This is a genomic window from Klebsiella sp. 54 (assembly GCF_018223875.1).
Taxonomy (GTDB): domain Bacteria; phylum Pseudomonadota; class Gammaproteobacteria; order Enterobacterales; family Enterobacteriaceae; genus Klebsiella; species Klebsiella quasipneumoniae.
The window spans coordinates 282,995-371,376 of the sequence record NZ_JAGRRA010000001.1; the positions used below are offsets into that span (position 1 = coordinate 282,995).

Annotated in this window: 79 protein-coding genes and 2 pseudogenes (1 of these 81 cut by a window edge); 53 read left to right on the forward strand and 28 right to left on the reverse strand. The window is 58.1% G+C overall.

Going from position 1 to position 88,382, the window contains the following annotated elements:
* The 5 genes from KHQ24_RS01265 to gntU all read left to right on the forward strand — a co-directional run.
* A protein-coding gene (locus tag KHQ24_RS01265; protein WP_049004487.1) for an oxidoreductase crosses the window boundary here: on the forward strand, positions 1 to 37 show its 3' end. 1,001 nt of this gene lie to the left of the window's left edge; only the last 37 of its 1,038 coding nucleotides appear in the window; its start codon lies beyond the left edge, outside the window; the stop codon is at positions 35 to 37.
* A gap of 121 nt (positions 38 to 158) precedes the next feature.
* Complete coding sequence (locus KHQ24_RS01270) at positions 159 to 854, forward strand: pirin family protein (RefSeq protein WP_002920779.1); 696 nt, start codon at positions 159 to 161, stop codon at positions 852 to 854.
* 239 nt (positions 855 to 1,093) lie between these two features.
* The gene (gntR, locus tag KHQ24_RS01275) at positions 1,094 to 2,089 is read left to right on the forward strand and encodes a gluconate operon transcriptional repressor GntR (RefSeq protein WP_002920777.1); all 996 of its coding nucleotides are present in this window, start codon (positions 1,094 to 1,096) and stop codon (positions 2,087 to 2,089) included.
* A 180-nt stretch (positions 2,090 to 2,269) separates the two neighbouring features.
* Positions 2,270 to 2,800, forward strand: a complete 531-nt coding sequence (gene gntK / locus KHQ24_RS01280) for a gluconokinase (RefSeq protein ID WP_004202126.1) — start codon at positions 2,270 to 2,272, stop codon at positions 2,798 to 2,800.
* On the forward strand, positions 2,800 to 4,140 hold the full coding sequence (gntU, locus tag KHQ24_RS01285) for a gluconate transporter (RefSeq protein WP_004202127.1): 1,341 nt from the start codon (positions 2,800 to 2,802) through the stop codon (positions 4,138 to 4,140). The genes gntK and gntU overlap by 1 nt, the downstream gene beginning before the upstream one ends.
* Here the strand turns inward: gntU and KHQ24_RS01290 are convergent.
* Positions 4,137 to 4,499, reverse strand: a pseudogene (locus KHQ24_RS01290) (hypothetical protein). The gene gntU and the pseudogene KHQ24_RS01290 sit on opposite strands and share 4 nt — an antisense overlap.
* 103 nt (positions 4,500 to 4,602) lie before the next feature.
* Between KHQ24_RS01290 and asd the strand changes: the two are divergent.
* The 6 genes from asd to glgP all read left to right on the forward strand — a co-directional run bounded on the left by asd (position 4,603) and on the right by glgP (position 15,379).
* Positions 4,603 to 5,709, forward strand: coding sequence for an aspartate-semialdehyde dehydrogenase (gene asd / locus KHQ24_RS01295; RefSeq protein ID WP_049093784.1), 1,107 nt, complete (start codon positions 4,603 to 4,605; stop codon positions 5,707 to 5,709).
* Between the two features lie 237 nt (positions 5,710 to 5,946).
* Positions 5,947 to 8,133, forward strand: coding sequence for a 1,4-alpha-glucan branching enzyme (glgB, locus tag KHQ24_RS01300; RefSeq protein ID WP_017899970.1), 2,187 nt, complete (start codon positions 5,947 to 5,949; stop codon positions 8,131 to 8,133).
* Positions 8,130 to 10,106: a glycogen debranching protein GlgX gene (gene glgX, locus KHQ24_RS01305; protein ID WP_023319259.1), complete on the forward strand. Its 1,977-nt coding sequence runs from the start codon at positions 8,130 to 8,132 to the stop codon at positions 10,104 to 10,106. Before glgB ends, glgX begins: the two co-directional genes overlap by 4 nt.
* 79 nt (positions 10,107 to 10,185) lie before the next feature.
* A complete protein-coding gene (gene glgC, locus KHQ24_RS01310) occupies positions 10,186 to 11,481 on the forward strand; it encodes a glucose-1-phosphate adenylyltransferase (RefSeq protein ID WP_002920566.1) in 1,296 nt (431 codons plus the stop codon).
* Positions 11,481 to 12,914: a glycogen synthase GlgA gene (glgA, locus tag KHQ24_RS01315; protein ID WP_004202133.1), complete on the forward strand. Its 1,434-nt coding sequence runs from the start codon at positions 11,481 to 11,483 to the stop codon at positions 12,912 to 12,914. The genes glgC and glgA overlap by 1 nt, the downstream gene beginning before the upstream one ends.
* Positions 12,915 to 12,931: 17 nt before the next feature.
* On the forward strand, positions 12,932 to 15,379 hold the full coding sequence (gene glgP / locus KHQ24_RS01320) for a glycogen phosphorylase (protein ID WP_004202135.1): 2,448 nt from the start codon (positions 12,932 to 12,934) through the stop codon (positions 15,377 to 15,379).
* 89 nt (positions 15,380 to 15,468) lie between these two features.
* Here the strand turns inward: glgP and glpD are convergent, their stop codons facing one another.
* Positions 15,469 to 16,977, reverse strand: a complete 1,509-nt coding sequence (gene glpD / locus KHQ24_RS01325) for a glycerol-3-phosphate dehydrogenase (protein WP_004202136.1) — start codon at positions 16,975 to 16,977, stop codon at positions 15,469 to 15,471.
* Between the two features lie 204 nt (positions 16,978 to 17,181).
* On the opposite strand from glpD, the gene glpE reads away from it, so the two are divergent.
* From glpE to KHQ24_RS01340, 3 genes are read left to right on the forward strand one after another with little or no spacing between them, the layout of a single operon-like run.
* Positions 17,182 to 17,511, forward strand: coding sequence for a thiosulfate sulfurtransferase GlpE (glpE, locus tag KHQ24_RS01330; RefSeq protein ID WP_004202138.1), 330 nt, complete (start codon positions 17,182 to 17,184; stop codon positions 17,509 to 17,511).
* Between the two features lie 50 nt (positions 17,512 to 17,561).
* Positions 17,562 to 18,392, forward strand: a complete 831-nt coding sequence (glpG, locus tag KHQ24_RS01335) for a rhomboid family intramembrane serine protease GlpG (protein ID WP_017899968.1) — start codon at positions 17,562 to 17,564, stop codon at positions 18,390 to 18,392.
* Between the two features lie 49 nt (positions 18,393 to 18,441).
* Entirely contained in the window at positions 18,442 to 19,200 is a 759-nt protein-coding gene (locus tag KHQ24_RS01340) for a DeoR/GlpR family transcriptional regulator (protein WP_002920548.1), read from the forward strand.
* 15 nt (positions 19,201 to 19,215) lie between these two features.
* On the opposite strand, the gene malT is transcribed toward KHQ24_RS01340, so the two are convergent.
* Complete coding sequence (gene malT / locus KHQ24_RS01345; RefSeq protein WP_004202139.1) at positions 19,216 to 21,921, reverse strand: HTH-type transcriptional regulator MalT; 2,706 nt, start codon at positions 21,919 to 21,921, stop codon at positions 19,216 to 19,218.
* A gap of 624 nt (positions 21,922 to 22,545) precedes the next feature.
* Here malT and malP point away from each other — a divergent pair.
* Both malP and malQ read left to right on the forward strand, forming a co-directional pair.
* Positions 22,546 to 24,936 carry a maltodextrin phosphorylase gene (gene malP, locus KHQ24_RS01350; RefSeq protein WP_211777096.1) on the forward strand — a complete coding sequence of 797 codons (2,391 nt, stop codon included), beginning with the start codon at positions 22,546 to 22,548 and terminating at the stop codon, positions 24,934 to 24,936.
* 10 nt (positions 24,937 to 24,946) lie between these two features.
* A complete protein-coding gene (gene malQ, locus KHQ24_RS01355; protein ID WP_049116360.1) occupies positions 24,947 to 27,040 on the forward strand; it encodes a 4-alpha-glucanotransferase in 2,094 nt (697 codons plus the stop codon).
* A gap of 102 nt (positions 27,041 to 27,142) precedes the next feature.
* Here malQ and gntT read toward each other — a convergent pair whose 3' ends face one another.
* From gntT to gntX, 3 genes are all read right to left on the reverse strand, one after another.
* Positions 27,143 to 28,459, reverse strand: a complete 1,317-nt coding sequence (gntT, locus tag KHQ24_RS01360; RefSeq protein ID WP_004202142.1) for a gluconate transporter — start codon at positions 28,457 to 28,459, stop codon at positions 27,143 to 27,145.
* Positions 28,460 to 28,795: 336 nt separating this feature from the next.
* Complete coding sequence (gene nfuA / locus KHQ24_RS01365) at positions 28,796 to 29,371, reverse strand: Fe-S biogenesis protein NfuA (protein WP_004202143.1); 576 nt, start codon at positions 29,369 to 29,371, stop codon at positions 28,796 to 28,798.
* Positions 29,372 to 29,429: 58 nt separating this feature from the next.
* Positions 29,430 to 30,104, reverse strand: coding sequence for a DNA utilization protein GntX (gene gntX, locus KHQ24_RS01370; RefSeq protein ID WP_108433219.1), 675 nt, complete (start codon positions 30,102 to 30,104; stop codon positions 29,430 to 29,432).
* Between the two features lie 39 nt (positions 30,105 to 30,143).
* On the opposite strand from gntX, the gene bioH reads away from it, so the two are divergent.
* Both bioH and KHQ24_RS01380 read left to right on the forward strand, forming a co-directional pair.
* On the forward strand, positions 30,144 to 30,917 hold the full coding sequence (gene bioH / locus KHQ24_RS01375; RefSeq protein ID WP_108433220.1) for a pimeloyl-ACP methyl ester esterase BioH: 774 nt from the start codon (positions 30,144 to 30,146) through the stop codon (positions 30,915 to 30,917).
* 120 nt (positions 30,918 to 31,037) lie between these two features.
* Positions 31,038 to 31,307, forward strand: coding sequence for a YdgH/BhsA/McbA-like domain containing protein (locus KHQ24_RS01380; RefSeq protein ID WP_004202149.1), 270 nt, complete (start codon positions 31,038 to 31,040; stop codon positions 31,305 to 31,307).
* 87 nt (positions 31,308 to 31,394) lie between these two features.
* Here KHQ24_RS01380 and feoC read toward each other — a convergent pair whose 3' ends face one another.
* From feoC to greB, 5 genes are all read right to left on the reverse strand, one after another.
* Positions 31,395 to 31,634: a [Fe-S]-dependent transcriptional repressor FeoC gene (gene feoC / locus KHQ24_RS01385; protein WP_004202151.1), complete on the reverse strand. Its 240-nt coding sequence runs from the start codon at positions 31,632 to 31,634 to the stop codon at positions 31,395 to 31,397.
* 9 nt (positions 31,635 to 31,643) lie between these two features.
* Complete coding sequence (gene feoB, locus KHQ24_RS01390) at positions 31,644 to 33,962, reverse strand: Fe(2+) transporter permease subunit FeoB (protein WP_064178583.1); 2,319 nt, start codon at positions 33,960 to 33,962, stop codon at positions 31,644 to 31,646.
* 28 nt (positions 33,963 to 33,990) lie between these two features.
* Positions 33,991 to 34,218 (reverse strand): ferrous iron transporter A, encoded by a 228-nt coding sequence (gene feoA / locus KHQ24_RS01395; RefSeq protein WP_004202154.1) that lies wholly within the window; start codon positions 34,216 to 34,218, stop codon positions 33,991 to 33,993.
* Between the two features lie 412 nt (positions 34,219 to 34,630).
* Complete coding sequence (locus KHQ24_RS01400; RefSeq protein WP_043522596.1) at positions 34,631 to 36,961, reverse strand: Tex family protein; 2,331 nt, start codon at positions 36,959 to 36,961, stop codon at positions 34,631 to 34,633.
* Positions 36,962 to 37,061: 100 nt separating this feature from the next.
* Entirely contained in the window at positions 37,062 to 37,535 is a 474-nt protein-coding gene (gene greB / locus KHQ24_RS01405; RefSeq protein ID WP_002920503.1) for a transcription elongation factor GreB, read from the reverse strand.
* A gap of 227 nt (positions 37,536 to 37,762) precedes the next feature.
* Between greB and ompR the strand changes: the two genes are divergently transcribed.
* Entirely contained in the window at positions 37,763 to 38,482 is a 720-nt protein-coding gene (ompR, locus tag KHQ24_RS01410; protein ID WP_001157751.1) for a two-component system response regulator OmpR, read from the forward strand.
* Entirely contained in the window at positions 38,479 to 39,834 is a 1,356-nt protein-coding gene (envZ, locus tag KHQ24_RS01415; RefSeq protein ID WP_004202158.1) for a two-component system sensor histidine kinase EnvZ, read from the forward strand. Before ompR ends, envZ begins: the two co-directional genes overlap by 4 nt.
* 77 nt (positions 39,835 to 39,911) lie before the next feature.
* Here envZ and pckA read toward each other — a convergent pair whose 3' ends face one another.
* From pckA to KHQ24_RS01440, 5 genes are all read right to left on the reverse strand, one after another.
* Complete coding sequence (gene pckA, locus KHQ24_RS01420; RefSeq protein WP_049093777.1) at positions 39,912 to 41,534, reverse strand: phosphoenolpyruvate carboxykinase (ATP); 1,623 nt, start codon at positions 41,532 to 41,534, stop codon at positions 39,912 to 39,914.
* 358 nt (positions 41,535 to 41,892) lie between these two features.
* Complete coding sequence (hslO, locus tag KHQ24_RS01425) at positions 41,893 to 42,777, reverse strand: Hsp33 family molecular chaperone HslO (protein ID WP_017899960.1); 885 nt, start codon at positions 42,775 to 42,777, stop codon at positions 41,893 to 41,895.
* 18 nt (positions 42,778 to 42,795) lie between these two features.
* Positions 42,796 to 43,197 carry a ribosome-associated heat shock protein Hsp15 gene (hslR, locus tag KHQ24_RS01430; RefSeq protein ID WP_017899959.1) on the reverse strand — a complete coding sequence of 134 codons (402 nt, stop codon included), beginning with the start codon at positions 43,195 to 43,197 and terminating at the stop codon, positions 42,796 to 42,798.
* On the reverse strand, positions 43,194 to 43,877 hold the full coding sequence (yrfG, locus tag KHQ24_RS01435; protein WP_048295664.1) for a GMP/IMP nucleotidase: 684 nt from the start codon (positions 43,875 to 43,877) through the stop codon (positions 43,194 to 43,196). Before yrfG ends, hslR begins: the two co-directional genes overlap by 4 nt.
* Before the next feature lie 60 nt (positions 43,878 to 43,937).
* Positions 43,938 to 46,070, reverse strand: a complete 2,133-nt coding sequence (locus tag KHQ24_RS01440) for an intracellular growth attenuator family protein (protein WP_108433221.1) — start codon at positions 46,068 to 46,070, stop codon at positions 43,938 to 43,940.
* A gap of 320 nt (positions 46,071 to 46,390) precedes the next feature.
* Between KHQ24_RS01440 and nudE the strand changes: the two genes are divergently transcribed.
* Positions 46,391 to 46,951 carry an ADP compounds hydrolase NudE gene (gene nudE, locus KHQ24_RS01445; protein WP_004202164.1) on the forward strand — a complete coding sequence of 187 codons (561 nt, stop codon included), beginning with the start codon at positions 46,391 to 46,393 and terminating at the stop codon, positions 46,949 to 46,951.
* 53 nt (positions 46,952 to 47,004) lie between these two features.
* Here nudE and mrcA read toward each other — a convergent pair whose 3' ends face one another.
* On the reverse strand, positions 47,005 to 49,563 hold the full coding sequence (mrcA, locus tag KHQ24_RS01450; RefSeq protein ID WP_023319249.1) for a peptidoglycan glycosyltransferase/peptidoglycan DD-transpeptidase MrcA: 2,559 nt from the start codon (positions 49,561 to 49,563) through the stop codon (positions 47,005 to 47,007).
* 118 nt (positions 49,564 to 49,681) lie between these two features.
* On the opposite strand from mrcA, the pseudogene KHQ24_RS01455 reads away from it, so the two are divergent.
* From KHQ24_RS01455 to trpS, 12 genes and pseudogenes are all read left to right on the forward strand, one after another.
* Positions 49,682 to 50,483, forward strand: a pseudogene (locus KHQ24_RS01455) (pilus assembly protein).
* Positions 50,467 to 51,000 carry a PilN domain-containing protein gene (locus KHQ24_RS01460; RefSeq protein WP_032456683.1) on the forward strand — a complete coding sequence of 178 codons (534 nt, stop codon included), beginning with the start codon at positions 50,467 to 50,469 and terminating at the stop codon, positions 50,998 to 51,000. The pseudogene KHQ24_RS01455 and the gene KHQ24_RS01460 overlap by 17 nt, the downstream one beginning before the upstream one ends.
* Positions 50,990 to 51,418: a pilus assembly protein PilO gene (locus KHQ24_RS01465; RefSeq protein ID WP_205426376.1), complete on the forward strand. Its 429-nt coding sequence runs from the start codon at positions 50,990 to 50,992 to the stop codon at positions 51,416 to 51,418. Before KHQ24_RS01460 ends, KHQ24_RS01465 begins: the two co-directional genes overlap by 11 nt.
* The gene (locus KHQ24_RS01470) at positions 51,408 to 51,785 is read left to right on the forward strand and encodes a HofP DNA utilization family protein (RefSeq protein ID WP_004202171.1); all 378 of its coding nucleotides are present in this window, start codon (positions 51,408 to 51,410) and stop codon (positions 51,783 to 51,785) included. Before KHQ24_RS01465 ends, KHQ24_RS01470 begins: the two co-directional genes overlap by 11 nt.
* Positions 51,724 to 52,962 (forward strand): DNA uptake porin HofQ, encoded by a 1,239-nt coding sequence (gene hofQ, locus KHQ24_RS01475; protein WP_211777097.1) that lies wholly within the window; start codon positions 51,724 to 51,726, stop codon positions 52,960 to 52,962. Before KHQ24_RS01470 ends, hofQ begins: the two co-directional genes overlap by 62 nt.
* Positions 52,963 to 53,232: 270 nt before the next feature.
* Positions 53,233 to 53,754: a shikimate kinase AroK gene (aroK, locus tag KHQ24_RS01480; protein WP_002920267.1), complete on the forward strand. Its 522-nt coding sequence runs from the start codon at positions 53,233 to 53,235 to the stop codon at positions 53,752 to 53,754.
* 55 nt (positions 53,755 to 53,809) lie between these two features.
* Positions 53,810 to 54,904 (forward strand): 3-dehydroquinate synthase, encoded by a 1,095-nt coding sequence (gene aroB / locus KHQ24_RS01485; protein WP_048295659.1) that lies wholly within the window; start codon positions 53,810 to 53,812, stop codon positions 54,902 to 54,904.
* Positions 54,905 to 54,988: 84 nt separating this feature from the next.
* Positions 54,989 to 56,284 carry a cell division protein DamX gene (damX, locus tag KHQ24_RS01490; RefSeq protein WP_060656631.1) on the forward strand — a complete coding sequence of 432 codons (1,296 nt, stop codon included), beginning with the start codon at positions 54,989 to 54,991 and terminating at the stop codon, positions 56,282 to 56,284.
* 78 nt (positions 56,285 to 56,362) lie between these two features.
* The gene (dam, locus tag KHQ24_RS01495) at positions 56,363 to 57,190 is read left to right on the forward strand and encodes an adenine-specific DNA-methyltransferase (RefSeq protein WP_004202178.1); all 828 of its coding nucleotides are present in this window, start codon (positions 56,363 to 56,365) and stop codon (positions 57,188 to 57,190) included.
* Positions 57,191 to 57,207: 17 nt separating this feature from the next.
* On the forward strand, positions 57,208 to 57,885 hold the full coding sequence (gene rpe / locus KHQ24_RS01500) for a ribulose-phosphate 3-epimerase (protein ID WP_004202179.1): 678 nt from the start codon (positions 57,208 to 57,210) through the stop codon (positions 57,883 to 57,885).
* A complete protein-coding gene (gene gph, locus KHQ24_RS01505; protein ID WP_004202180.1) occupies positions 57,878 to 58,639 on the forward strand; it encodes a phosphoglycolate phosphatase in 762 nt (253 codons plus the stop codon). Before rpe ends, gph begins: the two co-directional genes overlap by 8 nt.
* Entirely contained in the window at positions 58,632 to 59,636 is a 1,005-nt protein-coding gene (gene trpS / locus KHQ24_RS01510; RefSeq protein ID WP_211777098.1) for a tryptophan--tRNA ligase, read from the forward strand. Before gph ends, trpS begins: the two co-directional genes overlap by 8 nt.
* 74 nt (positions 59,637 to 59,710) lie before the next feature.
* On the opposite strand, the gene cysG is transcribed toward trpS, so the two are convergent.
* The 3 genes from cysG to nirB form a co-directional block, all read right to left on the reverse strand.
* Entirely contained in the window at positions 59,711 to 61,084 is a 1,374-nt protein-coding gene (cysG, locus tag KHQ24_RS01515) for a siroheme synthase CysG (protein WP_004202185.1), read from the reverse strand.
* 153 nt (positions 61,085 to 61,237) lie between these two features.
* On the reverse strand, positions 61,238 to 61,564 hold the full coding sequence (gene nirD, locus KHQ24_RS01520) for a nitrite reductase small subunit NirD (RefSeq protein WP_004202186.1): 327 nt from the start codon (positions 61,562 to 61,564) through the stop codon (positions 61,238 to 61,240).
* On the reverse strand, positions 61,561 to 64,104 hold the full coding sequence (nirB, locus tag KHQ24_RS01525) for a nitrite reductase large subunit NirB (protein WP_064178585.1): 2,544 nt from the start codon (positions 64,102 to 64,104) through the stop codon (positions 61,561 to 61,563). Before nirB ends, nirD begins: the two co-directional genes overlap by 4 nt.
* Before the next feature lie 238 nt (positions 64,105 to 64,342).
* Between nirB and KHQ24_RS01530 the strand changes: the two genes are divergently transcribed.
* Positions 64,343 to 65,665: a cytosine deaminase gene (locus KHQ24_RS01530; protein ID WP_064178586.1), complete on the forward strand. Its 1,323-nt coding sequence runs from the start codon at positions 64,343 to 64,345 to the stop codon at positions 65,663 to 65,665.
* Here the strand turns inward: KHQ24_RS01530 and tsgA are convergent.
* Positions 65,662 to 66,849, reverse strand: coding sequence for an MFS transporter TsgA (tsgA, locus tag KHQ24_RS01535; protein ID WP_211777099.1), 1,188 nt, complete (start codon positions 66,847 to 66,849; stop codon positions 65,662 to 65,664). The two genes, KHQ24_RS01530 and tsgA, sit on opposite strands and share 4 nt — an antisense overlap.
* Positions 66,850 to 67,125: 276 nt before the next feature.
* Here tsgA and ppiA point away from each other — a divergent pair, with 276 nt between their 5' ends.
* From ppiA to argD, 5 genes are all read left to right on the forward strand, one after another.
* Positions 67,126 to 67,695 (forward strand): peptidylprolyl isomerase A, encoded by a 570-nt coding sequence (ppiA, locus tag KHQ24_RS01540; RefSeq protein WP_002920238.1) that lies wholly within the window; start codon positions 67,126 to 67,128, stop codon positions 67,693 to 67,695.
* A 104-nt stretch (positions 67,696 to 67,799) separates the two neighbouring features.
* Positions 67,800 to 67,967 (forward strand): YhfG family protein, encoded by a 168-nt coding sequence (locus KHQ24_RS01545; RefSeq protein WP_004202194.1) that lies wholly within the window; start codon positions 67,800 to 67,802, stop codon positions 67,965 to 67,967.
* Complete coding sequence (locus tag KHQ24_RS01550) at positions 67,957 to 68,559, forward strand: putative adenosine monophosphate-protein transferase Fic (RefSeq protein ID WP_049116368.1); 603 nt, start codon at positions 67,957 to 67,959, stop codon at positions 68,557 to 68,559. The genes KHQ24_RS01545 and KHQ24_RS01550 overlap by 11 nt, the downstream gene beginning before the upstream one ends.
* A gap of 31 nt (positions 68,560 to 68,590) precedes the next feature.
* Positions 68,591 to 69,154, forward strand: coding sequence for an aminodeoxychorismate synthase component 2 (pabA, locus tag KHQ24_RS01555; protein ID WP_004202196.1), 564 nt, complete (start codon positions 68,591 to 68,593; stop codon positions 69,152 to 69,154).
* A gap of 89 nt (positions 69,155 to 69,243) precedes the next feature.
* Positions 69,244 to 70,464 (forward strand): bifunctional acetylornithine/succinyldiaminopimelate transaminase, encoded by a 1,221-nt coding sequence (argD, locus tag KHQ24_RS01560; RefSeq protein WP_004202198.1) that lies wholly within the window; start codon positions 69,244 to 69,246, stop codon positions 70,462 to 70,464.
* On the opposite strand, the gene KHQ24_RS01565 is transcribed toward argD, so the two are convergent.
* Entirely contained in the window at positions 70,454 to 72,532 is a 2,079-nt protein-coding gene (locus KHQ24_RS01565) for a YccS/YhfK family putative transporter (protein WP_032456678.1), read from the reverse strand. The genes argD and KHQ24_RS01565 overlap by 11 nt on opposite strands.
* A 51-nt stretch (positions 72,533 to 72,583) precedes the next feature.
* Positions 72,584 to 73,216, reverse strand: coding sequence for a cAMP-activated global transcriptional regulator CRP (crp, locus tag KHQ24_RS01570; RefSeq protein WP_000242758.1), 633 nt, complete (start codon positions 73,214 to 73,216; stop codon positions 72,584 to 72,586).
* A 306-nt stretch (positions 73,217 to 73,522) separates the two neighbouring features.
* Between crp and KHQ24_RS01575 the strand changes: the two genes are divergently transcribed.
* Positions 73,523 to 73,927 (forward strand): OsmC family protein, encoded by a 405-nt coding sequence (locus KHQ24_RS01575; protein WP_004202200.1) that lies wholly within the window; start codon positions 73,523 to 73,525, stop codon positions 73,925 to 73,927.
* A gap of 55 nt (positions 73,928 to 73,982) precedes the next feature.
* Here the strand turns inward: KHQ24_RS01575 and KHQ24_RS01580 are convergent, their stop codons facing one another.
* The 4 genes from KHQ24_RS01580 to KHQ24_RS01595 all read right to left on the reverse strand — a co-directional run bounded on the left by KHQ24_RS01580 (position 73,983) and on the right by KHQ24_RS01595 (position 78,233).
* Positions 73,983 to 74,852, reverse strand: a complete 870-nt coding sequence (locus KHQ24_RS01580; protein ID WP_004202201.1) for a phosphoribulokinase — start codon at positions 74,850 to 74,852, stop codon at positions 73,983 to 73,985.
* A gap of 36 nt (positions 74,853 to 74,888) precedes the next feature.
* Entirely contained in the window at positions 74,889 to 75,107 is a 219-nt protein-coding gene (locus KHQ24_RS01585) for a YheU family protein (protein ID WP_002920151.1), read from the reverse strand.
* Positions 75,104 to 76,102 carry a hydrolase gene (locus tag KHQ24_RS01590; RefSeq protein WP_072206932.1) on the reverse strand — a complete coding sequence of 333 codons (999 nt, stop codon included), beginning with the start codon at positions 76,100 to 76,102 and terminating at the stop codon, positions 75,104 to 75,106. Before KHQ24_RS01590 ends, KHQ24_RS01585 begins: the two co-directional genes overlap by 4 nt.
* Before the next feature lie 226 nt (positions 76,103 to 76,328).
* Positions 76,329 to 78,233: an ABC transporter ATP-binding protein gene (locus tag KHQ24_RS01595; protein ID WP_017899944.1), complete on the reverse strand. Its 1,905-nt coding sequence runs from the start codon at positions 78,231 to 78,233 to the stop codon at positions 76,329 to 76,331.
* 173 nt (positions 78,234 to 78,406) lie between these two features.
* Here KHQ24_RS01595 and kefG point away from each other — a divergent pair, with 173 nt between their 5' ends.
* From kefG to slyD, 4 genes are all read left to right on the forward strand, one after another.
* Positions 78,407 to 78,970, forward strand: coding sequence for a glutathione-regulated potassium-efflux system ancillary protein KefG (gene kefG, locus KHQ24_RS01600; RefSeq protein WP_004202208.1), 564 nt, complete (start codon positions 78,407 to 78,409; stop codon positions 78,968 to 78,970).
* Positions 78,957 to 80,762: a glutathione-regulated potassium-efflux system protein KefB gene (kefB, locus tag KHQ24_RS01605; RefSeq protein WP_004202210.1), complete on the forward strand. Its 1,806-nt coding sequence runs from the start codon at positions 78,957 to 78,959 to the stop codon at positions 80,760 to 80,762. The genes kefG and kefB overlap by 14 nt, the downstream gene beginning before the upstream one ends.
* An 11-nt stretch (positions 80,763 to 80,773) precedes the next feature.
* The gene (locus KHQ24_RS01610; protein WP_002920143.1) at positions 80,774 to 80,974 is read left to right on the forward strand and encodes a YheV family putative zinc ribbon protein; all 201 of its coding nucleotides are present in this window, start codon (positions 80,774 to 80,776) and stop codon (positions 80,972 to 80,974) included.
* Positions 80,975 to 81,067: 93 nt separating this feature from the next.
* Positions 81,068 to 81,661: a peptidylprolyl isomerase gene (slyD, locus tag KHQ24_RS01615; RefSeq protein WP_004202213.1), complete on the forward strand. Its 594-nt coding sequence runs from the start codon at positions 81,068 to 81,070 to the stop codon at positions 81,659 to 81,661.
* 57 nt (positions 81,662 to 81,718) lie between these two features.
* Here slyD and KHQ24_RS01620 read toward each other — a convergent pair whose 3' ends face one another.
* Positions 81,719 to 81,937, reverse strand: a complete 219-nt coding sequence (locus KHQ24_RS01620) for a protein SlyX (protein WP_002920136.1) — start codon at positions 81,935 to 81,937, stop codon at positions 81,719 to 81,721.
* Between the two features lie 222 nt (positions 81,938 to 82,159).
* On the opposite strand from KHQ24_RS01620, the gene fkpA reads away from it, so the two are divergent.
* The 9 genes from fkpA to KHQ24_RS01665 all read left to right on the forward strand — a co-directional run.
* Entirely contained in the window at positions 82,160 to 82,990 is an 831-nt protein-coding gene (gene fkpA / locus KHQ24_RS01625; RefSeq protein WP_004202215.1) for an FKBP-type peptidyl-prolyl cis-trans isomerase, read from the forward strand.
* Between the two features lie 168 nt (positions 82,991 to 83,158).
* Positions 83,159 to 83,881 carry a helix-turn-helix transcriptional regulator gene (locus tag KHQ24_RS01630; RefSeq protein WP_211777100.1) on the forward strand — a complete coding sequence of 241 codons (723 nt, stop codon included), beginning with the start codon at positions 83,159 to 83,161 and terminating at the stop codon, positions 83,879 to 83,881.
* Positions 83,881 to 84,267, forward strand: coding sequence for a sulfurtransferase complex subunit TusD (gene tusD, locus KHQ24_RS01635; protein WP_004202218.1), 387 nt, complete (start codon positions 83,881 to 83,883; stop codon positions 84,265 to 84,267). Before KHQ24_RS01630 ends, tusD begins: the two co-directional genes overlap by 1 nt.
* Positions 84,267 to 84,626 carry a sulfurtransferase complex subunit TusC gene (gene tusC, locus KHQ24_RS01640; protein ID WP_004202220.1) on the forward strand — a complete coding sequence of 120 codons (360 nt, stop codon included), beginning with the start codon at positions 84,267 to 84,269 and terminating at the stop codon, positions 84,624 to 84,626. Before tusD ends, tusC begins: the two co-directional genes overlap by 1 nt.
* A 7-nt stretch (positions 84,627 to 84,633) precedes the next feature.
* Positions 84,634 to 84,921, forward strand: coding sequence for a sulfurtransferase complex subunit TusB (gene tusB, locus KHQ24_RS01645; protein WP_004202221.1), 288 nt, complete (start codon positions 84,634 to 84,636; stop codon positions 84,919 to 84,921).
* A 124-nt stretch (positions 84,922 to 85,045) separates the two neighbouring features.
* Positions 85,046 to 85,420 (forward strand): 30S ribosomal protein S12, encoded by a 375-nt coding sequence (gene rpsL, locus KHQ24_RS01650; protein ID WP_002920115.1) that lies wholly within the window; start codon positions 85,046 to 85,048, stop codon positions 85,418 to 85,420.
* A gap of 96 nt (positions 85,421 to 85,516) precedes the next feature.
* On the forward strand, positions 85,517 to 85,987 hold the full coding sequence (gene rpsG / locus KHQ24_RS01655) for a 30S ribosomal protein S7 (RefSeq protein ID WP_002920113.1): 471 nt from the start codon (positions 85,517 to 85,519) through the stop codon (positions 85,985 to 85,987).
* 96 nt (positions 85,988 to 86,083) lie between these two features.
* Positions 86,084 to 88,198 (forward strand): elongation factor G, encoded by a 2,115-nt coding sequence (fusA, locus tag KHQ24_RS01660; protein WP_004202222.1) that lies wholly within the window; start codon positions 86,084 to 86,086, stop codon positions 88,196 to 88,198.
* Between the two features lie 69 nt (positions 88,199 to 88,267).
* The coding region (locus KHQ24_RS01665) for a GTP-binding protein (RefSeq protein WP_021280608.1) at positions 88,268 to 88,382 on the forward strand (115 nt) is incomplete at its 3' end.

Sequence of the window (88,382 nt, forward strand, 5' to 3'; positions counted from 1 at the left end):
GCAGCCATCACCGGCCACTATTACCCTGGTGAAATAAGCCCAATCGGCTCCTCTGCGCTTGTTCATATTTTTTGAACAGAGGAGTCAATTTTCACCCTCTATGATCGTTGGCGAAATGGGTCCACACTGACTCCATCGAAAACATATGGGGGTGCAACATGATCTACTTACGCAAAGCGAACGAACGTGGCCATGCTAACCATGGCTGGCTGGATTCCTGGCATACTTTCTCTTTCGCAAACTATTACGACCCGAACTTTATGGGCTTCTCCGCCCTGCGGGTGATTAACGATGATGTCATCGACGCCGGTCAGGGCTTCGGTACCCACCCGCACAAAGACATGGAGATCCTGACCTATGTGCTGGAAGGGGCGGTGGAGCACCAGGACAGCATGGGCAACAAAGAGCAGGTGCCGGCGGGCGAGTTTCAGATCATGAGCGCGGGTACCGGGGTGCGTCACTCTGAGTACAATCCGAGCAAAACCGATCGTCTGCGTCTGTACCAGATCTGGATTATTCCGGAAGAAACCGGCATTACCCCGCGCTACGAGCAGCGCCGCTTCGACGCCGCCCAGGGCAAACAGCTGGTGCTGTCGCCGGATGCGCGAGATGGCTCGCTGAAGGTGTACCAGGATATGGAACTGTATCGCTGGGCGCTGCTGAAAGATGAGCAGTCGGTTCACCAGATTGCTGCGGAACGCCGCGTCTGGATCCAGGTCGTCAAAGGCGAAGTGACCATCAACGGTACCAAAGCTACCACCAGCGATGGTCTGGCCATCTGGGATGAGCAGGCGATTTCGGTTCATGCCGACAGCGATAGCGAAATCCTGCTGTTCGATCTGCCGCCGGTTTGATAGTTATCTGAGGTAGTCTATACCCAAAATAATGCGAGTTGCAGGAAGGCGGCGACGCAGCGAATCCCCAGGAGCTTACATAAGTAAGTGACTGGGGTGAGCGAGGAAAGCCAACGCGCATGCAACTTGAACTATGATGGGTATAAATAAATTGCGCAACCTTCCCTAACATGAGGGAAGGTTGCGCTTTGTCCGTGATAAACTGAGAAAATGTTTCCCCGTTGATCACAGTCAGGACGATGAAAAAGAAAAGACCCGTACTTCAGGATGTAGCCGATCTTGTCGGCGTGACCAAAATGACGGTCAGTCGCTATTTACGCAACCCGGAGCAGGTCTCCGAAGCGCTGCGTGGCAAGATTGCCGTTGCTCTCGATGAACTGGGTTATATTCCCAATCGCGCCCCTGACATTCTCTCCAACGCCACCAGCCGCGCGATTGGCGTGCTGCTGCCATCGTTAACCAACCAGGTGTTCTCGGAAGTGCTGCGCGGTATTGAAAGCGTCACCGACGCCTTCGGCTATCAAACCATGCTGGCGCACTACGGCTACAAGCCGGAAATGGAAGAGAAACGCCTCGAATCAATGCTCTCCTGGAACATTGACGGCCTGATCCTCACCGAACGCACCCATACGCCCCGCACCCTGAAGATGATTGAAGTCGCCGGCATTCCGGTGGTGGAGCTGATGGACAGCCGGTCGCCATGCCTCGATATTGCGGTCGGGTTTGATAACTTTGAAGCTGCCCGGCAGATGACCGCGGCGATCATCGCCCGCGGCCACCGCCACGTCGCCTATCTGGGGGCGCGTCTTGATGAACGTACTATCATCAAACAGAAGGGGTACGAGCAGGCGATGCTCGACGCCGGCATGACGCCCTACAGCGTGATGGTGGAGCAGTCCTCGTCCTATTCATCCGGGATTGAGCTGATGCGCCAGGCGCGTCGCGAATACCCGCAGCTTGACGGCATCTTTTGCACCAACGATGACCTCGCGGTCGGCGCGGCCTTTGAGTGCCAGCGCCTGGGGCTGAAGATCCCCGATGATATGGCAATTGCCGGTTTCCACGGCCACGATATCGGCCAGGTGATGGAGCCGCGGCTGGCCAGCGTCCTGACTCCGCGTGAGCGGATGGGGCGCATCGGCGCCGAACGTCTGCTGGCGCGCATTCGTGGCGAAGCGATTACCCCTAAGATGTTAGATTTAGGTTTCACATTGTCACCGGGCGGATCAATTTAAACTGACAAGTTTGAAGTAGATCACACATATTCACATCTGGCACGAATGGATATTGCTTCTCCACAGGTCCGGCATGACAATGTTACCGATAACAGTTACCCGTAACAATTAACCGATATGCCGCCTTCGCGCTCAATGAGTCAGCCACGGCGCGGCGTACCTGTCCGGTGGGAGGATGCTTTGAGCACGACTAATCATGATCACCACGTCTACGTTCTGATGGGCGTTTCCGGCAGCGGAAAATCCGCTGTCGCCAGCGAAGTGGCGCATCAGCTGCATGCCGCGTTTCTCGACGGCGACTTTCTGCATCCGCGCAGCAATATCACCAAGATGGCTTCCGGTGAGCCGCTCAACGATGACGACCGTACCCCGTGGCTGCAGGCGTTAAATGACGCCGCGTTTGCCATGCAGCGTACCAATAAGGTGTCGCTGATCGTCTGCTCGGCGCTGAAGAAGAGCTATCGCGACATTCTGCGCAAGGGCAACCCGAACCTCTCCTTCATCTACCTGAAAGGCGACTTCGAGGTGATCGAAAACCGTCTGAAGGCGCGTAAAGGGCACTTCTTCAAAACCCAAATGTTGGTGACGCAGTTTGAAACGCTGCAGGAACCAGGCGCCGACGAGAGCGATGTGCTTATCGTCGATATCGACCAGCCGCTGGAAGGCGTGGTGGCCAGCACCATTGAGGTGATCAACAAAGGCAGTCACTAGTGAGTACTTTAACGCTTGTTTTAACAGCTGTCGGCTCGGTATTGCTGCTGCTGTTTTTAGTCATGAAGGCGCGGATGCACGCCTTCGTGGCTTTGATGGTGGTTTCTATTGGTGCAGGTCTCTTCTCCGGCATGCCGCTGGATAAAATCGCGGCGACGATGGAGAAGGGGATGGGCGGTACGCTGGGCTTCCTGGCGATCGTCGTCGCGCTGGGCGCGATGTTCGGTAAGATCCTGCATGAAACGGGGGCGGTCGATCAGATTGCCGTCAAGATGCTCAAATCCTTCGGCCACAATCGCGCGCACTATGCGATTGGTCTCGCCGGCCTCATCTGCGCGCTGCCGCTGTTTTTCGAAGTGGCGATCGTACTACTGATCAGCGTCGCCTTCTCGATGGCGCGCCATACCGGCACTAACCTCGTGAAGCTGGTGATCCCGCTGTTTGCCGGGGTGGCCGCCGCCGCAGCGTTCCTGCTGCCGGGACCGGCGCCGATGCTGCTGGCGTCGCAAATGCACGCCGACTTTGGCTGGATGATCCTGATTGGCCTGTGCGCGGCAATTCCGGGGATGATTATCGCCGGGCCGCTGTGGGGCAACTTCATCAGCCGCTACGTTGAGCTGCATATTCCTGACGACGTGACCGAGCCGCATCTCGGCGAAGGCAAAATGCCCTCCTTCGGCTTCAGCCTGTCGCTGATCCTGCTACCGCTGGTGCTGGTAGGCCTGAAAACCATCGCCGCGCGCTTTGTGCCGGTGGGGTCTACCGCTTACGAATGGTTCGAATTTATCGGTCACCCGTTCACCGCGATCCTGGTGGCCTGCCTGGTGGCGATCTACGGCCTGGCGGTACGTCAGGGGATGGCGAAAGACCGGGTAATGGAGATCTGCGGCCATGCGCTGCAGCCGGCGGGAATTATCCTGCTGGTGATCGGGGCTGGCGGCGTCTTCAAGCAGGTGCTGGTTGACTCCGGCGTCGGCCCGGCGCTTGGTGAAGCGCTGACCGGCATGGGGCTGCCGATCGCCATTACCTGCTTCGTGCTGGCGGCGGCGGTGCGTATCATCCAGGGATCTGCCACCGTGGCGTGCCTGACGGCTGTCGGCCTGGTGATGCCGGTGATTGAGCAGCTGAACTACAGCGGCGCGCAGATGGCGGCATTATCTATCTGTATCGCCGGAGGCTCGATTGTGGTGAGCCACGTGAACGACGCCGGCTTCTGGTTGTTCGGTAAATTTACCGGCGCCACCGAAGCCCAGACGCTGAAAACCTGGACGATGATGGAAACCATCCTCGGCACCACCGGGGCGATTGTCGGCATGATTGCCTTCCAGCTTCTGAGCTAAGTCTGTTCGTCACCCGCTCGCGGGAGGCCAAAAGCCAGGGTAACGCCGTTTACCCTGGCTTCCCGGCAATAAGCCGCGCTTTTTCCCTCTTTTCTCTTCCGGCTCCTCGCCCTTATTAGCGCTACGACGATACTCGTATCCTTCGGCAAGCCTTGCTGCACCTGGGTTTGTTGCTTCTTTTTGGCAAGGGGAAAATCAGCCGATTTCGTGCTTAATCCATAATCAGGATCAATAAAATCGCAACGGAAAATGTTCCATTCCCTGGGTGATTTCCCCGATAATCATTGCGCTTTTGACGACTACCAGCGACGGTGGACAATGCGCAGGATAAGTTGCTTTTCTGATTGTTCAGCAATCATTGATTAATTTCACTTGCGACTTTAGCTGCATTTTGTAAGGTGAGGGATAATCCAGTTGGAAACTGGTCAGGCACAAACAGCACACACCTCGCAGGAATACGTTATGAAAAATGTTGGTTTTATCGGCTGGCGCGGAATGGTCGGCTCTGTTCTCATGCAACGCATGGTTGAAGAGCGCGATTTCGACGCCATTCGCCCGGTGTTCTTCTCTACCTCCCAGCTGGGACAGCCAGCGCCGTCATTCGGCGGTAGCACCGGTGGCACGCTTCAGGATGCGTTCGATCTGGACGCGCTGAAGGCACTGGACATTATTGTCACGTGCCAGGGCGGCGATTACACCAACGAGATTTACCCGAAGCTGCGCGAAAGCGGCTGGCAGGGTTACTGGATTGACGCGGCCTCTTCGCTGCGCATGAAGGACGATGCGATCATTATCCTCGACCCGGTTAACCAGGACGTGATCACCGCCGGCCTGAACAACGGCGTAAAAACCTTTGTCGGTGGCAACTGTACCGTCAGCCTGATGCTGATGTCCCTCGGCGGCCTGTTTGCCCAGGATCTGGTGGAGTGGGTCAGCGTGGCGACATACCAGGCGGCCTCCGGCGGCGGCGCGCGTCATATGCGCGAACTGCTGAGCCAGATGGGCCAGCTGCACAACCACGTCGCGACAGAGCTGGCGGACCCGGCTTCCGCCATTCTGGATATCGAGCGCAAAGTGACGTCGCTGACCCGCAGCGGCGAGCTGCCGGTGGATAACTTCGGCGTTCCGCTGGCGGGCAGCCTGATCCCGTGGATCGACAAACAACTGGATAACGGCCAGAGCCGCGAAGAGTGGAAAGGCCAGGCGGAGACCAACAAGATCCTCGCCACCTCGTCCGTTATCCCTGTAGACGGCCTGTGCGTCCGCGTTGGCGCGCTGCGCTGCCACAGCCAGGCGTTCACCATCAAGCTGAAAAAAGATGTCTCTATCCCGACCGTTGAGGAGCTACTGGCCGCGCACAACCCGTGGGCCAAAGTGGTACCGAACGATCGCGACATTACCATGCGCGAGCTGACCCCAGCCGCGGTGACTGGCACCCTGACCACCCCTGTCGGACGCCTGCGTAAACTGAATATGGGACCGGAATACCTGTCGGCCTTTACCGTTGGCGACCAGCTGCTGTGGGGCGCCGCCGAGCCGCTGCGCCGGATGCTTCGCCAGCTGGCGTAAGCGCAGGATGAACAGAAAGGGGGTCTTCGAGCCCCCTTTTTTTTTGCGTAATACAAGGAGTAAACGCGGATGTTAGATTTTTCCCCACGGAGGTAACTCAGCCTTGGCTATGCTTTAAGTAAGGAATTCCTTACCTGAAGGTGGGACGGAGCAGAAGGATGCAAAAAGCGCTGCGCCGTTCAGGTCAAAAAAGTCGCCAGTTACAGGAATGAGCGACACTTACAACAGGATGAAAGCATGTCTAATCATATCGATAGAGACGTGATTAATGCGCTAATCGCCGGTCATTTCGCGGACCCTTTTTCCGTGCTCGGCATGCACCGTACCGACGCCGGGCTGGAAGTGCGCGCATTATTACCCGATGCCACCGATGTGTGGGTTATTGAACCAAAAACCGGACGCAAAGTCGGCAAGCTCGAATGCCTCGACTCGCGTGGTTTTTTCAGCGGCGTTCTGCCGCGGCGTAAAAACGCCTTTCGCTATCAGCTGGCCGTCACCTGGCACGGACAGCAGAATCTGATTGATGACCCTTATCGCTTTGGTCCGCTGCTGCAGGATCTTGACGTCTGGCTGCTGTCGGAAGGGACCCACCTGCGCCCTTACGAAACGCTGGGCGCGCATGCCGCCACCATGGATGGCGTTACCGGCACCCGTTTCTCGGTGTGGGCGCCGAACGCCCGCCGCGTCTCGGTGGTGGGGCAGTTTAACTACTGGGACGGCCGACGCCACCCGATGCGATTCCGCAAAGAGTCCGGGATCTGGGAGCTGTTCGTTCCCGGCGCGCACAATGGCCAGCTGTATAAATTCGAACTGATTGACGCCCACGGCCACCTGCGGGTCAAAGCCGATCCTTATGCCTTTGAGTCGCAAATGCGTCCGGAAAGCGCCTCGCTTATCTGCGACTTGCCGCCCAAAGTGGAACAGCCGGCGGACCGCAGAGCGGCGAACCAGTTTGATGCCCCGATCTCTATCTATGAAGTGCATCTCGGCTCCTGGCGCCGCCATACCGACAATAATTTCTGGCTGAGCTACCGCGAGCTGGCCGACCAGCTGGTCCCCTACGCGAAATGGATGGGCTTCACCCATCTCGAGCTGCTGCCGGTTAACGAACACCCGTTCGACGGCAGCTGGGGCTATCAACCTACCGGCCTCTATGCACCGACCCGCCGTTTCGGCACTCGTGACGATTTCCGTTACTTTATCAACGCCGCGCACGCCGCCGGGCTGAACGTCATTCTTGACTGGGTGCCCGGCCACTTTCCGGCGGATGATTTTGCCCTTGCCTCGTTTGACGGCACTTCGCTGTATGAGCACAGCGATCCGCGCGAGGGATATCACCAGGACTGGAATACCCTGATCTACAACTACGGACGTCGGGAAGTCAGCAACTACCTGGTGGGTAACGCGCTGTACTGGATCGAACGCTTCGGCATCGATGCGCTGCGCGTCGACGCGGTGGCCTCGATGATCTATCGCGACTACAGCCGCAAGGCGGGGGAGTGGATCCCTAACGAATACGGCGGCCGGGAAAATCTGGAAGCCATTGAGTTTCTGCGCAACACCAACCGCATCCTTGGCGAACAGACGCCGGGCGCGGTCACCATGGCGGAAGAGTCCACCGATTTCGCCGGGGTAACCCGTCCGCCAGCCGGCGGCGGCCTCGGTTTCTGGTTCAAATGGAACCTCGGCTGGATGCATGACACCCTGGATTACATGAAGCTCGATCCGGTGCATCGCCGCTACCATCACGACAAAATGACCTTCGGCATGCTCTACAACTACACCGAGAACTTTGTGCTGCCGCTCTCCCACGATGAAGTGGTGCACGGCAAAAAATCGATTCTCGACCGCATGCCGGGGGATGCCTGGCAGAAGTTCGCTAACCTGCGCGCCTACTACGGCTGGCTGTTCGCCTTCCCGGGGAAAAAGCTGCTGTTTATGGGCAATGAGTTCGCTCAGGGCCGCGAGTGGAACCACGACGGCAGCCTCGACTGGCATCTGCTGGAGGGCGGCGACAACTGGCACCACGGCGTTCAGCGGCTGGTGCGCGACCTGAACCATACCTATCGCCACCATAAGGCGCTGCACGAGCTGGATTTCGACCCGTACGGCTTCGAATGGCTGGTGGTCGACGACCATGAGCGCTCGGTGTTTGTCTTTGTGCGCCGCGACCGGGCCGGGAACGAGATTATCGTCGCCAGCAACTTCACGCCGGTACCGCGCCATGACTACCGCTTCGGCATCAACCAGCCGGGCCGCTGGCGCGAGGCGTTGAATACCGACTCAATGCACTATCACGGCAGCAACCAGGGCAACGGCGGCGTGGTGGAAAGCGATGCTATCCCCAGCCACGGTCGCGAACATTCGCTGTCCCTGACCCTGCCGCCGCTGGCGACGATCTGGCTGGTCCGGGAGGCGCAATGACCAACCTCGCGGCAGGCAAACCTGCGCCGTTGGGCGCCAGCTATGACGGCAAAGGGGTGAACTTCGCCCTCTTCTCCGCCCACGCGGAGCGGGTGGAGCTGTGCGTGTTCGACGAGCAGGGCAACGAGCAACGCTTCGATCTCCCGGCGCGCAGCGGCGACATCTGGCACGGCTGGCTGGCTGCCGTCGGGCCGGGCCTGCGTTACGGCTACCGGGTGCATGGTCCCTGGGATCCGGCGCAGGGACACCGCTTTAACCCGGCCAAGCTGCTGCTCGATCCCTGCGCGCACCGGGTGGAAGGCGAGCTGCCGGACGACGAACGCCTGCACGGCGGAATGTGGCAGCCGGATCATCGCGACAGCGCCGCGATAGCGCCAAAATCGCAGGTCGTGGATCTGCATTACGACTGGCTGGGCGATCAACCGCCGCGTACCCCGTGGGGGGAAACGGTGATTTATGAAGCGCACGTGAAAGGGCTCACCCTGCTTAATCCGCAGCTGCCGGAAGCCATTCGCGGAACTTATAAGGCGCTGGGCCACCCGGTAATGATCGCTTACTTCAAATCGCTGGGCATTAGCGCCCTTGAGCTGTTGCCGGTGGCGCAGTTCGCCAGCGAGCCGCGACTGCAGCGGATGGGGTTGAGCAACTACTGGGGCTACAACCCGCTGGCATGGTTCGCGCTGGATCCGCGCTATGCCAGCGACCCGACGCGCGCCCTGGATGAGTTTCGCGATGCGGTTAAGGCGCTGCACGCCGCCGGTATCGAAGTGATACTGGATATCGTGCTCAACCATAGCGCGGAAATCGATCTTGAAGGTCCCACCGTCTCCCTGCGCGGAATCGACAACCGTAGCTATTATTGGGTAAGGGAAGATGGTGATTATCACAACTGGACCGGGTGCGGGAATACGCTCAATCTCAGCCACCCGGGGGTAGTGGAACTGGCGCGCCAGTGTTTGCGCTTCTGGGTGGATGAGTGCCATGTCGACGGTTTTCGCTTCGATCTCGCCTCAGTGATGGGGCGGACACCGGAATTCCGCCAGGATGCGCCACTGTTCGAGGCTATCCGCCACGACAGCGTGCTGTCGCAGGTGAAACTGATCGCCGAACCCTGGGATATCGGCCCGGGGGGCTACCAGGTGGGCAATTTTCCCCCGCTGTTCGCCGAGTGGAACGACCATTTTCGCGATAGCGCCCGCCGCTTCTGGCTGCAGCAAAACGTCTCCCTGGGGGATTTCGCGCAACGCTTCGCGGCCTCCAGCGATCTCTTTGCCCGTGATGGCAAGCCGCCATCGGCGACGGTCAACCTGGTGACGGCCCACGATGGCTTCACGCTGCGCGACTGCGTTTGTTTCAATCAGAAACACAATGAGGCAAACGGGGAGGAGAATCGCGATGGGACTAACAATAACTACAGCAACAATCATGGTATAGAAGGATTAGAAGCTAATTTTGCGGTGATTGAACGGCGACGCGCCAGCGTGCATGCGCTGCTGACGACGCTGCTGCTGGCTCAGGGGACGCCGATGCTGCTGGCGGGCGATGAGCAAGGCCACAGCCAGCACGGCAACAATAATGCTTACTGCCAGGACAATGCCCTGACGTGGCTGGACTGGCGCCAGGCGAACCCGGGATTAACCGCCTTTACCGCGGCGCTGATCCACCTGCGCCGGCGCATTCCGGCGCTCACCCGCAACCGCTGGTGGCAGGAGGGGGATGGTAGCGTCCGTTGGCTTAATCGCAATGCCCAGCCGCTGACTGCCGGGGAGTGGCAGCAGGGGGCAGCGTGTATGCAAATCCAGTTGTCGGATCGCTGGCTGCTCACGCTGAACGCCACCGCAGAGGTGGTCGATATGGTTTTACCCGAGGGGGAATGGCGCGCCGTTCCTCCATTCGCCGGAGAGGATAATCCGGTCATCATGGCTGTCTGGCATGGGCCCGCGCACGGAGTGTGCGTATTTCAAAGGTCGTAAGCCCTGAAGCTTCCGGTAAACCCGTGGCGGCGGCGCGGCGGGATGAGCAGGAAAGCGGGGGTGTAAAAAGGAGTTAATCATGGTTAGGCTTGAAAAAAACGATCCGCTGATGCTGGCGCGTCAATTACCCATCAAATCCGTGGCGTTGATCCTCGCGGGCGGCCGTGGCACCCGGCTTAAGGATCTCACCATTAAGCGTGCGAAACCTGCCGTTCACTTCGGCGGCAAGTTCCGTATTATCGATTTCGCATTATCTAACTGCATTAACTCAGGGATCCGCCGCATCGGCGTTATTACCCAGTATCAGTCGCATACGCTGGTGCAGCACATCCAGCGCGGCTGGTCTTTCTTCAGCGAAGAGATGAACGAGTTTGTCGATCTGCTGCCGGCTCAACAGCGCGTACACGGCGAAAACTGGTATCGCGGCACGGCGGATGCGGTGACGCAGAACCTGGATATCATCAGCCGCTACAAGGCCGAGTACGTGGTGATCCTCGCGGGCGACCATATTTATAAGCAGGACTACTCGCGCATGCTGATCGACCATGTCGAAAAAGGGGCGCGTTGCACCGTGGCCTGCATGCCGGTGCCCATTGAAGAGGCATCCGCCTTCGGCGTCATGGCGGTCGACGAAAACGAAAAGATCATTGAGTTTGTCGAGAAACCCGCCAACCCGCCGGCGATGCCGACCGACCCGACCAAATCGCTGGCCAGCATGGGCATTTATGTCTTTGACGCCGCCTATCTTTATGAGCTGCTGGAAGAAGACGATCGCAACGAGAACTCCAGCCATGATTTCGGCAAAGACATCATTCCGAAGATCACTGAAGCTGGCATGGCTTATGCACATCCTTTCCCGCTCTCCTGCGTGCAGTCCGACCCGAACGCCGAGCCGTACTGGCGCGACGTGGGGACGCTGGAAGCCTACTGGAAGGCCAACCTCGATCTGGCGTCAGTCACGCCGGAGCTGGATATGTACGACCAGAACTGGCCGATCCGTACCCATATGGAATCGCTGCCGCCGGCGAAGTTCGTGCAGGACCGCTCCGGTAGCCACGGCATGACCCTGAACTCGCTGGTTTCCGGGGGGTGCATTATCTCCGGGTCGGTGGTGGTGCAGTCGGTGCTGTTCCCGCGCGTGCGGGTGAACTCATTCTGTAACATTGATTCGGCAGTCTTGTTGCCAGATGTCTGGGTGGGGCGCTCATGCCGCCTGCGTCGCTGCGTGATTGACCGCGCCTGCGTCATCCCGGAAGGTATGGTGATTGGTGAGAACGCGGAAGAGGATGCACGCCGCTTCTATCGCTCAGAGGAAGGTATCGTGCTGGTGACCCGCGACATGCTGCGGAAATTGGGGCACAAACAGGAGCGCTAATGCAGGTCTTACATGTATGTTCTGAGATGTTCCCGCTGTTAAAGACGGGCGGTCTGGCGGACGTCATCGGCGCGCTGCCGGCGGCGCAAATCGCGGAGGGTATCGATACGCGTGTGCTGTTGCCGGCGTTTCCTGATATCCGCCGCGGCGTGGTGGATGCCCAGGTGGTGACCCGCCGGGATACGTTCGCCGGGCGGATCACGCTGCTGTACGGCCACTTTAACGGCGTGGGGATCTATCTGATAGACGCCCCGCATCTCTATGACCGGCCGGGGAGCCCTTACCACGATACCAACCAGCACGCTTATACCGACAACGTTCTGCGCTTTGCGCTACTGGGCTGGGTGGGAAGCGAAATGGCCAGCGGACTGGATCCATTCTGGCGACCGGATGTGGTCCATGCCCACGACTGGCACGCCGGCCTGACGCCGGCCTACCTGGCGGCGCGCGGCCGCCCGGCTAAATCGGTCTTTACCGTGCATAACCTGGCGTACCAGGGGATGTTTTACTCCTGGCATATGAATGATATCGAACTGCCGTGGTCGTTTTACAACATGCATGGCCTCGAGTTTAACGGCCAGATCTCGTTTCTGAAGGCCGGTCTTTACTACGCCGATCATATTACGGCGGTGAGCCCGACCTACGCGCGCGAGATCACCGAGCCGCAGTACGCCTACGGCATGGAGGGGCTGCTGCGTCAGCGCCATCATGAAGGACGGCTGTCGGGAATTCTCAACGGCGTTGACGACGGTATCTGGAGCCCGCAAAACGACCTCCTGCTGCCGATGCGCTACGATCGCGACACGCTGGAGGAGAAGGCGGAGAACAAGCGTCAGCTGCAGATCGCCATGGGCCTGAAGGTCGATGATAAAGCGCCGCTGTTTGCTGTCGTCAGCCGTCTCACCAGCCAGAAAGGGCTGGATCTGGTGCTCGAAGCGCTGCCGGGCCTGCTTGAGCAGGGCGGCCAGCTGGCGCTGCTGGGCGCCGGCGATCCGGTGCTGCAGGAAGGGTTCCTCGCCGCCGCCGCCGAACATCCAGGCAAAGTGGGCGTGCAGATTGGCTACCATGAGGCCTTCTCCCACCGCATTATGGGGGGCGCCGACGTCATTCTGGTCCCGAGCCGCTTTGAACCCTGCGGCCTGACCCAGCTGTACGGTCTGAAGTACGGTACGCTGCCGCTGGTGCGCCGCACCGGCGGTCTGGCGGACACGGTCTCAGACAGTTCGCTGGAGAACCTTGCCGATGGTCTGGCGACAGGTTTTGTCTTTGAGGACAGCAATGCGCTGTCATTGCTGCGCGCTATTCGTCGCGCCTTTGTCCTCTGGTCGCGCCCATCGCTCTGGCGCTATGTGCAGCGTCAGGCGATGAATATGGATTTTAGCTGGCAGGTTGCCGCGAACTCCTATCGCGAACTTTATCAACGCTTGATGTAACCACTGGAGTCATTGTTATGAATGTACCCTTTAGCTATGCATCACCGACGCTGAGCGTTGAGGCGTTAAAGCATTCTATTGCCTATAAGCTGATGTTTATCATCGGCAAAGATCCGGCCATCGCCAACAAGCATGAATGGCTTAACGCCACGCTGTTTGCCGTTCGCGATCGCATGGTGGAGCGCTGGTTGCGCTCCAACCGCGCGCAGCTCTCGCAGGAAGTGCGCCAGGTATACTATCTGTCGATGGAGTTCCTGATCGGCCGTACCCTCTCGAATGCCCTGCTGTCGCTCGGCATCTATGACGATGTGAGCAGCGCGCTGGCGGAGATGGGGCTCGATCTCGAAGAGCTGATCGATGAAGAGAACGACCCCGGGCTTGGCAACGGCGGTCTGGGCCGCCTGGCGGCCTGCTTCCTTGACTCCCTGGCGGCGCTAGGCCTGCCGGGACGCGGCTATGGGATCCGCTACGACTACGGGATGTTTAAACAGAATATCGTCGATGGCCGGCAAAAAGAGTCCCCTGACTATTGGCTGGAGTACGGTAACCCGTGGGAGTTTGAGCGCCACAATACCCGCTATAAAGTGCGCTTCGGCGGCCGCATTCAGCAGGAGGGGAAGAAAACCCGTTGGATTGAGACGGAAGAGATCATCGCTGAAGCCTACGACCAGATTATCCCCGGCTTTGACACTGACGCCACCAACACGCTGCGTCTGTGGAGCGCACAGGCCAGTAGCGAAATAAACCTCGGTAAGTTCAACCAGGGTGACTATTTCGCCGCGGTAGAGGATAAGAACCACTCCGAAAACGTCTCCCGCGTGCTCTATCCGGACGACTCAACCTACTCCGGCCGCGAGCTGCGCCTGCGCCAGGAGTATTTCCTCGTCTCGGCCACGGTGCAGGATATCCTGAGCCGCCATTACATGTTGCATAAGACCTATGACAACCTGGCGGACAAGATTGCCATTCACCTGAATGATACCCACCCGGTGCTATCGATACCGGAGCTGATGCGCCTGCTTATCGATGAGCATAAATTCAGCTGGGACGAGGCGTTCGAGGTGACCTGCCAGGTCTTCTCCTATACTAACCATACCCTGATGAGCGAAGCGCTCGAGACCTGGCCGGTGGATATGCTGGGTAAAATTCTCCCGCGCCATCTGCAGATTATCTTTGAGATTAACGACTACTTTCTCAAGACTCTGCAGGAGCAGTATCCCAACGATACCGCGCTGCTCAGCCGTACCTCGATCATTGACGAGTCCAACGGCCGTCGCGTGCGGATGGCCTGGCTGGCGGTGGTGGTCAGCCACAAGGTCAATGGGGTGTCGGAGCTCCATTCCCGGTTGATGGTGGAGTCGCTGTTTGCCGAATTCGCTAAAATTTTCCCGATGCGCTTTACCAACGTGACCAACGGCGTCACGCCGCGCCGCTGGCTGGCGCTGGCCAACCCGCCGCTGTCGAAAGTGCTGGATGAGCATATCGGCCGCACCTGGCGGACCGATCTGAGCCAGCTTGACGAGCTGAAGCAGCATATCGACTATCCGACGGTCAACCAGGCAGTGCGTCAGGCTAAACTGGAAAACAAACAGCGGCTGGCCAGCTATATTGCGCAGCAGCTCAATGTGGTGGTGAATCCGAAGGCGCTGTTTGATGTGCAGATAAAACGCATTCACGAGTACAAACGCCAGCTGATGAATGTGCTGCACGTTATTACCCGCTATAACCGGATCAAAGCCGATCCGCAGGCCGAGTGGGTGCCGCGGGTGAATATTTTCGCCGGTAAGGCGGCTTCAGCCTACTACATGGCCAAGCATATTATTCACCTGATCAACGATGTGGCAGCGGTGATCAATAACGATCCGCAGATTGGCGACAAGCTGAAGGTGGTCTTTATCCCCAACTACAGCGTCAGCCTGGCGCAGCTGATCATTCCGGCAGCAGACCTGTCGGAACAGATCTCCCTCGCAGGCACGGAAGCTTCCGGCACCAGTAATATGAAGTTTGCCCTTAACGGCGCGCTGACTATCGGCACCCTCGACGGGGCGAACGTGGAGATGCAGGAGCACGTGGGCGAAGAGAATATCTTTATCTTCGGTAACACCGCGGAAGAGGTGGAGGAGCTGCGTCGCAGCGGCTATAAACCGCGCGAATACTACGAGCAGGATGAAGAGCTTCACCAGGCGCTGACGCAGATCGGTACCGGCGTTTTCAGCCCGTCGGAACCGGGGCGCTACCGCGACCTGCTGGATTCGCTGATTAACTTTGGCGACCACTACCAGGTGCTGGCGGACTATCGCAGCTATGTGGACTGCCAGGATCGCGTCGACGAGCTGTATCAACATCCGGAAGAGTGGGCCTATAAGGCGATGCTGAATATTGCCAACATGGGCTACTTCTCTTCCGACCGGACGATCCAGGAGTACGCGAAATATATCTGGCATATCGACCCGGTAAGGCTGTAAGCCAGTCAACGCAACACATCGGGGCCATTTGGCCCCGTTGTTTCATTATTGCGGTTGAACCTGGCCTCAGGCGTTTCCGCCGGGCAGCGTTACGACGCTAACGACAGCTCAGACTTTCCCGCATGCTGCGCCAGCCATTCGCTGATGCGCGCCTGCTGCTCGCCATTCAGCCACATGCCCTGTTTGGTACGGCGCCAGATGGCGTCATCCAGGCTGCGCACCCATTCATGCTCAACCAGATACTTCAGCTCGGCTTCATAAAACTCATGGCCAAAATCTTCTCCCAGATCGCTCAGGGCGCTGGCTTCCTTCAGGATCCACTCGCTGTTGCTCCCGTAGGTGCGGGCATAATGGCGGGCCAGTGATTCGCTGATGAACGGGAAGCGACGGCGCAGTTTTGCCGCGTAGTCGTCGCGGTCGCCGCCGATATCGCCGCCGGGGAGCACCGCGGTTTTGGTCCATGCCGGGCCGATCCCTTTGTAATACGGGGTCAGTTTTTCCAGCGCGTGCTCGGCCAGTTTGCGATAGGTGGTCAGCTTCCCGCCGAAGACGGAGAGCAGCGGCGCCTGGCCGTTCTCATCGTGAATATCCAGCGTGTAGTCGCGGGTGATCGCCTGCGGCGAATCCGACTCGTCGTCGCACAGCGGACGGACGCCGGAGTAGGTCCAGACGATATCGTCCCGGCTGAGGGTCTTTTTAAAGTGCGCGTTATAGACGTTCAGCAGGTAGTTAATCTCTTTATCATCAATGGCCACCGCTTTCGGATCGCCCTTATACTCGACGTCCGTCGTGCCGATGATGGAGAACTCATCCATCCACGGGATAACAAACACAATACGTTTATCTTCGTTTTGCAGAATGTAGGCCTGCTTCTGGGTATGTACCCGCGGCACCACGATGTGGCTGCCCTTAATCAGGCGGATACCGTAAGGCGAGCGCAGATGCATCCCTTCGTCGAAGAACTGTTTGACCCATGGACCGGTGGCATTAACCAGACCGCGCGCCTTCCAGGTAAACTTCTCGCCGCTATCAATATCTTCCGCTTCCACCACCCACAGGCCATTCTCTCGTTTTGCCGAGATGGCGCGAGTGCGGGTGCGTACTTCGCCGCCTTTGCGGACGACCATCTGCGCGTTGGCCAGCACCAGGCGGGCATCGTCGACCCAGCAGTCGGAATATTCGAAACCGCGCACAATTTCCGGCTTAAGTACCGACTCTGCGCCAAAACGCAAGCCGGTGGATCCCGGCAGGCTGGTGCGTTTGCCCAGATGATCGTACATAAATAAGCCGATACGGATCATCCATGCCGGACGCAGATGCGGGCGATGCGGGAGACGAAAGCGCATCGGGAAGGCGATATGCGGGGCCATTTTTAACAGCACTTCGCGTTCGGCCAGCGCTTCGCTGACCAGGCGGAACTCATAGTGTTCGAGGTAGCGTAGCCCGCCGTGGATCAGTTTGGAACTGGCGCTGGAGGTGGCGCAGGCGAGATCGCGCGCTTCCAGCATCAGTACGGATAAACCACGCCCGGCGGCATCTGCCGCGATACCGGCACCGTTGATGCCTCCGCCTATCACAATCAGATCTTTGGTTTCCACGTTCTTACCCTCTCACACTTTCGTTTAAGCTCACAAATGCTCGATATCGCTCACTATAGCAAACAAACGCGCTTTTGGTAACATCAAAAAAACATTTTGGAGTGATGGGTGTAACATATTGGCGTTTCTTTACCGCCTGACGGTACACTACAGGGTAAAATTGGGCCGGCCATCGCCCGTCATGACGAGTAAGAGAAGAGAACCATGGAACAGTTTGAATGTATCAACGTTGAAGAAGCGCACCAGAAACTGCATCAGCAGACGGCGGTTTTGGTCGATATCCGCGATCCGCAAAGCTATGCGATGGGCCATACGCCGGGCGCGTTTCATCTGACCAACGATACGCTGGGCGCGTTTATGCGTGACCACGACTTTGACACGGCGGTGATGGTGATGTGCTATCACGGCAACAGCAGCAAGGGCGCCGCGCAATATCTGCTGCAGCAGGGGTTTGATAAGGTCTACAGCGTTGACGGCGGGTTCGACGCCTGGCATCGCCATTTCCCGGCGGAAGTGGCGCACGGGACGTTTTAACGACTGGCAGGTATACTATCTCCCTTTGTGTGGAATAAGCGATTCGCTGCATGTTAATGATTACCTCTTTTGCCAACCCGCGCGTGGCCCAGGCGTTTGTCGATTATATGGCGACGCAGGGGATTATCCTGACTATCCAGCAGCACACCCAGAGCGACGTCTGGTTGGCTGATGAGAGCCAGGCCGGGCGCGTCAGGGCTGAGCTGGCGCGTTTTCTCGAAAACCCGGCGGACCCGCGCTATCTGGCGGCGAGCTGGCAGTCCGGACAGACCAATAGCGGGTTGCGCTATCAGCGCTTTCCTTTCTTTGCCACGCTGCGGCATAACGCCGGCCCGTTCACCTGGGCGATTCTGCTAATCTGCATCGCGGTGTTCATCCTGCAAAATCTGGTGGGCGATCAGCCGGTGATGATTTGGCTGGCCTGGCCCTACGATCCTTCGCTGCAGTTCGAAGCCTGGCGCTATTTCAGCCATGCTTTCATGCATTTCTCGCTGATGCATATTCTCTTCAACCTGCTATGGTGGTGGTATCTCGGCGGCGCGGTGGAAAAGCGCATCGGCAGCGGCAAGCTGGTGGTGATCACCGTCATCAGCGCCCTACTGAGCGGCTTTGTGCAGCACCAGTTTAGCGGCCCGTGGTTTGGCGGCCTGTCGGGCGTGGTCTACGCGCTGATGGGCTATGTCTGGCTGCGGGGCGAGCGCGATCCGCAGAGCGGTATTTATCTGCAGCGCGGGTTAATACTCTTCTCTTTAGTGTGGTTAATTGCTGGCTGGTTTGATGTTTTCGGCATGGCGATCGCCAACGGCGCGCACGTGGCTGGTCTGGCGACCGGTCTGGCGATGGCGTTTGTCGATACCTTGCATGGGCGAAAACGCGCATAAAGACTTACCGACAGGGGTCGGGTAGGCGACATTTTTCCAGGGATATTTCATGAAACAAACACAACGTCATGACGCCATTATCGAGCTGGTAAAAAAACAGGGTTACGTCAGCACGGAAGAGCTGGTTGAGCAGTTTGCGGTCAGCCCGCAGACCATCCGCCGCGACCTGAACGATTTAGCCGAACAGAAAATGATCCTCCGCCACCACGGCGGCGCGGCGCTGCCCTCCAGCTCGGTGAACACCTCCTGGCACGATCGCAAAGCGACCCAGACGGCGGAGAAAGAGCGTATCGCCCGGCGGGTGGCCAGCGAGATCCCGGACGGGGCGACGCTGTTTATCGATATCGGCACCACGCCGGAAGCGGTGGCGCACGCCCTGCTCGATCACAACGATCTGCGGATTGTGACCAATAACCTTAACGTCGCCAACACGCTGATGGTGAAAGAGGACTTCCGCATTATTCTTGCCGGCGGCGAACTGCGCAGCCGCGACGGCGGGATCATCGGAGAAGCTACCCTCGATTTTATCTCGCAGTTCCGTCTCGACTTCGGCATTCTCGGCATCAGCGGCGTCGACAGCGATGGCTCGCTGCTGGAGTTTGATTATCATGAAGTGCGCACCAAGCGCGCGATCATTGAGAATTCACGCCACGTGATGCTGGTGGTGGACCATACTAAGTTTGGCCGTAACGCGATGGTCAACATGGGAAGCATCAGCATGGTCGATGCGGTCTATACCGACGTGCTGCCCCCGGCGGGCGTGCTGAAGGTCATTACCGATAACAACCTCCAGCTCGAGCTGTGCTAAACGGCAACGGCGTCGTCAGACGCCGTATCCCATCATCTTAAGCAACTGCTGGGCATGCTGCACCGCGTCCTGACGGTGGGCGACGCCCAGTTTCTGATACAGATTGCGAATGTGGGTCTTGATGGTGGTGGCCGCCACGTCAAGCTCGCCGGCAATCTGCTCGTTGCTGTAGCCGGAATAGATTAAGCCAAGCACCTGCCATTCGCGCTGGGTCAGCGGGCTGGTGCGGATAAGCTCCGGCACCTCCGGGTGATTCAGCAGCCGCTCGACGAACCCTTCGTCAAAGTGGGCGAATTTGTGGCGATGATGTTGGTTAATGTCGCGCAGAATACGCTGGGCGCGGTGTTGCTCCAGCTCCGGCAGGGTGTTCAGCTGGATCAGCTGGCGCAGCTGCTGGGCCATCGCCTCGCCTTCAATCACAAAGTGGTTGATAAAGCCGGTGCGGTTGGCGAGCGTCAGGGCTTCCAGCAGGGCTTTCTGCGCTTCGCTCTTGCGTCCTGCCTGCCAGTACAGCTGGTTGAGCAGCAGCAGGTTGCGGTTGAGATCGCTCATCAAACGCAGCGAACGCGCATTTTCGTTCAGCTCTTCCAGCACCATTTCCGCGGGTTCGAAATCGCCCAGCAGGATCTGCGCGCGGGCAATATTGCGCCATTGGCTCTGCAGGAAGTGGTTATTGGCGAATTCCGGCTTCGGCGTCTGGCGCAGCCAGTTGGCCGCCGCGGTTTTATCGCCGGTCATCTGCCAGTAGATCACCCGCACCTTGTCGGCGTTGGAGACCCAGTCGCTGTGATAGTGACCATTACCGAGCAGGTTCTCCAGTCGGTTCAGGTGGCTGCGGGCATTATCCAGATCGCCGCGCGCCAGCGAGCATTGCACCATGAGCGCCAGGCACTGTAGCTGCTGCTGTGGTTGATAAGTTGAGAGGACCTCCATCCCCTGACGGGCGCAGGCTTCAGCTTCGTCGAGGCGCGCCCATGCCCACAGCAGCTGAGAGCGGATGCGCAACAGGAACTCATGCATCGGCAGCTGCTCAAGATGCTGTTCGCGTACCAGCTGGAAGGCTTTCTCCTGGCTCTCCCAGGCGGCCTGCAGGAAGCCCTGGGCGAACAGAATTTCGCTTTGCTGAATGATGCTCCACAGGGCGTAATGCCACACGTCGTGACGGCGGGCCATCTGTTCGGTCTGCTGCATCACGGCGAGAGATTTGGTCAGTTTACCCTTACAGTGGAGGACTTCGCCATGTACCGAGGTGGCGACGATGCGGCTGTAATAGTTGGCCAGCGGCAGCTCTTCCAGGGCCACCATCGACAGACGTTCCGCCTCGTCCTGGTCGCCGTCGTTAATCGCCACCTGCGCGCGCAGGGCGTTGAAATCGCCATGCATCGCGGTATCCATTTCGACGCTCATCTCCTGCTCGGCGCGCGCCAGCAGGGTGTTGACTTCGCTGTAGCGATGCTGGCTCTGCATCAGCCAGGCCTGCAGCAGGATCAGGCGTGGATTTTCCAGCAGATTTGACCAGGGCAGCGCCGACAGCGACTGCTCCAGCAGACCCAGTTCGCTATGGTTAAACATGCCCCAGGCGTGATTGAGCAAGATATCGCGCAGCATTTTGGCATCGCCGGCCGCCAGCGCATGGTGGATAGCCTCGCTGGGGAAGCCTTGCGCCATCCAGCTCTCCGCCGCGGCGCGGTGGATCTCCGGCAGTTCAACCGCCAGCTCCCACTGACAGCGCTGGCGCAGGAAACTGCCAAACAGCGGGTGATAGCGGAACCATTCGCCGGAATCATCCATCCGCTGCAGGAACAGCCCCTGACGTTCGATCTCCTCCAGCTGCATCTGGCCATTCTCTTCGCCGGTGACGCGAACGATTAACGCGTCGTTCATTGAGCGCAGCAGCGAACTCTTCAGCAAAAAGTTGCGCGTGCGGGCGTCGACGTTATCCAGCACTTCATCCACCAGATAATCCGACAGATGGCTGGCGTTAATCCCGGCGAGTCGGCGGGCGGAGTGTTGGGCGGAGGAGTTATTCTGGCGGGCGGAGAGGGCAATGAGCTGCAGCGCGGTGGCCCACCCGGCGACGTCGTCGCACAGCCGGCTGCTGTCGTCGGCTTCGATAGGCGACGTCAGACGGCAGTCGAAAAATTGTTTCGCTTCCTGGTGGGTAAAGGCCAGCTGCTGGCTGCCAATCTCCAGCAGCTGATCGCGGACGCGCAGGTTGGCAATCCCCAGCTGCGGCAGGTTCCGCGACAGGACCACGAGGGTCATATTCTCCGGCTGATGGCGGAGGAAAAAGCGCATCGCGTCATGGATCACCGGATTATTGATCAGATGGTAATCATCAATGACGAGGTACAGCGGGCGCTGCCAGTCGGCGAGTTCAATAAACAGCTGCGCAAAAAGAGAGGAGAGGCTGGCGTACTGGCGCTTTTGCACCATCGCTTCACTGGCCGCGCAGTGGTTGCCGGTGGCCTGCTGGATCGCCGCGATCAGATAACTGGCAAAACGCTCCTGCTGGTTGTCGCCTTCGTCCAGCGAAAACCACCCAAGATCGTTTTTACCTGCGGCCCACTGAGAAATGAGCGTTGTTTTACCGTACCCGGCAGGACTGGTGATCAGCACGAGACGATAATTGTTCGCGCCGGAAAGTTTCGCCAGTAAACGCTCACGAACCACGGTGTGTTCAAGGCGGACCGGACGACTTAATTTGGACGGAATCAACATAGTTCTACATTTCGCTGTGCAAGAGAGAGGTTGCGATTTTTTTTGCGCTTCGTAATTAATATCTAATAAGGTCGGTGATTATGAAATTTATTGCAAGTTATGTCCGAAGTTTATGCTCTTGAATTTGCTCTATGTCACAAATTTCGACATTGGTTGCGAATGGGGGAAAATCGCAGGCAAGACTCGTCGTCAGCGGTTTTTAGCCGGTGGTGAGCGGAGCGGGGAGAGATTAAATTTATGTCTGAAGTAGTTGTTTGTTTTTATTAAATTATTGTCAGTGATTTCTTAGAAGTAATCTTTTTTGCGGGTTAATGTGATGAAATGTGCTTATTTTCCCGGAGGTCTCTATTTATTTTTTTAATAACCCTGCGAAGGGCGGGAAAATTTTTGCCGCGTATTGGCCTGTAACAAATTTTTGGTCGGCAGAAATGGCATCTCGACTGTCATACTGCGGTGATTTTTACAGCATATTTTGGCCTTCTCACCCACACTATAGTGGTCAGGATCACACTTTTCGCTCATCCCCGGCACTCCTCCCTGTCTAATCCCCGTCGGGATGAGGACGATGAATCGGGAGGTCGGCACACTAGCGCCATCGTTTTAGTAAAGGACCCGGATCTCATTATGTCACAGACTTCATTTAACAAAGCTCAGTTTCAGGCTGCACTGACGCGTCAGTGGCAGCGTTTTGGTTTACAGTCCGCTTCCGAGATGACGCAGCGTCAATGGTGGCGCGCCGTCAGCGGAGCGCTGGCGGAACTTCTGTCGGCGCAGCCGGTGGCAAAACCAGCGCAAGGACAGCGTCACGTTAACTACATCTCGATGGAGTTTCTGATTGGCCGCCTGACCGGCAACAACCTGCTCAACCTGGGCTGGTACGAGGGCGTGAGCGACGCGCTGAAAGGCTATGACGTTAACCTCACCGATCTGCTGGAAGAAGAGACCGACCCGGCGCTGGGTAACGGCGGCCTGGGCCGTCTGGCAGCCTGCTTCCTCGACTCCATGGCGACCGTGGGGCAGTCGGCGACCGGTTACGGCCTCAATTACCAGTATGGTCTGTTCCGCCAGTCCTTTGACGACGGCCAGCAGAAGGAAGCTCCGGACGACTGGGGCCGCAGCAGCTACCCGTGGTTCCGCCATAACGACGCGCTGGATGTCCAGGTCGGTATCGGCGGCAAAGTCAGTAAAAACGGCGAGTGGCAGCCGGCGTTCGTCATTACCGGCGAAGCCTGGGACCTGCCGGTGCTAGGCTATCGCAACAACGTCGCCCAGCCGCTGCGTCTGTGGCAGGCCAAACATGCTCATCCGTTTAACCTGACCAAATTCAACGACGGCGATTTCCTGCGCGCCGAGCAGCAGGGCATCGACGCGGAAAAACTGACCAAGGTGCTGTACCCGAACGACAACCATCAGGCCGGTAAAAAACTGCGCCTGATGCAGCAGTACTTCCAGTGCGCTTGCTCAGTGGCCGATATCCTGCGTCGTCATCATCTGGCAGGCCGCAAGCTGGCCGAGCTGGCGGATTACGAAGTGATCCAGCTGAACGATACGCACCCGACCATCGCCATCCCGGAGCTGCTGCGCGTGCTGATCGACGAGCACCAGTTGAGCTGGGATGACGCCTGGGCGATCACCAGCAAAACCTTTGCTTACACCAACCATACCCTGATGCCGGAAGCGCTGGAGTGCTGGGATGAGAAGCTGGTGAAAGCGCTGCTGCCGCGCCATATGCAGATCATTAAACAGATTAACGACCGCTTTAAACTGCTGGTGGACAAAACCTGGCCGGGCGATAAGCAGGTCTGGGCGAAACTGGCGGTGGTGCATAACAAGCAGGTGCGGATGGCCAACATGTGCGTGGTGGGCGGTTTTGCCGTCAACGGCGTAGCGGCGCTGCACTCGGACCTGGTGGTAAAAGATCTGTTCCCGGAATATAACCAGCTGTGGCCGAACAAATTCCATAACGTGACCAACGGCATCACGCCGCGCCGCTGGATCAAGCAGTGCAACCCGGCGCTGGCCACGCTGCTGGATGAGACGCTGAAAAAAGAGTGGGCCAATGACCTCGACCAGCTGATCAACCTGGAAAAATATGCTGACGATGCGGCGTTTCGTCAGACCTATCGCGATATTAAGCAGGCCAACAAAGTTCATCTGGCCGAGTTTGTGAAGCAGCGTACCGGGATTGAGATCAACCCGCAGGCGATTTTCGACATTCAGATCAAACGTCTGCACGAGTACAAGCGTCAGCACCTCAACCTGCTGCATATCCTTGCGCTGTACAAAGAGATCCGCGAAAACCCGCAGGCCGATCGCGTACCGCGCGTCTTCCTGTTCGGCGCGAAAGCGGCGCCGGGCTACTATCTGGCGAAGAACATTATTTTCGCCATCAACAAGGTAGCGGAAGCGATCAACAACGACCCGAAAGTCGGCGATAAGCTGAAAGTGGTTTTCCTGCCGGACTACTGTGTTTCGGCTGCGGAAAAACTGATCCCGGCGGCAGATATCTCCGAGCAGATCTCCACCGCGGGCAAAGAAGCCTCTGGTACCGGCAACATGAAACTGGCGCTGAATGGCGCGCTGACCGTCGGGACGCTGGATGGCGCCAACGTGGAAATCGCCGAGCAGGTCGGTGAAGAGAACATCTTTATCTTCGGCCACACGGTAGAAGAAGTGAAAGCCCTGAAAGCGAAAGGCTACGAACCGCTGAAATGGCGTAAAAAAGATAAACTGCTTGATGCGGTGCTTAAGGAGCTGGAGAACGGCACCTATAGCAACGGCGACAAGCATGCCTTCGACCAGATGCTGCACAGCCTGCTGCAGGGCGGCGACCCGTATCTGGTGCTGGCCGATTTCGAAGCCTACGTGGCGGCGCAAAAACGGGTAGACGAGCTGTATCGCGACCAGGAGGCCTGGACCCGCGCGACAATTCTCAACACCGCGCGCTGCGGCATGTTCAGCTCCGACCGCTCGATCCGCGATTATCAGCAACGTATCTGGCAGGCGAAACGCTAAAGGAAGGCCTATGGAGAGTAAACGCCTCGATAATGCCGCGCTGGCGGCGGGCATCAGCCCCAGCTATATCAACGCGCACGGCAAGCCGCAGTCTATCGCGGCTGTCACCAAACAGCGTCTACTGGATGCGATGCATCGCTCAACCGCCGCCACGAAAGTGGCGGTTAACCCGCTGCCGAACGTGAAGATCTTCACCCACGGCAAAAAAATGTCGCTGCCGGTGGCAGGACGCGGTGAGTATCAGTGGATCCTGACCACTGAGGACGGTAAGCAGTATCAGGGTAAAACCCGCGGCGGCGAGACGCTACCGCTGCCGGCCAAACTGCCGGAGGGGTATCACTCCCTGACGCTCACCCAGGAGGGGGAGCGCTGGCACTGCCGGACCATCGTCGCCCCGGCCCGCTGCTATGAGCCGCAGCCGCTGAAAGAGGGGAAAAAGCTGTGGGGCACCTGCGTGCAGCTGTATACCCTGCGTTCGGAGAAAAACTGGGGGATCGGCGATTTTGGCGATCTGCGCGCCATGCTGCCGGAAATCGCCCGCCGCGGCGGGTCGTTTATTGGTCTCAACCCGATCCATGCCCTCTATCCGGCGAACCCGGAGAGCGCCAGCCCCTATAGCCCGTCTTCACGTCGCTGGCTGAACGTTATCTACATCGACGTCAATGCGGTTGACGATTTCCAGCATAGCGAAGAGGCGCAGGCGTGGTGGCAGTCCGCAGCGACGCAGCAGGCCTTGCAGGCGGCGCGGCAAACGGATGATGTGGACTATACCGCGGTCACCACGCTGAAAATGACCGCGCTGCGTATGGCGTGGAAACGATTCTCTCGTCGTGAAGATGAGCAGATGACGGCGTTCCGCGAGTTTGTTCTGCGTGAAGGGGAAAGCCTTTACTGGCAGGCCGCTTTCGATGCGCTGCACGCCTGGCAGGTTCAACAGGACCCGCTGCGCTGGGGCTGGCCGGCCTGGCCGAAGGCCTTTCAGGATATCGACAGCCCGGAGGTGAAAGCCTTCTGCGTCGAGCATGAGGACGACGTCAGTTTCTATCTCTGGCTGCAGTGGCTGGCCTGGAGCCAGTTTGCCGCCTGCTGGGAAACCAGCCAGCGCGATGGGATGCCGATCGGCCTCTACCGCGATCTGGCGGTGGGCGTCGCCGAAGGCGGGTCGGAGACCTGGTGCGACCGTGAGCTGTACTGCCTGAAAGCGTCCGTGGGCGCGCCGCCGGATATTCTGGGTCCGCTGGGCCAGAACTGGGGCCTGCCGCCGATGGATCCGCATATTATTGCCGCTCGCGCCTATGAGCCGTTTATCGACCTGCTGCGCGCCAATATGCAGAACTGCGGCGCGCTGCGCATCGATCACGTGATGTCAGTGCTGCGTTTGTGGTGGATCCCCTATGGTGAAACCGCCGACCATGGCGCTTACGTCCAGTATCCCGTCGACGATCTGCTGTCGCTTCTGGCGCTGGAAAGCCAGCGTCATCGCTGCATGGTGATCGGCGAAGATCTGGGCACGGTACCGGTGGAGATCGTCAGCAAGTTACGCAACAGCGGCGTCTATTCTTATAAGGTGCTCTATTTTGAGAGCGATGCAGAGAAAACGTTCCGCGCGCCGGCGCTGTACCCGGAGCAATCAATGGCTGTGGCGACGACGCACGACCTGCCCACCCTCCGCGGCTACTGGGAAAGCGGCGATCTGACGTTAGGTAAAGCGCTGGGTCTCTATCCTGATGAGGTGGTGCTGCGCGGGCTGTACCAGGACCGTGAGCTGGCGAAACAAGGGCTGCTGGATGCGCTGCATAAGTACGGCTGTCTGCCCAAGCGTGCCGGCCATAAGGCCTCCCTGATGAGCATGACGGGGATCCTCAACCGGGGGATGCAACGTTATATTGCCGACAGCAACAGCGCCCTGCTGGGCCTGCAGCCGGAAGACTGGCTGGAGATGGCGTCGCCGGTCAATATTCCGGGCACCAGCACCGAGTACCCGAACTGGCGCCGGAAGCTTTCCGTCACCCTTGAGCAGATGTTTGCCGATGAACAGGTCAATAAGCTGATTAAGGATCTGGATAAACGGCGCAAGGCGGCGAGCAAAAAAGCCGCCTCCTGATGACACCCCGCCGCGCGCTCCTCTGCGCGGCGAAGAGTATGTCCGATAAAAAAGGCCGGTCCGCATCATGCGGACCGGCCTTTTTCTGTAGCGGGAGTGGCCTTACACCACCATCCCCAGCAGCAGACAGCCTACCAGGCCGCAGACAGAGATAATGGTTTCCAGTACCGACCAGGACCTGATGGTCTCGCCGATGGTCAGGTTAAAGTACTCTTTGAACAGCCAGAAGCCCGGATCGTTCACGTGGGAGAAGATAACGCTGCCGGAGCCGACCGCGATAACCATCAGCTCCGGGCTGACACCGGTGGTGGCGATCAGCGGCGCGGCGATCCCGCCCGCGGTGATGGCGGCAACGGTCGCCGAACCCAGCGCGATACGCAGTACCGCGGCGATGGACCATGCCATAAACAGCGGAGACATATTCGATTCGTGCATGATAGAAGCGATGTATTTATCCATGCCGCTATCCACCAGCACCTGTTTGAAGGCGCCGCCGCCGCCGATGATCAACAGCATCATGGCGATGATTTTAATAGAAGAGGTCAGGGTATCGTTGATCTGCTCCATGGAGCGGCCGCGGTTCAAACCGAAGGTGAACAGGGCGATCAGTACCGCAATCAGGGTGGCCATCACCGGGTCGCCGAAGAATTCGGCAATCGGCAGGAAGGCGTGGCCCTTCGGCAGGATCATCTCGGCCACGGCGCGCATCGCCATCAGGATCACCGGAACCAGCGAGGTCCAGACGCTGACGCCAAAGCCAGGCATCTCTTCTTCAGTGAACACTTTCGGGTTATGCAGGCCTTCCGGGATCGGCTTATCAATGCCTTTCAGGAAACGGGCGAAAACCGGGCCGGCGAGAATAACCGTCGGGATAGCCAGAATGGTGCCGTAGAGCAGCGTTTTACCCATATCGGCGTGGAAGATGGTGGCGATCGCGGTCGGACCCGGGTGCGGCGGCAGGAAGCCATGGGTGACGGAGAGCGCGGCGGCCATCGGTACGCCGACGTACAGCAGCGGAATACGGGCCGAGGCGGCGATGGTAAACACCAGCGGCAGCATCAGTACGAAGCCCACTTCATAGAACAGGGCGAAACCGACGGTGAAGCCGGTCAGGACCACCGCCCATTGAATATGCTTCTTACCGAACTTATTGATAAGCGTGGTGGCGATACGCTGAGCGCCGCCGCAGTCTGCCAGCAGCTTACCGAGCATAGCGCCGAAGCCCATGATCAGCGCGAGGCTGCCAAGGGTGCCGCCAACGCCGTTTTTGATGGAAACGATCACTTTATCCAGTGGCATACCCTGCATTAATCCGACGGCGAGCGCCACCAGAACCAGCGCAATGAAGCCGTTCATTTTGAAACGGATCATTAACAGCAATAACAGGGCAACCCCGATAGCAACGATGACTAATGGCATGATTTACCTGGCCTTAATTTGTTATGGGTAACGTCAAAGTTTGAACCTGTAGAGCATCCGCTCCGTCAGGGAGCAAAATAGTCTGGCACCGTAAACGCTTGCATTATCCTTACCCAGAGAAAGGATAGCTGGCTATTTTTTTGCCGGTGGTGCCTGAAGTGGATGATACGGGTAACATGTGAGGGTTGAGAATCACCTGACCGGGGAAAATGTTAAATATGAGACTTAAGTCATACTCTTTCCCCGGTTTTTGCCGGTCGTTTAGTGGGAGATGTTGCGCGGTAACACAGAAAGGAGAAAGGAGAGCCGGCGACAGCGTGCCGCCGGAGGAAAGGCTTAGTAGTAGGAGTGCTCGCCGCGCTGGTGCTCGGTCAGATCGCGAACCCCTTTCAGCTCTGGAAACTCGTTCAGCAGCTGTTTTTCAATACCTTCTTTCAGGGTTACGTCGACCATCGAGCAGCCATTGCATCCGCCGCCGAACTGCAGGATAGCCAGACCGTCGTCGGTGATCTCCATCAGCGACACGCGACCGCCGTGGCCGGCCAGCTGCGGGTTAATCTGCGACTGCAGCAGGTACTCGACGCGCTCCATCAGCGGGGCATCGTCAGCGACTTTGCGCATTTTGGCGTTCGGCGCTTTCAGGGTCAGCTGCGAGCCAAGCTGGTCGGTGACGAAATCAATTTCAGCGTCTTCCAGATAGGGCGCGCTGAGCTCATCGACATAGGCGGTCAGCTGTTCAAATTTCAGCGCCGTGTCGGTGTCTTCCACCGCATCCGGTGGGCAGTAGGATACGCCGCACTCAGCGTTTGGGGTGCCGGGATTAATCACAAATACGCGAATTTGCGTCCCTTCTTCCTGATTTGCCAGCAGTTTGGCAAAGTGCGCTTGTGCAGCATCGGAAATACGGATCATAGCGTTGGCCTAATAGTTGACTATTTTACTGGGTTATAATACGCCCATCAGCGGGGGTCTACAAGGTACGGCATATACACCATACCTGAACCGTCGCGGCGCCGTTTCGCAAAAGCAGGCGGGATATCTCGGCGACGGTGCTGCCGGTCGTGACGACATCATCCACCAGAGCGATATGGAGTCCCTGGACGGCAAATTCAAGCTGAAAGGCATTTTTCAGGTTCTGCCTGCGCAGGCGGGCATTGAGCGAATGCTGCACGGCGCCCGCTCGCTGGCGCGTCAGGCCGTCGCGACGCCAGACGCACCCACGCCAGCGGGCCAACGGTCGGCACAGCTCATCGCACTGATTATAACCCCGGCGCCAGCGGCGGCGATGCCACAGCGGCACGCCGACCAGCGCGTCTAGCGGCGGCAAATCGTCGCGCTGTTTAAGGCGCAGCAGCAGCAGGCGCGCCAGGGCGGGGCCCAGTTCCGGACGATGGTGAAACTTCAGCTGCCGCACCAGGTCGCTCAGCGGCGAACGATAGTCATTGACCGCCACCATTCGATGCCAGGGCGGCGGCTTTTGCAGGCAGCGGCCGCAGGGATGCCGGGACATTGCCGCCGGCAGGCCGCACTGCGGGCAGAGCGGGGGGCAGGCGAGCAGGGCGCGGCTGCAGCGAGAGCAGATCCCCCAGCGGGCGACCGCCAGCGGCATTTGGCATAGCCAGCATAAGCTGTGTGCTGTTAGCATATTTGGCCTTCTGTCCAGTAAAAAAGAGAACGGTAACGGATGAACGACATCTGGTGGCAAACAATCGGCGAAGGTGATTGTCATCTTGTGCTGCTGCACGGTTGGGGACTGAACGCTCAGGTCTGGGATTGCATCACGCCGCAGCTGGCTTCGCATTTTACCCTTCACCTGGTGGACCTGCCTGGCTATGGCCGTAGCGGCGGGTTTGAGGCGATGTCACTGGAGGCGATGGCGCAGCGGGTGCTGGAGCAGGCTCCGCCTCAGGCGGTGTGGCTGGGCTGGAGCCTGGGCGGGCTGGTGGCCAGCCAGGTCGCGATTATGCGTCCGCAACGGGTGCAGGCGCTGGTAACGGTTGCCTCTTCCCCCTGTTTCGCGGCTCATGAGGACTGGCCCGGCATCAAGCCGGAGGTGCTGGCCGGATTTCAGCAGCAGCTGAGCGAGGATTTCCAGCGCACCGTCGAGCGGTTCCTCGCACTGCAAACCATGGGCACGGAGAGCGCCCGTCAGGATGCGCGGGCGTTAAAGCAGGCGGTGCTCTCGCTGCCGATGCCTTCCGCTGAGGCGCTGAACGGCGGTCTGGAGATCCTCAGAACCGTCGATCTGCGCCAGGCGCTGGTCGGGCTGCCGATGCCGTTTCTGCGGCTGTACGGTCGACTGGACGGGTTGGTGCCGCGCAAGATTGTCCCGTTGCTGGATAAGCTATGGCCGGAAAGCGAGTCAATTCTCTTTGACAAGGCAGCGCATGCGCCGTTTGTTTCCCATCCCGCAGCCTTTTGCGAGTCGCTGATGGCGCTCAAAAAACGGCTGGAGTAATTTTTTTTGCCGCGCCATGGTAAAAGGGCCATTCACAGCAATACTTAGGTTGTTACGGTGGTTGATTATTTCATTCCGCCACCGTGACCTACAATAACAACCTAATGGAGAGTAGAGGCTATGAAACTTGTTACAGGAATGGTTGCATCTCTGGTGATTGGCTGTCTGTCTTTTGGCGCATTCGCAGCGAAAGAGATCCAAAAAGAGGACGTGGCGAAGATGAATCTGACCAAGGTCGGCAGCATCACGACCTCAAGGACGACCTCGCCGATGGACGCCCGACGCGATCTGTCGAAAAAAGCTGATGAGCTGGGTGGAAAATACTTTGTGGTGATTGCCGGGCAGAAAAACGAAAAAACCGTTCACGCTAACGCTGACGTGTATAAATAATCCAGTCATAAAAAACGGGCCTGTTGGCCCGTTTTTCTCTGCTGTCACACTCGTTTTACCCCATGGCGCTGGCTGGCCTTACTCCCTTCATCGCAGCGCCCACCACTCCTGCTGGCACGCCGCTTTCCCTTCAGGACAGCTTTTACAGCTGCCGGAGAGGCAGCCCTCGCTCGTTTCGCTGATCCGAACCACCTTGCCCATGGCTTCCATGCGTTCGAGCATGGCGTCAATCAGCGGCTGAGGCGTCCGCAGGCGGGCGCTGAGCTGTTTCGCCTCCATGCGGCCCTGCAGGGCCAGCATATCGCGGACTTCCATTAACGACGCCACCGCTCCTCCTTAGTGGCAATCGCCAGCCGGGCTGGAACAGCAGGAGGTCGGCGTTTTCCGGGTGGCCAGCAGCGAGACGTCAACCCGGCTGCGCGCCCGACGCAGCAGACCGAAGAGCACTACGTTGAACAATACCACCGCCAGGATACACGCCAGGCTGTAGCGCGGATGGTCGCTAAAGCTGACGGTCTGGTAGTAGAGCGTCGAGAGCGAATAGGCGATATTCAGCCCCCACAGAATGGAGAAGGTCATCCAGCCGCGGCTCGATTCGCGGGCGATGGCGCCCATCACCGAGATGCAGGGGATGTAGAGCAGAACGAAGATCAGATAGCTGTAAGCCGCCGCGGCGCTGCCAAATTTACTGCCCATCACGCCCATCGCGCCGGTGGCCATTTCGCCATCGCCTTTGCTGGCTTCGATGGGGTTGGCCAGGACGCTGAGGCTGAAGGTGTCTTTCAGTCCCTGCCATGTCTCGTCGACGGCCGCCAGCAGTTCTTCGCCGAGGCTGAAGGTCCGCGGATTGAACTCCTCGTTCTGGATATCTTCGGCGGTATAGAGGGTGTTCAGCGTACCGACCACCACCTCCTTCGCCATCGCGCCGGTAAACAGGCCCACGGTGGCCTGCCAGTTATCTTCATGCACGCCGATCGGCTTAAACACCGGAGTAATGACCCGGCTCACCGAGGCCAGCGCGGAGTCGTTGATGTTGTCGACGACCTTGCCGCTCAGCGAGAAGCTGTTCAGCGCGCTGAGGAAGATGCTGACAATGACGATCACCTTCCCGGCGCGCAGCACAAAGCCTTTCAGGCGCTGCCAGGTCTGGATAATCAGGCTCTTGATATGCGGGACGTGGTACACCGGCAGCTCCATCACGAACGGCGAGGCTTCGCCGCGCATAATGGTGTGCTTCAGCATCAGGCCGGTGAGAATGGCCATCACAATGCCCAGCACATAGAGCGAGAAGACCGCCAGCGCGCCGTTCTGACCAAAGAACGCGGCCGCGAAGACGGCGAAGATCGCCAGCCGCGCGCCGCAGGACATAAACGGCGCCATCATAATGGTCATCAGACGTTCGCGCGGGGCGTCGAGGGTGCGGGCGCCCATCACCGACGGCACGTTACAGCCGAAACCGACAATCAACGGGACAAAGGATTTTCCCGGCAGGCCGAGGGCTTGCATCAGGCGGTCCATGACAAAGGCGGCGCGCGCCATGTAGCCGGAGTCCTCAAGGAAAGAGAGGAACAGATACATCATGCCGATCTGCGGCACCAGCGGCAGCACGGTGTTGATACCGCCGCCGATCCCCTGGGCGAGGAACACGGTCAGCCAGTCCGGGAAGTGCAGGGTGTAGCCCAGCCATTGAATACCGTGAATAAAGACCGCGACCGAGCCGGCGTCAAAAATCGGCTGCAGCGCGCCGCCGATGTTGATCGCCAGCAGGAACATCAGATACATGACAAAGAGAAAAATCGGCAACCCGAGGAAGCGGTTGAGGATCACCTTGTCCATCGCCGCGGTAAAGCGGCTTGGCTCGGCGGTCAGGGTGTTGCTGACGGCGTCGCAAATGGCGGCGATGGTCTGATAGCGCGCGTCAGCGATATGCAGCGCCGGGTCGTCGATCTCGTCGCTAAGATTCGCCAGGGTGATATCCAGTTTATCGGCGGCGTCGCCGGCATAGGCCCGGCTGTAGATGTCGCCCTCCAGCATCTGCAGACCGAGCCAGCGCCGTTGCTTGACCGGGATCTGCGCTGACATCTGCTGCGCCAGCAGGTCAGCTTCGCGCAGCAGCGGCTGCGGATAATGGACCAGCTCAATATCGCTGTTCGCCTGATGACGGTCGAGGGCAATCTTCAGCGCTTCGATCCCGCGTCCGCGGGTCGAAACCAGCGGAATGACCGGGCAGCCGAGGCGCGCGGCGAGGGCATCGATATCGATACGCACCTGCTGCTTTTCGGCAATATCCAGCATGTTCAGCGCCACGACGCAGGGGATCCCCAGCTCAAGCAGCTGCAGCGTCAAATAGAGGTTTCGCTCGAGGTTGGAGGCGTCGACCACGTTAATCAGCATGTCGGCCTCGCCGCTGAGGATGTAGTGGCAGGCGATCTGCTCGTCCAGCGAGGTCTGCGAAGAGATGGTGGTCAGAGAGTAGGTCCCGGGGAGGTCAACCAGCGTGACCTGGTGGTCAGTGGTGGCGAACACGCCCTCTTTACGCTCAACGGTGACCCCGGCCCAGTTGCCCACGCGCTGGCGGGCGCCGGTCAGTTGATTAAATAAAGTGGTCTTGCCGGAATTAGGATTACCAATTAAACCAACGGTTAATTTTTTCATATTTCAGACTCTTGTGCCGGGCCAGCCGTTATTGTGCAACCGCTTCCAGTTCGATTAAGGCGAGATCTTTTTTGCGTAATACCAGACTGACGCGTCGGGTTTCAATATGAACAGGATCGCCGAGCGGCGCCACGCGCACCACATGAAAAGAGGATCCGGGCAGCATGCCGAGGGAGAGCAATTTTTGACGGTATGCTGGGCTAATATCGCGGGAGAATCCAATGATTTTCCACGCACTATCAGGTGTGAATTGCATAGGGCCTACTTGTCTATCGCTAACCGAAGATGAATTGACCGGGCGTCGGGATGTCACCGCGCCGGATACCATAGCCAACGAAAAAAGAAAAAATCATTCTGAAAGTGATGATAATGAGAATGGTTTTTATCATCAATACATATGATGCGATCAACACTATTTTTAAAGCGGAAATCACTTTTTTATTGATGTGCCGCAAAATCTGTCTGTGATCGAAAATGCACGAAATATTATTTCGGCGATCTAATGTTTAATTAAGGTTTCTTAAGTTAACGAAATGAAAATATTAATTTCGCTGTCTTCAGGCGTGGAATAAAAACAGGTTATCAGAAACAACTGAACCTGTTTTGCGCGTGATGGCGATGGCCTGGTCATGAAAAGAAAACTGCCCCTGAAAAGGGGCAGGGTGGGATTAGCGTTTTTTACCCATCGCCGCCGCGAGGGCATCCATCATCGCGCTGTTGCCGGCAGGCTGCGCGTCGCGACCGCGAGGTTTGGCGGCTTTCGCGGCCGGGCGGTTGCCCTGCGGGCGATCCTGACCGCCGCCGCGGCGGGCGTTGCTGTCGCCCGGCTGCTCGTCGAGACGCATGGTCAGGGCGATACGCTTACGCGGCAGATCGACTTCCATGACCTTGACCTTCACGATGTCGCCCGCTTTCACCACGGTGTGCGGATCTTCAACAAACTTGTCAGAAAGCGACGAAATGTGGACCAGTCCGTCCTGATGGACGCCGATATCGACAAATGCGCCGAAGTTGGTGACGTTGGTGACGGCCCCTTCCAGAATCATCCCCGGCAGCAGATCGTTCATGGTCTCTACGCCGTCGGCGAACTTCGCTGTCTTAAACTCCGGACGCGGGTCGCGGCCCGGTTTTTCCAGCTCTTTGATGATGTCGGTCACGGTCGGTACGCCGAACTTCTCATCGGTGAAATCCACGGCCTTCAGGTGGCGCAGCGCACTGCTATTGCCCATCAGATCTTTCAGCGCCTGCTGGGTAGCGGCCAGAATGCGTTCGACCACCGGGTAGGCTTCCGGGTGAACGGTGGAGGCATCCAGCGGGTTGTCGCCGTGGTTGATACGCAGGAAGCCGGCGCACTGTTCAAAGGCTTTCGGCCCCAGGCGACTGACCTTCAGCAGCTGCTGGCGGTTCTGGAACTGGCCGTTCTCGTCGCGCCAGGCGACGATGTTCTGCGCCATCATGCGGGTCAGGCCGGCCACGCGGGTCAACAGCGGCACGGAGGCGGTGTTCAGGTCAACGCCGACGGCGTTCACGCAGTCTTCCACCACCGCGTCTAGCTTACGCGCCAGCTGGGTCTGGCTGACATCGTGCTGATACTGGCCGACGCCAATGGATTTCGGGTCGATTTTCACCAGCTCGGCCAGGGGATCCTGCAGACGGCGGGCGATGGAGACCGCGCCGCGCAGCGACACGTCGAGGTCAGGGAACTCCTGCGCCGCCAGCTCGGAGGCGGAGTAAACGGAAGCCCCGGCTTCGCTGACGATCACCTTCTGGGCGGTGACCTTCGGGAACTGTTTCTGCACGTCGAGGAAGAAACGCTCGGTTTCACGCGAGGCGGTGCCGTTGCCGATCGCCACCAGCTCGACGTTGTGCTTCTCGCACAGCGCCGCCACGACAACCGCCGCTTTAGCCGCCTGGCCGGTGTGGGGGTAGATGGTATCGGTGGCCACCAGTTTGCCGGTACCGTCAACCACGGCCACTTTCACCCCGGTGCGCAGGCCCGGGTCAAGGCCCATGGTAGCGCGCAGCCCGGCGGGCGCAGCCATCAGCAGGTCGTGCAGGTTGCGGGCGAAGACGTTAATAGCTTCGTCTTCGGCGCGCTCGCGCACGGTACCCATCAGCTCGGTTTCGAGATGCATCAGGACTTTGATCCGCCAGGTCCAACTGACGACGCCTTTACGCCAGCTGTCCGCCGGGGCGTTATTCAGGCGCAGGCCCAGATGGTCGATAATAATCTGCTCGCAGTGGCTCTCTTTCGGCGGCTCGTCAAACTGCGGGTCAGCGTTTAAAGAGAGCTGCAGGACGCCTTCGTTGCGACCGCGGAACATCGCCAGCGCGCGATGCGACGGCACGGTGGCGATCGGTTCATGGTGATCGAAGTAGTCGCGGAATTTGGCGCCTTCCTCTTCTTTGCCGCTGACGACGGTGGAGACCAGGTGGGCGTTTTTCCACAGATAGTCACGGACCTTCGCCAGCAGCGCGGCGTCTTCGGCAAAACGCTCCATCAGGATATAGCGCGCGCCATCCAGCGCCGCTTTGCTGTCGGCCACGCCTTTATCGGCATCAATATATTTTGCGGCTTCCGTTTCCGGATCGTGGGACGGTTCGTTCCACAGCAGGTCAGCCAGCGGCTCCAGCCCCGCTTCGATAGCGATCTGCCCGCGGGTACGGCGCTTCGGCTTGTACGGCAGGTAGAGATCTTCCAGTTCAGTTTTGCTGAGCGTGGTGTTGATGGCTTTTTCCAGCGCGTCGGTCAGTTTGCCCTGTTCAGCGATGGATTTGAGGATCGCCTGACGACGGTCTTCCAGTTCGCGCAGATAGCCGAGGCGGGTTTCCAGATTACGCAGCTGCGTGTCATCCAGACCGCCGGTGACTTCTTTACGATAACGTGCAATAAACGGCACGGTGTTCCCTTCATCAAGCAGGCGAACGGCAGCTTCTACCTGTTCGGCTCTGGCCTGAAGTTCACCCGCAATAATGCGGCAGAGCGAATCATTCATCATGGCTTTTAATTCATCTTTAGGGTCAAAAAACAGGGACTAGTTATACGGACTGACGGCTAAAAATGCCAGTCGCGCCGGGCGTCTCTCGGAAAGTTCTTGTCTATTTAACGTATTCGATCTCATTGACATACCAGCTGGCTTCGCCCGCCGGCGTGTTGACGATGGCCAGATCGCCAACCTCTTTTTTTAACAGTGCGCGCGCCATCGGCGAGTCGATGGAGATATAGTCTTTGCGGCCAAAAATTTCATCGTAACCGACGATGCGAAAGCGCTTGATATCGCCTTCATCGTTTTCAATCTCTACCCAGGCGCCGAAGAAGACTTTACCTTCCTGTTGCGGCGAGTAATCGACAATTTTCAACTGTTCCAGACATTTGGTCAGATAGCGGACCCGGCGATCGATCTCGCGCAGGCGCTTTTTGTTGTACTGGTAATCCGCGTTCTCGCTGCGGTCGCCAAGGCTGGCGGCCCAGGTCACCTTTTTGGTCACTTCCGGGCGCTCCTGGCGCCACAGATAGTCCATCTCCTGCTTCAGTTTTTCATATCCCTCGCGGGTGATCAGCGGCGTTTTCATCGTGAGTTCAACCTTCTGACAGTCTGTCGTTGCGCACAATTTGTAGCGCGTAATAATACCGACAGGATAAATACTGTGTCTTATGATTAAATGTATACTTAACCTGCTGTTAAATATGCTTTGTAACAATTTAGCCTGGAATATATACCAGATTTAGCTGGTGAGCGCGCCGGGCTTTTTTGAGAATACGCACTGACTATTGCAGTGAACCTTTGGGAGTACAAACAATGCAAGAGAATTATAAGATTCTGGTTGTGGATGACGACATGCGCCTGCGTGCGCTGCTCGAACGTTATCTGACCGAGCAGGGCTTCCAGGTTCGTAGCGTGGCGAACGCCGAACAGATGGATCGTCTGTTAACCCGCGAATCCTTCCACCTGATGGTGCTGGATCTGATGCTGCCTGGGGAAGATGGTCTCTCGATTTGCCGCCGTCTGCGCAGCCAGAGCAACCCGATGCCGATCATTATGGTGACGGCGAAAGGCGAAGAGGTTGATCGTATTGTGGGCCTGGAGATCGGGGCCGACGACTACATTCCGAAGCCGTTCAACCCGCGTGAACTGCTGGCCCGCATCCGGGCGGTGCTGCGCCGTCAGGCGAACGAGCTGCCGGGCGCGCCGTCGCAGGAAGAGGCGGTTATCGCCTTTGGTAAATTCAAACTGAACCTGGGCACCCGCGAGATGTTCCGTGAAGACGAGCCGATGCCGTTGACCAGCGGCGAGTTTGCGGTCCTGAAGGCGCTGGTAAGCCATCCTCGTGAGCCGCTGTCGCGCGATAAGTTAATGAACCTCGCTCGCGGCCGCGAATACTCTGCGATGGAGCGTTCCATCGACGTACAGATCTCCCGCCTGCGCCGCATGGTGGAAGAGGACCCGGCGCATCCGCGCTATATCCAGACCGTCTGGGGTCTGGGCTACGTCTTCGTCCCGGACGGTTCTAAGGCATGAAACGCGTGCGCTTTTCGCCGCGCAGCTCCTTTGCTCGCACGCTGCTCCTGATCGTCACCTTGCTGTTCGTCAGCCTGGTGACGACCTATCTGGTAGTACTGAATTTCGCGATCCTGCCAAGTCTCCAGCAGTTTAATAAAGTATTGGCCTACGAAGTGCGTATGCTGATGACTGATAAGCTGCAGCTGGAGGATGGCACCCAGCTGGTGGTGCCCCCGGCGTTTCGCCGTGAAATTTATCGCGAGCTGGGGATTTCGCTCTATTCCAATGAAGCGGCGGAAGACGCAGGCCTGCGCTGGGCGCAGCATTATGAATTCTTGAGCCAGCAGATGGCTCATCAGCTTGGCGGCCCCACTGAGGTGCGGGTGGAGGTCAATAAAAGCTCCCCCGTGGTGTGGCTGAAGACCTGGCTGTCGCCCAATATTTGGGTGCGGGTGCCGCTGACCGAGATCCATCAGGGCGACTTCTCGCCGCTGTTCCGCTATACCCTGGCGATCATGCTGCTGGCGATAGGCGGCGCCTGGCTGTTTATCCGTATTCAGAACCGCCCGCTGGTGGATCTGGAGCATGCGGCGCTGCAGGTCGGGCGCGGCATTATTCCGCCGCCGCTGCGCGAGTATGGCGCCTCCGAAGTGCGTTCGGTGACGCGCGCCTTCAACCACATGGCCGCGGGCGTGAAGCAGCTGGCCGACGACCGTACGCTGCTGATGGCTGGGGTCAGCCATGATTTACGGACTCCGCTGACCCGCATTCGTCTGGCCACCGAGATGATGGGCGAGCAGGACGGCTATCTCGCGGAGTCGATCAATAAAGATATCGAAGAGTGCAACGCCATCATCGAGCAGTTTATCGACTATCTGCGCACCGGGCAGGAGATGCCGATGGAGCTGGCGGATCTGAATGCGGTGCTGGGGGAAGTGATCGCTGCGGAGAGCGGCTATGAGCGGGAGATCGCCACCGCCCTGCAGGCCGGCGAAATTCCGGTACGCATGCATCCTCTGTCTATCAAGCGCGCGCTGGCGAATATGGTGGTCAACGCGGCCCGCTATGGCAATGGCTGGATCAAGGTCAGCAGCGGCAGCGAAGCGAGCCGGGCCTGGTTCCAGGTAGAAGATGACGGACCGGGGATTAAACCTGAGCAGCGAGAGCACCTGTTTCAGCCGTTTGTACGCGGCGACAGCGCCCGCAGCACCAGCGGCACCGGGCTGGGGTTGGCGATTGTTCAGCGTATTATCGATAATCACAACGGCCGGCTGGAGATTGGCTCCAGCGAACGCGGCGGGTTACTGATTCGCGCCTGGCTGCCGGTGCACCGGGTGCTGGCGCCGATGAAACCGGCCAAAGAGAGCTGATCGCGCCCGCGGTTGGTTGGTCAGAACGCTGCACAATAAAAAGCCGGGCAAGCCCGGCTTTTTCATCTTTGCGCCCGTTAGCGCTGCGGCCCTGCCGCCACCAGCGCGGCGCCCGCTGGCGTATCGGTATACTTCTCAAAGTTCTCAATAAACAGCTTCGCCAGCTGGTCGGCTTTTTCCTGCCACTGCTCCGGGGAACCATAGGTGCTGCGCGGATCGAGGATCTGGGGATCCACGCCCGGGAGGGCCGTCGGGATCTGCAGGTTAAACATCGGCAGGGTAAAGGTCTCCGCGTTGTCCAGCGAGCCATTGAGGATGGCGTCGATGATGGCGCGGGTATCTTTAATCGAGATGCGCTTGCCGGTGCCGTTCCAGCCGGTATTGACCAGATAAGCCTGCGCGCCGGCCGCCTGCATGCGTTTGACCAGCACTTCGGCGTACTGTGTCGGGTGCAGCGACAGGAAGGCGGCGCCGAAGCAGGCGGAAAAAGTTGGCGTGGGTTCGGTCACGCCGCGCTCGGTGCCGGCCAGTTTGGCGGTAAACCCGGACAGGAAATGGTACTGCGTCTGATCGGCGGTCAGGCGGGAGACCGGCGGCAGTACGCCGAACGCATCGGCCGTCAGGAAGATCACTTTGGTGGCGTGACCCGCTTTGGAGACCGGTTTGACGATATTATCGATATGGTCGATGGGGTAGGAGACGCGGGTGTTTTCGGTCTTTGAGCCGTCATCGAAATCGATTGTCCCGTCGGCGCGCACTACTACGTTTTCCAGCAGGGCGTTGCGGCGAATGGCGTGAAAGATATCCGGCTCGGCCGCTTCAGAGAGCTTGATGGTCTTGGCGTAGCAGCCCCCTTCGAAGTTAAACACCCCGTCGTCATCCCAGCCATGTTCGTCATCGCCAATCAGGCGGCGTTTCGGGTCGGTGGAGAGGGTGGTTTTGCCGGTGCCTGAGAGGCCGAAGAAAATGGCGACATCGCCTTTCTCGCCCACGTTGGCAGAACAGTGCATGGAGGCGATGCCCTTCAGCGGCAGCAGGTAGTTCATGATCGAGAACATCCCTTTCTTCATCTCGCCGCCGTACCAGGTGCCGCCGATCAGCTGAATGCGCTCGGTGAGGTTGAAAGCGATGAAGTTTTCCGAGTTCAGGCCCTGCTCTTTCCACTGCGGGTTGGTGCACTTCGCGCCGTTCATCACGATGAAGTCGGGCGTGAATTCCGCCAGCTCTTCGTCGCTCGGGCGGATGAACATGTTTTTAACGAAGTGCGCCTGCCAGGCCACTTCGGTAATGAAACGTACGCTGAGACGGGTATCGGCGTTAGCGCCGCAGAAGGCGTCGACGATAAACAGGCGTTTACCGGATAGCTGCTGTGTTACCAGCCCTTTCAGATGCTGCCAGGTTTCCTGCGAAAGCGGCTTGTTGTCGTTTTTACCCTTGCCTTTATCGGACCACCAGACGGTATCGCGGGTGGTGTCGTCGCGCACGAGGTACTTATCTTTCGGAGAACGACCGGTAAAAATGCCCGTGTCGACGGCGATAGCACCGAGACTGGTTAATACGCCACGTTCGTAGCCTTCCAGGTTGGGGTCGAGCTCTTCCTGAAACAACATGTCGTAGCTGGGATTGTGGACGATATCCTGAACGTCATTGATACCATAAGCCTTGAGATCCTGCGGGGTTAAACCATGATTAACGCGCATGTCACTGCTCCTTAGCCAAGATGTACTGCTGTAAATTGTAGGGTTTATTACCGGGTATTGACCGCGACCAGGCTCATAGATTTACGTATCTCGACATTCTTCAGAATGACGAAAAAACGGTGACTCCTGTCACGAAGTGAAGTGGATTATCTCAGGAAATGGCTGGATGGTGGGGTTAGATGTTTCTCAATGGTTAAAAAGTAATTAAAAAAACTACTGAAATGTGAATGTAATCGCTTTCCTGGAATAAAATTACGTAACTCTTTCAGCGAAAATCGATTCAACTCGTGAATAAATAAAAGTCAGACACCGGGCGACAAACCACATCGCCGCCCGGTGCCTGCAAAAGAGGTGAGGATTAATGGACCTGCGGATCGGCCGGAGAGGCGTTATTACGGATCTCGGCGATGTCCATGGCGTTGAAGATATAGTGGTTACCGCAGTAGTCGCAGTGCATATCAATCTCGCCTTCGTCGGCAAGGATGCTATCTATCTCTTCGTCCGGCAGGGTTTTCAGCGCGCCGGCGCAGCGTTCGCGGGAGCAGGTGCACTTGAACTCCACGCTCTGCGGATCGTAGACCGTGACTTCTTCTTCATGGTACAGACGCCACAGCACATCGTTCGCCGGCAGGGTGAACAGCTCTTCCGCCTTGATGGTCTCGGTGAGCGTCGCCAGGTGCTCAAAGTCGGCAGTCTGGGCATCCTGCGCCGGCATCACCTGCAGCAGCATCCCGCCCGCCATCGGCTGACCTTCATGTTCGCCGGTGCGGATAATAAGGCGCGTCGGCAGCTGCTCTGAACGCTGGAAGTAATCTTCCAGGCAGGCGGCCAGCGTATCGCCTTCCAGACCGACCACGCCCTGATAACGCTCACCCTCTTCCGGGGAGATGGTGATGACCAGATAGCCGTTGCCGACCATCGCTTTCAGATCCGCATCGTCCGCAATCTCGCCCTGCACGCGCGCGACGCCGCGCAGCTGCTGCTGGTTATTGCCGTTGATGACCGCCAGCTGTAAAGGCCCATCGCCCTGCAGCTGCACGGTGATGTCGCCGGCAAATTTCAGCGTTGCAGTCAGCAGGCTGGTGGCGACCAGCAGCTCCGCCAGCACCGTTTTCACCGGCTGGGGATAAGTGTGATTTGCCAGAATCTGTTCCAGGGTTTCCGACACCGTCACCAGCTCGCCGCGCACGGCATAGTTTTCAAACAGATAACGATGTAATTGATCGTGTTGAGTCATAATCATCTCTCTTTCTGGCGCGAGTTACTCACTCTCGCCGTGTTTAAATCTCATCAAGTCGCGGCGCTCTTTCTTGTCCGGACGTCTGTCAGGGTGCGGCATGGTCAGGGCGTTCATTTTGCGCGCCAGGGCCATTTTTTCACGCTTCTCGATACTCTCAGCCGTCTCTTCATACAGGGTGACGGCTTCGCTTGCCGGGCGGCGCTGTTCGGTGATACCGACGATGCGCACCGTCCGCTCGTCGTTGCCCTGACGCAGCGTTAGCATGGCGTCCAGTTCGACGATTTTCCCGGGCTTGCTGCGTTGTCCGTTGTAATGCACCTTGCCGCCTTCAATCATCTCTCGCGCCAGCGCGCGGGTCTTGTAAAAGCGGGCGGCCCAAAGCCATTTGTCCAGTCTGACGGTTTCGGTAGGCTTCTCTTTCATCGCCTCTCCTTCGGGGTAAGCGAAGGGATCAGTCGTCGGTAATCATTCAGCCCCGGATGGCGCAGATACTGCTTTTCCGCCAGCCCGGAGTCGGGATTGGTAATGCCCAGGCAGTAACGAATGCCAAACTCCCTCGCGGCATCCAGAATTGCCTCGCTGTCGTCGACAAACAGCGTTTTATGCGGCTCAAGGCCGGTTTCCTCCGCCACGGCGCGCCACAGACGCTGATCCTCTTTCGGATAACCAAATGTGTGGGTGGAAAGTAATAAATCAAGGTGCGCATCCAGGCCGGTGTGTTTGAGTTTCACCGCCAGATTGTGGGGATGGGCATTGGTCAACAGAATACGTCGCTTACCGCTGGCCTTGAGCGCATCAAGGAACGGCACGGTATCCTCACGCAGCGTGGCGCGCGGACCCTGTTCGCTGGTCATCGCACAAATATCCAAACCCAGGCGCTCGCTCCAGTAATCCAGACAGTACCAGTTTAGCGTATGCTGCACGGCGTGATACTCCTGGTGCATGGCCTCTTTCGCCTGTTGCAGATTGAGGCCGCGGGCGGCCCCCCAGGTTTCCGGCACCAGCGTTTGCCAGAAATAGTTGTCGAAAGCGAGATCCAGGAGCGTGCCGTCCATATCCAGCAGAACGGTATCGACCTCCTGCCAGGCGATATCAAAATGCATGATGACTCTCCAGCGAGCGGGAAATGGGCGACAGGGTATCACACCCTGTCGCCGGGAAAATTAATCTTGCGGGTCAGACGACGAGGGGAGCAGCACCGGGTTCAGGCAGCTTTCGTAATATTTCTGAATCTCTTCCATACGCTGGCGATGGCGTTGATAACGACGCAGCGCCTGCACCCCGTGGTAAGCCATGCATCCCACCATCGACAGCAGCAGCAGGGTGATGCCCAGATAGCGCCACAGGCCGCTGCGGTCAGGAATGCGGTGCAGGTTGATATGCTGAGTGCCGTTGGCGTCAGTAAACAGATTGGTGACTATCCCTTCGGCATGGAAGGGGGTATGCATCAGCATACCGGCCAGCCGCCGCAGTTCCCCCCACTGCTCATGCGCCGGGTAATCATACAGGCTCACCGCCGGCCACGGCTGATTGACCAGCACGCTGCCCTCGTCGCTGGCGATGAGGAAGCCGCCCGGGGCCGGGCTGTTGAGCGCCTGCGCCGCCCGCGAGGTTTCACGCATGACAAAGGGGGCGGTTGAGGTGGTCACCAGATTCTCCAGCGACTCGGCGCTGACTGGCCGCAGCAGCACGTTCACGCCATCCAGTTTCCCGGCGGACGCACGCTTAGTTAACGTCTCCCAGTTACGGGTATTGCCGAGATTAACCAGCGCATTCTTCAGCCGCAGGCAATCATCGGCAGCGGAACAGAGATCGTTGGTTTTCTGAACGATATCGCCGAAATCATCCAGCAGCACCATGCCAGATTTCTGAATGGCGGAGCGCAGCGCCGGGCTGACGCGGGAGTCGTCGTCGGTTTCCGGGTGCAGCTGACGCTGGACGGACTGCATCAGAGCGGTCGCTTTGCTGACAATGTCAGACTCCGGCAGCGGCAGAGGAGGGGCATCGTTCCACACAATCTGCGAACAATCGAAAGGCAGGAACGGCGAATCCTCTTTGGCCGTCCAGCTGCCCGGCGTGCGGATGTTGCACATCCCGGTGCCGGTCAGGCGCAGCGTATCGCCAATGCGCACATGGGCCTTTTCCAGCTGGCTGACGGTCGTGGCTTCAATGGTCTGCGCCCCCTTCAGCCACGACAGGGTGAACTTAAACGGCATATTCAGCGGTACGCTGGCCCATAGCATGATTACCACCACCAGGGCGCCGGCGGCGATAATCGCGCTGCGCAGCCAGTACTGCAGCGGGAAGTTTTTCACTTCATCATGAAGCGACAAGTAGCGTCCCTGACGGGCTACATGGCGGTTGAGATAGATATCAATATCGGTCTGCTGTCCGAGGTCCTGGGCGATCCAGGGCTGCCAGTGGCGCGGATAGATGAGATCGATAATGCCCAGCGAGATATTATTGATATGCTCCTGATCGTTTTCGCCAAACAGCCCCCAGCGCTTAGGGACGCCGCGCAGGCAATGGATTTCGCGCAGCGAGGCGCGGCGCGGCGGGGCATAGACCCCCAATAGGCCGGCGGCGAGCAGCAGCAAACCGGCAGCCACCAGCCATGGGGTAAAGACGGCAGGCCCAATCAGACTGAAATAAAAGAACAGGAAAGAGGCGACGATCAGGATCGCTTCGCGCAGACCATCCGGGCGGTTCAGGGCGTGTTCTTCCGGGCTTTCCCGACGGATCTGCCGCAACTCTACCTGTTCGCTCTCTTCGCCGCGAATTGAGGCCTGGGTGGCCGAGGCGCGTTCCAGCGCGTAGCTTTGCGCTTCCTGACGATAGTCGCTCAGGGTATGGCCGTTTAGGGTGATAACCAGCGGCAGGCTGTCGGTGGGGATCAGCTCGACGCTGTTTTCATCGTTGATATGCTGTTCCCAGAACGGCGGCAGATGTACCTCCACCGAATCGAGAAAATAGCGCCATTTATTCGGCGCGTCGGTAGTGATCCCGTAGCGGGTGATGGCTCGCGTCACCCCATAGACGGTATCGCTCTGTTCGTTTAGCGCCAGAGCGACGGGCGCGCTGGTGGCGCCGGACGCGGGAACCTGCTGGGCGCGGCTCAGTTCGGCAAGATACTTTTCGATGGCCTGGCGCTCATCGGCCGCGATCGGCCGCGTGGTGGCATCGCTAAAGGCGTGCAGTAGAGGGAGCCGGCGGCGTCTGGCGTGCGTGCGATACCACCATCCAATGAGCAATACGCAGATTAGCAGAGCTGTAAGGAATATCAGAAAGGTGCCCATGCCCATCCCATCATAGTTATATTTTTCTTACGAAATCGTCGGTGAACGTGAAGACTAACGTCAAGCTGCAGTGTTAGTGGCGCACCTGCTTGCAGGGTAGTAAATATGTCATGCAGCAGCGTATTAGCTTACCAAAAACGTTAAAGGCCAGAAATCGGTAAATTCTCAAAGAGAATTCAAGCTATTGACTTTTTTATCTTTATTACTTTTCCCTTTGCAGGGAAAAGGTTACAACTCTGTAAATAAGTAGCGATTTGGATTGCCGAAAGCGTGTTGCGTATCGCACAATGACTGCTTAATCACAGCATAGACCGATGACAATGAGCAAATCATTACAAAAACCCACCATTCTCAATGTTGAAACTGTCGCCCGTTCGCGCCTCTTTAATGTCGAAAGCGTCGATCTGGAATTCAGCAACGGTGTGCGTCGCGTTTATGAACGTATGCGGCCTTCCACCCGCGAAGCGGTGATGATTGTGCCGATTGTTGATGATCATATTATTTTGATTCGCGAGTATGCCGTCGGGACGGAATCCTACGAACTGGGCTTCTCCAAAGGGCTGATTGATCCGGGTGAAACCGTGGATGAAGCGGCCAATCGCGAGCTGAAAGAAGAGGTTGGCTTCGGCGCCAATAAGCTGACGTTTCTGAAGAAGCTCAGTATGGCTCCCTCTTACTTCTCCAGCAAAATGAACATCCTGGTGGCGGAAGATCTCTATCCGGAGTCGCTGCCGGGCGATGAGCCCGAGCCGCTGCCGCAGGTGCGCTGGCCGCTGGCGCAGTTGATGTCGCTGCTGGATGAAGAAGATTTTAACGAGGCCCGCAACGTTAGTGCGCTGTTTTTAGTGCGGGAATGGTTGCAGGCCCAGGGCCGACTCTGAACGAGCGTTTACGCTAAGCAGCAATAAAAAAGCGCCCGCAGGCGCTTTTTTTGTCAGAACAGCTCGTGGGTTTCACCGCCGCCGTCAGTCAGGGTGGTGCCCACCTCATGGACCGCCTGCTGCGTGGGCTGGGTACCCTCAATAAAGTATTCCGCCCGGCTGTTGCCACCGTTCGCCAGCTGACCGGTGCTGCGATCGATATTCACCGTGACGATTCCCGGCGGCGGCGTTAATGGCTCTTCCGGAACGCCTTCCAGCACGCTCTTCATAAAGCTGTCCCAGGCCGGCTGGGCGCTTTTGGCGCCGCCTTCGTAGCCGGAGATCTGATCTTTAATCGCCCCCGATGCGGTGGTCCGGCCAAGATCGCGACGATGATCGTCAAAGCCGATCCAAACCGAGGTCACCACGCCCGGTCCGTAGCCTGAGAACCAGGCGTCCTTCGAGCTGTTGGTGGTCCCGGTTTTGCCGCCGATGTCATGCCGCTGCAGGTCACGTCCGGCGCGCCAGCCGGTTCCCATCCAGCCCGGTTCGCCAAAGATGTTGCTGTTCAGCGCGCTCTTGATCAGGAAGGCCAGCGGGGTGTTGATCACATGCGGCGCGTATTCCTGGGCGCCGCTCTGCGCCACCAGTGACTGATTGGCCTGCTCCAGCTGCGGCTGCGGCGGCACGGTGCCATTCTGCGGTTCCGTCGAGGTGGCGACATCTTCCACATCTTTGTTTTCCAGCACGTTGGATTTTGGCGTATCGCCGTAAATCACCGGTAAATCACACTGCGGGCAGGCGATTTTCGGACGCTCTTCGAAGAGGACCCCGCCCTGATCGTTCTCAATCTTACTGATAAAGAACGGGTTCACCAGGAAGCCGCCGTTGGCCATCACCGAATAACCGCGGGCGACCTGCAGAGGCGTAAAGGAGGCGGAGCCCAGCGCCAGTGATTCGGTGTGGACAATGTTTTGCGCCGGGAAGCCAAAGCGCTGCAAATACTCGGCGGCATAGTCAACGCCCATGGCGCGCATGGCGCGCACCATGACCACGTTTTTCGACTGCCCCAGGCCCTGGCGTAAACGAATCGGACCGGCATACTGCGGCGGCGAGTTTTTCGGCCGCCAGTCGGAACCGGCTCCGGCGTCCCAGCGCGAGATTGGCACATCGTTGAGCATGCTTGCCAGAGTTAAGCCTTTATCCATCGCAGCCGTGTAGAGGAATGGCTTGATGTTGGAGCCGACCTGGCGCAGCGCCTGAGTGGCGCGGTTGAACTTGCTCTGGTTAAAGTCAAACCCACCGACAAGGGCGATAATCGCGCCGTTTTGCGGGTTAATGGAGACCAATGCCGAGTTGACGTCCGGCACCTGCGACAGCCACCAGCTGTCTCCCACTTTGCGAACCCAGATCTGCTGCCCGGCCTGCACGACGTCGTTGACTTTACGCGGGGTTGCCCCCTGCTGCGTATCGGAGATAAAGCGGCGAGCCCAGCGCACGCCGTCCATCGTCAGCGAAACGGAGTCGCCGTTAGCCAACAGCGCGACAGCCTCCTGGGCATTCGCGGAGGTGACCACCGCAGGAGAAAGCGGGCCAAAGCCAGGCTGGCGCTTCAGGGCGTCAACGATCTTTTTCGCCTCCCACGGCGTTTCGCCGACCTTCCACAGCACGCTGGCCGGGCCGCGGTAGCCGTGACGCATATCGTAATCCAGCACGTTATTGCGGACCGCCTGCTGGGCCGCCTGCTGGTTTTTGCGGGTAATCGTGGTGTACACCCGGTAGCCATCTTCGTAGGCCTGCTCGCCGTAGCGATTCACCATCTCCTGGCGCACCATTTCGCTCAGATAGGGCGCGGAGAAGGCGATTTTCGGCGCGTGGTAGCTGGCGTCGATGGGTTCGCTGCGCGCCTCATCGTATTGCGCCTGGGTGATGTACCCCTCGCTCAGCATACGCGACAGCACCACGTTGCGCCGGGCTGTGGCGCGATCCATCGAATAGAGCGGGTTAAAAGTGGACGGGGCTTTCGGCAGACCGGCAATCACCGCCATTTCGCTGAGGGTCAGCTGGTCGATAGGTTTGCCAAAATAGACCTGCGCCGCGGCGCCGACGCCATAGGCGCGGTAGCCGAGGTAAATCTTGTTCAGGTACAGCTCAAGGATTTCATCTTTGTTCAGCAGCTGCTCGATGCGGATAGCCAGAAAGGCCTCTTTAATCTTACGCATCAACGTCTTCTCGGGGCTGAGGAAGAAGTTACGCGCTAACTGCTGGGTGATGGTGCTGGCGCCCTGCGAGGCGTGGCCTGAAAACATCGCCACGCTGGCGGCGCGGAAAATACCCACCGGATCGACGCCGTGATGCTCATAGAAACGACTGTCTTCGGTAGCGATAAACGCTTTCACCAGCTCGGGGGGAATTTGCTGCAACGTGACAGGGATACGGCGCTTTTCGCCGTACTGCGCAATAAGCTCACCGTCGGCGCTATAGACCTGCATCGGGATCTGCAAACGCACATCCTTCAGGGTTGCGACGTCGGGGAGTTGCGGCTCTATGTATTTGTAGAGGCCAAAAATCGAGCCTGCTCCCAGCAGTACGCAACAGACTGCAAGGATCAATAGATACTTTACGAACTTCACCGGTGTTTTCCCATTTAGTTTTATTTGGGCAGTTTATAAACAAACGCGCGGTAGTATAAAGGCAAGCCAGGTGCATTGATATAGCCGGACAGTTTTGCCGGATAAGGAGATCATAAGCATGGCTTTCAGAAACTGGCGGATCGGAATGCATATCCAACAAGATAGCATTGCCATTGTCGCGCTACTGTTTGAGCGCTCACACTGGGCGCTGCGCCGCTGGTGGCGCATTCCGTTGCCGCCAGGCCTGGTGCGGCAGGGGATGGTGGCGGACGTCAGCGCCCTCGGCTCACGGCTGGCCGCCTGGCGGCGGGAGCTACCGGTACAGCATCAGATCAATATCGCCTTCCCCGCAGCTCGCACGCTGCAAAAACGCGTGCCTTATCCCCAGTTCGCCCTGCGAGAGCGGGAACAGGCGACGTGGATAGCCAGCGCCATGACCCAGCAGCTGGCGATGCCCGCCTCCTCTCTCTGTATTGATTATGCGCCCACCTCGCGAAATGACGGCTGGCAGGTTACGGCGGCGCAGCGGCTGGATATCAATGTTCTGCGGGAGCTGGCAGGGCGGCTGCGCCTGCGGGTAACTGCCATCGTACCGGATGCCAGCGCGCTCGGCGCTTTTTTCCCCTGGGTGACGGCAGCAGAGCAAGGCCTGGCGTGGCGGGATGAAAAGCACTGGCTATGGGCGACCCATGAGGCCTGGGGCTGTGACGCCTGCGATGCGATAGGGTCCTTGAGCCAGCTGGCGGGGCAGCTTCAGGTTCCTCTGCGCTTGTGCGCTGACGCGGGCGACGAGGCCAGTCGTTTTGATGTCTGGCAGGTGGTTCACCGCCGGCAGCCTCCGCTGCCAGCCGATGGCGATCGCTACGCCATTGCCCTTGGGCTGGCGCTGGGGGGGCGGGCGCCATGACGCATGTCGTTAATCTTCTCCCCTGGCGTGACCTGCGTCGCCGCCAGCGCCTGCGCTACACCCTGTTGTTAGCCATCGGTATCGTGCTGCTGGCGGGGATGACCCTGCAGGTGGGGCGAACGGCTGGTCTACAGCGCGACGCCCTGGCGAGGCTCCACGCGACGGCCGACGCAGCGCTGCTCGCCTCGCTCAAACAACGTGAACAGGCGATGCGCGAAGCGTGGCAGCAGCATCAACGCCAGCGCGAGCAGCTCCAGCGCAGATCGACGATCGCTGCCTGGCAACCCCGACTAATGGCGCTCGCGGCGGACCTGCCCGCTCAGGCATGGCTGACGCGGCTGGAGTACCAGGGGGCGCGTCTGACGCTGGATGGCCTGGCCCTCAACCTGCAGGCGCTGGCCGGAGTGGAGGCTTCTCTGGCCAGCGTCACGGGATTCGCGCCGGCTAAAGCCGGCGGAACGCAGCGCGACGCCGAGGGGCGCTGGCGGTTCAGTTTCACCCTGTCGGGAGCGCGCGCCGATGAGGATTAATACCCTGCGCACCCGGGCGGGGCTGCTGATCCTGCTCGCGATGGGGCTGACGGGGGGCGGCGTGGCGCTTTGGCGCGATGCCCGGCCGCCGCAGGCGGCGCTGTCCCGCGATGGCGCTCTGCAAACGCAGTGGCGGCGGATCATGGCGCTGCGCATCCCTGACGGTGAAAGATCCGGGGAGCGCATCGACAAGCAGCCGTTCTCGCCCATAGCCATTCCGCTCGCCGGGGCGAAGCTAATCGCCTGGCATCCGCAGGGGAGCGGCGGCGAGATGGAGCTGGCTCTCTCCTGGCCGACGGTACCCGCTCTGTTTTCATGGCTGGCGCGCAGCGGGATGAACCCGCGTTCGTTCTCGCTGGAGCGCGAGGGGCAGGCGCTGCGCATGCGGCTGCAGCTGGAGGCGGAAGATGGTCGGTAAATGCTGGGTTTTGCTGTGGTTGCCGTTGTCGCTGCTGGCGGCCGAGCGCGATCCTTTTCAGCCGGTTGAGGATCCCTGCCGCGCGGCGCAGCTGTCGCAATGGCGTTATGGCGGCGCGGCCGGCGATGGCGCAGGCTGGATGGGTTTTTTGCAGGACGGAAGCGGCACGTGGCGACGGGTGCGCCTGGATGAGCAATTGCCCACGGGCTGGCGGGTGAACCGGCTGACGGACAGTGAACTGGACATCGTCACGCCTCCGGGATGTGAACCGCCAGCGTGGCGCTGGCAACGTAAAGGAAAACAAGATGATGCGATGGATAAGCCTGCTTTTGCTGCTACCGCTGGCGGTGGTCGCCGCGCGAAATGATAAGCCGGTTTCGCTGGTCGTTGACGACGCGCCAGTGGCCCAGGTGCTGCAAGCCCTGGCCGAAATGAACCAGAAGAATCTCGTTGTCGCACCGGACGTCAGCGGCACGCTCTCCCTGCGCCTGCAGAAGGTTCCCTGGACCCAGGCGCTGCGGGCAGTGGCGGATAGCGCAGGCCTCTCTTTGCAACAGCAGGGGACGGTCATCTACGCACATACGCAGGCCTGGCAAAAGGCCAACCTGGCGCAGCGCGAAGCGGAACAGGCGAAACGTCTGCAGAACCTGCCGCTGCGGGCGGAGAGCGTGACCCTGCACTATGCCGATGCCGAGGAGCTGGCTAAAAGCGGCGGTAAGTTGCTTAGCGCCCGGGGAAACCTGATGGCGGACAAGCGGACCAATCGGCTGCTGATCCGCGATGATGCCCGCCATCTGCCGGCGCTGAAGGCCTGGGCGCAGGAGATGGATCTGCCGGTCGGACAGGTGGAGCTGGCCGCCCATATCGTGTCAATGAGCGAAACCAGCCTGCGTGAACTGGGGGTGAAATGGCGGCTGGCGGAGGCTGAAAGCACGCCAGGATCCGGGCGCATTACCACCCTAAGCAGCGATCTGTCAGTCAACGACGCCAGCACCCGCGCAGGCTTTAACATCGGCAAAATTAACGGGCGCTTGCTTGAGCTGGAGCTTTCCGCGCTGGAGCGCAAGCAGCAGGTCGATATTATCGCCAGTCCTCGTTTGCTCGCCTCTCATATGCAGCCCGCCAGCATCAAGCAGGGGAGCGAGATCCCCTATCAGGTCTCCAGCGGTGAAAGCAGCGCCACGTCGGTGGAGTTTAAAGAGGCGGTGCTGGGCATGGAGGTGACGCCGACGGTGCTGCAGCAGGGGAGAGTGCGGTTGAAGCTGCGAATAAGCGAGAACACGCCAGGCCAGGTGCTGAAGCAGGATAACGGCGAGGCGCTGGCCATTGATAAACAGGAGATCGAGACCCTGGTGGAAGTCCGCAGCGGCGAGACCCTGGCGTTGGGCGGCATCTTTTCGCAGAAAAACAAAACCGCCCGCGACAGCGTCCCGCTGCTTGGCGATATCCCGGTGCTGGGGCGTCTGTTTCGCCGCGACGGGAAAGATAATGAACGCCGTGAACTGGTTGTCTTTATTACGCCACGGATTCTGGCAGTACGTTAAGCAGGTTTTTCATGCTAAACACGTTTCAGGTGTTTGACGTGAGGACGGATTTAGCATACAAGGGGTACCGATTTGAGAGTCGGGTACGACATCAATCCTCCCTTTATTGTCCGGCGATTTTATTCAGTTGCCAAACCAGCCGGAGTATTGAGATAATTTTTAGTCTGACTCTCGCTCTATTGCATATGAGGTTTCAGTTCATGCCCTGCGGCGCTGGGTGTCTGCGAAGCGGGTTTATCATTAACGAATAGTCTTAGTAGTACCGAAAAAATGGCAGAGAAACGCAATATCTTTCTGGTTGGGCCTATGGGTGCCGGCAAAAGCACTATTGGGCGCCAGTTAGCCCAACAGCTCAACATGGAATTTTACGATTCCGATCAAGAGATTGAGAAACGCACTGGCGCTGATGTGGGCTGGGTCTTCGATGTTGAAGGCGAAGAAGGCTTCCGCGACCGTGAAGAAAAAATTATCAATGAGTTGACGGAAAAACAGGGAATTGTGCTGGCGACTGGCGGCGGCTCTGTAAAATCCCGTGAAACGCGTAACCGTCTCTCCGCCCGCGGCGTGGTGGTCTACCTGGAAACAACGATCGAGAAGCAGTTGGCCCGTACGCAGCGCGATAAAAAGCGTCCTTTGCTACAAGTCGATGCGCCGCCTCGTGAAGTACTGGAAGCGCTGGCTGACGAGCGTAACCCGCTGTATGAAGAGATCGCCGATGTGACTATCCGCACAGACGATCAGAGTGCGAAAGTCGTCGCGAACCAGATTATTCACATGCTGGAAAGCAACTGATTCTGGCTTAATAAAAGTGCGTCAGAGTAAAAGTCACTGAGGTGGATGTCGCGTTATGGAGAGGCTTACTGTTACCCTCGGGGAACGTAGTTACCCGATTACCATCGCGGCTGGTTTGTTCAACGATCCAGCTTCCTTCCTGCCACTTAAGTCGGGCGACCAGGCTATGCTGGTCACCAACGAAACGCTGGCGCCGCTTTATCTGGATACCGTCCGCTCTGCGCTTGAGCAGGCAGGGGTCAACGTTGACAGCGTAGTCCTGCCCGACGGCGAGCAGTATAAAAGCCTGGCGGTGATGGATACCGTATTTACCGCGCTGTTGCAAAAAACCCATGGCCGCGACACCACGCTGGTGGCGCTCGGCGGCGGTGTTATCGGTGATTTAACCGGTTTCGCCGCGGCAAGCTATCAGCGCGGCGTGCGTTTTATCCAGGTCCCTACCACCCTGCTGTCGCAGGTCGACTCGTCGGTCGGCGGCAAAACCGCAGTGAACCACCCTCTCGGCAAAAACATGATTGGCGCCTTCTGGCAGCCGGTTTCCGTGGTGGTTGATCTTAACTGTCTGAAGACGCTGCCGAAGCGCGAACTCGCTTCCGGACTGGCTGAGGTCATTAAGTATGGGGTGATCCTCGATGGCGCCTTCTTCAGCTGGCTGGAAAACAACATTGATGCCTTGCTGGCGTTGGATGAAAAGGCCATGGCGTACTGCATTCGCCGCTGCTGTGAGCTGAAAGCGGAAGTTGTGGCTGCCGACGAGCGTGAAACCGGGTTACGTGCTTTACTCAATCTTGGACATACCTTCGGCCATGCTATCGAAGCGGAAATGGGCTACGGTAACTGGCTGCACGGCGAAGCGGTGGCGGCAGGTATGGTGATGGCGGCGCATACGTCCGAACGGCTGGGGCAGTTCCGCGCGCAGGATACTCAGCGCCTTATCGATCTGCTCAAGCGTGCAGGCTTACCGGTACGCGGCCCGCAGGAAATGCGTGCGCAGGCGTATTTGCCCCATATGATGCGCGATAAGAAAGTACTGGCTGGCGAAATGCGGCTGGTGCTCCCGCTCGCAATAGGAAGCAGCGAGCTGCGCGGCGGAGTGCCGCACGATGTGGTTCTTGGCGCGATTGCTGACACTCAGCAGGCGCAACAATAAGAAGGTCTGGCCGCGTTCGCGCGGCGTTATCATTTCGGGTGATGTGCAATAATCGTGAGCATAAGCCTTTTAGTGGGGTGTTAAATGGATGATTTCAAACCAGAAGACGATATGAAAGCCGATCGCAACGATCGTCGTGCTGGTCGTTCCCGTCAGTCTTCCGAGCGTGATGCCGATCCGCAGATCAATTTTGACGATGTCGATCTTGATGCCGATGAAGGCCGTCCGACGCGCGCCGGCAAGGCCCGTCGTGAGCGTGAAGAGGAAGAATTCGAAGAAGAACTGGATGCGGAAGATGAGGAGATGCTCGAAGAGCAGCCTGTAGAGCGTCGTCCGCGTAAGCGTAAAAAAGCGCCGGCGAAACCCGCTTCCCGCCAGTACATCATGATGGGCGTGGGCATTCTGGTACTGTTGCTGTTAATCGTGGGTATCGGTTCCGCGCTGAAATCGCCATCTTCTTCCAGCCAGCAGACCGCTTCCGGCGAGAAGAGCATTAATCTGTCTGACGACCAGTCCACCAGCACGCCAGCTGCCGGCCAGGATCAGACTGCCGCCAATACCACCACCCAGCAGGACGTCACGGTACCGCCTATTGCCGCGAACCCGACCCAGGGCCAGGCCGCGGCAGAGCCGCAGGGCCAGCAGCGCGTTGAAGTTCAGGGCGATCTGAATAATGCGTTGACCCAGCAGCAGGGCCAGCTGGACGGCGCCGTAGCTAACTCGACGCTGCCAACTGAACCGGCAACCGTCGCGCCGATCCGTAATGGCGCCAGTGGCACCGCGGCGCCGCGCCAGACGACCGAACGTCAGACGGCGGCAACGCCGCGTCCTGCTGAGCGTAAGCACACCGTCATCGAAGCGAAGCCGCAGCCGAAACCACAGGCGGTGGCAAAAGCGCCGGTAGAAACGAAGTCGGTTCAGCCGAAGCATGTTGAAAGCGCGGCGACCACTGCCCCGGCGAAAACGACCGTCGCGGAAAGCAAACCGGTAGCCACCGCGCAGAGTAAACCTGCAGCACCAGCAACCACCACCACTGCTGCGCCAGCCGCAACGGCGGCCGCGGCAGCGCCGGCGGCGAAGAGCGGTAAAACGGCAGGCGACGTCAGCTCGATGAAATCTGCGCCGTCGGGTAACTATACCCTGCAGCTCAGCAGCTCCTCTAACTATGAAAACCTGAACAACTGGGCGAAGAAAGAGAAGCTGGACAGATATGTTGTCTATGAAACGTCACGTAACGGCCAACCGTGGTACGTGCTGGTGAGCGGTATCTATTCATCGAAAGATGAAGCGAAACGCGCGGTCACCTCGCTGCCGCCGGACGTGCAGGCGAAAAATCCATGGGCAAAACCACTGCATCAGGTTCAGGCTGATCTGAAATAATGCCGTGGGGTAGTCTTAAGCGCAGGATGCTGTCGGAGCTTTCTCCACAGCCGGAGAACGTGTAATTAGTTAGGCAGCATGAAAAAGAATCGCGCTTTTCTAAAGTGGGCAGGGGGGAAGTACCCCCTGCTTGACGATATTAAAAAGCATTTGCCGGAAGGTGAGTGCTTAATCGAGCCCTTTGTGGGCGCCGGGTCGGTATTTCTCAATACCGACTTTTCTCGTTATATCCTCGCGGATATCAACAGTGATTTAATCGGCCTGTACAACATCGTCAAATTGCGCACCGACGAGTACGTCGCTGCCGCCCGCGAGATGTTTACCCCGGAAAATAACGTCGCTGAGCGCTACTACCAGTACCGTGATGAGTTCAATCAGAGCCAGGACCCGCTGCGTCGCGCGGTGCTGTTCCTGTATCTGAACCGTCACGGTTACAACGGCCTGTGTCGCTACAATTTGCGCGGCGAGTTCAATGTGCCGTTTGGCCGCTATAAGAAGCCCTATTTCCCCGAGGCTGAGCTCTATCATTTTGCCGACAAGGCGCAAAACGCTGAGTTTTACTGCGAATCTTATGAAGAGTGCATGCAGCGTGCGGATAGCCGCACGGTGGTGTATTGCGATCCGCCCTATGCGCCGTTGACGGCGACGGCGAACTTTACCGCCTACCACACCAACAGCTTCAACCTGGAGCAACAGGTGCTGCTGGCGCAAAAGGCGGAGTCGCTGATGAAGAAACGGATCCCGGTGCTGATTTCCAACCACCGCACGCCGTTGACGCAGGAGTGGTATAAAAACGCGGCAGAAACGCATATTGTGAAGGTTCGGCGCAGCATCAGCAGCAACGGTGGTACGCGTAAAAAGGTGGACGAGCTCTTAGCGCTCTACCGTCCGCCTAAGACCAAATAAATTTCAAGGAGATGCGGATGAAGCAGTATTTGATTGCCCCTTCGATTCTGTCGGCTGATTTTGCCCGTCTGGGTGAGGATACCGCGAAGGCGCTGGCGGCGGGTGCGGATGTCGTGCACTTCGACGTCATGGACAACCACTACGTGCCGAACCTGACGATTGGCCCGATGGTGCTGAAGTCGCTGCGTAACTACGGTATTACCGCGCCGATCGACGTCCACCTGATGGTGAAGCCGGTCGACCGCATCATTCCTGATTTTGCCGAAGCTGGCGCCAGCATCATCACCTTCCACCCGGAAGCCTCCGAACACGTCGACCGCAGCCTGCAGCTTATCAAAGAGCATGGCTGTAAAGCGGGCCTGGTGTTTAACCCCGCGACGCCGCTGAGCTATCTCGATTATGTGATGGATAAACTGGACGTGATCCTGCTGATGTCGGTTAACCCGGGCTTTGGCGGCCAGTCCTTTATTCCCCAGACGCTGGATAAACTACGTGAAGTGCGCCAGCGCATCGATGCGTCCGGCTACGACATCCGTCTGGAAGTGGATGGCGGGGTGAAAGCGAGCAATATCGGCGAAATCGCCGCGGCGGGCGCGGATATGTTCGTTGCCGGTTCGGCGATCTTCGGCCAGCCGGACTACAAGAAAGTGATTGATCAAATGCGTAGTGAATTAGCGAAGGTGAGTCATGGATAAATTACAGGCGATCCGCGGCATCGCGTTTGATCTCGACGGCACGCTGGTGGACAGCGCGCCGGGTCTGACCGCCGCCGTTGATAACGCCCTCTACGCCCTGGAACTGCCGGTGGCGGGAGAAGAGCGCGTCGTAACCTGGATCGGCAACGGCGCCGATGTCCTGATGGAGCGGGCGCTGAGCTGGGCTCGCCAGGAGCGTGCCACGTTACGTGCGGCGATGGGCAAGCCTTCCGTCGACGATCATGATATTCCGCAAGACGAACAGCTGCGCATTTTGCGTAAACTGTTTGACCGCTATTACGCCGAAGCGGCGGAAGAGGGCAGTTTCCTGTTTCCGGCAGTGGCCGATACGCTCGGCGCGCTGCAGGGCAAAGGTCTGCCGCTGGCGTTGGTGACCAATAAGCCGACGCCGTTCGTCGCCCCGCTGCTGGACGCGCTCGATATTGCGAAATATTTTACCGTGGTGATCGGCGGCGATGACGTCCAGAACAAAAAGCCGCATCCGGAACCGCTGCTGCTGGTAGCGCAAAAGCTCGGCCTGACGCCGGAGGCGCTGCTGTTCGTCGGCGATTCACGTAATGATATTCAGGCGGCCAAAGCGGCTGGCTGCTGCTCAGTTGGCCTGACCTACGGTTATAACTATGGCGAACCGCTTGCGCTGAGCGAGCCGGACTATCTCTTCGACCAGTTTAATGAACTCTTACCCGCTCTCGGGTTACCGCACAGTGAAACTCAGGAATTGAAACATGACTAAGCCCATCGTTTTTAGTGGCGCACAGCCCTCAGGTGAACTGACCATTGGCAACTACATGGGTGCGCTGCGTCAGTGGGTAAACATGCAGGACGATTACCACTGCATCTATTGCATCGTGGACCAGCACGCCATCACCGTGCGCCAGGATCCGCAGCAGCTGCGTAAGGCGACGCTGGACACCCTGGCGCTGTATCTGGCCTGCGGCATCGACCCGCAGAAAAGCACTATCTTCGTTCAGTCGCACGTGCCGGAACACGCCCAGTTAGGCTGGGCGTTGAACTGCTACACCTATTTCGGCGAACTGAGCCGCATGACCCAGTTTAAAGACAAGTCCGCGCGCTACGCGGAGAACATCAACGCCGGTCTGTTTGATTATCCGGTACTGATGGCCGCTGACATCCTGCTGTACCAGACCAACCAGGTTCCGGTGGGCGAAGATCAGAAACAGCACCTTGAACTGAGTCGCGATATTGCCCAGCGTTTTAACGCCATCTACGGCGATATTTTTAAAGTGCCTGAGCCGTTTATCCCTAAATCCGGTGCGCGCGTGATGTCGCTGCTGGAGCCGACGAAAAAGATGTCCAAGTCCGACGACAACCGCAACAACGTCATCGGCCTGCTGGAAGACCCGAAATCGGTGGTCAAGAAGATCAAACGTGCGGTCACCGACTCCGACGAGCCGCCGGTGGTGCGCTACGACCTGAAAGAGAAAGCGGGCGTCTCCAACCTGCTGGATATCCTCTCCGCGGTCACCGGGAAAACCATTCCTGAGCTGGAGCAGCACTTCGAAGGCAAAATGTATGGCCACCTGAAAGGCGAAGTCGCCGACGCGGTATCGGGCATGCTGATTGACCTGCAGGAGCGCTATCACCGTTTCCGTAACGACGAAGCGTTTCTCAATCAGGTGATGAAAGACGGCGCAGAAAAGGCCAGCGCGCGGGCTTCTCAAACCCTGAGAGCGGTATACGAAGCGATTGGCTTTGTCGCCAAGCCGTAAGCGACGCAACAGCTAAACAGGGCGGGATTATCCCGCCCTTTTTTATGCCTGTCGTTCACGCCGCGAGGCGAAGGTTAGTGGTTTGAGAACCAGTTAAGTTTATCCCGCAGGCCGACCACGCGGCCGACAATGATCAGCGCCGGGCTGGCCATCTGCTGCGCCAGAATATCCAGCTGTCCTAAGGTGCCGCTGACCACTTTTTGCGTCACGGCGGTGCCGTTCTCGACGATGGCGGCAGGCATATCTTCCGCCATGCCGTGGGCGATAAGCTTCTCGCGGATCGCCGGCGCCTGGTTCAGACCCATGTAGAACACCAGGGTCTGCTTCTCCACCGCCAGGTTCGCCCAGTCCAGCTCGCCGCCGGTTTTCAGATGGCCGGTGACCAGGCGTACGCCCTGGGCGAAATCGCGATGGGTCAACGGGATCCCCGAGTAGGCGGAGCAGCCGGAGGCGGCGGTGATGCCTGGCACAACCGAGAAGGGGATGCCCGCCTCGCAGAGGGTCTCCAGCTCCTCTCCGCCGCGGCCAAAGATAAAGGGATCGCCGCCTTTCAGCCGGACCACGCGTCTTCCTTTTTGCGCTTCGCGCAGCAGGATCTGGTTGATCTCCTCCTGAGGCACGCAGTGATAGCCTGAGCGCTTGCCAACGAACACCCGGTCGGCATCGCGGCGCACCAGATTCATGATGTCGTCGGAGACCAGTCGGTCATAGACCACCACGTCGGCCTGCTGGATCTGCTGCAGGCCTTTGAGCGTGAGCAGCCCGGCGTCACCGGGGCCGGCGCCAACCAGGACGACCTCGCCGCGATGCTCTAACGGCTCGGTCAGCAGTTGCTCGGTGGTATCCGCCACCGCCTGCCGATCGTCATTGGCCAGCGACTGCGCCAGGCGGTCGTTAACGAACAGCTTCTCCCAGAACCGTCGGCGTTCGCCTACGGTGGCAAACTGCTGCTTGACGCGAGCGCGCAGATGGCCGGCGTAGCGGGCCAGCTGACCAAGATGCAGGGGTAAGATTGACTCCAGCTTCTCGCGCAGCAGGCGCGCCAGCACCGGTGATGTCCCGCCCGAGGAGACGGCGACCATCAGCGGCGAGCGGTCGATGATCGACGGCATGATAAAGCTGGCCTGGCGCGGGGCATCCACCACGTTACAGAAAATACGCCGCGCTTCGGCCGCGTCGCTGACCTGCTGGTTCACCGTTTCATTATCGGTAGCGGCGATGGCCAGCCAGCAGTTGTCCAGCAGCGAGGGGATAAACTCCCCCTGCACCAGGGTCAGCATCTGTGAATCGGCCCACACCTGAAACTGAGGGGTAAAGTCGAGCGCATTGACCGTGACGTTTGCGCCAGCATCCAACAGCAGACGGGCCTTGCGTTCGGCGACATCCCCGCCGCCAACCAGTAAACAATCCCGCTGGCGTAACTGGCAGAATATGGGTAAGTGATCCACAGAATAACCTCATAAAAATAATGGGTAGAAAGTGAGTGGTCGTAGAATAGCAGCAAAGGTAATACAAAACATGCGACATATCCCGCACTCATGCGCTGTCGGTCAGAAGTGTTACTTATATCTCCCCCCGTGACCGGGGGGAGGAAGCGGGACTCACGCTTTAAGCTGAACGTGGCCGTCTTTTACCCGGGCGTCGAAACGGGCGATAGAGTGGCTGGCATCTTCCATACACAGGCCATCGCTCAGGCGGAAGCGCTGTTTTTTCAGCGGGCTGGCAACCCACAGGGCGCCGTCATGCTCGGCGATAATTCCGCGAGACAGTACGCTGGCGTTAAAGAACGGATCAATGTTGCTGATGGCGAACACCCTGTCGTCATGATAGGGACGGAAGATCGCCACCTGCTGCTGACCGAGCAGGGCGCAGACGCCGGTGGCGGGCAGGATGTCGTCAATTTTGCAGATGTTTACCCACTGGCTCATGCTTTTTCCTCCACCAAAGTAACCGGGATACGCTCATATGGCGTGGCCGGGCGATGCTGGTCACGTTCCGGCACCACCTGAACGTTCGGGTCGCGCTGGTCGCTGTTGATAAAGTGTTTGAAGCGAGTCTGCGCCGCCGGGTTATTGACGGTCTCGGTCCACTCGCAGGCGAAGGCGGCGCGCAGGCGAGCCAGCTCCTCTTCCAGATGGTCGTTCAGACCGAGCTTGTCATCGATGATCACGCTGCGCAGATAGTCGATCCCGCCTTCCATGTTGTCCAGCCACGGCGCGGTGCGGGTCAGCTTATCGGCGGTGCGGATGTAGAACATCATAAAGCGGTCGAGATACGTAATCAGCGTCTCGCGATCGAGGTCCGCAGCCAGCAGATCGGCGTGGCGCGGCTTCATCCCCCCGTTGCCGCATACGTACAGGTTCCAGCCTTTCTCGGTGGCGATGATCCCGACGTCTTTGCCCTGGGCTTCCGCGCATTCGCGGGTACAGCCGGAGACGCCGAACTTCATTTTGTGCGGGGTGCGGATGCCTTTGTAGCGGTTTTCCAGTTCGACGCCGAAGCCGACGCTGTCGCCGACCCCGTAGCGGCACCAGGTGCTGCCGACGCAGGTTTTCGCCATCCGCAGCGCTTTAGCGTAGGCGTGGCCGGTTTCGAAGCCCGCTTCAATCAGCTGCCGCCAGATCTCCGGCAGGTCGTCTTTCTGCGCGCCAAACAGGCCGATGCGCTGGGAGCCGGTGATTTTGGTGTACAGATTGAATTCACGAGCGATACGGCCCACGGCGACCAGCCCTTCCGGGGTGATTTCGCCGCCCGCGGAGCGCGGAATGACCGAGTAGGTGCCATCTTTCTGGATGTTGGCGAGGAAGTTGTCGTTGGTGTCCTGCAGCGGCGTGTGCTGAGGCTTGAGGATGTACTCATTCCAGCAGGAGGCCAGCAGGGAGCCGACGGTCGGTTTACAAACTTCACAGCCGTAGCCCTGGCCGTGTTTGGCCAGCAGTTCGTCGAAGGTTTTGATGCCTTCCACGCGGATCAGGTGGAACAGCTCCTGGCGGGAGTAAGCGAAGTGTTCGCACAGGTTGTTGTTGACCTCGATGCCCTGTTTCGCCAGCTCGGCGTTGAGCACCTGGGTGACCAGCGGGATACAGCCGCCGCAGCCGGTACCGGCCTTGGTTTCCGCTTTCAGCGCCGCGACGGTATGGCAGCCTTTGTTGATGGCGGCGATCAGGTCGCCTTTGCTGACGTCGAAGCAGGAGCAGATTTGCGCGCTGTCCGGCAGTTTATCGACGCCGATCGACGGCTTGCGGCTGCCGGCGTGGGCCGGGAGGATCAGCGAATCCGGATTCTCCGGCAGCTCGATGGCGTTGAGCACCAGCTGCAGCAGGTTGCCGTAGTCGCTGGTGTCGCCGACCAGCACCGCGCCGAGCAGGGTTTTGTTGTCGGCGCTGACGATCAGACGCTTATAAACTTCTTTGCTTTCGTCAAGATAGACGTAGCTGCGGGCGCCCGGCGTGCGGCCGTGGGCATCGCCGATGCCGCCCACGTCCACGCCCAGCAGCTTCAGCTTGGCGCTGAGGTCGGCGCCGGTGAAGCTGTTTTCACTGCCGAGGAGGTGATCGACGGCCACCTGGGCCATTTTATAACCCGGCGCGACGAGGCCATACACGCGGTTGTTCCAGCTGGCGCATTCGCCGATGGCATAGATATCCGGGTCGGAGGTCTGGCAGCTATCGTTGACCATGATGCCGCCGCGCTGGGCAACCGCCAGCCCGCACTGGGTGGCCAGTTTATCGCGCGGGCGGATCCCGGTAGAGAAGACGATGAAATCGACCTGCAGCTCGCTACCGTCGGCGAAGCGCATGGTTTTGCGCGCCTCGATGCCCTGCTGAACGATCTCTTTGGTGTTTTTACTGGTGTGAACTTTCACGCCCATGCTTTCAATTTTGCGCCGCAGCTGCTCGCCGCCCATCTGGTCGAGCTGCTCGGCCATCAGCATCGGCGCGAACTCGATAACATGGGTTTCCACGCCGAGGTTTTTCAGCGCGCCTGCGGCTTCGAGGCCGAGCAGACCGCCGCCGACCACCGCGCCGCGTTTACTGCGACGGGCGCAGGATTCAATGGCGTTGAGATCTTCAATGGTGCGATAGACGAAGCAATCCTGGGTTTCCGCGCCTTTAATCGGCGGGATCCAGGGGTATGAGCCGGTCGCCATGATCAGCTTGTCGTAGAACACCGTGCGCCCGGCGCTGGAGTGGATCACCTTCTCCTGGCGGTTGATGGTGATGGCCCTTTCGCCGACCAGCACCTTGACGCCGTGTTTCTCATAGAAACCTTCGCGGACCAGCGACAGCTCTTCTGCGGTATGGTGGGAGAAATAAGACGACAGGTGGACACGGTCGTAGGCGATACGCGGCTCTTCACAGAACACGGTAATGTCGAATTGTCCGGCAGGCGCCTTATCAAGAAGCTCTTCGATAAAGCGATGGCCAACCATGCCGTTACCGATAATAGCGATTCTGACTTTGCTCATTTTTGCCTCGATTTCTTTTCTATTACCGCCTACCTTAACGATTCAGCCATCAGGCTTATTGATGCAAATCAATGACAACTTCACCTACCACTTAATGGGTATATAATTGATTTGTCTGTATTTTTCTAAGTTGTGGAAAACGCTGGCTTTTCCTTTTTGCTGATTTTGTGTACAAGAATTGGGTGGGTCGCGATTGGGGTTGAGTAGAAAACAAGCCGTATTGAATGGAGAGGTTGATATGACAGCAGCGCCGCTTTGGTTGATTCAGAACGTACGCCTGGCAGACCGCGACGGCCTGTGGCAGATAGCGATAGATAAGGGGCGCTTTGGCGAGATCACGCCGATGGGGGAGGCGCGGGACGAAAGCTACGAAGTGTTGAACGCTCGCGGCGGGCTGGCGATCCCGCCTTTTATTGAGCCGCATATCCATCTGGATACCACCCAGACGGCCGGCGAGCCAAACTGGAACCAGTCCGGCACTCTGTTTGAGGGGATTGAGCGCTGGGCGGAGCGGAAAGTGCTGCTCAGCCATGAAGACGTTAAAGCCCGGGCGTGGAAAACCCTCAAGTGGCAGATCGCCAATGGCGTGCAGTTTGTCCGTACCCATGTCGATGTCTCCGATCCGACGTTGACGGCGCTGAAGGCGATGCTGGAGGTCAAACAGGAGGTGGCGCCATGGGTCGAGCTGCAGATTGTCGCTTTTCCGCAGGAGGGGATCCTCTCTTACCCCAACGGCGAGGCGCTGCTGGAAGAGGCCCTGAAGCTGGGGGCGGATGTCGTCGGGGCGATCCCGCACTTTGAGTTCACCCGTGAATATGGGGTGGAATCGCTGCATATCGCTTTCCGACTGGCGCGGAAATATGACCGCCCGCTGGATATTCACTGCGATGAAATTGACGACGAACAGTCGCGCTTTGTGGAAACCGTTGCCGCGCTGGCGTTAAAAGCGGGAATAGGGCCGCGGGTGACGGCCAGCCATACCACCGCCATGCACTCCTATAATGGCGCTTATACCTCGCGCTTGTTCCGCCTGCTTAAGCTCTCCGGCATCAATTTTGTCGCCAATCCGCTGGTCAATATTCATCTGCAGGGCCGGTTTGACGACTACCCGAAGCGACGTGGCATTACCCGGGTGAAGGAGCTGATGGCGGCGGGGATCAACGTTTGCTTTGGTCATGATGATGTCTTTGACCCGTGGTACCCGCTGGGGACCGGTAATATGCTGCAGGTCCTGCATATGGGGCTCCACGTTTGCCAGCTGATGGGCTACCAGCAAATTAACGACGGCCTGCAGCTTGTCACCGACAACAGCGCCCGCACGTTTGGCCTGACGGATTACGGCATCGTCAGCGGCAATCCGGCTAACCTGATCATTCTGCCGGCGGAGAATGGCTTTGAGGCGGTACGCTGCCAGGTGCCGGTGCGCTGGTCAATTCGCGAGGGAAGGGTGATTGCGACCACCCAACTGGCGCAAACCTGGATCCAGACCGACCGCGGTGGCGAGGAGCTTTCTTTTATGAGAAACAGCCCCCTTGCGGACGCAAAGGGGCCGAAGGCTTAGTGAGACGCCGCCTGAGCGTTGTTCTGGCTGTGACGGGAGACGAAGCCGAGGATAAAGCACATCACGAACACCACGGCGTAGAGGCCGTTAGCGGTGTGCAGCGCGGCCAGCGGACCGCTGGCTGCCACAATCGGGCCGGTGACCACGAAAGTCAGCATGGTGCCGATGGTGCCGCAGGTGAGGATAAAGTTCACCAGCTTTGGTGAAGCGACTTTAGTTTGCTGCGAACCGAGCGTAATGATCGAGGTGTAGATGGCGCTGGAGAAGAAGCCCAGGGTCAGAATAAACCACGGCATATGCTCCGGCGAACCATTGATAAACAGGTACATCAGCACCGTCGCGAGGCCGGCGAGGACGGTTAAGATGCGCTGCAGGTCGAAGAAGCGCAGGATAAAGCTGAATGACCACATGCCGATCATGTAGGACATCCAGAAATCGCTCACCAGCTTACCGGCATCGCCGAGGCTCATGCCAAGGCTCTTGGCATATTCCGGTACCCAGGAGATAAAGCCCAGCTGACCGAGGATATAGCACAGCGCCGCGACGGAGAGGAACAGCACGCCGATGCCCCACTTCTCTTTCACCACCGGCTGGCTGTTTTCGCTCTGCGCTTTTTTGCCGAGTACCGGGAAGTCACAGCCGAATGTCAGGACGAAAATAGCGACATACACCAGACCGATACAGGCGTAGACCCAGTACCACTCGATGCTGCGCGCCAGCAGGACTGCGGCGACCATCGGGAAAATCATTCCCGCCATGCTAAAGAAGGAGTCGGTAAACAGCAGACGCGCCCCGCGCTGACGGCCTTCATACATATGGGTGATCAGGAAGGTCCCGATCGACATGGTGATCCCGCTCACCAGGCCGAGAACGAACATTGATGCGGAGAACAGCGCCAGGCTGTGGCTGAGCATCAGGCCGGCCACCGCCAGCACCATCAAAATAAAGCCAAAACGCAGCTGAGTTTTCAGCGGCACGATCTCCATCAGCCAGGCATTGAGGAAGATGGAGATCAGAATACCGGCGTTCAGAAAGGTAAAGGTGTTGCTCATACTGGAAACGGGCAGATGGAAATAATCCGCAATGTTACCCATCACCATCCCGGTGACGATCACCAACGCGCCGGTCAGGGCGTAGGAGAAGAAGCTGATCCATGTGAGCTTAATACGGTTGCTGTTAGTCATGACTGGCCTGTGAATAGAAAGGTAAAGCGCGTTGACGCCGCGCCGGGCGGACAGATTTTAGTCGTTCAGGTGATGTAATTAAATGTTTATTGTGAAATACGTTATCTTTTGCATGTTTTAATGTGACTTGAATCACGTTTTTTCGACGCCAGAGAGAACGTTTGCGCGGTTACAATTATTACAGCTAAGTAAAATTTGGTAAAAGGCTGGCCCAGGATGCAAAGGCTCTTTAGAATCAAGGCACTCGCTTTTATTCTGCTCCGTTAAGGATTTTCCATGCTCAAATCAACACTGGCGGCGATGGCTGCCGTTTTCGCCATTTCAGCGTTCTCCCCGGCCATGGCGGCAAAGGGCGATCCGCATGTGCTGCTGACCACCTCGGCAGGTAACATTGAGCTTGAGTTAAACAGCCAGAAAGCCCCGATTTCCGTGGATAACTTCCTGAAGTACGTTAACAGCGGCTTCTACAACAACACTACCTTCCATCGCGTGATCCCGGGATTCATGGTGCAGGGCGGCGGCTTTAACGAGCAGATGCAGCAGAAACAGCCTAACCCGCCGATCAAAAATGAAGCAGACAACGGCCTGCGCAACACCCGCGGCACCATCGCCATGGCGCGTACCGCCGATCAGGATAGCGCCACCAGCCAGTTCTTCATCAACGTGGCGGATAACGCCTTCCTCGACCATGGCCAGCGCGACTTTGGCTATGCGGTGTTTGGCAAGGTAGTAAAAGGCATGGACGTTGCGGATAAGATCTCCCAGGTTCAGACCCATAACGTCGGCCCATACCAGAATGTGCCGACTAAACCGGTCGTTATCCTCTCTGCGAAAGTGCTGCCCTAATCTTCCCACGGCGCGGTAGTCTATCGCCGCGCCGGTTGCCTCCCGGCATAACCTGTAATTGCTGCTTATACTTGTGGCACACAGGGGACGATAAGGGGGCGACGATGCGTCCACTCACCGATAAGCAAAAATCCCGACTCTGGGAACAGACACGTAATAGCAATTTTCAGGCCAGCCGTCGCCTCGAAGGCGTATCGGTGCCGCTGGTTACGCTGACTGCCGAGGAGGCGCAGGCGCGCCTCGCGACGCTGCGGAGGGAGTATGAGCGATAAATTTGGCGATGAACGCGATCCTTACCTCTATCCGGCCCTGAACGTCCTGCGCAACCGCCTCGGCATCCGCCAGGCCAATACTCTGCAGCAGGCTGCCCTGGAGATGACGTCGCTGCGGGCGGCTACCCTGCCGCTGGGGCCGCGGGTGCGCGGCTTACCCTATCTGTGCGCTATTCATCATCAGCTGTATCAGGATCTGTTTGACTGGGCGGGTAGGCTGCGTGAAGTGAACCTCTACCTGGGCGATACGCCGTTCTGTCACTTTGCCCGCATCGAAGAGGAAGGGAACGCCCTGATGCAGGCCCTGGAGCAGGAGGATTATCTCTGCGGCCTGCCGCGGGATACCTTTATCGAACGCCTGAGCTGGTTCTATGGTGAAATTAATGTGCTGCACCCTTTTCGTCTCGGCAATGGCCTGACCCAGCGCATTTTCTTTGAACAGCTGGCGATACATGCCGGCTACCTTCTTGACTGGCGTGACGTCGATCCTGCCGCCTGGAGCACCGCCTGCCAGCAGGGCGCGATGGGCGATCCGGACCCGCTGGCGGCGATCTTTCGCAAAGTGGTAAGCGAAGCGCGGGAATCTGAGTAGAATAGCCCGGTTTGATTGTTCCGGAGCCGCTATGATCCTGCTTATCGATAACTATGACTCTTTCACCTGGAATCTGTACCAGTACTTTTGCGAACTGGGGGCGGAAGTGCTGGTCAGGCGCAACGATGCGTTGACGCTGGAGGAGATAGCGTCGCTGGCGCCGGAGAAGATGGTGATTTCGCCCGGTCCCTGTACGCCGGATGAAGCGGGGATTTCCCTCTCAGTAATCCGTCACTATGCAGGGAAAACGCCGCTGCTGGGCGTCTGCCTCGGGCATCAGGCGATAGCCCAGGCGTTTGGCGCGACCATTGTGCGGGCGGCGCAGGTGATGCATGGAAAAACTTCGCTTATCGAGCATAACGGCGAAGGGGTGTTTCAGGAGCTGAATAATCCTCTGACGGTGACCCGCTATCATTCGCTGGTGATTGACCCGCCGACGCTGCCGCCTGAGTTTATCGTCACCGCCCGCAGCGCCAGCGGTGAGATCATGGGGATTCGTCATCGCGACTGGGATCTCGAGGGCGTGCAGTTCCATCCGGAAAGCATCCTTAGCGAACAGGGCCATCAATTGCTGGCGAACTTTATTAAGCGGTGATTTCGGTTGCCATTGACTGACTTTTTATGCATATTTTGTGATTATATTATCATAATCATATCTGCATAACGAAGAGGGATGGGCAAGACATGGCAACTGAACAACCGGCAATCACCCGCGCCACATTCGATGAAGTTATTTTGCCAATTTATGCACCGGCAGAATTCATCCCGGTAAAGGGGAAAGGCAGCCGCGTCTGGGATCAGCAGGGCAAAGAGTATATTGATTTCGCCGGCGGTATCGCGGTGACGGCGCTGGGCCATTGCCACCCGGCGCTGGTGGCGGCGCTTCACGAGCAGGGCGAAACGCTGTGGCATACCAGCAACGTCTTTACCAATGAGCCAGCGCTGCGCCTGGGACGTAAGCTTGTCGATGCCACCTTCGCCGAGCGAGTGGTGTTTATGAACTCCGGTACCGAAGCTAATGAAACAGCCTTTAAGCTGGCGCGTCACTATGCGGTGACCCGCCATAGCCCATATAAAACCAAAATCATCGCCTTCCATAATGCCTTTCATGGCCGCTCTCTGTTTACCGTCTCGGTCGGCGGGCAGCCGAAGTACTCCGATGGTTTCGGCCCTAAACCGGCGGATATTGTCCATGTTCCCTTCAACGACCTGCAGGCGGTAAAAGCGGTGATGGATGACCACACCTGCGCGGTGGTGGTGGAGCCGATTCAGGGCGAAGGCGGCGTGACGGCAGCGACGCCGGCCTTCCTGCAGGGACTGCGCGAACTGTGCGATCAGCACCAGGCGCTGTTAGTCTTTGATGAAGTGCAGTGCGGAATGGGGCGTACCGGATCGCTGTTCGCCTACATGCACTATGGCGTAACCCCGGATATTCTCACCAGCGCGAAAGCGCTGGGCGGCGGTTTCCCGGTCAGCGCCATGTTGACCACCCACGAGATCGCCAGCGCCTTCCATGCCGGTTCCCATGGGTCAACCTACGGCGGCAACCCGCTGGCCTGCGCGGTCGCCAACGCCGCTTTCGATCTGATCAATACTCCGGCGGTGCTGGATGGCGTGAACGCGAAACGCGAACTGTTCGTCAAACACCTGCAGCAGCTGGATGCCGAGTTTGATCTGTTCAGTGATATTCGCGGGATGGGCCTGCTGATTGGCGCCGAACTTAAGCCGCAGCACAAGGGCCGCGCGCGCGATTTCCTCTATGCCGCTGCGGAAGCCGGCGTCATGGTGCTTAACGCCGGGCCGGACGTGATGCGTTTTGTTCCCTCGCTGATCATCGAAGAGCAGGATATCGCCGAGGGGATGGCGCGCTTTGCCCAGGCAGTGGCAAAGGTGATTAACGGCTGATCTTCCGTAGCCAGATGCCATGATGCGGCCGCTGACGCCATGCTACAGACGAGATAGTGTGCATGGTGTTCAGATGGCCCAGAATGCGTTGCAGATGCTGCTCCAGGGTGCTTAACGGACCGATCGGCACCTCGCTTTCCGGTGACTCCATAATATTGACATCCCCTGTGCTGCCGGGGCCATCGCTGTCCAGCCGCTGCTGACAGCGCTGCAGGGCAATCTCACAGGATTCGAGATAGCGCTGGGCAAGATCCGGGGTGAGCATCGTATGCTCCCGGGCCAGGGTGGTCATGGCGTTGATATGTTCGACGATAAACTGGCTGTGCGTCACCCATAGCTTCATATCTTCCAGGTAGTGGGTATTGAACCCCGGCTCCTGCATCGCCTGATTCAGGGAGTTGTAGAGCGCGTTGTGCGCCTGATTAACGCGCATACGTTGATAGGCCAGCGCGGGCGCTTTGGGATCGGGGCTGAGGATCAGGCGAATCGCCTGCTGGTCGGCCTCCAGCGCATCGTGGGCGTTTTTTTTCAGCAGGCCGCTCTGCCACTGCGGCCACAGCCAGACCATCCCGCCGAAGGCGATCAGGCAGCCGATCAGCGTGTCGATCAGCCGGGCGATAATAAACTGTTCGCCGTTGAGCGTCAGCAGCTGCAGGGTATATACCGCCGTCACCGTAAAGCCCACCATCGCCCAGCCATAGTGTTTGCGGATAATCAGATAGCTGAGCAGTGTGATCAGCAGCATCCCGCTCAGGGTGTAGCTCTCCGGAACGTGAAAGTGCAAGGTCAGCCCGGCTATGATCAGGCCGGCGAGCGTCCCCGCCGCCCGGTGGACAATACGAACCCGCGTGGCGCCATAGCCATTCTGGGTAACAAAGAGCACCGTCATCAGGATCCAGTAGGGCTTCGGCAAATGCAGGGCGTTGCCCATCAGGCTGGCGATGCTCAGCATCACGCTGATGCGGGCGGCATTGCGCAGCGCGGGCGATTTCAGCGACAGATAGTTTTTTAGCGCGGGAAACAGCGGTAAACGACGCTCTTTGTCAGCCATCAGATCCCGGGCATACAGCGGGCGCTGGGTATGCAGCACCCGGGCGATGCGGCTGAAGTGCCAGGCGCAGAAGTGGCCGACCGGGTTGTCCGGATGCTGGCGGGCGATCTTTTCCAGGGCGCCGATCTGTTTATCCATCTGGAAGCGCTGCGGAAAGCGATGATAGAGCATGTCATCCGCCAGCACCCGCAGACGGGCGGCGACGGTCTGCGCGTTCCAGCGGATCACCGCTTCGGCATGGCTGCGTTCTACCAGTTTTTGCACCTCTTCCGGCTGATGCAGGCTGACCGAAATATGCTCCTGTAGATCCAGCCCCATCTGGAACGCCCGCAGAAGACGTTTGTGGTCGTTACGTTGGTTGGCGGCCAGCATATGCATCTGCTGATAGCACTGGGTGATTAAATCGACCACCTTCTGCTGGCGGATGAGCAGCGGCGGCAGGGCGGTCGAGGGATCGGTATGCTGGGTCAACAGGCTATATTTGGCTTCGCAATAATTGGCCAGTTCCCGGTAGAGCAGACTGAGCGACTCCCGCAGCGGCTGTTCACGCCACAGCCAGAACCAGAACCAGTTAAACACGCCGTACCATAGCGTGCCGAAGGCGTAGATCAGCAGCGGCTCCCAGATGGGCATATTGCCCGCCAGGCTGAGGGTAAAAATGGCGGCGATCAGCGACGCGGGCAGCAGGCGCGCGTGCAGCGAACTGATCTCCGCGGTGACGCCGAGCAATAGCGCCAGGCCGCTGAGAATAAGCGGCAGGGGAATCGCCTGGGCGAGCAGCAGCTGCACCACCAGGCTGCATCCGGCAAACAGACAGCCGCCGATAATCAGACGTTTAAAAAAGCGCTTATGCGGGGTGTCGAGGCCGGCGATGTTGCAGCAGGCGGGGACTAAGGAGAACAGGAGCCCCTGCTGGAGATGGCCGAGCAGAAGACCGATGGCCACAGGCAGACACAGCACCAGCGTTTGCCGCAGTGCATAGTTAACTTCCGGGTGGTAAATCAGCCTGCGCCACATGAGGGAAAAACAAAAACGGCGTACTGCAGGAGCAATACGCCGCTTAGCAACTTAACGGGTACCGTAGACGACGATAGTTTTACCGTGGGCGGAAATCAGGTTCTGATCTTCCAGCATTTTCAAAATACGGCCAACGGTTTCACGAGAGCAGCCGACGATCTGACCAATTTCCTGACGGGTAATTTTAATTTGCATACCGTCCGGGTGGGTCATGGCATCGGGTTGCTTCGCCAGGTTCAGCAGCGTCTGGGCGATACGGCCCGTCACGTCGAGGAAGGCGAGGTTGCCCACTTTCTCAGACGTCACCTGCAGACGGCGAGCCATTTGCGAAGAGAGACGCATCAGAATGTCCGGGTTCACCTGGATCAGCTGACGGAATTTCTTATAAGAGATTTCGGCCACTTCACATGCGGTTTTCGCCCGTACCCAGGCGCTACGCTCCTGACCCTCTTCAAACAGGCCTAATTCACCGATGAAATCGCCCTGGTTGAGGTAGGAGAGGATCATCTCTTTACCTTCTTCATCCTTGATGAGTACAGCCACGGAGCCTTTAACGATGTAGTACAGCGTTTCTGCTTTCTCACCCTGGTGGATCAGCGTGCTCTTTGATGGGTACTTATGAATGTGGCAATGAGACAAGAACCATTCAAGGGTAGGGTCTGTTTGCGGTTTGCCAAGCACCATGCGCGGTTATCCTCTGTTATAAGCTATCTCCGGGCGCCGACACTACACGGCGTCCGGGCATGCAATCGTATTGTTTCCCTATACCTGGGAAGCTGGCTGATGATTTTTCGACAGCCCGTAATGTGAACTCCTCTGCATACATGCAGTACATCAATGTATTACTGTAGCATCCAGACTGTTTTAGCATAGCTTTCGCCGCATGTCTCCTGGTGTCTCGCTTCAGCATGACGCAGGTCGCCTTCCGTTGCGAGAATTGTTATGTGCGCGTAATCTGACAAGAATATTGCGATACTGGAGTTAAATTTTATGCAAGCGCGTGTGAAATGGGTTGAAGGGTTAACCTTTATCGGGGAGTCCGCGTCAGGACACCAGATTCTGATGGATGGCAACTCCGGGGATAAGGCGCCCAGCCCGATGGAGATGGTGCTGATGGCGGCGGGCGGTTGCAGTGCGATCGATGTGGTCTCCATTTTGCAAAAAGGTCGCCATGAGGTGACTAACTGCGAAGTGAAGCTGACCTCTGAACGCCGGGAAGAGGCGCCGCGCCTGTTCACGCATATTAATCTGCACTTTATCGTCACCGGTAAGGCGCTGAAAGATGCCGCGGTCTCCCGTGCGGTGGATCTGTCGGCAGAGAAATACTGCTCGGTGGCGCTGATGCTGGAAAAAGCGGTGAAGATCACCCACTCCTATGAAGTGATCGAGGCGTAGTCTTCGCCTGCTGTTGTGAATTTTCTTAACCCCGGCCTGGCCGGGGTTTCTTCTGTTAGCCGATCTTGCGGCCTTCCATCAGGCGTTCGACCAGTGGCGCCATAATAAGCTCCATCGCCAGCCCCATTTTACCGCCCGGCACCACCAGGGTGTTCATGTGCGAGATAAACGAGCCCTGTAGCATCGCCAGCAGCCAGGGGAAGTCGATGTTCTGCAGATTGCGGAAATGGATCACCACAAAGCTCTCGTCCAGAGAGGGGATCGCTTTCGCGGCAAACGGGTTGGAGGTGTCCACCGTCGGCACGCGCTGAAAGTTGATGTGGGTGCGGGAAAACTGCGGGGTGATGAAGTTGATGTAATCTTCCATCGATCGGACGACGGAGTCCATCACCGCCTCCCGGGAGTGGCCGCGCTCGCTGGTGTCGCGAATGAGTTTCTGGATCCACTCGAGATTAACGATAGGCACGACCCCGACCAGCAGGTCGACATGGCTGGCGACATCATGCTGCGGCGTGACAACCCCGCCGTGCAGCCCCTCATAGAACAGCACGTCCGTCGGCTCCGGCAGCGGCTGCCACGGGGTGAAGGTTCCCGGCACCTGATTCCACGGCACGGCTTCGTCATAGGTGTGGAGGTATTTACGCGACTGACCTTTGCCATGGCGGCCATAGTCGACAAAGGTCTGTTCCAGCAGACCGAAGTCGTTCGCCTCCGGGCCAAAGTAGCTGATATGTTTGCCCTGATCCCGCGCTTTGCGGATCGCCATGTCCATTTCCGGGCGGGTGTAGCGATGAAAGCTGTCGCCTTCCACCTCCGCAGCGTGCAGATTTAGCTGCGCGAAGATTTTGCGAAAGGCGAGGCTGGTGGTGGTAGTGCCCGCGCCGCTGGAGCCTGTGACGGCGATCACCGGATGTTTGGCAGACATAACAACTCCCTGGTTAAACGATGTAGTGGCGTCGCCTCAGCCGTTAAAAAGCGCGCGCGGCATAATATTGACCGTCTCATGCAGTTCCGACCACACGAGGACCGCCTCTCCGCGTTTCAGCTGCTGTTTTACATCGGCGACTTTATCGGCAAGTGAACGTTCATGTTCACCATAATCGGTGCCTTCACGTAACACAAAGCTTTCAATCAGGTTATCCAGCGTTTCGGGATCCAGATCCTGCCAGGGAATAATCATACGGGAACCTCCAGCCAGCGGTTTAACCAGTCGGGAATGCGTCTTTCCAGCCACATCTCCGGTTTACGCAGGGTGCCGCCGACGAAGCCAACGTGGCCGCCTTGTTCAGTCAATTGATACTCGACGTTCGCCGGCAGTTGTTCCTGCGGGGGAATGGAATGGTGGTCCATAAACGGATCGTCTTTCGCGTGAATGATGAGCGTCGGCTTAGTGATATCGCTGAGCCGCGGCATGGCGCTGCATTGCCGGTAATAATCCAGCGCATCGGCAAAGCCATGGATTTTGGCGGTGATCATATCGTCAAATTCCCGGATGCGGCGCATCCCTTTGAGCTGACGTAAATCGACGGGCAGAGAGCCAGGATACGCTTTCAGCTTGCGTGAGGCGTTGGCTTTTAACAGATTGAGCAGGTAGCGCTGATAAACCCGCGAGAAGCCCTTATCCATATGATAGCTGCAGGCTTCCAGCATGAAAGGCGCGGAGACGATCACTGCCGCATCCAGCGGGCAGCGGTCGCCTTCTTCTGCCAGCAGGCAGCCCAGCATATTGCCGCCCAGCGAATAGCCGACGGCGGCGGTCGGCGCGGGGCCAAACTCGCGCTGCAGCCAGTGCAGAAACCAGGTGCCATCTTCCGTTTCGCCGGAGTGATAGATGCGGTGATTGCGGTTAGGTTCGCCGCTGCAGCCGCGAAAATGCATGACTACGCCAAGCCAGCCGCGCTGCATCGCCGCGTGGATCAGTCCATGGGCATACGGGCTGTGCAGACTCCCTTCCAGACCATGAAAGACGACGAGGCGCGGCTTGTGGCACGCCTGGTGCGGGTCTTCGCTCCAGGCGAGATCGACAAAATCGCCGTCTGGCAGCTCAAGGCGCTGCCAGTGCGGGGTAAAGCGCAATTTACGGCGGATCAGCCGCGGCAGCATGGTTTGCAGATGACGATTGCCCGCGCCGCGCATGGGATGGAACTCACGCGAATCGTTTTCGGGGGGCGTCATGTCTGTGGGGATGATTTCAACCATAGCACCAGAATAATTAATAAACGTGATGATGACTATACCGCGCAGGGCGCGCAGGAGTTAGCCAATATGTGGTCTTGTGGCCAGTGACGCCAGGTTACACCACAACAAACCATTGATGGCACTGATGGCCAGACCGCGAGGGCGGGCAGAAATACACTCTGCCCGCGCCATAGTAGGCGCAGGCAGAATGATGACGCGGCGATTAGCCTTCCTGAAGCATGCGCTCCAGCTGCTCCTGTGCCTCCAGCCAGGCCATTTCGCACTCCTCCAGCCCGGATTTCGCGCTGGCCTGCTGCTGCAGGCATTCAGTCAGTTCTGCTTTACGCGAGGCGTCGTAGAGTTCGCTGTCGCCAAGTTTCTCTTCTGCACTGGCCAGCTGCGCGTTGAGCTTATCCATCTCTTTTTCCAGACGGGCGATCTCTTTGCGCAGCGGTTGGGTCTGGCTGCGTAGCTCCGCTTCCCGACGCTTCTGGTCTTTGCGCGCTTGCGCGCTGTTGCCGCTCTCTTTTGGCGCGTCGCCGCTCTGGGACTCCTGTTTTTGCGAGTCGCTGAGCCACTGCTGATAATCTTCCAGATCGCCGTCGAACGGTTCGACTTTGCCATCGTGGACAAGGTACAGATCGTCGGTGGTGGAGCGGATCAGGTGGCGATCGTGCGATACGACCACCAGCGCCCCTTCAAAGTCGATCAGCGCTTCGGTTAAAGCCTGACGCATATCGAGGTCGAGATGGTTGGTCGGTTCGTCGAGCAGCAGCAGGTTAGGGCGCTGCCAGACGATCAGGGCCAGCACCAGACGCGCCTTTTCTCCACCGGAGAAGCGGCGGGTCTCTTCGCTGACCTTATCGCCCTGGAAACCAAAGCCGCCCAGATAATCGCGCAGCTTCTGCTCCAGCTCCTGCGGCGCCAGGCGCGCCAGGTGCTGCAGCGGCGACTCATCGGCGCGCAGAAACTCCAGCTGATGCTGGGCGAAGTAGCCGAGCTTGATGCCTTTGGCGAGGCCGATCTCCCCGCTTACGGGCTGGAGTTCGCCAGCCAGGAGCTTAATCAGCGTCGATTTCCCGGCGCCGTTGCGGCCCAGCAGGCCGATACGCGACCCCGGCACCAGATTGAGCTTGATGGAGTCGAGGATAATACGCTCGCCATAGCCGGCGCTGACTTTCTCCATCTTCAGCAGCGGGTTAGGCAGGCTCTCCGGCTGGCGGAAGCTGAAGTGGAACGGGTTATCCACGTGCGCCGGGGCGATGAGCTCCATCCGCTCCAGCATTTTAATACGGCTCTGCGCCTGCTTGGCTTTGGTGGCTTTGGCGCGGAAGCGATCGATATAGCTTTGCAGATGCGCGACACGCTGCTGCTGGCTTTCGTACATCGCCTGCTGCTGAGCGAGACGGGTGGCGCGCTGCACTTCAAACGAACTGTAGTTGCCGGTGTACTCAAACATCGTCTGCTGTTCGATGTGGATAATTTTGTCGACGATAGGATCGAGGAAATCGCGATCGTGGGAGATCAGGATCAGCGTCCCCGTGTAGCCCTTCAGCCACTTCTCCAGCCAGATCACCGCATCAAGGTCGAGGTGGTTAGTCGGTTCATCGAGCAGCAGCAGATCGGAGCGGCAGATCAGCGCCTGCGCGAGATTAAGGCGCATACGCCAGCCGCCGGAAAAATCGCTGACTGGCCGCTCAAGCTGTTCATTGCTGAAACCCAGGCCGTGCAGCAGGCTGGCGGCGCGGGAGCGGATGGTCCAGGCGTCGATGGCGTCCAGCTTGCCGTGAACGGTGGCGATGGCATGGCCGTCGTTGCGCTCGTTAGCCTGCTGGAGCGCGGCTTCCAGCTGGCGATATTCACGATCGCCGTCAATGACATAATCGATTGCCGGCTGCGGCAGGGCCGGGGTTTCCTGATTCACCCAGGCCAGCTGCCAGTTGCCAGGAAAGGTCATACTGCCGCCGTCAGCGCTTATCTCGTTTTTCAAAAGCGATAGCAGCGTCGATTTCCCGCAGCCGTTTTTCCCCACCAGACCGACCTTCTGGCCAGGGTTGATGGTAGCGGTGGCGTTGTCCAGCAGGACGCGTACGCCGCGACGAATTTGTAACGAGGAGAAAACAATCATAAGGCGCCGTATGTTCAGACTATGTTAATTTGTCATTATGATAATGTAGTTTGGAAGCGAATCGCTTCACCGGGCCGCCATGGTAGCCCAAAACGAAGACGATACACAAAGTCATTCTGGCTGTGTCAAAAAGCCGGGGCTGTGCAGGCCGCCAGAAGACCTACGGGAGGGGAATGATGTCTCAGACAGCGAAAGTGTTGCTGCTGTATGCCCACCCAGAATCTCAGGATTCCGTGGCCAACCGGGTTTTATTACAACCCGCCTTACAGTTGCCGAACGTCACCGTGCACGATCTCTACGCGCACTATCCGGATTTTTTTATCGATATTGCTCACGAACAGGACCTGCTGCGCCAGCATGAGGTGATTGTTTTCCAGCATCCTTTATATACCTGGAGCTGTCCTGCGCTGCTCAAAGAGTGGCTGGATCGTGTCTTAAGCCGCGGCTTCGCCAGCGGCGCCGGAGGGAACGAACTGGCGGGAAAGTACTGGCGCAGCGTGATCACCACCGGCGAACCAGAGAGCGCTTACCGTCGCGATGCAAATCGCTATCCGATGAACGATATTCTGCGTCCTTTTGAACTGACAGCCGGTATGTGCCGTATGCACTGGATGAGCCCCATTATCGTCTACTGGGCCCGGCGGCAGCAGCCAGAGGAGCTGCGCAGCCGCGCCCTGGCCTATCGGGACTGGCTGGCCAACCCCCTAGCCGCCGGAGGTGTCCATGGCGGGATTTGATCTGCTGCTGGCGGGGGTGCTGTTTTTGTTCGCGGCCGTCATCGCTGTCCCTCTGGCTTCAAGACTGGGGATTGGCGCGGTGCTGGGCTATCTGCTGGCTGGGATCGCCATTGGCCCTTGGGGGCTCGGGTTTATCAGCGATGTGGATGAAATTCTCCATTTCTCTGAACTCGGCGTGGTGTTTCTGATGTTTATCATCGGCCTGGAGCTCAATCCCGCTAAGCTATGGCGGCTGCGAAGCTCCATCTTCGGCGTTGGCGCGGCGCAAGTGATGCTCAGCGCGGCGATCCTCGGCGGTCTGTTGATGACGACAGGGTTTTCATGGCAGGCGGCGGTGGTCGGCGGGATTGGCCTGGCGATGTCCTCTACCGCGATGGCACTGCAGCTGATGCGCGAGAAGGGAATGAGCCGCAGCGAATCAGGGCAGTTAGGCTTTTCGGTCCTGCTGTTTCAGGATCTGGCGGTGATCCCGGCGCTGGCGCTGGTGCCTCTGCTGGCTGGTTCCGCGGATGAGCATGTGAACTGGCTGACGGTCGGCATGAAGGTCCTGGCGTTTGCCGGGATGCTGATTGGCGGACGCTATCTGCTGCGGCCGGTGTTCCGCTTTATCGCCAGCTCCGGGGTCAGGGAAGTGTTCACTGCCGCCACGCTGCTGCTGGTCCTCGGATCCGCCCTGTTTATGGAGGCGCTGGGGCTGTCGATGGCGCTGGGTACCTTTATCGCCGGCGTGCTGCTGGCGGAAAGCGAGTATCGCCATGAACTGGAGATCGCCATCGATCCGTTCAAGGGGCTGCTGCTTGGGCTGTTCTTTATCTCCGTCGGTATGGCGCTGAACCTTGGCGTGCTGTACACCCATCTGCTGTGGGTGGCGGTGAGCGTGGCGGTGCTGGTGGCGGTAAAAATGCTGGTGCTTTATCTGCTGGCCCGTCTCTATGGCCTGCGGAGTTCCGAACGTATGCAGTTTGCGGGCGTATTAAGCCAGGGCGGCGAGTTCGCGTTTGTCCTCTTTTCGCTGCCCGCCTCTCAGCGGTTGTTCCAGCACGACCAGATGGCGCTGCTGCTGGTGGCCGTCACCTTGTCGATGATGACCACGCCGCTGCTGATGAAAGGGATCGATAAGATACTGTCGCGACGCCTGAATCCAGCGGAGGATACCGATGAAGCGCCGTGGGTAGAGGACGATAAACCGCAGGTGATTATTGTTGGCTTTGGCCGTTTCGGCCAGGTCATCGGTCGCCTGCTGATGGCTAATAAGATGCGTATTACGGTGCTGGAGCGAGACATCAGCGCGGTAAATCTGATGCGCAACTATGGCTATAAAGTCTATTTTGGCGACGCTACCCAGCTGGAGCTGCTGCGCTCGGCAGGGGCGGAGGAGGCGCAGTCGATCGTCATTACCTGTAATGAGCCGGAAGACACCATGCGGCTGGTGGAGATGTGTCAACAACACTTTCCACATCTGCACATCCTGGCCCGCGCTCGCGGGCGCGTCGAGGCGCATGAGCTGCTGCAGGCCGGCGTGACGCAGTTTTCTCGTGAGACTTTCTCCAGTGCGCTTGAGCTGGGGCGTAAAGCCCTCATTACCCTGGGGATGCATCCTCACCAGGCCCAGCGCGCGCAGCTGCACTTCCGACGCCTCGATATGCGAATGCTGCGTGAGTTAATGCCGGTGCATACTGATACGGTACAGATATCACGCGTGCGGGAAGCCCGGCGCGAACTGGAAGAGATTTTTCAGCGCGAAATGCAGAAAGAGAGCCGGCAGCTGGACGGCTGGGACGAGTTTGAATAAAGGTAAATCATATGGCAGTGCGTAAACGTTTTATTGCCGGGGCGAAATGTCCGGCGTGCCAGGCGCAGGATTCACTGGCGATGTGGCGTGAGAATAATGTCGATGTTGTTGAATGCGTTAAGTGCGGTCATCAGATGCGTGAGGCGGATAAAGAGGCCCGTGAGCATGTACGCAAAGAGGAGCAGGTGATTGGCATTTTTCATCCCGACTAGCGTTATCCGTCGGCTTTTTTTAAGCTAAAGGGTACACGGCAGCAGAATTCCGCTACAATCTGCGCCACTATTCTTCCCATCTCAGGAGATATCATGAAAGTAGCAAAAGACCTGGTGGTCAGCCTGGCCTATCAGGTACGTACAGAAGACGGTGTGTTGGTTGATGAGTCTCCGGTAAGCGCGCCGCTGGATTACCTGCACGGTCACGGCTCCCTGATTTCCGGCCTGGAAAACGCGCTGGATGGCCACGAAGTGGGCGACAAATTTGACGTAGCCGTCGGCGCTAACGACGCTTACGGTCAGTATGACGAAAACCTGGTGCAGCGTGTACCGAAAGACGTCTTCATGGGCGTTGATGAACTGCAGGTTGGCATGCGCTTCCTGGCGGAAACCGATCAGGGTCCGGTACCAGTAGAAATCACTGAAGTTGAAGACGACCACGTTGTGGTTGATGGCAACCACATGCTGGCAGGCCAGAACCTGAAATTCAATGTGGAAGTTGTCGCCATCCGCGAAGCGACCGCTGAAGAGCTGGAGCACGGTCACGTGCACGGCGCGCATGGTCACGATCACGACCACGATCATGGTCACGATGGCTGCTGCGGCGGTCACGGTCACGACCACGATCATGGCCACGACCATGGTAAAGGCGGCTGCGGCGGCCACGGTGGCTGCGGCTGCCACTAATCTTTGCGCCTCGGCACGAAGACGACAAAAAGCGGGGAAACCCGCTTTTTTTACGCCTCAATAGTGCGGCGGTGGCGTCTCTTCAGCCTGGGAGGCGATATGGGAGGGTTGGGTCGCCTTCAGCTTCTCGATCATCAGACGCATATGCTCCCGCATCTTCGCCATCTCGATCTCGTGGGCGGTCACGGTTTTGTTGAGGTCTTCGATGGTGATTTCCTGAAACGCCAGCCGGCTTTCCAGCTCCGCAAGGCGCGTTTCTAATGTGCTATCGTGCATGGGTAACCTCTTTAGTCTGATCCTGCGGGCGGATTCTACTTAAGTTTCCCCCGGCGCGCAGCATCGCTGCGTCCTACAGGAAACTTATTCATACAAAAATAGTCCTAAAAGAGGCGATATTCAGGAACGTCCGTATGTAGATTTTAACGGCGACGTTCTATAGTACGTTTTTTGCTTTTTACGATAACCCTGGGGTGAGAGGCCCCGGCCCTGGAGAAATGGATGAAATCACTGTTTAAAGTAACGCTGCTGGCGACCACAATGGCCGTCGCCCTGAATGCACCGCTGACCTTTGCTGCAGATACCGCGGCGAAAGCAGCCCCGGCGGCTGAGAGTAAATCGGCATTTAAAAATGACGATCAGAAATCAGCCTATGCGCTGGGCGCGTCCCTGGGGCGTTACATGGAAAACTCCCTGAAAGAACAAGAAAAACTGGGCATTAAGCTGGATAAAGCCCAGCTGATCGCCGGCGTACAGGACGCGTTTGCCGATAAGAGCAAACTGTCCGACCAGGAGATCGAACAGACTCTGCAGGCCTTTGAAACGCGCGTGAAGACCGCAGCTCAGCAGAAAATGGAAAAAGACGCTACTGAGAACGAAACCAAAGGTAAAGCTTTCCGTGACAGCTTTGCCAAAGAGAAGGGCGTGAAAACGTCGAAGACTGGCCTGCTGTATAAAGTCGAGAAAGAAGGCACTGGCGATGCGCCTAAAGACAGCGACACCGTGGTGGTTAACTACAAAGGTACGCTGATCGACGGCAAAGAGTTTGATAACTCTTATACCCGCGGCGAGCCGCTCTCTTTCCGTCTCGACGGGGTGATCCCGGGCTGGACTGAAGGCCTGAAGAACATCAAGAAAGGCGGCAAAATCAAGCTGGTCATTCCGCCAGATCTGGCCTACGGCAAAACCGGCGTCCCGGGGATCCCGGCCAACTCCACGCTGGTCTTTGATGTAGAGCTGCTGGATATCAAACCGGCGCCGAAAGCAGATGCTCAGCCGGAAGCCGCTGGCGATGCGAAAGCCGCAGACGCGAAAGCTGACGCTAAGAAGTAATCGGGTTCAGGCCGCCGTCTCGTTAGAGGCGGCGGCTTTTTTATTGCGCGCAGATATAATTAAAACTGGAAAGATCCTCAGGCGCTGTATTACTTTAGATAGCTTAATAATGATGATGAGCCTGCCCTGACAATAACGACAGGCTCCTGAAAAGGAGTGCTTTTTTTCATGTCCAGGTCGCTTTTAACCAACGAAACCAGCGAGCTTGACCTGCTGGATCAACGTCCCTTTGACCAGACCGATTTCGATATTCTTAAATCTTATGAAGCGGTGGTGGACGGGTTGGCGATGCTCATCGGTTCGCACTGTGAAATCGTGCTGCATTCTTTGCAGGATCTGAAATGCTCTGCCATCCGTATCGCCAATGGTGAACATACCGGCCGCCAAATCGGTTCACCGATTACCGATCTTGCGCTGCGCATGCTGCACGATATGACGGGCGCCGATAGCAGCGTTTCCAAATGCTACTTTACCCGCGCCAAAAGCGGCGTCCTGATGAAGTCGGTGACGATTGCCATCCGCAACCGCGATCACCGGGTGATTGGTCTGTTGTGCATCAACATGAATCTGGATGTGCCGTTTTCGCAGATCATGAACACCTTTATTCCACCAGAAACGCCTGAGGTTAACTCGCCGGTGAACTTTGCTTCCTCGGTTGACGATCTGGTCGCCCAGACTCTGGAATTCACCATCGAAGAGGTGAATGCCGATCGCAGCGTGTCGAACAATGCTAAAAACCGTCAAATCGTGCTGAATCTCTACGAGAAAGGGATCTTCGATATTAAAGATGCCATTAACCAGGTGGCCGATCGTCTGAATATCTCCAAGCACACCGTCTACCTCTATATTCGCCAGTTCAAAAGCGGTGATTTCCAGGGGCTGGATAAGTAATGCGTTTTGCCCTCACGGTGACCGGACCTGCCTATGGCACGCAGCAGGCGAGCAGCGCCTGGCAATTTGCTCAGGCCGTGCTGCAGGAAGGCCATGAGCTGGCGTGCGTTTTTTTCTATCGCGAAGGCGTGCTTAACGCTAACCAGTTGACGGCGCCCGCCAGCGATGAGTTCGATCTGGTGCGCGGGTGGCAATCCCTCCACAATGAGCACGGCGTCGCGCTGCATATCTGCGTGGCGGCCGCCCTGCGTCGTGGCGTAACGGACGAACGCGAAGCGCAACAGCTCGCTCTGCCTGGCCATAATCTGCAGCCGGGTTTTACGTTAAGCGGACTTGGCGCGCTGGCGGAAGCGGCGCTCACTTGCGATCGGATGGTACAGTTCTGATGAAACGTGTGGCTTTCGTTTTTTCTTCCGCGCCGCACGGCAGCGCCGCCGGCAGGGAGGGCCTTGATGCCTTATTAGCCACCTCCGCCCTCACCGACGAGATTGGCGTGTTTTTCGTAGGCGACGGCGTGTTTCAGCTGTTGCCCGCCCAGCGGCCTGGCGCTGTGCTGGCCCGCGACTACATCGCCACCTTTAAACTGCTGTCGCTATACGATATCGACCAGTGCTGGCTGTGCGCCGAGTCGGCGCGAGAGCGCGGCCTGGATCCTGCGACCCCGTGGGTGGTGGATGCCGAATGCCTGGCGCCGGATGCCCTGCGCGCCCGTCTGCATGAATTTGATGTCATTTTGCGTTTCTGAGGCCCCCATGCTCCATACGCTCAGTGTTTCTCCCTGGCATGCCGATATCGCAGCAATGCTTCGCTTGATGGAGCAGGGTGACGATCTGTTACTGCTGTCTGATGGCGTCGCGGCGGCTATCGCCGGCGGCCGCTTCCTTGAGATCCTGCAATCCGCCCCCATAACCCTTTACGTGCTGCAAGACGACGTTGACGCCCGCGGGCTAACTGGTCAAATTGCGGACAGTGTCGGCAGGGTTAGCTATACTGATTTCGTCAGACTCACAGTCAAACATGCCGGTCAGTTGGCCTGGTGATGGCGGGATCGTTGTATATTTCTTGACACCTTTTCGGCACCGCCCTAAAATTCTGCGTCCTCATAATATATGAGGCGATTTATTACGTGTTTACGAAGCAAAAGCTAAAACCAGGAGCTATTTAATGGCAACAATTAACCAGCTGGTACGCAAACCACGCGCGCGCAAAGTTGCAAAGAGCAACGTGCCAGCGCTGGAAGCCTGCCCGCAGAAACGTGGCGTATGTACTCGCGTATATACCACCACTCCTAAGAAACCGAACTCCGCACTGCGTAAAGTTTGCCGTGTGCGTCTGACTAACGGTTTCGAAGTCACCTCCTACATCGGTGGTGAAGGTCACAACCTGCAGGAGCACTCCGTGATCCTGATCCGTGGCGGTCGTGTTAAAGACCTTCCGGGTGTTCGTTACCACACCGTTCGTGGTGCGCTTGACTGCTCCGGCGTTAAAGACCGTAAGCAGGCTCGCTCCAAGTACGGCGTGAAGCGTCCTAAGGCTTAATGGTTCTCCGTTAAGTAAGGCCAAACTGATTTATCTTAATGTCATACTAAACTCTTAGAGTTTTGGACAATCCTGAATTAACAACGGAGTATTTCCATGCCACGTCGTCGCGTCATTGGTCAGCGTAAAATTCTGCCGGATCCGAAGTTCGGATCAGAACTGCTGGCTAAATTTGTCAATATCCTGATGGTAGATGGTAAAAAATCTACTGCAGAAACTATCGTATACAGCGCGCTGGAGACCCTGGCTCAGCGTTCTGGTAAATCTGAACTGGAAGCCTTCGAAGTTGCGCTCGAAAACGTGCGCCCGACTGTCGAAGTTAAGTCCCGCCGCGTAGGTGGTTCTACTTATCAGGTTCCAGTTGAAGTTCGTCCGGTCCGTCGTAATGCCCTGGCAATGCGTTGGATCGTTGAAGCTGCTCGTAAACGCGGTGATAAATCCATGGCTCTGCGCCTGGCGAACGAACTCACTGATGCTGCAGACAACAAAGGTACTGCAGTTAAGAAACGTGAAGACGTTCACCGTATGGCCGAAGCCAACAAGGCGTTCGCTCACTACCGTTGGTAATCCCTTCGGAGTCATAGTCACCAGGCGGGCGCTTCAGATGAGTCGCCCGCTCTGGATAACTTAACTGAACGCCTAAAGAAATAAACGAGGAATCAAATGGCTCGTACAACACCCATCGCACGCTACCGTAACATCGGTATCAGTGCGCACATCGACGCCGGTAAAACCACTACTACCGAACGTATTCTGTTCTACACCGGTGTAAACCACAAAATCGGTGAAGTTCATGACGGCGCCGCTACCATGGACTGGATGGAGCAGGAGCAGGAACGTGGTATCACCATCACTTCCGCTGCGACTACTGCATTCTGGTCTGGTATGGCTAAGCAGTATGAACCGCACCGTGTAAACATCATCGACACCCCGGGGCACGTTGACTTCACTATCGAAGTAGAACGTTCCATGCGTGTTCTTGATGGTGCGGTAATGGTTTACTGCGCAGTTGGTGGTGTTCAGCCGCAGTCTGAAACCGTATGGCGTCAGGCAAACAAATATAAAGTTCCGCGCATCGCGTTCGTTAACAAAATGGACCGCATGGGCGCTAACTTCCTGAAAGTTGTTGGTCAGATCAAAACCCGTCTGGGCGCGAACCCGGTTCCGCTGCAGCTGGCAATTGGTGCTGAAGAAGGTTTCACCGGCGTTGTTGACCTGGTGAAAATGAAAGCCATCAACTGGAACGATGCAGACCAGGGCGTAACCTTCGAATACGAAGATATCCCGGCTGACATGCAGGACCTGGCTGACGAATGGCACCAGAACCTGATCGAGTCCGCAGCTGAAGCTTCTGAAGAGCTGATGGAAAAATACCTGGGTGGTGAAGAACTGACTGAAGAAGAGATCAAAAAAGCTCTGCGTCAGCGCGTTCTGAACAACGAAATCATCCTGGTAACCTGTGGTTCTGCGTTCAAGAACAAAGGTGTTCAGGCGATGCTGGATGCGGTAGTTGACTACCTGCCATCCCCGGTTGACGTTCCGGCGATCAACGGCATCCTGGACGACGGTAAAGATACTCCGGCTGAGCGTCACGCAAGCGACGACGAGCCGTTCTCTGCACTGGCGTTCAAAATCGCTACCGACCCGTTCGTGGGCAACCTGACCTTCTTCCGCGTGTACTCCGGTGTGGTTAACTCTGGTGATACCGTACTGAACTCCGTGAAAGCTGCACGTGAGCGTTTCGGTCGTATCGTACAGATGCACGCTAACAAACGTGAAGAGATCAAAGAAGTTCGCGCGGGCGACATCGCTGCTGCAATCGGTCTGAAAGACGTAACTACTGGTGACACCCTGTGTGACCCGGATGCGCCGATCATTCTGGAGCGTATGGAATTCCCTGAGCCGGTAATCTCCATCGCCGTTGAGCCGAAAACCAAAGCTGACCAGGAAAAAATGGGTCTGGCTCTGGGTCGTCTGGCTAAAGAAGACCCGTCTTTCCGCGTATGGACTGACGAAGAGTCTAACCAGACCATTATCGCCGGTATGGGTGAGCTGCACCTCGACATCATCGTTGACCGTATGAAGCGTGAATTCAACGTTGAAGCGAACGTCGGTAAACCTCAGGTTGCTTACCGTGAAGCGATTCGCGCGAAAGTTACCGATATCGAAGGTAAACACGCCAAGCAGTCTGGTGGTCGTGGTCAGTACGGTCACGTTGTGATCGACATGTACCCGCTGGAGCCGGGCTCTAACCCGAAAGGTTACGAGTTCATCAACGACATCAAAGGTGGTGTAATTCCTGGCGAATACATCCCGGCCGTTGATAAAGGCATCCAGGAACAGCTGAAAGCTGGTCCGCTGGCAGGTTACCCGGTAGTTGATATGGGTATCCGTCTGCACTTCGGTTCTTACCACGACGTTGACTCCTCTGAGCTGGCGTTTAAACTGGCTGCGTCTATTGCCTTTAAAGAAGGCTTTAAGAAAGCAAAACCAGTTCTGCTTGAGCCGATCATGAAGGTTGAAGTAGAAACTCCGGAAGAGAACACTGGTGACGTTATCGGTGACTTGAGCCGTCGTCGCGGTATGCTGCGCGGTCAGGAATCCGAAGTAACCGGCGTTAAGATCCACGCTGAAGTACCGCTGTCCGAAATGTTCGGTTATGCAACTCAGCTGCGTTCTCTGACCAAAGGTCGTGCATCATACACTATGGAATTCCTGAAGTATGATGATGCGCCGAACAACGTTGCTCAGGCCGTTATTGAAGCCCGTGGTAAATAATCCACAGGATTAAAACCTAAGTCCCGTGCTCTCTCCGAAGGGGAGAGCACTATAGTAAGGAATATAGCCGTGTCTAAAGAAAAATTTGAACGTACAAAACCGCACGTCAACGTTGGTACTATCGGCCACGTTGACCATGGTAAAACTACCCTGACTGCTGCCATCACTACCGTTCTGGCTAAAA

Bases quoted from the DNA above. Each gene is read 5' to 3' on its own strand.
- KHQ24_RS01270 (WP_002920779.1), top strand. From the start codon at position 159: ATGATCTACTTACGCAAAGCGAACGAACGTGGCCATGCTAACCATGGC.
- gntR (WP_002920777.1), top strand. From the start codon at position 1,094: ATGAAAAAGAAAAGACCCGTACTTCAGGATGTAGCCGATCTTGTCGGC.
- asd (WP_049093784.1), top strand. From the start codon at position 4,603: ATGAAAAATGTTGGTTTTATCGGCTGGCGCGGAATGGTCGGCTCTGTT.
- glgB (WP_017899970.1), top strand. From the start codon at position 5,947: ATGTCTAATCATATCGATAGAGACGTGATTAATGCGCTAATCGCCGGT.
- glgX (WP_023319259.1), top strand. From the start codon at position 8,130: ATGACCAACCTCGCGGCAGGCAAACCTGCGCCGTTGGGCGCCAGCTAT.
- glgC (WP_002920566.1), top strand. From the start codon at position 10,186: ATGGTTAGGCTTGAAAAAAACGATCCGCTGATGCTGGCGCGTCAATTA.
- glgA (WP_004202133.1), top strand. From the start codon at position 11,481: ATGCAGGTCTTACATGTATGTTCTGAGATGTTCCCGCTGTTAAAGACG.
- glgP (WP_004202135.1), top strand. From the start codon at position 12,932: ATGAATGTACCCTTTAGCTATGCATCACCGACGCTGAGCGTTGAGGCG.
- glpE (WP_004202138.1), top strand. From the start codon at position 17,182: ATGGAACAGTTTGAATGTATCAACGTTGAAGAAGCGCACCAGAAACTG.
- glpG (WP_017899968.1), top strand. From the start codon at position 17,562: ATGTTAATGATTACCTCTTTTGCCAACCCGCGCGTGGCCCAGGCGTTT.
- KHQ24_RS01340 (WP_002920548.1), top strand. From the start codon at position 18,442: ATGAAACAAACACAACGTCATGACGCCATTATCGAGCTGGTAAAAAAA.
- malT (WP_004202139.1), bottom strand. From the start codon at position 21,921: ATGTTGATTCCGTCCAAATTAAGTCGTCCGGTCCGCCTTGAACACACC.
- malP (WP_211777096.1), top strand. From the start codon at position 22,546: ATGTCACAGACTTCATTTAACAAAGCTCAGTTTCAGGCTGCACTGACG.
- malQ (WP_049116360.1), top strand. From the start codon at position 24,947: ATGGAGAGTAAACGCCTCGATAATGCCGCGCTGGCGGCGGGCATCAGC.
- gntT (WP_004202142.1), bottom strand. From the start codon at position 28,459: ATGCCATTAGTCATCGTTGCTATCGGGGTTGCCCTGTTATTGCTGTTA.
- nfuA (WP_004202143.1), bottom strand. From the start codon at position 29,371: ATGATCCGTATTTCCGATGCTGCACAAGCGCACTTTGCCAAACTGCTG.
- gntX (WP_108433219.1), bottom strand. From the start codon at position 30,104: ATGCTAACAGCACACAGCTTATGCTGGCTATGCCAAATGCCGCTGGCG.
- bioH (WP_108433220.1), top strand. From the start codon at position 30,144: ATGAACGACATCTGGTGGCAAACAATCGGCGAAGGTGATTGTCATCTT.
- KHQ24_RS01380 (WP_004202149.1), top strand. From the start codon at position 31,038: ATGAAACTTGTTACAGGAATGGTTGCATCTCTGGTGATTGGCTGTCTG.
- feoB (WP_064178583.1), bottom strand. From the start codon at position 33,962: ATGAAAAAATTAACCGTTGGTTTAATTGGTAATCCTAATTCCGGCAAG.
- feoA (WP_004202154.1), bottom strand. From the start codon at position 34,218: ATGCAATTCACACCTGATAGTGCGTGGAAAATCATTGGATTCTCCCGC.
- KHQ24_RS01400 (WP_043522596.1), bottom strand. From the start codon at position 36,961: ATGATGAATGATTCGCTCTGCCGCATTATTGCGGGTGAACTTCAGGCC.
- greB (WP_002920503.1), bottom strand. From the start codon at position 37,535: ATGAAAACGCCGCTGATCACCCGCGAGGGATATGAAAAACTGAAGCAG.
- ompR (WP_001157751.1), top strand. From the start codon at position 37,763: ATGCAAGAGAATTATAAGATTCTGGTTGTGGATGACGACATGCGCCTG.
- envZ (WP_004202158.1), top strand. From the start codon at position 38,479: ATGAAACGCGTGCGCTTTTCGCCGCGCAGCTCCTTTGCTCGCACGCTG.
- pckA (WP_049093777.1), bottom strand. From the start codon at position 41,534: ATGCGCGTTAATCATGGTTTAACCCCGCAGGATCTCAAGGCTTATGGT.
- hslO (WP_017899960.1), bottom strand. From the start codon at position 42,777: ATGATTATGACTCAACACGATCAATTACATCGTTATCTGTTTGAAAAC.
- hslR (WP_017899959.1), bottom strand. From the start codon at position 43,197: ATGAAAGAGAAGCCTACCGAAACCGTCAGACTGGACAAATGGCTTTGG.
- yrfG (WP_048295664.1), bottom strand. From the start codon at position 43,877: ATGCATTTTGATATCGCCTGGCAGGAGGTCGATACCGTTCTGCTGGAT.
- KHQ24_RS01440 (WP_108433221.1), bottom strand. From the start codon at position 46,070: ATGGGCACCTTTCTGATATTCCTTACAGCTCTGCTAATCTGCGTATTG.
- nudE (WP_004202164.1), top strand. From the start codon at position 46,391: ATGAGCAAATCATTACAAAAACCCACCATTCTCAATGTTGAAACTGTC.
- KHQ24_RS01460 (WP_032456683.1), top strand. From the start codon at position 50,467: ATGACGCATGTCGTTAATCTTCTCCCCTGGCGTGACCTGCGTCGCCGC.
- KHQ24_RS01465 (WP_205426376.1), top strand. From the start codon at position 50,990: ATGAGGATTAATACCCTGCGCACCCGGGCGGGGCTGCTGATCCTGCTC.
- KHQ24_RS01470 (WP_004202171.1), top strand. From the start codon at position 51,408: ATGGTCGGTAAATGCTGGGTTTTGCTGTGGTTGCCGTTGTCGCTGCTG.
- hofQ (WP_211777097.1), top strand. From the start codon at position 51,724: ATGATGCGATGGATAAGCCTGCTTTTGCTGCTACCGCTGGCGGTGGTC.
- aroK (WP_002920267.1), top strand. From the start codon at position 53,233: ATGGCAGAGAAACGCAATATCTTTCTGGTTGGGCCTATGGGTGCCGGC.
- aroB (WP_048295659.1), top strand. From the start codon at position 53,810: ATGGAGAGGCTTACTGTTACCCTCGGGGAACGTAGTTACCCGATTACC.
- damX (WP_060656631.1), top strand. From the start codon at position 54,989: ATGGATGATTTCAAACCAGAAGACGATATGAAAGCCGATCGCAACGAT.
- dam (WP_004202178.1), top strand. From the start codon at position 56,363: ATGAAAAAGAATCGCGCTTTTCTAAAGTGGGCAGGGGGGAAGTACCCC.
- rpe (WP_004202179.1), top strand. From the start codon at position 57,208: ATGAAGCAGTATTTGATTGCCCCTTCGATTCTGTCGGCTGATTTTGCC.
- gph (WP_004202180.1), top strand. From the start codon at position 57,878: ATGGATAAATTACAGGCGATCCGCGGCATCGCGTTTGATCTCGACGGC.
- trpS (WP_211777098.1), top strand. From the start codon at position 58,632: ATGACTAAGCCCATCGTTTTTAGTGGCGCACAGCCCTCAGGTGAACTG.
- nirD (WP_004202186.1), bottom strand. From the start codon at position 61,564: ATGAGCCAGTGGGTAAACATCTGCAAAATTGACGACATCCTGCCCGCC.
- nirB (WP_064178585.1), bottom strand. From the start codon at position 64,104: ATGAGCAAAGTCAGAATCGCTATTATCGGTAACGGCATGGTTGGCCAT.
- KHQ24_RS01530 (WP_064178586.1), top strand. From the start codon at position 64,343: ATGACAGCAGCGCCGCTTTGGTTGATTCAGAACGTACGCCTGGCAGAC.
- tsgA (WP_211777099.1), bottom strand. From the start codon at position 66,849: ATGACTAACAGCAACCGTATTAAGCTCACATGGATCAGCTTCTTCTCC.
- ppiA (WP_002920238.1), top strand. From the start codon at position 67,126: ATGCTCAAATCAACACTGGCGGCGATGGCTGCCGTTTTCGCCATTTCA.
- KHQ24_RS01545 (WP_004202194.1), top strand. From the start codon at position 67,800: ATGCGTCCACTCACCGATAAGCAAAAATCCCGACTCTGGGAACAGACA.
- KHQ24_RS01550 (WP_049116368.1), top strand. From the start codon at position 67,957: ATGAGCGATAAATTTGGCGATGAACGCGATCCTTACCTCTATCCGGCC.
- pabA (WP_004202196.1), top strand. From the start codon at position 68,591: ATGATCCTGCTTATCGATAACTATGACTCTTTCACCTGGAATCTGTAC.
- argD (WP_004202198.1), top strand. From the start codon at position 69,244: ATGGCAACTGAACAACCGGCAATCACCCGCGCCACATTCGATGAAGTT.
- KHQ24_RS01565 (WP_032456678.1), bottom strand. From the start codon at position 72,532: ATGTGGCGCAGGCTGATTTACCACCCGGAAGTTAACTATGCACTGCGG.
- crp (WP_000242758.1), bottom strand. From the start codon at position 73,216: ATGGTGCTTGGCAAACCGCAAACAGACCCTACCCTTGAATGGTTCTTG.
- KHQ24_RS01575 (WP_004202200.1), top strand. From the start codon at position 73,523: ATGCAAGCGCGTGTGAAATGGGTTGAAGGGTTAACCTTTATCGGGGAG.
- KHQ24_RS01580 (WP_004202201.1), bottom strand. From the start codon at position 74,852: ATGTCTGCCAAACATCCGGTGATCGCCGTCACAGGCTCCAGCGGCGCG.
- KHQ24_RS01585 (WP_002920151.1), bottom strand. From the start codon at position 75,107: ATGATTATTCCCTGGCAGGATCTGGATCCCGAAACGCTGGATAACCTG.
- KHQ24_RS01590 (WP_072206932.1), bottom strand. From the start codon at position 76,102: ATGACGCCCCCCGAAAACGATTCGCGTGAGTTCCATCCCATGCGCGGC.
- KHQ24_RS01595 (WP_017899944.1), bottom strand. From the start codon at position 78,233: ATGATTGTTTTCTCCTCGTTACAAATTCGTCGCGGCGTACGCGTCCTG.
- kefG (WP_004202208.1), top strand. From the start codon at position 78,407: ATGATGTCTCAGACAGCGAAAGTGTTGCTGCTGTATGCCCACCCAGAA.
- kefB (WP_004202210.1), top strand. From the start codon at position 78,957: ATGGCGGGATTTGATCTGCTGCTGGCGGGGGTGCTGTTTTTGTTCGCG.
- KHQ24_RS01610 (WP_002920143.1), top strand. From the start codon at position 80,774: ATGGCAGTGCGTAAACGTTTTATTGCCGGGGCGAAATGTCCGGCGTGC.
- slyD (WP_004202213.1), top strand. From the start codon at position 81,068: ATGAAAGTAGCAAAAGACCTGGTGGTCAGCCTGGCCTATCAGGTACGT.
- KHQ24_RS01620 (WP_002920136.1), bottom strand. From the start codon at position 81,937: ATGCACGATAGCACATTAGAAACGCGCCTTGCGGAGCTGGAAAGCCGG.
- fkpA (WP_004202215.1), top strand. From the start codon at position 82,160: ATGAAATCACTGTTTAAAGTAACGCTGCTGGCGACCACAATGGCCGTC.
- KHQ24_RS01630 (WP_211777100.1), top strand. From the start codon at position 83,159: ATGTCCAGGTCGCTTTTAACCAACGAAACCAGCGAGCTTGACCTGCTG.
- tusD (WP_004202218.1), top strand. From the start codon at position 83,881: ATGCGTTTTGCCCTCACGGTGACCGGACCTGCCTATGGCACGCAGCAG.
- tusC (WP_004202220.1), top strand. From the start codon at position 84,267: ATGAAACGTGTGGCTTTCGTTTTTTCTTCCGCGCCGCACGGCAGCGCC.
- tusB (WP_004202221.1), top strand. From the start codon at position 84,634: ATGCTCCATACGCTCAGTGTTTCTCCCTGGCATGCCGATATCGCAGCA.
- rpsL (WP_002920115.1), top strand. From the start codon at position 85,046: ATGGCAACAATTAACCAGCTGGTACGCAAACCACGCGCGCGCAAAGTT.
- rpsG (WP_002920113.1), top strand. From the start codon at position 85,517: ATGCCACGTCGTCGCGTCATTGGTCAGCGTAAAATTCTGCCGGATCCG.
- fusA (WP_004202222.1), top strand. From the start codon at position 86,084: ATGGCTCGTACAACACCCATCGCACGCTACCGTAACATCGGTATCAGT.